This window comes from Rheinheimera oceanensis, assembly GCF_018831085.1.
Taxonomy (GTDB): Bacteria; Pseudomonadota; Gammaproteobacteria; order Enterobacterales; family Alteromonadaceae; genus Alishewanella; species Alishewanella oceanensis.
The window spans coordinates 403,701-519,043 of the sequence record NZ_JAGPNM010000001.1; the positions used below are offsets into that span (position 1 = coordinate 403,701).

The following is a 115,343-nucleotide window of genomic DNA, read 5'->3' on the forward strand; positions in this document are numbered from 1 at the left end:
TGTAGCTTCGCCTACAACGGCAAAAGGTGCCCGCTCACGCTGACAAATCTGCTCAAACACCGGCATTTTGTCGGCAGGTATCGCCATCACATAACGCTCTTGTGATTCGTTACACCAGATTTGCAGCGGTGACATACCGGGCTCGTCGTTTGGTACATTACGCAGCTCAAACTTACCGCCTACGCCACCGTCGTTGACCAGCTCTGGAAAAGCATTCGATAAACCACCGGCGCCAACATCATGAATAAATACGATCGGGTTTTCGCTGCCCAACTGCCAGCAACGATCGATAACTTCCTGACAACGACGTTCAATTTCCGGGTTTTCGCGTTGCACTGAGGCAAAGTCTAAATCTTCGGCCGACTGACCCGACGCCATCGAAGATGCCGCACCGCCGCCAAGCCCGATATTCATCGCCGGGCCACCCAGTACCACCAGTTTTGCACCAACCGGTAAATTACCTTTTTGCACATGATCAGCACGGATATTCCCCAAACCACCGGCAATCATAATCGGCTTATGGTAACCGCGTACTTCGTCGCCGTTATGGCTGGGTACCTTTTCTTCATAGGTACGGAAATAACCGTTAATAGCCGGGCGGCCAAATTCATTATTAAAAGCCGCACCACCCAGAGGGCCTTCCAGCATAATATCCAGCGCCGATACAATACGCTCCGGTTTGCCAAAATCAGTTTCCCACGGCTGCTCAAAACCCGGAATACGTAAATTAGACACAGAAAAGCCGACTAAACCGGCTTTAGGTTTAGACCCCACACCGGTAGCGCCTTCGTCACGAATTTCACCGCCAGAACCGGTAGCTGCACCCGGATATGGCGAAATAGCCGTTGGGTGGTTATGGGTTTCAACTTTCATCAGTATATGAATAGGTTCATGGTGATACTGATAAGTTAAATTACCGGGCTGGGCAAAAAACCGGCCAGCGGTAGAACCTTCCATTACCGCAGCGTTGTCTTTATAAGCCGACAATACATAATCCGGTGTTTGCTCATAGGTGTTTTTAATCATTTTAAACAGCGATTTAGGCTGTTGTACGCCGTCTATAGTCCAGTCGGCGTTAAAAATTTTGTGCCGGCAATGTTCTGAGTTCGCCTGAGCAAACATATAGAGTTCAATGTCGTTCGGGTTACGGCCAAGTGCGGTGAAGTTATCAAACAGATAATCAATTTCATCATCGGCCAGGGCCAGGCCCATATCGATATTAGCTTTAGCCAGCGCCGCACGGCCACCGCTTTTAATATCTACCGAGCTAAGCGCTGCTGGCTCAGCTTTGCTAAACAGCGCCTGTGCCTGCGCCAGTTCAGTAAATACCGCTTCCATCATACGGTCATGTAGCAATGCCGCGACTTGCTGTAACTGCGGTGCATTCAGTGCCGTTGGCGCTTCAATATAGTAAGCAATACCACGTTCTAAGCGCGAAACCTGCATTAAACCACAGTTGCGGGCAATATCTGTCGCTTTAGACGACCAGGGCGAAATAGTGCCCGGCCGCGGCGTTACCAGCACTAACTGGCCGCGAGGTTCATGGCTGGCAATGGCCGGGCCATAGGTTAACAATTTATCCAGTGTTTGCTGCTGGGCGTCAGTCAATGCGCTGCTAACATCAGCAAAGTGCATAAACTCAGCATAAATACCGCTGATGGTTAAGCCACTCTGGGCGCATTGGTCTAGTAACTTCTGAACTCTGAAATCGGACAGTGCTGGCGCACCACGCAGGATCAACATAGGCTTTTTTTTCCCGTGGGTTTGTCAAATTGAAACCTGGGGCTGGAACCCCTTATAGGCGCGCCATTATAAAGAAATTTCTGCTCAAGTGGTATGAGTAAACACTGACGCGGCGACAGAAGTTTGTTATAACAGCGCAGAACGTGACATTGCAGGTTAGCAAAGATGTGGAAAAATCAGGCCTGGTTGCTGTTGTTGCTGTGTTTAGCAGGGTGTAGCCCCGAGCCATCACAAAGCCAGCTTTACCAGATATATCAGCGTGATAGCTTAAAAGTTGGCATTTTGCATGGCCCTACCAGCTATTACGTTGGCATTGACGGCCCCACCGGTTTCGAGCTGGAGCTCAGCCAGGCACTGGCCGATAAGCTTGGTGTAAAACTGGAGTTATTTCCCAGCTATCAACTGGACGAGCTGCTGCAAAAGTTGCAAAGCGGCCAGGTTGACTATATTGCCGGCGGCCTGACCCTAACAGAACTGCGCAAAGGCAAGTACCGTTCATCACCGGCTTATCGCTGGATCAATGAGGTATTAGTATTTAAACAAGGCAATACCTGGCCACGTTCGCTGGATGACCTGACCGACACTGTCGTTGTTGTAAAAGACAGCAGCCATGCCGAAACCCTGCAACAGCTAAGCCTGGACAAACCCGATTTACAATGGCAACAACACCCTACACTGGACGCCGACGAAATTTTACAGCAGGTGGTTGACGGTAGTATTGCTTACACCCTGACCGACTCAAACCAACTGGCACTAAACCGGCGTTTTTACCCCAACCTTAGTATTGCTTTTACCGTACGTGACAACTTACCGGTTAGCTGGTTACTGGCAGATAGCAGCGACGACTCGCTCTACGCCGTATTGATTGAGTTTTTTGGTGCTATGTACCAGGGCGGCGAGCTTATTGCGCTGGAAGATCGCTATTTTGGTCATGTGCAATTGTTCGACTACGTAGACACGCTGGTGTATATCGATGCTATAGAACAACAACTGCCAAAGTTTAAAGCCTGGTTCACGCAATATGCCGGAGAGCTTGACTGGCGCTTACTTGCCGCGCTCAGTTATCAGGAATCACACTGGGATCCGAAAGCCAAAAGTCCGACCGGTGTACGCGGTTTAATGATGCTAACCTTGCCCACAGCACAGCAAATGGGTGTTACCAGCCGGCTTGATCCTGAGCAAAGCATACAAGGTGGCAGCCGTTACCTGCATCGCATGGTTACCCGCATACCTGAGCGTATTACCATGCCAGATCGCCTCTGGTTTGCGCTGGCATCTTATAATGTTGGTTGGGGCCACGTTGAAGATGCGCGTATTATCACGCAGCGCCAGGGCGCTGATCCGGATAAGTGGCTTGATGTAAAACAACGCCTGCCTTTGCTGCGGCAAAAAAATGTCTATCAAACCACTAAATATGGCTATGCCCGCGGTGATGAAGCGGTAACCTATGTTGAAAATATCCGCCGTTACTACGACACCTTATTATGGGTAGATGAACGCCAACAGGCAGAACAGCGGCTTGAACAGCAAAAACAACGTTTAACCGAGCAGCTGAGTACAGAAATATTGCCAGAGCCCGCACAGGATAACAATTAACGCGACTATTGAAACAAAGCAGTCACGCATCCATAGTAAGCATAATTCTCCTTATGCAGGCTTTTTATGTTAAAACGAAAGAAACCCCAAATCAGAGCAAAACGCCGCCTGGCAAATATTGCATCAAGCAGGCGCCGTATTAAACGTAATATTGCGGTAGCGAAACTGCACCAACGCCGACGCCATTATCTGAGCTTTTTTAATCAGGCAGCCGAAGCTGTTTAGCGGCTTTGTGTTCCTGCCTGCGGCGCTGAAAAAACGCCGATAACTGTGCAGCACATTCTGCCGCCAGTACACCGGATACCACCTCAAGTTGATGATTAAACTGGCTATGCTGCACCAGATTAAGCACCGAGCCCGCCGCACCTGTTTTTAAATCTGTGGCACCAAATACCAGCCGCTTAATACGGCTATGTACCATTACCCCGGCACACATGCTGCAAGGCTCCAGTGTTACGTACAACGTACAGTCCGGCAAGCGGTAATTAGCCATACTGGCCGATGCGGCACGTATGGCCTGCATCTCAGCATGAGCTGACGGATCATTCAGGCTGATCATCTGATTCCAGCCTTCTGCAATCATCTTACCGTCTTTAACCAACACGGCGCCAACCGGCACTTCGCCCTGCTGCTCGGCGTTAGCTGCCAGCGCGATAGCACGGCGCATCCAGTTTTCATCAGTCATAATGCTTTACAATTAATTGCTAGATTGATGGCGGAGTTTACCACTATATTATGGTGAAATTGGCTAAACTTTTGTGTGCTTACCATTGTTATCAATTAGATTACCAGCACATCCAACTGATATATATATACATATTATTAGTTGGCATCTGATTTGCACACAACGCCATTAAACTATTACAGAGAATAACAGGAGCATACAATGGGACCCTTCGAAATAGCGGCACTGGCCATTATTGGCGGTATAGGATTATCAGCCTTTAAGGTATATCACGATAATAAGGGCAAAGCGGGTAGTGCAGAATTGGAGCAACTCAGAGCCGAGCAAGAAAAACTGAAACAACGTATAGCTACACTGGAAAGCATTGTTACAGACAAAAGTTACCAGCTAAAAGAACAAATTAACCGGTTATAAACAACCATATTTTCATCCTGTTGCACTGTATGGCGTGCGTGGCAGTTAAGCTTTGTTATGGTACACTGCCAGCAACTGCTGACAGGAGCTGAAAATGTCGACGGAAACTCTGGTTAACCGGGCGCGCACAATTTGCGAACAAAATGGTGCCCGCTTTACATCTATCCGCGAAAAGGTATTTCGCCTGCTGGCCGGCCTTAATGGCGGCATTGGCGCCTATGAACTGCTTGAGCAGTTAAAACAAACTGAGCCCGGTGCAAAACCCGCTACGGTTTACCGGGCGATAGAGTTTCTTACCGAACAGGGCTTTATTCATAAAATTGAATCCAGCAATGCGTTTATGCTGTGTCATCATTTTGGCCAGCATCACCCGGCTCAGCTGTTAATTTGCGATCAATGTGGTAATGTCACTGAGCTACATTCCAGTTTATTGCAAGATGAGTTTAACCGTCAGGCAGTATCGCAAGGGTTTGTTATCAAACACCAGACCATTGAAGCGCATGGATTGTGCAAAATATGTAAAGCCAAATAATAATACTTATCTATATCAAGGATCTGGCTTGTACATTTATAAAAAGGTTTCTAATCTTAAACAAGTTTTCGCTTTAGTTCTGTTTTCTGATAGGCATTGACATGAATGTTGAATTTATAAATCCGTTTTTATCGTCTTTAGTCAATGTGCTAAGCACTATGGCAAATACCACCATTATTCCCGGACAACCACGTATTAAAAAAGACGAAGTTGCCCGTGGCGATGTATCTGGTTTAATTGGTATGGTTAGCCCGCAAACCAAAGGCTCATTTTCTATTACCTTTGAAGAATCGTTAGCAGTGGAAATTATGTTTCGTATGCTGGGCGAACGGCCAAAAGGCATTACAGCAGATGTTACCGACATGGTAGGTGAAATTACCAATATGGTTACCGGCGGTGCCAAACGTATTTTAGGCGAAAAAGGCTATGACTTTACTATGGCAACCCCTGTGGTGGTGTCTGGTAAAAACCATACTATTTCGCATAAATCTGAAGGTGCAAAAATTCTGATGCCGTTTGATTCAGATTTTGGCAAGGTACATATTGAAGTGAGCTTTGATAAATAAGCTGCGATCTACACAGCACAACGCCGGCCTAGTGTTAACTCACGCTTAGCGCCGGCGTTTTTGTTTACAATATTAATTTTCACATATTCAAAGTAATTGAAGCGGCAGTGAGGCGACAAGCGAACGAGATCCCCATGAGCATAGATAAACTATGTGATTGGGCCGGGCTGGCGTTCCAGCGAGAGAACGCCGTCAACAAAGCTGTAGCTTCAAGTACGATGGATATAGCTGAATTGTACACGGCTGGTGATATTACACAGCAATTCATAAGGAATAGTATCAACACAGCGCGCCAGTTGCTCTACCGGTAAATCGCGGCCCCACAGGATCACTTTATCACCCACGGCTACAGCCTCGTTGCCAATATCGACAGTAATCATATCCATCGACACCCGGCCAACTATCGGCAAATGCTTACCGTTAATCAGCACATCGGCATTATTACCGGCTGCGCGCGGGTAGCCATCGCCATAGCCCATCGCCACCACGGCTAAACGGGTCTTATGCGCCGCTATCCAGCTACCGCCATAGCCTACAGCGTCGCCAGCATTTACCTCGCGTACCGCGATAACGCTGCTGCTAAGTGTCATGACTGGCTTTAAACCGTGAGCAGTGCCCACTGCTTCAGCCATGGGCGATACACCGTACAGCATTAAGCCCGGCCGTACCCAGTCGCCATGGCTTTGCGGCCAGTTTAATACGGCAGCAGAGTTAGCCAGTGAATGCTCACCGGCACAGCCTTGCGTAGTATGCTGAAATAATGCCAGTTGGTTAGCCGTTGCAGGTTTATCCAGCTCGTCTGAGCTGGCAAAGTGGCTCATTAATCTAAGCGGCCCCTGCACATTGCGGCTTTGGCTTAAGCGCTGATATAACCCGTTAAACTCATGCGGATAAATACCAAGGCGGTGCATACCGGAATCTACTTTTAGCCATACACGTACCGGCGCATCCAGCTCTGCCGCCAGCAAGGCTTCGGCCTGGTCGCGGTGGTGTATTACCAGTTGCAGGTTAGAGGCAACCACTTGTGCCAGTTCATCCGGGTGAAAAAAGCCTTCCAGCAACACTATCGGCCTGGCGATACCACCGGCACGCAGTGCTAAGGCTTCATCAAGGCGCGCTACGCCCAAAGCATCGGCTTGCGTTAACGCCTGAGCTACCGGCAACATGCCATGGCCATAGGCATTGGCTTTTAACACCGCCAGTAACTTGCTGTTCGGCGCCAGCTGCTTTACCCGCGCGAAGTTATGTTCAAGCGCGGCTAGGTCTATAGTGGCCTGGGGCCGGCGGCTTAGCATTAATCGTCCTCGAACCTGGCACTGCCGGCGTAGTTATCAAAGCGCGAATAGCGGCCGTGGAAGGTTAAGCGCACGCGGCCAATCGGGCCATTCCGCTGCTTACCGATAATCACCTCTGCCGTGCCTTTATCCGGGCTGTCGTCGTTGTACACTTCGTCGCGATAGATAAACATAATTAAGTCAGCATCCTGCTCAATAGAGCCGGATTCACGTAAGTCGGAGTTTACCGGCCGTTTATCGGCACGTTGTTCCAGTGAGCGGTTTAGCTGCGACAGCGCCACTACCGGCACTTTCAGCTCTTTGGCCAGAGCTTTTAACGAGCGCGAAATTTCTGCAATTTCCAGCGTACGGTTTTCACTTAAGCCCGGCACTGTCATCAGCTGTAAGTAATCTACCATGATCATACTTAAGCCACCGTGCTCACGCGCAACACGGCGCGCCCGCGAGCGTACCTCTGTCGGCGTTAGGCCAGAGCCATCGTCGATATACATTTTGCCTTTGGTGTTCAATAACTCAATCGCGGAGGATAACCGCGCCCAGTCTTCATCTTCCAGCTGGCCGGTACGCACCTTGGTTTGATCAATCCGGCCCAAAGAGGCCAACATACGCATCATAATTTGTTCGGACGGCATCTCTAAGCTGAAAATCAGCACCGGCTTATCCGAGGTAATAGCCGCATGTTCACACAGGTTCATCGCAAAGGTGGTTTTACCCATTGATGGCCGGGCAGCAACAATGATCAAGTCTGATGGCTGCATGCCGTTAGTCATTTTATCCAAATCGACATAGCCGGTAGATACCCCGGTAACACCATCGTGTGGCGAGCGAAACAACTCGTCAATTTTCTCAATGGTTTTGGCCAGTATACTATTAATTGGCTCGGGGCCTTCATTAGCGTTGGTGCGCTGCTCAGCAATTTTAAATACTTTGGTTTCGGCAAAGTCCAGCAGCTCAGCCGAGGTACGGCCCTGGGTGTCGTAACCGGCGTCGGCAATATCATGCGCTACTGCAATCATATCGCGCACCACGGCGCGCTCACGCACGATTTCAGCATAAGCCAGAATATTAGCCGCGCTGGGGGTATTTTTGGCAATTTCACCCAGATAGGCAAAACCACCCACATCATCCAGCTGCAGGTTGGCTTCTAAATCTTCCGATACGGTAATAATATCTATCGGCTGGGTAGCCTCAGCCAAACGTGACATAGCAGCGAAAATAAAGCGGTGCGCGCGTAGGTAAAAATCCTGCTCGACCACTTTTTCAGCTACCCGATCCCAGGCCTCATTATCCAGCATTAAGCCGCCAAGTACCGATTGCTCAGCTTCTATCGAATGCGGCGGCATTTTAACCGCAGCAACCTGTTTGTCTTTGATACTACTCATAACACCTGTGTCAGTTGGCGAAAACAACATAATGCTAACCCGCCTAAGGCAGATCACAAAGCGAAGTGTCAGATATTTTTTAGTGGCTTAACTAAACAGTTAAGGTAAACAACAACGGGGGAAAACAGAGGAAAAAGCGCACTGCAGATACAGTGCGCTTTAAAGCTTATTAAGCTTCTGCGATTACGACAACTTTTACAGTTGCAGTAACTTCAGCGTGTAACTGTACGTCGATTTCGTACTCGCCAGTTTCACGTAAAGTACCTGTAGGCAGTTTAACTTCTGCTTTAGTTACTTTAACGCCGGCTTCAGTGATCGCATCAGCGATATCACGTGTGCCTACTGAACCGAACAGTTTGCCTTCGTCACCGGCTTTAGAAGCGATAGTCACTTCACCCAGCGCAGCAATTTTAGCAGCACGGTCGTTTGCAGCAGTTAAATCATCAGCTAATTTAGCTTCTAATTCAGCACGACGGGCTTCGAACTTCTCGATGTTAGCCTTGGTGGCCGGAACTGCTTTACCCTGTGGGAACAAGAAGTTACGAGCATAACCTGACTTAACAGCTACATTGTCACCTAAACCACCCAGGTTAGCGACTTTGTCTAACAGAATAATTTGCATTGCTTATACCCCTTCTGTATTAACTGTGTGAGTCGCTGTAAGGCAGCAGAGCCAGGTAGCGTGCGCGCTTGATAGCACGAGCCAGTTGACGCTGATACTTAGCGCTGGTACCAGTAATACGGCTAGGTACGATCTTACCGCTTTCTGTAACATAGTTTTTCAGAACAACGGTATCTTTATAATCAATCTCTACAGTGCCTTCTGCAGAAAAACGGCAGAATTTACGGCGACGGAAAAAACGTGACATTTGCCTGTCTCCTAACTTATATATTCAATTTGTTGCGCATGCAGCACCAGCTTAGCTTGTCCGCTGCGGCTTTGGTGGCGGTTTAAAAAACCTGTCACCTTTACCATGTTGCCCAACGTTAACTGTCGGGTATGTTGTGTTAGTGCGGCTCCGGTCAGTACAACCTGTATCCGGACATAAGCCTGGCGGTTTAAACCGGCTTCTGTCTGCAAACTTCGGTGTTCTAACACCAAAACCGTATGCGGTATGCCCGCAGGACTTTCGCTGTGCTCCGGTTGACGGCAGATACTGCCAACCAGTACGGTGCTATTGTCCATTAACAACAACTTACTCTTCGTTTGCTACTTGCTCTTCATGTTCGCGAGGAGCACGCTCACGACGTTCATCACGTACCTTTGCCATTGGTGATGGCTCAACTACGGCACTGTCAGTGCGCATAATCAGGTTACGTAATACCGCGTCGTTGTAGCGGAAGTTAGTTTCCAGCTCATCAATCACAGTTTGTGGTGCTTCTACGTTCATCAGAACATAGTGAGCTTTATGCAACTTCTGGATTGGGTAAGCCAGTTGACGACGGCCCCAGTCTTCCAGACGGTGAATAGAACCACCCGCTTCTTTGATTGCGCCAGTGTAACGCTCAATCATGCCAGGTACTTGTTCACTCTGATCAGGGTGAACCATAAAAACGATTTCGTAATGACGCATTGTAGCTCCTTACGGTTAGTAAGCCTCGGGGGAACTCGGCCGGGGTTCTCATGGAGGCAAGGAACGTTAGTGTATGGCCGAAGGTCGCGTATTTTACGGACTCAGCGGGCAAATAACAAGCAGAAAGCTGCAAAGTGGTTCGATTAAATAGACATAGCAGGTAAAAGTGAGTGATAGCGGCCCGGTTGCAATTCCGCTTATGCTCGCCACAATGGAATTTCGGGCAATCCTGCCCTCAATCTGGCGGGCCAGCTACACTGACCAAATTCGTTCCTGACGAATTTGTTACCCGCCTTCGCTTACGCGAAAATGGTTTGTGGCTGCGCTAACCGGTTTGCAACCTAACATGGGTAGTTCACCGGCGAAGCCAGGAAGGTGTGTTCCGATTGCGCAGCCACAGAGTGTCTGAGCCCTGCCGCAGGCATTAGGGCGAGTTGCTGTGGCGAGCACAGCGGAATTCACCTTCCTTGCTGTAATTAACTAACTACGTTGACGCACCGCTTCAAACAAGCAGATTCCGGCGGCAACCGATACGTTAAGGCTGGACACAGTACCAAACATCGGAATTTTTACCAGGCTGTCGCAGGTTTCACGGGTTAAACGGCGCAGGCCTTCTCCTTCTGCACCCAACACCAGCGCCAGCGGGCCTTTTAAATCGGCGTTGTACACCAGGGTTTCAGTTTCACCGGCGGTACCGACTATCCAAACACCGGCGTCCTGCAATTCACGCAGGGTACGGGCCAAGTTGGTTACGGTAATAAAAGGCACACTCTCTGCTGCACCACAGGCAACTTTACGCACCACTGAAGTGAGCTTAACAGAGCGATCTTTTGGCGCGACGACAGCATGCACACCCGCGGCATCCGCACTGCGTAAAATAGCACCTAAGTTATGCGGGTCGGTTACACCATCGAGGATCAGAATAAACGGCTTGTCCTGCTGTGCAACAATGGCGGCTAAATCCGTTTCACTGCCGCTGCTTTGCAGCCGGGCTTTGGCAATAATACCCTGATGCTGGCCACCAACCATATCGTCCAGAGTTTTGCGGTTACAAAACTGCACCGACACACCGTTTTGCCGTGCTTGCTGAATTAACGGCTGCATACGCTTGTCGTCGCGATCTTTCATCACGAACATTTCCAGCACATCCTGCGGTGCGCGCTGTAGTAAAGCCCCAACCGCATGAATACCAAACACCAGATCTGCGTTCATTGTTAACCCTTAATGCCGACACTTAAAAAAGGCCGGCAGTTTACCTTATTACTTCGCTTTACGCCGTGGCTTTTTGCGTGCGGTAATATTGCGTGCGCCTTTTGGCTTCGCTTCCGTTTTAGCCGGAGCTTTTGCGGCTTTAGCTGAACCGCGTTTTGCGCCCTTGTCTGCAGCTGCCTGCTTAGAGGCTTTAATATCAGCCTTGTTCACCACACGCTTAGGCTCACCTACCAGCACTAAATCAATTTTACGCGCTTCAAGGTTAACGGCGGCCACTTTTACTTTTAGTAAATCGCCCATGCGGTAAGTTACTTTGCCATGCTCCCCACTTAACGTATGGCGCTCAGCGTCAAAGTGGTAATAGTCGTTTTGCAAAGACGTAACATGCACCAGGCCTTCGATATACAGCTCGGTTAAGCGCACAAACAGGCCAAAGCTGGTCACGGTAGATACAACACCGTCAAACTCTGCACCTAAATGATCCTGCATATATTCGCATTTTAGCCAGTCGGCTACTTCGCGGGTGGCATCATCCGCGCGGCGCTCGGTCATCGAGCACTGCTCGCCCAGTGGGGTAATTTCCGCTTCGGTGTATCCACGGGCACCGGTAACTTTCTGGCCTTGCTTTGCCAGTAAGGCTTTAATACCACGGTGCAGCACTAAATCCGGATAACGACGGATGGGTGAAGTAAAATGGGCATAAGCTTCCAGCGCTAAACCAAAGTGGCCCTGATTATCGCCCTGATACACCGCCTGCTTCATTGAGCGCAGCATAGTGGTTTCTATCAGCTCACGATCCGGCCTGTCGCCGATTTTCTCCAGTGTTTGCGTTAACTCCAGCGGCGTTGGCTCAGCCGATAAGTTAGCCTCTATACCCAGCTCGGCTAAAAAGCGGCGGAAATTATCGAAGCGATCGCCATCCGGACGCTCGTGTACGCGAAACAGCGTATGGGCCTCGTGCTTTTCAATAAAGCGTGCGGCGGCCACATTGGCCATAATCATGCACTCTTCAATAATCTTATGCGACTCAACTCGGTGCACCGGCACAATTTGTTCAATTTTACGGTGGCTGTTAAACACAAAGCGGGTTTCTACTGTTTCAAATTCAATAGCGCCACGTTGGCCGCGTACTTTGGCCAACTTTTTATACAGGCTGTTCAGGGTTTCAATGTTAGTCAGGTTAGCAGCATATTGCTGGCGTAACTCCGGGTCGCCCTGCAGTATTTTATGAACTTTGTTATAAGTTAAGCGGGCGCTGGAATGCATTACCGCTTCATAAAACTGGTAACTGTCAAGTTTACCGTTGGCACTAATATGCATATCGGCCACTAAACATAAGCGATCGGTATGCGGGTTAAGCGAGCACAGGCCGTTAGATAACGCCTCTGGCAGCATTGGCACTACGTGATCAGGGAAATACACCGAGTTGCCGCGTTCCAGCGCACTTTTGTCCAGTGCGGTATCCGGCAGCACATAGCTACTAACATCGGCAATAGCTACCCATAAACGCCATCCGCCGTTGTCTTTAACTTCGGCGTAAACAGCATCGTCAAAATCGCGCGCATCCTCACCATCAATGGTGATCAAGCCTAATTTAGTTAAATCAACCCGGCCTTGTTTGGCCGCTGCCGGTACGTCTTCGCCGTATTGTGCTACTTGCTTTAATACCGCATCAGAAAACACATGCGGAATACCATGATTACGAATGGCAATTTCAATTTCCATACCCGGCGCCATATGTTCGCCCAGCACTTCGGTTACTTTGCCCACAGCATTAACCCGTTTTGATGGCCGCTGTGTTATCTCTACCAACACCACCTGACCATGCCGGGCAGCGCCCTGTTCACCATCGGGAATGACAATATCCTGCGTTATACGCGGATCATCCGGCACTACCACACCTAAAGCGAAATCTTTGTAGTAGCGCCCAACTATCGGCTCACTGCGCGGCTCCAACACCCGTACCACACGGGCTTCTATTTTGTCTTTACTGTTTATACTTTGTGCAGTAGCCAGCACAATATCGCCGTGCAGCAAGCGCTGCATTTCAAAATTGGGAATAAACCAGTCCGGCCCGCCCTGCTCCAGCTTTAAAAAGCCGAAACCTTCGCGGTGGCCCAACACCGTGCCTTTAACCAGGTCCATATTATCGACCAGGCCATAGCGGCGGTTTTTGGTATAAATTAACTGGCCGTCGCGCTCCATGGCACGCAGGCGTTTTTTCAGTGCGAAAACAGCGTCGTCATCGGTTAAGCCCAGCTCGGCAACTAACTCTTCAAAATAAGCAGGGCTCTGGCGTTTTTCGATATGCTCGAGAATAAATTCACGGCTGGGGATAGGGTTGTCATATTTTTCCTGCTCACGCGCAAGATGCGGATCATTTACCGTCATTAAGTTATCTTTTGTTTCCTAAATTATGCTAAGTGTAACAGCTAAACCGTATTATGAGTATGAACTTCATTTTACCGGCCGTTTGGCATTCGCCACTACCCTTGCGGGCATTTTTTGGCTTAACTTGCCAAGCAACTGTTGTACTTGTTTATGTGTAGCGGCATCTGCCGTTACTGCATTATGCAGCCAGCGGTAGCTTTGCTCAAAATCTACCGGGCTGCCATGGCCATCAACTAATATCTGCGCTAAACGTAACTGTGCTTTTAAATTACCCAGTGCCGAGGCTTCACGCAGATAAATAATAGCTTTATCTATATCGGGCTGCACAAAGCGGCCAATATGATAATAACGGCCTACCTGTTCCAGCCCTTCTGGTAACCCCTGGCCTGCAGCCTGCAGCATCAGGTCCCAGCCACGTTCTACATTACGAGGCACACAAACCGCATAGGCCAGCATATCACCATATAAAAACTGGTAAGCCGGCAGTTGCATAATATCGGCCCTGGCTTCGATATCACGCACCAGCTGACAGTCGTCAGCCCGCACGCGCTTAAGATGGCTGTTGGTACGTATCAATGCCAACAGTTCATCCTGCGAATATAACTGTACGGCTTCAAGTTCCTGCGCCTGTGTTAACGGCGTTTGCAGTAGCAGAACAGCCAGCACCAGCCTTAGTGTTTTAATCATAATATGCGCCTGAAAATTGTTATCTTAGGCTTTATCGGCCTCAACCTGCTTTTTTTAAGCAAACTTCACGCCTTTTATTGCTCATTATTTAATACCCAGGGGGCTGCCAGCTTAGGTTTTGCCTGCTCAGCACGTACAGTTGCACTGCTTACTGCGGTATCACTACAACTGCCACTGGCAATATAATTAACTGCCTCTGCATACAAAGGGTCAGTAACAACGCCCCAATCGCCGGTAATACTGTCAGCAACTGGGCAGTTAGGCTGTAAACCGTCAAAGTAACCGCCTTGATCCAGCGCGTTTACCGTTTGAAAGTTAATAGCAAACAACACATAGTTGCCAATAATATCCGGTTGCTGCCCTACTGGCTTACCACAAGTTGCACTGCCTATCTGTACCACATCAACAAAAGGCGTCAGAGAATTAATCACCAGTTCGCTGGATGAGCAGCTGCTTTGGGTTGTCAGTATAAATACTCTGGGCAGATTCAGAGCCGTTCTGCCAGCCCCCAGCGCAAACAGGGTGGTATTATTTTTTGCCGTATTTTTGTCATTAAACTGATATTTTACGAATACTTCGCCCTGAACAAAGTTTCGTGCAATCTGTGTACTTAGCTGGTTTGCCACCCGGATCAGACCGCCACCGTTGTAACGTACATCCAGCACTAACTCATTAACCCCTTGCGTCACAAAATAGGCAAAGGCTTCTTCCAGTTCTGTCTCTGATAATTCGATAAAAGTATTAAACACCAGATAACCAATACGCTTACTGCCTTGTACCACTACCGAGCGGTGCAACACTGTATTGGTTGTCACTTCCTTTTTAATAAAATCTGCGGCCTGCTCAGAAGTATCAGGTTTACGCCAGACAAAGTTACGTATTACACCCGTTTCGTTCGGGCCATAAATATCCTCATTGGTCGCCGTGCCTGCATCAAGCCAGCTTAACCACTGTGCAACGCTGACGCCCTCAATTGCAATTATTTTATCACCGCGGCGCAGACCATTTTGCGCCGCTGAACCATCATCATATACATAGGCAATTTGCAGTGCTGTATTATTATCCGCTCTGACACTGGAGAAACCGTAGCCGAAAAAGGTCGCGTTGATATAGCGATCCTCATATTCCTGCCGGGTAAGAATAAAACTGTAGCGGTCCTGTGGCGCAGCTACTGCCTGCAATAATTGATTAGGAGAGCTGTAACTGTCGGGGTTAATTGACGCAGGCAAATCACGGTACCACAGATAATCCCGCTGCAAAGCACAAAACACCTGAGAGTTAATATCAGTGCGCTGGCAAATGCTGGTTTGCCCTGTGCTGCCTGTATCCGTGCTGCCACCGCCGCCACAAGCTGTAAGTAATAATAACGCTGCTAATAATGTAAAAATACGCATAACCGTAACTCCCTGTTTTGCTTAATATCAGCATAAACAAAAACACTGCCAGGTGGCAGCGTTTTTTTATACGGCACAGCTTAACAAACAGATGCCTCAGGCAAAAGGATGGCGCAGCACAATAGTCTGAACACGATCAGGGCCGGTAGACACTATATCAACAGGCACGCCGGTCAGTTGCTCTAAACGGCTGATATAGTTACGCGCTGCCTGCGGTAAGTCTTCAAGTTGCTGCACACCAAAGGTGCTTTCACTCCAGCCTGGCATTTCTTCATATACCGGTGTTACCAGTTCAAAGCCTTCTGCAGCCATAGGTGGAACGTCAGTCACATTACCTGCCGCATCTTTGTATCCGGTACAGATGTGTATTGTCTCCAGGCCATCTAATACATCCAGCTTGGTTAAGCAAAAACCAGAGATACTGTTTAATTGCACTGCACGCTTAACGGCTACGGCATCAAACCAGCCACAGCGACGTTTACGGCCGGTAGTCGCACCAAACTCATGGCCTTTTACACCTAAATGCTCGCCTACTGCACAGCCTAGCTCTGTCGGGAACGGGCCTGAGCCAACACGGGTGGTATAAGCTTTAACAATACCCAGTACATAATCCAAATAACGCGGCCCAAAACCAGCACCGGTTGCTACACCACCGGCGGTGGTATTAGACGAGGTAACATAAGGGTAGGTACCGTGATCAATATCCAGTAGTGTGCCCTGAGCCCCTTCAAACATAATTTCCTGGCCGGCTTTACGCGCTTTGTCCAGCAAATCAGTAACATCTACTACCAATGGTTTTAAAATGTCTGCAATAGCCAGCGCATTGTCCAGCGTAGTCTGATAATCCACCGCGGGCACTTTATAGTACTGCGTAAGGGTGAAATTATGCAGATCCATCAGCGTTTTCAGCTTTTCAGCAAACTGCGTCGGGTTAAACAAATCCCCTACACGTAAGCCACGGCGGGCAACTTTGTCTTCGTATGCCGGGCCAATACCCCGGCCGGTAGTGCCGATAGGCTTGTCGCCGCGAGCCAGTTCACGCGCTTTATCCAGTTCAACATGGAACGGCAGGATCAGCGGACAGGCTTCACTTAACAGTAAGCGCTCTTTTACCGGTACACCACGCTGCTCCAGCATGGTCATTTCCTTTAAGAACGCTTCAGGGGACAGCACTACACCATTACCAATAACGCATTTCACGTTGGCACGTAAAATACCTGACGGAATTAAATGTAATACGGTTTTCTCACCGTCGATAACCAAAGTGTGGCCTGCATTATGGCCGCCCTGATAGCGCACCACGAAGCTTGCTTTATCTGTTAATAAATCGACGATTTTACCTTTACCTTCGTCACCCCATTGGGTGCCGAGCACTACGACGTTTTTGGCCATGGTTCCTACATCATGGGAAAAATTAGGCGGGGATTCTACCAAATTGGCAACCAAGTTTCAGCCGTCTGGGTGAAAAAAAGCCGCTTTTTTCTCGGCGGCTTAATTATTGGTTTTTATTCAGTCAGTTAAGTATGTTCGCGGGTTAGGCAAGTTAAATCATATTGCGCACTGTTATGGTATAAGGCAAAACCAAACCGTAAACGATCTGCGCGATAGTCGGTTTCTATACCCGCGCGTTTTAACTGTGCGGCCAGTTCAGCCACTTCAGCTGCACTGCCCAGGCGGAAAGTTAAAAAGTGGCCGTGGTGTGCCAAATCATGTTGCAGCAGTGTTTGTACATTTAACTTAGCATGCTTTAACTCTGCTAGTTTGGCTAAAAACGCCTGCTGTAACTGCTGTACATACTGATGAATACGCCCAACACTTATACCCTGCTGTTTAAACAAACGCAGCACGGCATTAAGCCGGTACAACGCAGAGAAGTCCATTGTTGAGCCGGCAAAACGATAACCATCTTCACTGTACAGTACCGTGGCAGACTTCTCGCCTGCCAAAGTGCCAAACTCAGCAAACCAGCCGGTATATAACGGCCGCGCAGAGCTTCCCAGCGGCACTGTCATAAAACAGCAGCCCTCACCGCCCTGTGCATACTTATAACTGCCTGCCAAGTAGAAAATACGTTCAGCGATGGCCGATAAGTCTGTCGGTAATGCCATAAAACCATGATAACCATCGATCACGATCATCGCATCGCTGTCGGCAGCCAGTTGCTGCACGAAGCCGGTCAGGTCGGCAATAGCAAAACCAGAATTGAAAAACACCTGGCTGCAGAAAATCAGCTGATAGTTATTTGCTGCCGCAGCGTCACTAAAGCGTTGTGCAAAGCTGGCAAAAGGCTCTGTTGAAATAATATCAAGTTGCACATTGTCATATTCAGCCAAACGCTTTACCTGACGCGAAAAACTATGAAACTCGCTGTCGGTGGTTAAAATTCTCAGTGGTTGGCGTAAATCAAAACAACTCAGCAAACGCATCACCAGTTCATGAGTATTAGGCGCAAATACAATTTGTTCAGCCTGGGGTAATTGCAATATATCGGCAATGAGTTGCTGAGTTTGCGGCACTTTCTCAGCGAAAATATAGCGCCATTTATCATCTACCAGCCTGGCGGTGTCATCCCAATACGCTAGCATGGCCTCGCGGGTCACATCTGGCCAGTAGTGATGCGAATGACAGGCAAAATGCTGCTTGCCCTGATTCGCCTGCAAAAACCGCTGATAAAACTGTTGGTACATAACTCCCCCTATGACCCTGTCAGAGACAAAAAAGGCCCTGAACGGGCCTTTTTTTATACAACATAATCAGTTTTGTACTTTATCTGATTGCATATATTTAAAGAATTCATTATCCGGTTGTACCACCAACACATCATCTTTACTGCTAAAGCTTTTGCGGTAGGCTTCCATACTGCGAACAAATGAAAAGAACTCGGCATTTTTGTTATAGGCTTCTGCATAAACATTGGCGGCCAGTGCATCACCTTCACCGCGCACGGTACGCGAGTTACGCTCTGCATCGGCAACCATAACAGTAACCCGTGCATCAACATCAGCCCGTATGATCTCGGCTTCTTCCATACCACGTGAACGATGCTCACGCGCCACAGCATGACGCTCGGCTTCCATCCGGGCGAAAATAGAGCTGCTGACTTCCTGCGGCAGGTTAATTTGCTTTACCCGCACGTCAACAACTTCAATTCCGAGCTCTCTTGACGCAGCGCCAGCTTGTTGCAAAGCGCCCTGCATCAACTCTGCACGCTCACCTGATACAATTTCCTGAATGGTACGGGTACCAAACTCGGTGCGTAAGCCGTTGTTGATATATTGTTTTAACAACACCTCTGCTTGCGCGATATTGCCGCCTGTTGCCAGAAAATAGGCACCAAAGTCATTAATACGCCATTTGACATAGCTGTCTACCAGCAAGTCTTTTTTCTCAGCCGTTACAAAACGATCCTGTGCATCATCTAACGTTTGCACCCGTGCATCTAACTTACGCACAGTTTCAATAAACGGCAGCTTAAAATGTAAGCCTGGTTCATACACTACGACGTTTTGCTCAGCATCACGCTGAATTTTACCAAACTGAATCACAATGGCGCGTTGGCCTTCAGGCACTACAAACAGGGCAGATACAAAGATAAACCCAATAATGACGATAATGGCTATAGTAAAGTTTTTCATATCTTACCCCCGGCCGCCGCTGCGTGTTGTTGTGCTGCGCGAACTGTCAGTCCGGTTAGAACTGCTACTGCTGTCAGTGCTGCTACGCGATGGGATCAACGGCAAGCTGCCTGACGGTGTTGAACTCCCGGCGCCTTGATTAATCATCTTATCAAGAGGTAAATACATAATATTATTACCATTCTTAACATCCAGAAGCACTTTAGATGTACTGCTGTATACCTGCTCCATTGTTTCAATATACATACGATCGCGGGTTACCTTAGGCGCAGCCAGATATTCTGGTAACAGCTTTTCAAAGCGTGCAACTTCACCTTGCGCTTTTAATACAATTTGCTGCTTGTAAGCATCGGCTTCCTGCATTACACGGTTAACCTGGCCACGGGCACGCGGCTCAATTTCACGCGCATATGCCTGAGCTTCCTGAACAAAGCGCTCCTGATCTTCCTGTGCTTTAATCGCATCATCAAAAGCATCACGTACTTCTTCCGGTGGCCGGGCATCGCGGAAGTTTACATCAACCAGCGCTATACCCATGTTGTAAGGCTGAATGATACTTTCCAGCTCCTGACGGGTATTCTGCCTTACCACTTCACGGCCGCGGGTTAACACATCGTCCATGATCGAGTGGCCGATAACATAACGCAGTGCTGCATCAGTTGCCTGATGTAAACTGCTGTCAGCATCTACCACTGAAAACTTATATAAACGGGCGTTAAATACACGATACTGAATTTCAAATGTAACCCGTACTAAGTTCTGATCCTGCGTCAGCATAAAACCATCGCTGCGCAAAGTACGTACGCTGGTCACATCAACCGGCAGCACGTTGTCAATAAAGGTAGGCTTCCAGTGAATACCGGGGCCAACTTCATCATGATACTGGCCGAAACGCAGCACAACACCGCGCTCAGATTCTTTAATGGTATAAAAACCACTGAAGGCCCATACCAACGCAGCGACAATCAGTATCAGTACCAACGCAGCAGAAGCTCCACCGCCGCTGCTACCGCCAGTTGACTTGCCACCGCCGAAGATGCCTCCTAACTTTTTGCCAAAGTTGCGAAATACTTCATCTAAATCGGGCGGGCCCTGATCACGACCACCCTGTTTCCAGGGATCGTTATTCTTGCCGTTATTGCCCGGCTCATTCCAAGCCATGGTTTACTCCATTCTAAGTTGCAAAATAAGGGTTAATGTATCAAATAACCGGCTTACTGACGACATAGTTTTCTAATTGTCCATGCGACTGCTTAAGACAACGGTTCCAGACCGACTCACTTAACCGCAGTTGCAGCTGACAATTGCCATCAGCATCAAACTGTTCTTGCTCAATACTATGTTGCTGGTGAAATCTGGCCCGCCAGTGCATTTGATCCGGAGGCAACTGCAGTGCTATCTCCAGATAGCGCTCTGACAACAACTGACTTATTGCCTGCGCCAGCAAATCTACCCCGGCACCACTCACAGCTGACAAATAGACAGCTACCGGTTGCTTATATTCGTTGTATTCAATACGTGGTAATTGTTGTAACAGGTCAATTTTGTTATACACCACTAACTGTGGTAACTGATCTGCTTCAATTTCCTGCAGCACCAGTTCTACCTGTTGCATATTGTCATCTTTGCGCGGATCAGACAGATCTACCACATGTAACTGCAAATCAGCGTCACGTGTTTCCTGCAATGTCGATTTAAAAGCAGCCACCAGATCATGTGGCAAATGTCGGATAAAACCGACAGTGTCAGCCAGAATAATCTCGCCAACGCCTTTTAATTTCAGTTTACGTAAAGTGGGGTCAAGGGTGGCAAACAGCTGGTCAGCCGCATACACATCGGCTTTGGTAATACGATTAAATAACGTCGACTTACCGGCATTAGTATAACCAACGACAGACACTACCGGCACTTCTGAACGTTGCCGTGCCCGGCGCCCCTGTTCACGTTGCTTTGTCAGCTTTGCTAATCGGGCTTGCAACGCTTTTACACGCTCCCGCAGTAAACGCCGGTCAGTTTCCAGTTGAGTTTCACCAGGGCCGCGCAGGCCTATACCGCCTTTTTGCCGATCAAGGCTGTCCCAGCCCCGCACCAGCCTTGAGGCTAAATGCTGCAACTGTGCCAACTCGACCTGCAACTTACCTTCGAAGGTGCGGGCGCGCTGAGCAAAAATATCCAGGATCAAAGTGGTACGATCAATAACTCTGGTCAGACACAAACGCTCCAAGTTTCGTGTTTGTGCCGGGCTCAGCGCATGATTAAAAATAACCACATCAGCGCCGGTTTCTTCCACCAGTGCAGCTATTTCGCCGGCCTTACCTGAACCAACAAAAAACTTAGCATCAGGCACACTTCTGCTTGCAGTTACAACCTGCAATGTTTGCACACCGGCGGAAGCCACCAACAATTTCAGTTCGGTTAAATCCTCACTGACATGCTGCTGCGAAAAGTTTACATGGACAAGGATCGCTTGTTCCGGTATCACGCTAATATCAGACAAGCGACTAACCCCTGAAATTATTCCACGTCCTCTTCGTCATCACCCTGGCCATTACTGTGAGTTACCATGGTATTAACCGCGCGGGCCGGTACCACAGTTGAAATGGCATGCTTATATACCATCTGACTTACAGTGTTTTTCAGCAGAATAACGAACTGATCGAAAGATTCGATCTGACCCTGAAGTTTAATGCCATTCACCAGATAAATTGATACCGGAATACGCTCCCGTCTCAAGGTGTTTAAAAATGGGTCTTGTAAAGATTGGCCCTTTGCCATGTGCCGCTTTCCTTTTTTAATTAGTCCGACTTATATTGGTATTATTTTTTTTATTTCAAGTTGTTAAAACGTCTTTTTCTATATCTTATTTAGCTTAGCGAAGATAAAACGGCTTGCAAGTTTTCTGACACCGGCGCATCACTTTCCAGCCATGTCAGCTCAGGCCAGCCACGCAACCAGGTTAACTGTCGTTTTGCCAGCTGCCGGGTTGCGGCTATACCGCGTTCACGCATTTGCTGATAGCTACTATTACCAGACAGATAATCCCACATTTGCCGGTAACCTACGCAGCGCATAGAGGGCAAATCCAGGTGTAAATCCGGCCGGGTTTTAAGTGCCGCAACTTCCTGTTCAAAACCAGCAGCCAGCATCTGCTCAAACCTTAGCGCAATACGCTGGTGCAATACCGCCCGATCCTCCGGCGCTATCGCAAATTGGTGTGCCGGATAAGCAAAAGGTTCCCCTTTTTCTGCAGTTAAATCGGTTAAACTGCGGCCGGTCAGCCGGTATACCTCCAATGCCCTGTTAATACGCTGCGGATCATTTGGGTGTATACGTTGTGCAGATACAGGATCTATCTGTGCTAACTCGTCGTGTAAACCGGCCCAGCCTTTTACTGCGGCTTCCTGCTCCAACTGTTGCCGTACTGCCTCGTTGGCCTCTGGTAGCGGCGAAATCCCCTCGAGCAAGGCTTTGAAGTACAACATAGTACCACCAACGAGAATAGGGATGTTACCACGATGTTGAATTTCGGCAATTAAACGCAACGCATCTGTACGGAAGTCTGCCGCAGAATAACTTTGTGCCGGGTCCCGAATATCGATCAGGTGATGCGGCGTTACGGCCAGTTCCTGTGCTGTAGGTTTGGCAGTGCCTATATCCATGCCACGGTACACCAGGGCACTGTCAACACTGATAAGCTCTGCTGGTAACTGTTGGTAGAGTTCTGTTGCCAACGCTGTTTTACCTGATGCGGTTGGCCCCATCAGAAAAATTACATCGCGCTTTATCTGGCTCATGGTTGTTGCCTTGTTAACAAACTCAGCGTGGTATCAAGTTGCAAAGGCGCACTGACCCAATACTCAGACAGCAACAGCACTTGCGGCACTGACCTTAACACCGTAGCAGCAGCTACCCCTTCAGCATTGAGCAACATTAACAACAGGGTTTCCGGCACATCATCGCTGTTCTGCTGTACCAGTTGCTCAAACCATAACGGCAACCAATGCCCCAATACAGTTTGGCGTAACCAGTCCGGTACTGCCCGCACTATCACCGTATTGTCAGTAAGCAGCATATCAAAACCTGCCCGGCTAAAACTGTCAGCCAGTTGGGTTAGTTTACGTAGCTGTACCGCATTGACACTGATACGCAGTGGCAACAATAACGGCACAGCTGGTGAACCATTGGCATTAAAGTATGCCGACAACGTAGGTACAAGATCAATCAATAGTACATCGCCTGCATATTGTTTCAGCATATACCGGTTACGTACAATCAACAGCGCATCGGTTTGTTGGCTGGGCTCAGGCGGGCTTAAGGCAGCCCCCCCGGATGGCGGTTGTGCCGGTGTTTCTGCCTGTACATCTGCTGCTGTGTGACTATGCTGCCAGTACGATAGCTCGCGTTTCACGGCTGCAGCACCGGGCTGGCGGGCTGAATAACCTCCGTAACTGCCTGATGGCCTGCCGGAAACCTGCCGGTTGCCACCATCTGGCTGGCAGTTATAAGCTGCGGCTTCCTGCACCCGGTTAACTCTGTCTTCGGTTAACGGTGCTGCAGTTAGCTGGCTTAACGCATCACCCAGTGCCGATACCACAAAATCGTGTATCAGCCTGGCCTGATGAAACCTTACTTCATGCTTGGCCGGGTGTACATTCACATCAACCTGACGCGGGTCAAGCTCCAGGTATATGACAAAGGCAGGCTGTTGCTCAGCGGTAAGCAGATCGCCATAGGCCTGACGGATAGCATGGTTTAACAGCTTATCGCGCATCATCCGGCCATTAACATAGCTGTACTGGCATTGCGACTGGCTGCTACAAGCTTGCGGCTGCACTATCCAGCCCCATACTCGTACGTCACCATACTGATTCTGAATAAAAGCCGCGTTTTCGGCAAACACCCGGCCACAAAGTGCCGCTACCCGCTTTTGACGTTGCTCTTCAGTTTTCGCCGCCTTTAACCTGCGCACTATCTGGCCATTGTGGCTCAGCTGCCAACTGACATCATAACGGCTTAATGCCAGCCGTTTTATCAGCTCATCAATATGACTGAATTCTGTTTTATCCGTGCGCAAAAACTTACGCCGTGCCGGGGTATTAAAAAAAAGGTCAAGCACTTCAATGCTGGTCCCCACCGGGTGCGCCGCAGGCTGCACTTCTACCTGCATATCACGCCCGGCGGCACTGGCCTGCCAGGCTGCACTTTGTTCAGCGGTTTTTGAGGTTAATGTCAGCCTGGACACTGAACTGATACTGGCCAAGGCTTCACCACGAAATCCCAGGCTGGTAATAGCTTCCAAATCATTCAAATCAGTAATTTTGCTGGTAGCATGCCGGCTTAACGCCAGTACCAGTTCTTGCTCTGCAATGCCGCTGCCGTTGTCACGCACCCGGATAAGCTTGCTGCCACCTTTTTCAATATCTATTTCTATCTGGTCGGCACCGGCATCCAGGCTGTTTTCTACCAGTTCTTTCACTACAGATGCAGGGCGTTCAACAACTTCACCCGCCGCAATCTGGTTAGCTAGCTGCGGCGGTAAAATACGAATAGGCATAGTTATGGGATCCGCAGTGTCTGGCCAACGCGGATACTGTCAGTGGTAAGCTGATTAAGATTGCGTAATTCATCAACAGACACATTGTAGCGCTGAGCCAGCAACGATAAAGATTCACCGGCACTAACGCGGTGCTCACGGGCGCGTTGCTGGGCAAATAAAGAGTCAGCTGGCGGTGATTTTTCAAAATGACGTTTGAGCGCAGTAAACAGCGATTGCGCCAATTTAGCCTGATGTGCAGACGAGCGCATAAGCTTTTCATCTTGCGGATTAGAAATAAACCCGATCTCTACCAAAATAGACGGAATATCCGGCGCTTTAAGTACACCAAAACTGGCCGCCTGCGGCTCTTTCTTATGTAAATGCGCTACTTTCCCCAGCTCTTGCAGCACTTCACCGGCCACCTGATAAGCGGTTACCATCGAGTGGTTCATTGATAAATCCAGCACGGTTTGAGCCAGATAGCGCTCATTAGCTGAGTCTTTAATAATTTCTGCTACCCCCCCCAACAACTCAGAGTGCCGTTCAGTCTGCTCCAGCATACGCCCGACTTCTGTTGTAGCGCGACGTAAAGATAACACCCACACAGAAGCACCACGCGGTTGTGGTGTGGTGAAAGCATCAGCATGAATAGACACCAGCAAATCAGCCTGCTGGCCACGGGCGATTTCAGTACGGCGGTTAACATGAATATAGTAATCGTTGGTACGCACCATCATGGCTTTCATGCCGGGCTGGCGGTCAATTAACTGCGCCAGTTGTCTGGCTACAGGTAAAGTAATATTTTTCTCATAAAAACCACTCGGGCCTATTGAACCCGGATCTTCACCACCATGACCTGCATCTATAGCAATAACAATATCACGTGCCGCGCGGATTGCCGGTGGAGGGGTATTTTGTACAGGTTGTTCGTCCGGTAAATCCACCACCAGGCGGTGGCCATAAGGCGCTGTAGGTGACAAAGCAAACACATTGGCTTTGGTTGATTTGGCTAAATCCAGCACGATACGCATACGGTTAGCATCGCCACTGCTGCGGATAGCTTTAATTAACGGCGACTCCCCCGACACTGCCGGTAAACTGCTGCCACCTTTAATGTTACTCAGGTCAATCACCAACCGGTGTGGATTGTCCAGTGTGAAATATTTATGATCCGGTGCAGCAGATAAATCAAATACCACGCGGGTATTATCCGGCGATGGCCAAATCCTTACCCCCTGCACCTGATTCGCCGCCATGCTACCCATACTGAACAACGCCAGCAGCAACAGCAATAAACCGCATAACTTATTGTAATTATTCGTTTTCATTATTTAGTGCATTCAGCATTTTGGCTCCGGCTGAGGTATTAGCGCTTATCCTTACCCGCCGCTGCTCTTGTTCGAATAATAAGTGTATGTCCAGATCCGCCACAGGTAAATAACCCATGCCTTGTTGTGGCCATTCAATCAGGCATAAACTGTCGTTGCGAAAGTAATCCCGAATGCCCATAAACTCAAGCTCTTCAGCATCACGCAAACGGTATAGGTCAAAATGATACACCGTTAAGCTTTCCAGTTGGTATGGTTCAACCAGAGTATAAGTTGGGCTTTTTACCGTGCCCTTATGGCCAAGAGCATTAAGCAGGCCGCGGCTGAAAGTGGTTTTACCCGCCCCCAGTTCCCCCCGCAGAAATATTGTTTGCCCGCCCGACACGAGTAAAGCCACCCGTGACGCTAACGCTAATGTCGCTTGTTCATCCTTTAACACACTTTCAAATTGCTGCACCGGCATTTTCTCTGTTGTCGTACAAAAACCGCACCATGTTAACAAATTAATTGCTTGCTGAGCCAGCAAAACCGCTTGTCGCGACTCTGACATGCTTTGCTGGCAGCAAGTTCCCGTCCAACTAGGCGCCACAGGGCAGTTTATGCTAAATTACACTGTGTTTTTTAACCGGTTTTTTGCATGACAACAGATTATGCCGCACTGGCATTACAGATTAAACGCTGGGCACAGGAACTGGGCTTTGCACAGCTGGGAATAACAGGCGTTTCTTTACCGGATGCAGAACGGCAGCTACAAAAGTGGCTGGATGCCGGCTATCACGGCGAAATGGATTATATGGCCAGCCACGGCATGTTACGGGCAAGGCCGGCAGAACTGGTACCCGGTACATTGCGGGTATTAAGTGTACGGATGAACTATTTACCCAAAGGCGCCGGCTTTGCCACCAACCTGGCTGACCCTACTCAGGCTTACATCAGCCGCTATGCTCTGGGGCGGGACTACCATAAGCTGATCCGCAACCGGCTAAAGCAACTGGGCGAGCGTATTAATCAGCAGGTAGCAGAACTGGGCTACCGGCCATTTACCGATTCAGCCCCCATTTTAGAGCGGCCGCTGGCACAACAGGCCGGGCTGGGCTGGGTAGGAAAACACAGCTTATTGCTAAACCAGGAAGCAGGATCCTGGTTTTTTTTAGGTGAACTGCTGGTCAATTTGCCATTACCGGTAGATACACCGCATGATGGCAATTGTGGTAGTTGTGTAGCCTGTATTACCAGTTGCCCCACCGGCGCCATCGTTGAACCCTATGTGGTAGATGCCCGCCGCTGCATTTCGTATCTGACCATCGAACTTAAAGGCGCAATTCCGGAAGAATTCAGGCCGTTACTGGGCAACCGGATTTATGGTTGTGATGATTGCCAGCTAGTTTGTCCGGAAAACCGCACAGCACCGCTTAGTATTGAAGGTGACTTTCAGCGCAGGCCTCAGTGGCAAAGTCAAAGCCTGCTCAGTTTATTTGCCTGGCAGGAATATGAGTTTTTAAGCAACACAGAAGGCAGTGCGATCCGCCGCATTGGCTATGAGCGCTGGCAACGTAATATTGCCGTAGCACTGGGTAATGCACCTTATCAGGCAGACATTGTACGGGCGTTAAATGCCAAACTTGATAACGCCAGTGAATTGGTCGCAGAGCATATCCACTGGGCGTTAGCACAGCAAAAACGTAAAGGCTGGCAGGCAGAGTCTATCTTACCGCGCAGCACCGAGCGTTTAGTCAGGATTATTCAGAAGGGTCTGCCGCGGGATGCCTGAGTACATATAACTGTTGGCGCTGAGTCAGACGCTTAGCAGCCAGATCCAGAATCGCGCCGCGCCGCATACCATCTGCATTGTGCCACTCTATAATTTCGCTTAATAACCGGCCACACCCCAGACAACAATCATGCTGATCCAGGCAACAGTTACGCACACAGGGTGATTCAGGCATAGCAGACAGGTGTTAAGCTAAACAAGCACTAACTATATCTCAGAAAACAAAAAACCGCACTGTGCTTGCGCAAGGTGCGGTTTTTCATCGAATTTGGAGCGAGTAACGAGGTTCGAACTCGTGACCTCGACCTTGGCAAGGTCGCGCTCTACCAGCTGAGCTATACTCGCATCAACTAACGTTATTACGTCGTGATGGCGCGCATTTTACAAAATCAGTTAGCTTATGCAAGCACTTTATTGCGGTAATTTGAAAAAATGCTCGCGATAGGTTACTAATTCAGCAATTGACTCACGAATATCGTCCAGTGCCAGATGGCTGCCGGCTTTTTGTACTTTTTTCAGCACGTCCGGATGCCAGCGCCGGGCCAGCTCTTTTACTGTACTGACATCAAGATTACGGTAGTGGAAAAACGCTTCCAGAGTTGGCGCATACTCAGCCAGAAAACGCCGGTCCTGCCCTATACTGTTGCCACACATTGGCGATTTACCTACCGCCACATACTGGCGTAAAAACGCGATGGTTTGTTGTTCAGCATCTGCCAGCGTAGTAGTACTGGCCCGGCAACGCGCCGTTAAACCGCTTTTACCGTGTTGCTCAACACACCAGGCGCTCATATTATCCAGCACAGTATCCGGTTGTTTAATGGCAAATACCGGCCCCTCGGCCAGAATATTCAATTGGCTGTCGGTCACAATAGTGGCCATTTCCAGAATTACATCGGTTTTTGGCTCCAGGCCGGTCATTTCCAAATCAAGCCAAATCAGATTATTGTCATTTACACTCATCAAAAACCCTTACACTCGTTGCTGCTTTGTTCATTAACAGATTGCAGGTATCATACACGCCCTAAGCTTAGCAGTAATAGCATCCTTTACATCAGAGCGATAAAAGCAGCAGTGACAAAGAAAAAACATCTTACCCAGCGCCAGCAGCAACGTATTGCCGATAATGCCAGCAAACGGCTGCGTGCACCCAAAAATAAAGGTGTCGAAGCTGTTGATGACAGCAGCTTTGCCGTATCAGAAACCGGCCTGATACTCAGCCGGTTTGGCCAGCATGCTGATGTTGAAGATAGCAGCGGTACCGTGGTGCGTTGCAATATGCGCCGCTCTGTTGCCTCTTTGGTTACCGGTGATCGCGTAGTATGGCGCCGCGCTTTGCAGCCAACCGGTGGTATTGATGGCGTAATAGATGCGGTAGAAGAGCGCAGTTCTGTGCTGCTGCGGCCAGATTTTTACGATGGCTTAAAACCGGTAGCCGCCAATATTGATTTAATGATTATCGTCTCTGCTATTTTGCCTGCGTTGTCGCTGAATATTATTGACCGCTACCTTGTAGCTGCAGAGATCACCGGTATTAAACCACTGCTGGTGATTAACAAAGCCGATTTGCTCAGCACTGATGAGTTTATTGCCACGGAGCAGCAACTGGCATTGTACCAAAAGCTGGGGTATAACTTTTTGCTGGTCAGCGCTAAAAGCGGTGTGGGTATGACGCAATTGCTCAGTTACCTGCACAGCGGTACCAGTATTTTTGTCGGCCAGTCTGGTGTGGGTAAGTCGTCGTTAATGAACCACTTAATGCCAGGTCTTGAAGCGTTAACACAAGAAGTATCGGCAAACTCAGGCCTGGGCCAGCACACCACTACCGTGTCCCGCCTGTATCATTTGCCTGATGGCGGCGATTTAATTGACTCACCCGGTATTCGTGAATTTGCACTATGGCACTTAACAGCAGAAGAAGTTACCCGTGGCTTTACTGAATTTACGCCCTGGCTTGGGCGCTGTAAATTCCGTGACTGTAAGCATATTTCCGATCCTGGTTGTGCTATTCAGCATGCTGTAGAAACCGGAGACATCAGTCAGGAACGCTACGACAGCTATTTAAAAATCCTCGCCAGCATGGCGCAGGACAAACCGAATCACTTTTAACTTTATACAGAGAACATAATGGATAATTTAAAAATTACCCTGCAATACTTATTGCCTAAACATCTTATCTCCCGTTTGGCAGGCAAATTAGCTGCAGCAAAACTGGGCTGGTTCAGCCACTTTTTAATTAACCGTTTTATTAAAGCCTACGGCATTAATATGGCAGAAGCTCAGTTTGAACAAGCTAAAGACTACGCCAGTTTTAATGAGTTTTTTACCCGGCCATTAAAAGATGGTATTCGCCCACTGGCTACAGAGGCTAATATTGTTGCGCATCCGGTAGACGGCACTATCAGCCAGCTTGGGCCTATCGTTGATGGCAAACTTATTCAGGCAAAAAACCACAATTATTCGCTACAGGCCCTGTTAGGCGGGGATAGCAGCACGGCATTGCCGTTTCAAAACGGCCACTTTGCTACTATTTATCTGGCACCAAAAGATTATCATCGTATTCATATGCCTGTGCGGGGCACTTTGCGCCAGATGATTTACGTGCCAGGAGAACTCTTCTCGGTTAACCCTTTAACCGCAGAGTGCGTAAAAGATTTATTTGCGTTGAACGAGCGCGTAGTAACTATTTTCGATACTGAGCTTGGCCCTATGGCATTAGTGCTGGTAGGTGCCACGATAGTTGCCAGTATTGAAACCGTGTGGGCTGGCACGGTAACGCCACCGGCGGGTAAAAATGTGTTTCGCTGGAGCTATCCGGCACATGGCAAAAACGCCATTACGCTGGAAAAAGGTGCCGAGATGGGTCGCTTTAAACTGGGCTCAACAGTAGTGCTGGCTTTTCCGGCGAACAAACTGCAGTTTTTAGCCGATCAGCAACCTGGTACCGTTACCCGTATGGGTGCGCCTTTTGCTAATACAGCAATTTAAAGCTAATCTTCAGCTACGGCGCTTCGAAAACGTGAATGCGCCGTATATTTTTTCTGCAACACGCCGTGAACCCATCCATGGGGGCTCGATTCGGCCATCCTGGCCTGCAACGGTCGCCGAAAAAAATACTCTGCATTCACTTCTGCCAGTTTTATCCCTAACTCTTCTGAACAGGACCGAACATGCAAATCATCGCTCATCGTGGTGCCAGTGGTGAATACCCGGAAAACACCCTATTGGCTATTGGCCAAGCCATAGCTCAGGGTGCTGACGCTATAGAAATAGACGTATTCGCCGTACAGGGCGAGCTGATTGTTATTCATGATCATCACTTAGCGCGCACCACCAATGGCACAGGCAGTATCTACCAATACTCTGTAGAGCAACTGCTGCAACTGGATGCCGGCCGTGGCGAGCGCATTCCTACGCTATGGCAGGTATTGCAGTTACTGCAAAACACCAGGCTGTGGCTAAATATTGAATTAAAAGGCGAAAACACCGTAGCACCACTGCTGGCCTTGCTGGATAAAGCACAGCAAGAGCTGCAGTTTGACAGTCAGCGGCTGCTGATCTCATCTTTTAACCACCATTTACTTGCCAATCTTAAACTGGCAGAGCCAGAGCTAAAACTTGGCGCACTTACTGCCTGCCTGCCACTTGATTACGCAGCCTTTGCGCAGCAGTTGCAAGCATACTCGGTAAATTGCGATGTCAGCTTTATTAACCAGGCTTTTGTTGATGATGCTAAAGCACGTGGTTTAAAGGTGTATGTGTATACTGTGGATCAACCTGACGATCTCAGCCGCCTGCAGCAATACGGCGTAGACGGTATTTTCAGCAATTTCCCGGCCAGAAGCCGGCAACGATTGGCAGAAAAACGCTAACTACATAACGCAAAAATCCCGCCGCAGCGGGATTTTTATAAATTTTTTACCTTAGTGGTCATGACAGCTTTTACAGCTATTACACAACCGCATATTCATCACATGCGCCAACACCACCAGGGATGCACCAACGATCAAAACTGCATGTTCATATTCGTGGCCCCATACATCCCGCTGCCAATATATAAATACACCTAAAAACAAAGAGTAAAATGGGTATAGCTTGCGGTGATAACGATGAAAACCAATAAACAAAGCAATAAAGCCCAGCACAATAGTAACCAGCAACATCACGCGCTCAAAAGCATGATTATGGCCAACGCTAAGGCCCAGCAACGGCAAAACCGGCAGAATGATCGGCAGCATTATGCAATGAATAGCGCAAAGCGAAGTCACTGTAATACCTACTTTATCAAATACGTTTCTTACTGTTGCTAACACGTCGCTTACTCTGACAGCTGAAAATGAAGAAACGAGATAATATAACAAAACGTTTGCTAAAGGAACGGGCTCTGAAAAAAATACCCGTAAAAACGGGCTTTCACTGCAAGTCTGCTGAAGCGGGGCCGGGCTTATGGCATAATAACAGCACTTTTTTCAGCTAAGCCGTATTATGGATACTTTACTTAACCAACTCGATGACAACCTAAAAGAGCTGTATCGCAAAGCGCTGGACGCTGATGCACTGCTGGATAACCTGCAACAGCAAGGCCATGCCAAACACCAGCGTATTTTTGCCGACAATAAGCTATTTAAAGCATCCAGCAACCGCTTTATGCCTTATCTGGCAGAAACCGCTGAACAGGTTGCCGCCATGCGGCAAAGCCAGCAGTTTAATACTGCAACATTACAACGCGTGGTGCAGCAACTAAAACAGTTACACACTACGCTGGCTGAGTTTCGTACTCTGGTAGCAAAATAAAATCAGCACGTATGCAAGGGCAACACCAGCTGAAGTTACAGCAGTATTTATCATCACCTAGCTGGTTTGCCCTGCACTCAGTTTGTGCTTACTTTGGGCAGTGCTAACGCATACTGCTCAACTTTTGGCTGCAATTCTTTGCTAAACCAATTGTTCAGCATCTGTTTTTCATAGCGAAACTCTTCGTTGTCATTAACTGAACGTAACGACTGCATAAAGCCCATATCACGCAAGCGCTCTTCACCACTGACAACCTCTTCACCATGTTTATCCCGCAGCACATGGGTAAAGCGGATCGCTGGTGAGTAAATATCTTTCACCACCCGTAAAGCATTACCGTTCCTACTGATAAAATAATCCACATCACCGGCCAGATCGACGTCAGTTACTGTAACTTCCCATTTATAACCTTCAGGTAACTGGGTTGCCATATCATTGAAAAAGCCGTCAAACTTTTTAATCACTCTTTCGCGGAACGCTTTACGGCTGTCATTTGCCGGACGAATATCAGTGAATTTTTCCGGGTCTTGCCATTTGATCTGTACCTCACCTGCCTGTACAGCCCCTGTGCTAAGCACTATAGCTAAACCGCATAACAATATAGTTGTACGCATCGTTTGTCTCCTGTACCAATGGCCAGTTGTAACCACTTTAGTTAGAGCCGCCAGCCGGTAATAAGTTTACTCAACACTAGTAACTATAGCCTTGATCAGTATCTGAATGCTGTAGCCTTTTGTATAAAAATGTAGCCAGTTACAATAAAAGCAACACCGGTAAAAAACAAAACCCCGGCATAAAGCCGGGGTTTTCTGGTAAGTAGGCACTTACACTTTTATCACATCATGCCGCCCATACCACCCATGCCGCCCATATCAGGCATTGCCGGGGCATCTTTCTTTGGCAGCTCTGTTACCATCGCTTCAGTGGTAATCATCAGTGAGCCAACAGAGGCAGCAAACTGCAGTGCTGAACGGGTTACTTTGGTTGGATCCAGAATACCCATTTCCAGCATATCGCCGTACTCGCCGCTGGCAGCGTTGTAACCGTAGTTGCCTGTGCCTGATTTAACCTGATTAACCACTACTGATGGCTCATCACCGGCGTTATCCACGATTTGACGCAGTGGCGATTCCATTGCGCGCAGCGCAATTTTAATACCGTGGTTCTGATCTTCATTAGCGCCACGCAGGTTAGCCAGTTTAGCAGCAACACGCACCAATGCTACACCGCCGCCAGGCACAACGCCTTCTTCAACTGCGGCACGGGTTGCATGCAGCGCATCTTCAACGCGGTGTTTTTTCTCTTTCATTTCAATTTCAGTAGCGGCGCCAACTTTGATTACCGCAACGCCGCCAGCCAGTTTGGCTAAACGCTCTTGCAGTTTCTCTTTGTCGTAGTCTGATGTTGCTTCTTCAATTTGCTGGCGAATTTGCTTCACGCGGCCATCAATGCCTGCTTGCTCACCGGCGCCATCAATAATAGTGGTGTTGTCTTTGGTAATCACTACGCGCTTGGCAGTACCCAACTCTTCCAGGCCTGCTTTTTCCAGCTCCATACCAATTTCTTCAGAAATTACAGTACCGCCGGTTAAGGTAGCAATATCCTGCAGCATGGCTTTACGGCGATCGCCAAAACCTGGTGCTTTCACCGCAGAGATTTTTACGATACCGCGCATATTGTTTACTACCAGTGTCGCTAACGCTTCACCTTCAACATCCTCAGCAATAATCAGCAATGGCTTGCCTGATTTAGCTACGCCTTCAAGTACTGGCAGCAGTTCGCGGATGTTAGAGATTTTCTTATCAACAGTCAGAATGTAAGGGTTGTCCAGTTCTACCTGGCCGGCTTCCTGGTTGTTGATGAAGTACGGTGACAGGTAGCCACGGTCAAACTGCATACCTTCAACTACATCCAGCTCGTTGGCTAAACCCTGGCCTTCTTCAACAGTGATCACGCCTTCTTTGCCTACTTTGTCCATCGCTTTGGCAATAATCTGGCCAATTTCGTCGTCAGAGTTAGCAGAGATAGTACCTACCTGAGCAATAGCCTTGCTGTCGGCACATGGCTGCGACAACGTTTTTAATTCTTCCACCGCAGCCACAACAGCTTTGTCGATACCGCGTTTTAAATCCATCGGGTTCATACCGGCAGCAACGGCTTTAACACCTTCGTTGATGATGTTTTGTGCCAGTACTGTTGCCGTGGTTGTACCGTCACCGGCTTCGTCATTGGCTTTAGAAGCAACTTCTTTTACCATCTGCGCGCCCATATTTTCGAACTTATCTTCCAGCTCGATTTCTTTAGCAACAGATACACCATCTTTTGTGATAACAGGTGAGCCGAATGATTTGTCCAGAATCACATTACGGCCTTTAGGGCCCAATGTAACGCGCACGGCGTTTGCTAAAATATTGACGCCTTTAAGCATCTTGTTACGGGCTTCATCGCCAAAACGTACGTCTTTTGCTGCCATTTTCTTAATCCTTAAATTCAGTTAATCGTTGTAAGGTTTACGGAAAAATTAATCCAGAATTACACCTAAGATATTGTCTTCTTTGGTGATCACATATTCCTGACCATCAATTTTTTCTGTGCGCTCTACATAAGCACCAAACAGCACCTTGTCACCAACTTTAACGTCTAACGGCTTAACATCGCCGTTATCTAAAATACGGCCCAAGCCAACCGCAACCACTTCACCGCGGGTAGATTTTTCCGCTGAAGCGCCCGTTAAGACTATGCCACCAGCTGATTTGCTTTCAGCCTCTAAACGTTTGATGATGACACGATCATGTAATGGACGAATATTCATGCTCTATCTCCTAAAGCTATTTTGTGTTTTAACATGGGTGTTAAATTGTCTGCCGGGTATATGGGGCACTGCAGAAAAAAATCCAAGGGGTAAAGCGAAAATTTCTTAATTGCTGCTTAAAGCAAACCGATTAAATTTACCGCTATTGAAATAAACTGTTCCCGGCGCAGGTCTGTACCGGGGTGACAATAGTCGCGTTGATAAAGCCGTATAGCGGCTATCAGCGTATAGTAAGCTCATGTTAGTGTAATACCATAACAACGCGGTGGGCGTTTAAGAGGAAATATAAGCTGATGTATAAAGTCTTTGTTCTGCCATTTTTACTCTGGTTTGCGTTGCTGGCGCCAGCCTCTGCCCAGCAAAACTCGGTACTCAATAGCCTGCTCAACGCCAATGATAACTTTTTGCCGGTAGAGCAGGCATTTGAGTTTGATTTTGTGCAAAAGCAAAATGAGCTGATCGTCAGTTGGACAATCGCCGACGGTTATTATCTGTATAAAGATAAAATAAAACTGGGAGGCATCGCGGTCAGTTTCTCTCACCCCAGCTATCCGGCCAGCATGCAGATAGAAGATGAGTTTTTCGGCGTATCTCAGGTGTATTTTCATCAGTTAACCCTGCGCATTCCGTTAACGGATGTCAGCGAAGATGCGGTATTTAAAATTCAGTATATGGGCTGTGCCGAAGCCGGTTTATGCTATCCTCCGGTAACCAAAGAGCTGCCGCTAATTCCCCTTAACGCGGAGCAACCCACTGCAGCCACCCCTGGCAGCTTAGCTAACCAGAGCACCGCGCCGGTATCCAGCCAGAATACTCTTGCCGCAAAATTGAGCGATGGTGCAGGCCTGGTAACACTGGCCGGTTTCTTTTTACTTGGTTTGGGCCTGGCGTTTACGCCATGCGTATTTCCAATGTACCCCATTTTAACCAGTATTATCGTTGGCCAGGGCAAGCAGTTATCCAGCAAGCGTGCTTTTACGCTGTCGTTTTCTTATGTACAGGGCATGGCTATTACTTATTCGGCTCTGGGTTTAGTGGTGGCCAGTTTAGGCGTGCGGTTTCAGGGTTATATGCAGCACCCGGCAGTACTCATTGTTGCCAGTGTTATTTTTGTGCTGCTGGCACTGGCGATGTTTGGCGTATTTAATCTGACACTGCCCTCCAGCTGGCAGGAAAAAATCAGCAGCGTGAGCAACAAGCAGCAAGGCGGCTCGCACAAAGGTGCCTTTACCATGGGTGCACTGTCTGGCCTTATCGCCTCGCCCTGCACCACAGCGCCATTGTCGGCAGCGCTGTTGTACGTAGCACAAAGCGGTGACTTATTGCTGGGCGCGGTTACGCTGTATATTTTAAGCTTGGGTATGGGCCTGCCGCTGCTTATTCTGGGTAGCTCTGGCGGTAAACTGCTGCCCAAAGCCGGTAACTGGATGAATGCGGTAAAAGCCACATTCGGCTTCCTGCTGTTGGCGGTACCGCTTATTTTGCTGGAGCGGATGCTGCCGTTCAGTTATATCCTGGTTATTGGTAGTTTGCTGTTACTCAGCTTTATTATTTATTTGTATCGTATGATGTTCAGCTTGCAAAATAACAGTGCCAAAGCGGTTATTTTAATACTGGCTCAATTGCTGCTTAGCGCAGCGTTATACCTGAACCTGAAACATTGGTGGCCAGCTACAGAACAAACAGCCGCCGTTACGCAACAACAGCAGGCAGGTTTTGAACTGGTGAGCTCACTGGAAGAACTGCAGCAGAAAATTGCCACCAGTGAAGGCCGCTACACTCTGGTAGACTTGTATGCCGACTGGTGTATTGCCTGTAAAGAGTTTGAGCATTTAACCTTTCCCAAAGCTGAAGTGCAGGCCCAAATGCAGCAGATGCAGCTGATTAAGGTAGACGTAACCAGGATGACACGTAAAGATCAGGCACTGTTGGACAATTATCAGGTGTTGGGCCTGCCCACCCTGCTGTTTTTCAGCCCGCAAGGTGAAGAAATAAGTACAGCCCGGGTGACCGGCTTTATGAACGCCACCGACTTTGCTGCCCATTTGAAACAACTGCAACAGTAAACTTCGTGCGGTGCTTTTAACCGGCACCGCCTACTGCCAACTGTGTTCTGGCTGATAAGACCAGTATTTTGCTGCCATTTGTCACGATTTCACTATAATAAGGCGCTATTGTTAAGCCAACGGCACTGCTTGCTGGCAAATTTTGGCAAACAGATGCAATTATCCGTTAGCTTTGGCAAGATAGGGCCGGATCAAAACAATTAGCGGGAATAACGCACAAATGGCGGCAACTTATCGAATTTTAGTGTTGAATGGCCCTAACCTGAATATGCTGGGTGTGCGCGAGCCAACAGTATATGGCAGTGCCACCTTGCAGGATATTATTACCGGCCTGACGGAACAGGCAGCGGCAAAAGGTGTCGAACTGACACATTTACAATCTAATGCCGAGCACGAACTGGTGACTGCTATTCAACAAAGCCTGGGCAAACAGGATTATATTCTAATTAATCCCGGTGCTTTTACCCATACCAGTGTCGCTATTCGCGATGCGCTGCTGGCGGTGGCCGTTCCTTTTATTGAAGTGCATTTATCTAATGTGCACGCGCGCGAAAGTTTTCGCCGGCACTCATATTTATCTGATATCGCCAAAGGGGTGATCTGTGGCCTTGGTGCCAGAGGTTACCACTACGCACTTGATGCGGCGGTAGCAGCGTTACAAACAACCAAACAGTAATAACTAATCAGGCTAAAAAGACATGGATATTAGAAAGATTAAAAAATTGATCGAGCTGTTAGAAGAATCTGGCATTAACGAGCTTGAAATCACCGAAGGTGAAGAATCGGTTCGTATTAGCCGTAACGGCCCTACTCCGCAATATGCCCCCATGCAGCACTATGCTCCGGCACCACAACAATATGCACCGGCAGCTGCGCCGGCCCCAGCGGCTGCACCCGTTGCAACTGCTGCAGCCGAAGCGCCAAAAGCCATCAGTGGCCATATTATGAAATCGCCAATGGTAGGCTCTTTCTACCGTGCAGCATCACCAACAGCTAAAGCCTTTGTTGAAGTAGGCCAGAGCGTTAAAGTTGGCGATACATTATGTATTGTTGAAGCAATGAAAATGATGAACCAGATCCAGTCTGACAAGGCCGGTGTGATCAAAGAAATTCTGGTAGAAAACGGCGAGCCGGTTGAATTTGACCAGCCACTCTTTGTGATTGAATAACGCAAAAGGCAGACTGATGCTAGAAAAAGTACTGATTGCCAACCGCGGCGAAATTGCACTGCGTATTTTACGCGCGTGTAAAGAGCTGGGCATAAAAACGGTAGCCGTGCACTCTACGGTAGACCGTAATTTAAAACACGTGCTGCTGGCCGATGAAACCATTTGTATCGGCCCCGCTGCATCACCGCAAAGCTATTTAAATATACCGGCGCTGATTGCTGCAGCTGAAGTAACCAACGCGCAGGCAATTCATCCTGGCTATGGCTTTTTAGCCGAGCGCGCTGATTTTGCCCAGCAGGTAGAAGAAAGCGGCCTGGTGTTTATTGGCCCGCACCCGGATTCTATCCGCTTAATGGGCGATAAAGTGTCAGCCATTGAGGCGATGAAAAAAGCCGGTGTACCTTGTGTGCCTGGCTCTGACGGCGCTGTAGGCGACGATCCGGCCACTAATATGGTTATTGCCAAACGCATTGGCTACCCAATCATCGTTAAAGCCGCTGGCGGCGGTGGTGGCCGTGGTATGCGTGTGGTGCGCAGCGAAGAAGAACTGGTTAGCTCTATCGAGATGACCAAAGCCGAAGCCAAAGCTGCCTTTGGTAACGATATGGTGTACATGGAGAAATTCCTGGAAAACCCGCGCCATATTGAAATTCAGGTATTAGCCGATGGCCAGGGCAATGCTATTCACTTAGGTGAGCGTGACTGTTCTATGCAGCGCCGCCATCAGAAAGTGGTAGAAGAAGCACCGGCACCTGGCATTACGCCGGAACTGCGTGCTTTTATCGGTGGCCGCTGTGTTGATGCCTGTAAAGTCATGAATTACCGCGGTGCCGGTACTTTTGAGTTCCTGTTTGAAAACGGCGAGTTCTTCTTTATTGAAATGAACACCCGTATTCAGGTAGAGCACCCTGTTACCGAGATGATCACTGGTGTTGACCTGATTAAAGAGCAGCTGCGTATTGCCTCTGGCATGCCAATGACGATTAAACAGGAAGATATCATTATTCGCGGTCATGCCGTCGAGTGTCGTATCAATGCTGAAGATCCGGTTACCTTTATCCCGTCGCCGGGTAAAATTACCCGTTTCCATCCGGCCGGTGGTAACGGTATCCGCTGGGATTCACATATTTACGCCGATTACACTGTACCGCCCAACTATGACTCTATGGTAGGCAAGCTGATCACCTACGGTGAAACCCGCGATATCGCTATTGCCCGGATGCGTAATGCGCTGGACGAACTGCTGGTAGACGGCATTAAAACCAATATCCCGTTGCATAAAGACATTATGCGTGATGCAGGTTTCTGTAAAGGTGGTACTAATATCCACTATTTAGAGAAAAAGCTGGGTATTAAGTAAGCCTGAGCTTACACAGATTAAAGGCCGCTTTTGCGGCCTTTTTGCTATAATGCGGCAAATTTTTATAAGCGAGACTGACTATGCCCTGGATCCAACTGCGCGTTAACACCAACGAAGAAAAAGCCGAACAAGTCAGCGATATGCTGATGGGCTGGGGCGCTCAGGCCGTTAGTTTTGTTGATGCACAAGACACCCCGATTTACGAGCCAATGCCCGGCGAAGTGATTTACTGGACCAATACCGTAGTAGTGGGCCTGTTTGATGCTGAGCATCCGATGGATAAGGTGGTAACACAGCTGCAGCAGGTGTCCTTTTTTAAAGACGGTGTCGATTACAAGCTGGAACAGTTAGAAGATAAAGACTGGGAGCGCGAATGGATGGATAACTTCCATCCGATTAAATTCGGCAGCCGCTTATGGGTATGCCCCAGCTGGCGTGATATCCCGGATCCGACAGCAGTAAACGTCATGTTAGACCCTGGCCTGGCTTTTGGTACCGGCACCCACCCCACTACTGCGTTATGTATGCAGTGGCTGGATGCTACTATTCAACCGCAGCAGACCGTGGTCGATTTTGGCTGTGGCTCCGGCATTCTGGGCATTGCCGCATTAAAGCTTGGTGCCAAACGGGTAATCGGTGTCGACATTGACCCGCAGGCAATAGAAGCCAGTACGGCCAACGCCAAACGCAATAATGTCGAAGGCCAGATAGAACTGTATTTACCCAAAGACCAGCCAAGTGATTTTCAGGCCGATGTCGTCGTAGCCAATATTCTCGCCGGGCCGCTGGCCGAATTAAAAGCCGTGATCAGCAGCTATGTTAAACCCGGTGGTAAACTGGCGCTGTCAGGCATTTTAGAAAGCCAGGCACAAAGTGTAATAGACGCTTACAGCGATGAGTTCAGCTTTGACCCAATAGCCGTGCAGGAAGAATGGGTGCGCCTGAGTGCACAAAAACATGGCGGCTAGTGTAAATTAGCCGCCATGCTGAGAATTTATGGGCAGGCAACAACATAACCGGGGGGCTATGTTAAACGCTATAAACCGGCAAACTGAAATGCCGCGGCTTTTTTAAACTGCTTAATGGTATTGCCGGCATAGGTTTGGTTTTTATCCAATGCCAGTTTACGTACCGGTTGTCCGGCACGAAAATCAGCTTGTGTTAATTCAACCCAGAACGTATTGGGTGTGAATACCGTTTCAAAGTAATAACGCAACGATTTATGATCGGCCACTGAGCGCCAGCGGGTGGAGGAAATATTCGGCTCAGTAGGCGACGAAATGCCATAGGGCACAGACGTATTGCGGATCAGGCTAAACACGCTGGCAGCAGCCAGTGTAGGATCATTAGTTTGCGGTATTGCATTTAAGTAAAACGACGCCCTGACAAACCGGTCTGCAGCACGGTTGGTACCAGGCAACATGGTAGTGCCGCCCAGCTCTTGCCAGTATTCGTTTATCGCCAGTTGTTTCTCGAACACCGGAGAATTTGTCATCACGGTATAGGATGGGTCATGATGAATAACCAGCTTGCCGTCAATATATTCAAATACAGCATTGTCTCCGCTGGCATCAGACAACGACAAATGCACAGTAGTAAAACGGTCAGTGCCGGGAATAGTAGAGGATACCATTACAAAAGGTTCGGCCTGCATGGCGGTAACCGCCTCGGCTACACTGGCAAAGTTATCCAGCATATACTGCACCCAGGCTGCTACTGTTAACCCTGGCTGGCTGCCATCATATTGCGGGTAACGTGACTCTACCAGCCAGAGTAAATTGGCAACCAAGCCTTTTTCATTCATACCGTCAGCACTGGCAATATCAAAGGCACTGGCTATTACACTGCCATATTTCGATGTCCAGCGTACCGAGTTAGCCCCGACCTCGCCCTGACGCTGCATGCCACGGGGAAACAACCACAGGTTAACCGGGATCTCATCCCGCCAGTCCATTGAGCGGGCAGTTAGGATAAGGCTATCCTGGCCTTTATATACCGCGCGGGTACAGGCTTCAGTAGCAGTTGAAATCGTAACGCTAAGTAAAGCGCTTAACAATAATACGGACATTTTCATCAAGAATTCCTTACAGGCTGGCAGCTTTAATCACCATCAAGTAAAGCAACTATTTTACAAAATGAAAACCAAAGTGCCGATATTCCGCGCTGGCGCCTTATAACGCTGCCAGAAAACGCTCGCTGCGGGGCAGGTAATAATTATCGTAGTCCAGCGAAAACAATACACTGCTGGCCCGGCCAACTATTTCATCACGAGGTACAAAGCCTATTACACGTGAGTCGGCGCTGTTATCACGGTTATCGCCCAACACCAGATAGTGGCCTTGTGGCACCCGCACCGGTGCAAAACTGTCGCGGCCAGTGGCAAAAGGTGCCAGCTTTACTGCATGGGTAATAGTGCCCAGTTGTTCACTTAACAGCTGACTACTGCCGTCAGTAGCTGAACCAACCTTTATTGCATCAGCCAGTTGGTTGTATGCCAGTTGCTCACCGTTAATACTCAGCACATTGTGTTGCATTGCCACCACATCGCCCGGCACACCCACAACACGTTTTACCAGTCGGTTACCGGCAGCTTCAGAGGCAAAAATAACTATATCGCCGCGTTGTGGATCAGCACGTTTTATCAGCGATACGGTAGTAAAAGGCAGGCGTACATCATAGGCCATTTTATTAACCAGGATACGATCACCGATTTCTATTGTGGGTTGCATCGAACCGGATGGCACATCATTCCAATCGGCCACCGCACTTCTGAACACAAACATTAAACTTAAAAACACCACTATGCCGCGATTATCACGCCACAACTGTAATAACTTAGCCATTCCCTTTCTCTGCCCCATTTCCTTACTCCACCATGTTACTAAATCCGCTATGTTGCTAAATAAGTACAAACATCCTGTCAGACCGAAGGCCGGAAGCAAAGTTCAGCTCTGCTGATAAGGCTAAAGCCAACCTGCAGACAGCCGGGCTGCGATACCCGGCTGTGAGCTGATTTTAAATAGTGCGGTAAGCTTAAAAGGTGTACTGAATACCGATGCTGGCATAGTCTACTTTAGTGTCAAAGTTATCAATATCGGCTAATATCCCGATTTCGTCACGATCAAACTTAACGTCAAAGCGCGTGTAATCCAGCCGCAGTGCCAGGCTTTGTGTCAGAGCAAAAGATACGCCTACGCCATAAAATATATCTGAGCCATCTACATCGGCACTGTCATCGGTGGCATTAATGTCTGCTTTCCACCAAATATTGCCGCCCTGAGCATAAACAGTAAAGCGCTCTGTCAGCGGTAAACCGGCTTTTAACGCCAGAGTGTAACCATCTAAATCTGTGTTAAACACGCTATTGCCATAGTTACCGAAATCGATATAACCACCTTCTAAAGACAGTACCTGATTAAACTGGGCGCCCAGAAAATAGCGGCTGGCATTATCTTCATCATCAAAATCCTGATCATCACCGTCTACCTTCAGCAAACCATAAGCGGCGCCAACGTAAATTCCCCTGTGATCAACATTATCTTGTGGTGTAGCGGCATAAGCAGAGGTGGCGATAAAAGAAGATGCTGTAAATGCGGCTAAAATTGACTTTTTCATAGTAAACTCCGTTAAATCAGCTAGTGACAACAGGCACTTTGGCCTTAGTTCGCTTTAACGGTTACAAGCTTTATACCACTTTGGAAAATAAAAATAATCCATTTAAAATCATAATCTTAAAAAACATTCCACCTATTCAACCGGTTTTAAACCGTTATAAAATTGTAATACTAACATCGTGGAATGCAGAATTTACAATGGTTAAACGAAAGCGTCAGCATCAAACCAGGCTACAGTTGCTTGATTTGTATACTAATACCGGATATCGATAGCTGAAAATACCCTAGCGGCATGTTAACACTACGCTATGCAGTGCCTGTTTAGTGATAGGTTTTAACAGACTCTGCTGGACGATAGCACTGCCAGACGCCGCAACATCGTGCTCATGCCCGCTCACCACAATAACAATATTGTCAGGATAGTTGTGCTCAATCCGTTCGATAAGCTGCACGCCGTCGCTGTCCGGTAAGCCCAGATCAAGCAAAATTCTGTCAAACCGGTGCAGTAAGGCCAGTTCCCGCATACACTCTTCTGCGCTGTGTGCCAGGGTGCTTTTCACTCCCAGACTTTGCAGCAGTATCTGCATTAATTCTGCAGCTTCGGTATCATCCTCTACCACCAGAAAATGCAGCGGTGCAATATCTGTTGTGCTGTTGTCTGTTAAGGCGGTATGGCCTGCTAAATAGCAGCGTAATACACGGTACAGCTGGCTCTTAGTGATCGGTTTGGACAACACATCATTAAAACCCAACGCCGTTAGCTGCTGGCGGATCCCCTTCGCCATTGCGGCAGTAAGTGCAACCACCGGATAGCCATAGCCCGTTTCACGGATAGCAACTGTCGCTTCTCTGCCACCTATGCCTGGCATGTGTAAATCCATCAGGATCAGATCGTAATACTTGCCAGATGCTACTTTGTGTTTCACCTTTGCAATAGCCTCGGCGCCGTTTTCTGCAAAGTCTACTAACGCGCCTGTGGCCTGAATCCAGTGTGCAGAAAGCTTACGTAAGTCAGCCAAATCATCGACAATAAGCACCTCACCGGTTAACGTCAGCGTATTATGTGCACCGCTAACATTGCCAAGTGAAGGTTCCAGACTTAATTGCTTGCGCTGTGCCTGTGCAATATCGCCAGGGTCAACAGAAAAGGTAAATACACTGCCCTTGCCTTCTTCAGAGGCTACATCAATATAGCCTCCCATACGCTGAATCAGTTCAGCTGAAATGGCCAGCCCCAGGCCTGCGCCGCCTTTTTTCCGGGTAAGGTAATCTTCTATTTGGGTAAAGGGCGCAAAAATTTCTTTAAGTTGCCGCTGCGGAATACCTACGCCGGTGTCGGTTATACGGAAATACAACATCTCTTTCGCTGCATCCTGCTGTACCCACAGCTCAACGCTGATACTGCCGGTGTCGGTAAATTTAATAGCGTTGTATATCAGATTTATTAACACCTGGCGTAAGCGCGTGCCGTCAACAGTAATAAGCACGGGTAACGGCGTTACCGAACTAACAGTGAGTTCCAGCCCGTTATCAATAGCGGTAACTCTGAGCAGGGTATAAATATCCAGCATCAGATGGCGTAAGCTGGTAGGCTCGGGTCGTAATTCCAGTTTGTTTGCTGTAATTCTGGACAGATCAAGAATGTCGTTTAACAAGCTCAGTAAATGTTTGCCATTGTTGAGAATGATATTCAGCTCTGGCCGCGCGTTTTCTGTATGGTTTGACTCAAGCAGTAACTCGGTGTAGCCCAAAATAGACGACAACGGCGTTCTGAGCTCGTGGCTGAGATGGGCTAAAAACCGGTCTTTTGATCGGTTATCTGCCTCAAGGCGAAGCCGGTTTAAACGTTCCAGTTCAAACTCGCGGCGGCTTAAGGCATAGCGTATTGCTCTGGCAAACCTTGCTTCACTCAGTTCGCTTTTTACTAAAAAGTCGGCAGCACCGTATTCCAGTGCCTGTAAGTCAAGCTGCTTATCCGGTTGGCCGGTAAGCATAATAATGGGTGTAGATATTCCGTTATCTACTGCCTGTTTTAACAAAGATAAACCGGTTTCGGCGCCTAGCTGATAATCCAGCAGACAAATATCAAAATTGCCTTCTGTTAGCTTTTGCAACCCTTCAACTGAATTTGTTACCCATGTCAGTTGGCTGTCAAGCGAGGTTAAATCCTCCAGGTGGCTGCGTGTAATGATGTAATCATCTTCATCGTCTTCCACCAGAAGAATTTTTGCCTGTGTAACCGGCTTAGGCTGGTTAGTCATTGTCTTGTACTGGTAGCTCAACAAACTCTACCCAATACTTACCCAGGGTGCGCATTAGCTCTACCAAACCTTCAAAGTTTACCGGTTTGGTGATATACGACGCCGCGCCGAGGTTATAACCACGCACCATGTCTTCTTCTTGTTTTGACGTGGTAAGAATAACAATAGGAATACCACGCAAATTATCGTCATTTTTAATATTGTGCAGTGCTTCACGGCCATCCATACGAGGCATATTTAAGTCCAGCAATATCAGGCTGGGGCGCGGACAAGGCACGCCATTGGCGTATTTGCCTTCTTTGCGCAAATATTCCAGCAGCTCTACGCCATCTTCGACACAATACAGCGAATTAAGCACCCGGCTTTCCCGTAGCGCATCTTGTGTCAGTAATCTGTCATCTTCGTCATCATCAGCCATTAAAATAGTAATTGGCCGTGTTTTGGTAAGCGGCATTATTCAGTCTCTCCCCTGCTGCCAAACGGTGTACCATCGGCAGGCAAAATTAATGTGAAAGTGGCGCCAACTCCTGGCTCACCCGATGCGTAAATTAACCCTCTGTGCCTTTCTACAATGCGCCGGCATACCGCCAGACCTATGCCGGTGCCTTTATATTCCGAGCGGCCGTGCAGGCGTTGAAACGGTGTGAAAATTTTTTCAGCGTACTCTATAGCAAAGCCAATGCCGTTATCTGTAAGTGTTATTACATACCAGTCCGGGCAAATTGCCTGCTGCATAATATTAGGCTGGTGCACTGCTGCAGTAATAGTAATAACCGGCGTTCTGTCCGGTATGCGAAACTTCAGCGAATTTGACAGCAAATTAAGGAACAGCTGGCTAAGCTGGCTGCTATCAGCCTGTATTACCGGTAAATTCCCGATGTCGATTTGAGCGTTACTTTCCGCAACTGCAATTTCAAGATCGTCCAGTGCGCCATTAACAATGTCATTTAAATTGGTGGCTGCAAAATCACGGCCCCGGGTATTTATGCGGGAGAAATCCAGCAAATCGTTAATTAACAGCGACATCCTTTGTGCTGCGTTACGCATTCGTTTCATATAGTCCAGGCCCTGCTCACCCAGATCCTGACTAAATGACGCTTCCAGACGATCGCCAAAGGCCTGAATTTTTCGCAAAGGTTCCTGTAAGTCGTGGGATGCCACAAAAGCAAAATCTTCCAGCTCACGGTTGCTACGGCTTAATTCCTCAGAATACAAGCGTAATTCCTGCGTGCGCTCTTCCACTTTCAGTGCCAGTTCTTCGTTCTTACTTTCCAGTGCAGCCAGATATTTCCGCTCTTTCTTTACATTAATAAATGACAGTATCAGCATCAATATCACCAGCACACTGCTCAGTACGCCAGATAAAATAAAGTTAAGCCTGGCATCGTCCCGCCCTTTAGTAAGGCGCAGCAATAGGCTTTCGCGGTAAGATTTCTCTACCTGGCGGGTGATGTCAAATAACGTCCGAAACTCCAGATATATATTCTTGCCACGGTCAGTTTTTAGCAATCTGAGCGCCAGCTCATCTTTATTTTGCTGCGCCAAGCCAACTATCTCAGTCAGCTCTGCTATTTTGGCATCAGCTAACCGGATAATCTCATTGATACGTAACTGTTGCTCCGGAATCTCAGATTTAATGGCCTGAACTTCAGTAATTTGCTCTCGTACCCGGCTTAATGCCGCCTGATAGGGTTCCAGATAGATGATATTGTCTGTCAGCAAATAACCCCGCTGACCAGACTCAGCCGACAATACCGACAAATGCAAATCATCAAGTTTGACAATATTATCGCCGGTGTTGGTCAGGCTGGTTTGCGTATGAGTTAACTCTTTAATCGAACTGATTGCCAGATAGGCATTGAAGCCAATCAGGCACATCATCACCAATCCCAGTATAAACCAACTGGTACGGGCGCTGTTTAGCAGACTGCCTGGCATCTATACTTCCTTTTTAATGGCTTCACGCTGGTGGCTCTGACAAATTTTCCAGCAACTGACTGCAGTCCTGACAGGACTGCAGTATTTTATCCACAGCTTCAATCGCTTTTTGCGGTGGTAAATTGTTTTCCAGTACCAGCTTAATTAACTCGGCCTGCATTGAGATCCGGTTCAGTGGCTTGCGAATATCATGTACTTGCTTAGCTAACTCAGCCACTTTTACATCAGACATAATATTCTCTCCCTGTTAATACCTAGCTAAATTCCCCTAAGCCGCCATAAGCACTTAAGCGGTTGTACAGCGTTTTTACACTTACCCCCAACATATCAGCAGCCATCGCTTTGTTGCCACCAACTTTTTTTAATGTCAGGTAAATTAACTCTTTCTCGACTTCATCAATGGTTTTGCCTGCTGTCAGGCCGGTTGTTTCTTTCTGTGCAACAGAAAACGGAGACGCAAAAGACGCAGGCAGCTCAATCTCATTCTTAGCAGGATCACTCATAATATAAGCGCGGTGTACAGTATGGCGCAGCTCTCTGACATTACCCGGCCAATCAAAACTGGCCAGGCGCTGCAGCTGAGCGTTGCTAAATTGATAGTTGGTGCCATTTTCATCATTTAAACTGGCTAAAAATGCTTTTGCTAACAGTGGGATGTCGGTGGCACGCTCTCTGAGCGGCGGAATTTCTATCGGGAATACGGCGAGGCGAAAATAAATATCCTCCCGCAGAATATTTTTTCCGGCAATATTTTCCAGGCTTCGGTTAGTAGCCGATACTACCCGGCAATCTACAGCAATTTCTTTACTACCGCCTACCCGCACGATTTTTTTTGTCTCTAATACCCGCAATAAATGCGGTTGCATATCAAGCGGCATTTCTGTTACTTCATCTAAAAATAATGTGCCACCCTGAGCGCGCTCAAAAACACCGGTTTTTTGCGCAACGGCGCCGGTAAAAGCGCCTTTTTCATGGCCAAACAGCTCGCTGCTGATCAGCTCTTTTGATAAACCACCACAATTTGTGGCAACTAAAGCGCCGGTTGTAGCACTGGCATAATGAATGGCTGAGGCAACCAGTTCCTTACCTACACCACTTTCCCCCAACAACATCACGTTAGCATTCGACGCTGCAACACGCTCAATCATGGTGTACAGCGCTTGCATCGGTGCGGACTCGCCAATCAGGCAGCCAAAATGCAGCTCAGACTGAGTAGCAGAAGATTTTTTTGCTTTTTGTTTGTCCGGATTAAGTACCCGTTCTAAGCACTCACGCTGTATTGGCTTTAGCAAATAATCTACTTTGGGCCCACACAGATCAGCAATAATGGATTTTACCGACGGGTGTCCGGTAATAAAAGTGACTTTGGGAACAGGAAACAGGTGCTGGACTCTATCCATCAGATGGATGCCACTGCCGTCTGGCAGCATAAAGTCGAGCAGAATATGGTCAAAGCTATTGTGCTCAAGCCACTCATTGGCTTCGGCTAAACTGCCGGCGACAGACACGGTATGCCCTAAAAAATCTATAATATGGGAGGCAACCGCGGTGAATTCGTGGTCATCATCTACAAGTAATATCGATAGCAAAGCTCAAATCTCATATCAGTCTATTAACAATTATCAGTTTTATGCACTATCAGGTGGCAATATACTGCAATAACAGGCCAATACTAAGTGTTTAGTACCCAGCTGAATAGTGGTTTATTAATTATTTGTGTAAATCTGTTTGTTATTGCTGATATCAAAAAGCGCAGGGCTGTTTGTAACGCTAAAGCACTATTTTACATTTAGCTCTGCTCACATAGCGCCTTGAGTTTTTGCAGCGCCTTGGGCCAGGTATCCTGCATATATTGCTCATACTCTGGCGCGATATCCTGCTCAATACTGACTTCAGTGCCACCGGCTACGCTGGCAAAGCGGTAATTTTCAAACGCCGGCGCCCAGCTGGTTACCTGTTCGCTCTCAAAATCATCTTGGCCATTAACGATAAACCCCAGGTGCTTAATCGAGATAAACTCCAGTGGTTTATGTTCAGCAATCGTTGCCACCATGCCATCACCGGACGGCGATAAAAACCGTATCGTCTCACCTTGCTGCCAGCTGCCTTTAAAATACGAGCCTTCGCAAAATGCCGAGGTCCAGTTACGGTAACCAACGTCAGACAACATCCGCTGCCACACCGTTTGCACCGGTGCATTAATCATAATACTGAAGTGAAGTTGTTTTACATTACGCATTATCCGCTCTCCGCTGTTAGCGTTTTTCTTCCATCAGGCCCACCAGATTTGCATCCGGGTCACGCACAAACGCCAGCCACAGCTCATGGTCCGGCATTTTCGCCGCCAATTGCGGCTCGCGCTCTGGCTTAGCACCTTTGACGACTATCGCCTCGTAGGTTGCACTGATATCGGTAACACTGAAATACAAAACCGAGTTAGCGCCCACTGCACCAGCGCCCTGTGGTGTACTGAGCATCAGCCTGGTGCTGCCTGCCTGTAAAAACGCCAGCTGTGGTGAGGGTTGAAATAAAAACGGCAAACCTAAGATATCGCGATAAAAGCCAAGCGCGGTTTCCACATCGCTGACCGTCAGTGCAATCTGGCCAATCCGGCCGCTTAATTCAGACATGATGCTCTCTCTGCCAAAAGCAAAATAACCTCAGCTGTTATAGCAAAAAGGCCAGCATTGCGCTGGCCTTTTGTTTCATTTCAGGAAATTATTCCCACTCAATCGTCGCTGGCGGCTTGCCGCTGATATCGTACACCACACGGGATATACCGTTTATCTCATTGATAATGCGGTTAGATACTTTACCCAGCAAATCATACGGCAGGTGTGCCCAGTGCGCTGTCATAAAGTCGATAGTTTCTACTGCACGCAGTGATACTACCCAATCGTACTTACGCGCATCGCCCATTACGCCTACCGATTTTACCGGCAGGAACACGGCAAAGGCCTGGCTTACTTTATGGTACAGCTCAGCCTTGTGCAGCTCTTCGATAAAGATCGCATCGGCGCGGCGCAGAATATCGCAATACTCTTTTTTGATCTCGCCCAGTACGCGCACACCTAAACCCGGGCCCGGGAACGGGTGACGGTACAGCATATCGTAGGGCAGGCCCAGCTCTAAACCCACTTTGCGCACTTCGTCTTTAAACAGCTCGCGCAGTGGCTCTACCAGGCCCATCTTCATATGTGCCGGTAAGCCACCCACGTTATGGTGCGATTTAATTACGTGCGCTTTACCGGTGGCCGAGCCGGCTGACTCGATCACGTCCGGGTAAATAGTGCCCTGGGCTAACCACTTGGCGTTTTCCAGCTTTTGCGCCTGCTCGTCGAACACTTCAACAAAGACGCGGCCGATAATTTTACGTTTGGCTTCCGGCTCATTTTCACCGGCTAAAGCATCTAAAAAGCGCTGTTCAGCGTCTACCTTGATAATGTTCAGGCCGAAATGGTCGCCAAACATATCCATGACCTGCTTGCCTTCGTTTAAGCGCAGCAGGCCGTTATCCACAAAGACACAGGTCAGGTTTTTGCCAATAGCACGGTGCAGCAACATGGCCACGACCGAGCTGTCGACACCGCCGGACAAGCCTAAAATAACCTGATCATCACCAATTTGTTGCTTTAAGCGGATAATAGCATCTTCAATAATCGACGCCGGAGTCCACAGTTTGTCACAACCGCAGATATCCACCACAAAATGCTCCAGCATGCGCAGGCCCTGACGGGTGTGGGTAACTTCCGGGTGGAACTGCACACCGTAGAACTGGCGCGCTTCGTCTACCATACCGGCATGCGGGCAGGTACTGGTGCTGGCACAGGTAATAAAGCCTTCCGGAATTTGTACTACTTTATCACCGTGGCTCATCCATACATCTAACAGCGCGTTGCCGTTACTGCCGACGTGATCTTCAATTTTTGCAAACAGGTCGTTTTCAGCTACCACTTCTACCTGCGCATAACCAAACTCGCGCAAATCTGAACCCTGTACCTTGCCACCCAGCTGCTCAGCCATAGTTTGCATACCGTAGCAAATGCCCAGCACCGGTACACCGGCTTCAAACACATATTGTGGCGCGCGTGGTGAGTTTTGCTCGTGCACGCTTTCCGGGCCACCGGATAAAATAATGCCGGTCGGGTTAAAGTCACGGATTTGTGCTTCGGTCACATCCCAGGCCCACAGCTCACAGTACACGCCAATTTCGCGTACGCGGCGGGCGATAAGCTGGGTATATTGCGAACCAAAATCGAGAATTAAGATGCGGTGGTGATGAATGTTTTTGTTCATAGCAACCTTTAAAAAGTACAGCGGCCGGTATCCCCCGGCCGCATTAACAGTAAACAGTTTAGCCTAAGCGGTAGTTGGGCGCTTCTTTGGTAATTTGCACATCGTGCACATGCGACTCGCCCATACCGGCTGAAGTTACCCGGACAAACTCCGGCTTGGTGCGCAGCTCGTCGATGGTTGGGCAACCGGTTAAGCCCATGGCACTGCGCAGGCCGCCCATTTGCTGGTGAATAATGTTTTCCATCGGGCCTTTATAAGCCACACGGCCTTCAATGCCTTCCGGCACCAGTTTCTCGGCGTTGTTGCTGCCCTGGAAATAACGGTCTGACGAGCCGTTACGCTGCGCCATGGCGCCAAGCGAGCCCATACCACGGTAAGATTTATAGTAGCGGCCCTGGTACAGTTCTACTTCGCCCGGCGCTTCTTCGGTACCGGCAAACATAGAGCCCACCATCACCAGGTTGGCACCGGCCACTAAGGCTTTGGCGATGTCACCGGAGAAACGGATACCGCCGTCGGCAATAATAGTGACATCAGTACCCGCCACACCCATCACCGCTTCAGAAATAGCAGTAATTTGCGGCACACCACAACCGGTAACAATACGGGTAGTACAGATAGAGCCCGGGCCTATACCCACTTTTACTGCATTGGCACCGGCTTCTGCCAGCGCTTTGGCTCCTTCTGCCGTGGCCACGTTACCGGCGACAATTTGTAAATCCGGGTACTGGGCACGGGTTTGTTTTACGCGGTCAATTACGCCCTGCGAGTGGCCGTGCGAGGTATCTATCAGCAGAATATCGACACCGGCTTCAACCAGCGCAGCAATGCGCTCGTCGGTGCCCGGGCCCACGCCCACTGCCGCGCCTACGCGCAAGCGGCCTAACTCGTCTTTACAGGCGTTAGGCTTACTGGCAGCTTTGTAGTAATCACGTACGGTAATTAAACCTTTTAGTTTAAAGTCACTATCTACTACCAGCACTTTTTCAATGCGGTGCTGGTGCATCTTCTTAAAGGCTTCTTCACGTGGCGCACTTTCCAGCACTGTTACTAAACGCTCGCGTGGCGTCATCAGGCTGGAGACTTTTTCATTGTTGTTAGCTTCAAAACTCATATCGCGGCTGGTTAGCATACCCACCAGGTTATTGCTGGCATCCACCACCGGAAAACCGGAGAAGCCACACTGCTGCGCTAACGCCTGCACTTCACGGATACTCATATCCGGCGTTACTGTTACCGGGTCTGACACCACACCGCTTTCGAATTTTTTAACTTTACGAACGTTAGCGGCCTGTTCTTCTATGGTCATATTTTTATGAATAAAGCCTAAGCCACCTTCCTGCGCCAGCGCTATGGCTAAGCGGGCTTCGGTTACCGTGTCCATAGAAGCAGAAACCATAGGAATATTCAGCGTGATGCTTTTAGTCAGTCGGGTGCGTAAATCGGCTGTATGAGGTAGAACAGTAGAGTGCGCCGGTACCAGTAACACGTCGTCAAAGGTAAGGGCTTCTTGTTTGATCCTGAGCATTGCAACAATCTCGCTGTGGCTGAAAAGATAGGGAATGTTGCGGCGCAATTTTAACGGTTTTGCGCACGTATAACAAACGCTTTTTTGTTTTATGTTACTCTTATGCTCTGCCTGATACTGGCTGCTGTTGTGAGCTTTAGATGCAAAACCCCGATATTTATAGTGTTTCCCGTTTAAACAGTGAAGTACGCCTGACACTGGAGTTACAGTTTCAAACGCTGTGGCTGCAGGGTGAAGTGTCTAACTTTGTCGCTGCCGCCAGCGGCCACTGGTATTTTTCGTTAAAAGACAGTGCCGCCCAGGTAAAATGCGCCATGTTTAAAATGGCCAACCGCAACAGCAGCTTTAGGCCACAAAACGGTCAGCAGGTACTGATCCGCGCCCGCATCAGCGTGTACGAGCCACGCGGTGAATATCAGCTACTGGCCGAGTTTATTGAAAGCGCCGGCGCAGGTTTGCTAAAACAACAGTTCGAACAGTTAAAAGCTAAATTACAGGCCGAAGGTTTATTCGATCCTACCCGTAAGAAACCACTGCCAGCGCAAGTACAACGCGTAGGTGTTATTACCTCACCCACCGGTGCTGCCGTGCGTGATATTGTTACGGTGCTAAATCGCCGTGCGCCGGGTATTGAAGTTGTTATTTACCCTTCGCAGGTGCAGGGCGAAACCGCTGCGGCACAGCTTCGCAATATGCTTAGCAGTGCAATACGCCGTAACGAAGTCGATGTATTAATTATTGGCCGTGGTGGTGGCTCGCTGGAAGATTTATGGTGCTTTAACGATGAAGCTTTATGTCGTGCAGTAGCCGCCTGCCCTATTCCGATTGTCAGCGCCGTAGGCCATGAAATTGATTTTGCCTTAACCGACTTTGTTGCCGACGTACGCGCACCAACCCCTTCTGCCGCTGCAGAATTAGTTTCACCGGATCAGTCGCACTTACTGGATCGCATACTGCAGCTAAAAAACCGTCTGTTACAGGCACAGCGCAGCCGCTTGCAGCACGCCGCGCCTAAGCTGCTGAATTTAAGCCAGCGCTTGTTAGCCCTGCACCCGAAACGCCGTTTGCAACAACAGCAGCAACGGCTGGATGAGCTGCAACTGCGCCTTGCAGCCAGCGCCAAACGCACGCTGCAAGGCTCGCAGCAACAACAGCTTTATTTAGATAAAAGCCTGCGCCAGTTATCACCGGCTAAAGCCTTATTAGCGCATACCCAGCACATTAATCAGTTGGAGCGCCGTCTCGTTAATGCCCAGCAATTGCAGTTAAAGCAAAACAAACAACAACTGGCGCAGCTAAGCAGCCAGCTAAACACCGTAAGCCCGCTGGCCACCTTAGCGCGCGGTTACAGCATTACCTTTGATGATAAACAGCAGGTGCTAACCTCTGCCGCTCAGCTAAAAGCCGGAGATACAATTACCACCCGACTGGCAGAAGGCAGCATCAGTGCCATAGTCGATAAGGTAAGCCACACCTAAGTGCTGACATTTCTTATACAGTAATTAGCCGACAGAAAGGTTAAGGTTGTGTTTTTTATATTCTTTGCATCAGAGCCCCTTAGATGAAGAAACTGCTGTCAGTGTTACTTTCTGGTTTTTTGCTGACAATAAGCAGCATTAGCCTGGCAGAAGAAGAGTCTGGTTTTAACTGGCAGTTCGGTGTCGGGCTGGGAGTCAGCCATAACCGCAACCTGCTACCAACAATGGACAGCCCGCGCAACGGCATACCGCAGCTGCAGCTATTGTTCGATTTTGAGTATAAAAACTGGTTTGCTGAAACACCAAGCTTACGCAGTGGCCAGCTTTTTGGCGTACGCAGTGGCCGACTGCTTGATGACTTCACGCTGGGTTACCGCCTGAGCAATAGCGAACGACAGAATCTGGCAGTGATTATAGCCAGTTACCATGATGGATTCGGCCCCTCGGTTGCTCGTGGCGATGGTATTAGTAACAGTAAACTTGAAGGTTTGCATAACCGCGAAAGTGATCTGATGCCCGGCTTGCGATATCAGCTTTATACAACAGATAACCAGTTGCTTTCATTGCAGTTAAATAAGGACATCAGCACCCATCATGGCGAAATGCTCCGGCTATTTTATGGTTTTCGGTTTGAACAGCATAATTGGGACCTGTATTTTAACAACGAACTCAGCTGGTACAGCGCCAAGCTGATAAATTACTACTATGGCGTAACAGCGGCAGAAGTTCGTTCCCAGCGCCCACTGTATCAAAGTGGCGGCGGCTGGCGCTGGCATAGTGGACTGGTTGGTGTGTACCCGTTGAACAAGCATTGGGTGACCGAGTTGGGCGCAGGTATTAACTGGTATACGCACGCTTTTACTGGCAGCCCTTTGACACGGAACAACCCGGAAATCGTTTCTTTTGCGCTTATACGTTATGTTTTTTAGATGCTGCCTATTACTATTAGCTGGCAGCTTCTTTTGGCAACCGGCTAAGGCTGAAGTAGTACTTAGCGCCGCCCCCAACAATTGCGTGACCTTGCAGCAAGGACGGGAATGCCATGCCCAAATTCAGGCAAGCTGGAAGATCCCACAGCCCGCAGCAGTCTGCCTGTATCTGGAAGAACAACAGCTACAATGCTGGCACAATCTAACCTCGGCTCAGTGGCAATGGCATTTCACCGATGTGCAAAGCCGTCAGTTAATTTTATGGCAAATGACACCTTCAGAACAAAAGCACCATGTACTGGCAACAACCAGAATTGAAGTCAGCTGGGTACAAAGCGCACATAAAAAACGATTATGGCGGCGCTTCTGACACTTCCTGACATTTTACCGACAACCCCGCTACAGCACTTTATGCTTTCCAGTCAGACAATAGCAGCACCTATATTTTAACGGATGACATATAAGTATGATGCGTGCTAAACCTCGATTAAAACTGTTATTGATGCCACTGCTGCTCAGTAATCTGACAATGCTTTGTGCTACAGCCAGCGCCCAGTCAACTGACACTTCACCGCAACATCTGCAACAGGTTGAACGGCTGACCGTTAGCGGACGTCGTAATATGCCACAAACAGAGGTAAGCGAAGATACCCAAAAGCTGCTGAATATTGGCGGGTTAATGGGAGATCCCATTCAGGCACTTTATACCTTGCCAGGTGTTGTTTATGACACCACAGACAGCGCCCCGGCAGTAAGAGGTTCATCACCAAGAGACAATCACTTTATGCTGGATGGGCAGCGTACCGGCCCCTTGCTTAATCAATTATACGGCAGTGCCCTTAATGGCGATCTGCTACGTGATTTTACCCTCTATCCGGCAGCATTTCCGGCTCCGTTCGGCCATGCCACCGGCGCCGTATTTGATGTTACGCTGCGCGATCCGAAAGATCAGCCTATAGGGGGCATTATTGATCTAAATATGCTACGCACTTCGGCGCTGGTTGAAGGCGCCCTGACAGACACACAGGGCTTTTATGCTGCTTACCGCCATAGCACCATGCAATATTTTATAAAGAAAGATGAAGAACTGGACGATGGTGAAACCATTACCAAAGTACCCGTACTAAATGATTACCAGCTACGCTACCAATGGCGGCCCGGCGAGCAACATAAACTGACACTAACTGCGCTGGGGGTCGGTGAAAAAGCAGGCATTAACCTGTCAGAAGCCTCAGAAGCAGGCCGTATTGACCCTGACTACATCGGAGAAGCCTACCTTAACAGCCGCTGGCATAGTCAGCAGTTGCGTTATGACTATTTTGGCCAGACACAGCAACATTTGAGCATGTCGGTATTGCAACTGAATCAGCAAGAGCGTGGCGGTTTTGGCAATGGCCAGTTCTATCAGTTGGATCAGGATAACACCGAGCTACAGCTTAGCTGGCAGCAGCCACTGACAAACTCTGTTTTACTGCAAACCGGCATTGAAACCGGCCAGTTAACTGCGGATTATAACTACGATATGATCTTGTATTACTGCACTGATCATCAGCAGGACTGCGAGGCTAACCGTGGCGAACGCGAACAGGACAGTGACCGGCTGAAAATCCGCTATCAGACAGCCTATATCAGCACAGACTGGCAACTGACACCCGATCTGCTATGGCAACTGGGTGGCCGCTACGACCATCAGAATTATACCAGCGAAACCCTGTTTGCCCCGCGCACCCGCATCAGCTGGTTTGCAACCAACAAGTTGGAGCTGGTCGCCAGCGCTGGCCGTCATCAGCGACAGGCCGATATTGAAAAAGCATTGCCGAAAATTGGTAACCGTAATCTGCAATCTCCACACTCAGATCATTATGCTGCAGGTTTTCGTTATCAGTTTGATGGCTGGCGGTTGCTGCTCGATCTGTATTACAAAAAAATGTGGCAGTTACCCAGAGCACTTAATCCGGCAGAAGATCCACAGCAGTTACATTATGTTAGCGACGTAACCGGCAACAGCCGCGGACTGGAACTAATGCTGGAAAAAGAAATGCTTGATAACTGGTCAGGCTGGCTGGCCATCAGCTATTCACAATCTGAGCGTACCGATCCTCTGACAGGTGCAAACACGCCCTACCGCTTAGATACTCCGGTAGTGATTCACGGTGTGCTGAATTATAAACTTGGCAATGGCTGGACTCTGGGTAGCGTATTTACCGGCCGCTCAGGCAACTTGTATTCACCGATTACCGGAGCCAGGCCAAACCCTTATCATCCTGATTACCTGCTACCGGTCTATGGCGAACTAAACAGCAAACGGCTGCCATTTTATCACCGGCTGGATCTGGAACTGCGTAAACAAAGTACTCTGTTTAAGCGTCCGGCGGAATACACCATTGCGGTCAGAAACCTGTATAACTGCGAAAATGTTACTGGCTATTATTTGCTGAATCAGCCAGAGCAGCAAAGCTACAGTATCAAGAAAGACGAGGATTTAGGTTTGTTTCCGTATGTTGGTATGAAACTCTGGTTCTGAGAACCTGCGTACTCTTACACTTTACATACATCATTCTCCCGCGGGCTGCGCTATATTAAGCGCCAGCCTGCTTTACCGCGACAGCCTGAGGTTCTGAGTGTCCGCTGAAACAAGTATTGAATATAGCGCAACAGTGTTACTGGTTGAGGACGATCTGGCTCTTGCGGCCTGGATCAGTGACTTTCTGCATGCAAGAGGCTTCCGTGTTATCCATTTTAGCCGGGGTGATCAGGCTGCAGCCCAATGGCAGCACTCCTGCGCAGATATTATTCTGCTGGATTTGATGCTGCCGGGCATGAATGGCCTTGATATTTGCAAACTGATACGGCAGCAATCTGATGTGCCGGTACTAATGCTGACAGCACAGGGCGAAGAGCTGGACGAAGTACTGGCACTGGAAAATGGCGCTAACGACTATCTGGTCAAGCCGGTTCGGCCGAGAGCCTTACTGGCACGGCTAAATAGCATACTCCGCCAACAACAGAAATTACAGCACCAGCAACCGGCACAGCTGCAATTCGGGCAGCTGTCACTGGATTTATCTTCACACCGGGTCTGTCTGGGCAATCACGAAATTCCACTATCTGCCACGGAATTTAAGCTGCTATGGTTTCTGGCCAGCCATGCCGGCACCGTTCTGAGCCGTCAGCAGGTTTTTCTGGAAATGACAGGCCGCGATTATGATGGGCTGGATCGCCGTATCGACATGCTGATATCCGTGCTGCGACGTAAACTGGGTGACAACAGCAGTCAGCCACAACGGATTAAAACCGTCTGGGGTCAGGGATACCTGTTTGTCGCCGATGCCTGGCAGCCATTATGACACGCCTGTTCAGTGGCCTGCTGCTCACCTGCCTGTTATCGTTATTTCTGCTCGGTTATCTGATTGACAAAGTAACAGACAGTGAGCAGTCGCCATCCCGTCAGGAAAACCTGTCTGCTCACTTACTGAACTATCTGGTCAGCCAGAGCAACCCACTGGCAGAACACCAGTTACACTATCATTATCAGCAACAGGCCGCGGCACTTGGGCTAACCCTGCAACTGGCTCCTTATCAGGCTATGGCATTGCCACCGGAACTGACAGTGCAACTGACATCCCCCGGCGGCCTGGCCTTAGCCACCAGTGAACAGGACTATCTGGTACAGCAATTACCTGCCCATCCGGCGTGGCTTCTTAAACTCGCCCTGCCGCCTGAACAGGAGCATCACCCTCTCAGCCTGTGGCTGACCCTCGGGCTTTATATTGGTCTGGCATTACTGTTGCTGTTATGGCTGTGGCCACTGGTTAACCGGTTGAATCTGCTCACGCGGTTAGCCGTGCGTTTTGGTCATGGTGAACATGACATCAGGTTACCACCTTCCCGATTAAGTTATATTCCCCGGCTGGAACGTAGTTTTAACCAGATGGCAGAGCAAATAAGCCAGTTATTGCAAGAAAACCGCTTGCTGGCAAAAAGCCTGTCGCATGATTTGCGCACACCCATTGCCTGTTTACGGTTTGGCCTGGAGGCAGTACAAGAAGCAACAAGCCCGGAAAAAAACAACAACTATTGCTGCGGATGGAACAGGATGTAGACAGAATGGAAACCATGGTAAATTCCTTTCTGGAGTTTGCCAGCCTGTCCCGTACGGCAAATAATCTGGAGTTTAGCCGGCACACTATGCAGCACTGGCTGGCAGAATATGTTCACAGTATTGAGCCGTTAATGCTACAGCATCAACTGCGTTTATCATTACTGATGACAAAGCCCGCGTTATACAGCCAGATTAACCCGCACTGGCTGGAACGGGCACTCAATAACATTGTTGGCAATGCCTGTCGTTTTGCCAGCAGCCAGCTGCAGCTCACTCTGTCAGCCAAAGCATCAAAACTGCTGATTAGCATCAGTGATGACGGCCCAGGCATAGCGGCAGAAGATACCCAAAACGTATTGTTACCTTTCGTAAAACTGGACAGCACAGCCCAGGATAGCCAGCCGCACTTTGGCCTGGGGCTGGCTATCAGCGCAGAAATAATCAAATGGCACAAAGGCAAGATAGTTGTTGACCGCGATCCAATTTTAGCAGGTGCCAGATTCAGCCTGTATCTAAACTCTTGCAGCTGACACAATTTGTACAAAAGCCACACAAGCCTCATACAGCTCTGGCTGCCGCTTACTTATAAAGTGACAAGCAGTTATTACCAGCCCAGAGAAAACTGTTATGAAAACAAGAATGACACTAGCACTGCTTAGCACGGTATTATTACTAACGGCATGCGGCAGCGATGACAAACCCAAACCCGCCAAACTTGCCGGCATTTATGAGCAAGCAGGTTATGGCAACATTATAGTGTTTAGCAACAACACTTATGAAACTTACTATGCACTGGACAAATTCTGCTGGCGTGCAGAGCATGGCCCCCTGGCGGATCTGAACATATCAGCACCAAACTTCTCTGACAAAGGCAACCGTCTTAGTTTTACCATGCCGGGCGCGCAGGCCTTTGAGGTACAGCTTAAACGTATAAACCGCTTACCGGATAAATGTCGCAATCCTGTGGCGCCAACACAAAGCCCGATGCAAAATTTTGAGCTGTTCTGGCATACAATCAACGATCTTTATGCGTTCCTGCCCGAACGCCAAATCGACTGGCAACAGCGATATCAGCAGTATGCCCCCATGATCAGCGAGCAGTTAACTGATGACGTACTGTTTACTATTTTTGCGCAGATGCTCACGGGTTTTAATGATAGCCATACTACGCTGTCGGCTAAAATCAATGGCGAACAAGTTGATTATAGTGCTGCCCCCGCCAATGCTATTGCTGATTATGCTGTTGCAACAGAGCTCTCAACAGAGGAGCTGTTATCTGAAATGCGCAATAAAGCGCTGGAACTGATGCAGCTTTATGCTGGCAAAGCATTAACACAAGCTGATACCGAACAACCTTTATGGTGGGCCAAAAGTGACAATAACGTTGGTTATATTTTGCTGGGTGCTCTGGGAGGTTTTGCTGCCGGCGAGAGTGATGTTGCCGGAGATTATAATCTGGCAACAGCCGCGTTTCAGGCCATGATGGCAGATCTTGCCGGCACAGACGCTATTATTATAGACAATCGCTTTAATGAAGGTGGTTATGACGATATTGGCAGCGAATTAGTACGCTACTTTTTAACTCAGCCACAAACTGTATTACAAAAACAGGCAAACAACCGTTTGGCTACCACCGATTTGGTCAGCCTGAAGCTTACCCCTGCTGCGATGACGTACAGCAAACCGGTATTGCTGATTAACAGCAAACTGAGTGTTTCGGCAGCAGAAACCTTCAGCATTATGATGAAAAGCTTACCGCAGGTAACCCTCCTCGGTGAAGCCAGCAATGGGGCCCTGTCAGATATGCTACAAATCACCCTGCCAAACGGCTGGCTGTTAACCTTATCTAATGAGCGCTATCTGGATATGCAGGGCAATAGCTACGAAGTGACCGGCATACCGGCTGATATTGAAACCGCCGTATTTTCTCAGCAAGATAAAGCCTTATCCAGAGTTCAGGCTTACGACACAGCGCTGTCGTTAGTGAATAAATCTTTTGCCATGCCGTTTAGCTTTAACGATGTAGAAGCGCTTATAACAGAAGCCTTACAACAAAAAACGCTACCCGGTATTGCGCTGGCCGCGCTAAAAAATGGCGAACTACTTTATAGCCAGGGCTTCGGCAAGGCCAGCGAAAATCAGCTGGCCACTGCAGACACAGCATTTTTTCTGGCATCTGTCAGCAAAGTATTTAATGGCACGCTCGCAGCAATAATGACAGCTGAGGGGCACATTAGCCCGGATTTACCTGTCTCAGGCAATATTGGTTTTGAGCTGACGCCGCCAACACATTTTTCTCAGCCCATTTTGTTTAAACACTTGCTGTCGCACACCAGCGGTATTATAGACAGCGCATACTTTAACTGTGCCTATTTTCAAAGTAATGACGGCAGTAGTTTATACAATGAGCTTTTTACTGCTACAGAATGCCCGGAACCAGCCTATCAGGCACTGGAGGTATTTCTGCCAAACTACCTGCAACAATCCGGTAATCGTTACACTCAGGGCAATTACCAGCAAGACAACAACATACAACCCGGCGATAATATTACCTACTCTAACGTCGGTGCTGCAACGGCAGCCTTACTGATGTCGGCAAGCGCAGGTAAAGCCTACACAGAACTTTTTGCAGAAAAACTAACCATCCCCTTACAACTTACGCAAACCCGCTGGGATCTGACAGGCAACAGCATTGCCCACACAGCAACACGCTATGCCAAAACTGACGGTGAGTTTATTGCTTATCCTGACTATGCTGCCAATACCTGGCCGGACGGTTTTTTAACAGCATCAGCAAATGATCTGGCCAAATTTGTCATGGTGTTGTTAGCTGCTCATCACCCGGTTATTACGGCTGAGGTAAAAGACATCATGTTCAAAGCGTTGCACCAGGAGTATCTGGGGCAAGGTATTGGCTATTTTTGGGGCCTGGATCATTCTTATGCCTCGCATGACGGCGCAGATCCTGGCGTAACAACCTTATTGCTACTGGACAGAGCAAGCCGTAATGCGCTGATAGTGCTGATCAATACTGACGAAAACGACAATGAAGAACTCAATAACTTTGTCGAACGCCTGCAAGTAACCGCCTGGCATGCTATCTGGGGCACAGATTAAACTAACAGGCTCAGTCTCAGAAGAGGCTGAGCCTGCCACTGTTATACTCTTTTGCTACCTCAATAAAGTATTTCACTTCGCTTTCGATCAGTTTGCCCACCAAGTCTGGCAAGGTTCGGCTAAAAATAGATGTTAATTTTTATCTGCCCCTAATAATTTGAAAAATCTGTGCAAATCGAAAATTCAAATAAAAAACGCCAATCTGAGATCTCTCAACAAAATTACACGTATATCTGAAAATCAATCCGACACCTGCGTGCCATTCTGCCAACTTATACAGGAGGTTTTACATGAAAAACTTTACCGGTTTACTGTTAATCATTTTATTACAGGGTTTTTTCTTGCAGACCGCATTAGCGCAAGAAGGCAAAACAGCGCTGGTACCTTTGCCCTCAGTAGACGACTTCACCAGAGGCAAAGATGGCTGGGCTTTCGGGCTGGGCCTTGGTATTGAATATGAAACCGCCTACGAAGGCTCGGACGAATTTGGTGTTGAAGTTGAACCGGCTGGTGCAGTGCAATGGCGCCGTGGTGATGATATTTTCTACTTTGCCGGCGAAGCATTGGGCTGGCGAGGTCTGCGGGCTGACACCTGGTTACTGGAAGCCTTAATAGGCTTTGATGAGGGCCGCGAAGAAAGTGACTCTGATGATGGTCGTCTGGACGGGATGGGTGATAACGATGAGGGGTTTGAATTAGTATTGCAGGCCCGGCGGGCATTTAGCAACGACTGGCGTTATTGGTTGGTAAGCCGGCTGGTAACCGGAGAAAACGGCAATCTTGGCTTGTTTGGCGTGGGCCGGCGCTTCGGCGATAAAACCGACGGTTCGGGTTCGGAAATTAATGTCGTGGCAGTATTTCACGACAGCAAATATGCCAATAACGGCTTTGGCATTACCGCGCAGCAGTCGCTGGCATCCGGTTTGGCTGAAACCAGGCTGAGTGGCGGCTTACGCTCAATCGGTGTTGATTACAACTACCGGCATAATATCAACCACAACTGGCAGATTTTCGCCGAGGCACTGTATGAGCATTTCAGTAGCGACGTGCGCAATAGCCCCATCGCCCGCAGCAACTATGAAGCCGAAGTAGGCATTGGCTTTATTTATATCTTCTAGCCCGACCTGGGTTTACTCAAGGGACCGGTTTTAGCCGGTCCTGCAATCAGCAAAGCGAACAACTTATGGCACATAGCCTGTCTCCGTTCCCGGTATCATACTCACCGGGCAAATTTCCTTCTGGTTGGATCAGGCGGCGATCTAACCCACAAGATTGTCTGAACTGAGTAATGCTTTGACTCAGCATCGCTGTCAGCATTCCTGATAAAGCCGATAGATTGAAAAATTCGGGTAGCTACCAGCAACAACGCACTTCCACATTGCGAAATTAACAAATTTTATTTTGCAATACAGCCAAAACCATTAGGGTAAGTACATTTGGCCGTATTGCAAAATAATCTGTCCGAATTTCGCAATGCCTCCCCTTTGTTTTCATTGTTAAATGCGGCATCTAAATGAAAATGAGTATTATTTATGGAAAAGCTCACTACAACTTGGAAGTTCCGGTGGTCAATTAACAGATACGTAGAGCCAGCCGTCTATCCTCATCTGGATGGAGCGAACAAACGCACCGCAAGGAGTACACCCCGCACCGTGCTGGGCTCGGCACTTGCGGCAGCAGTTCTCATTAGCGCGCAGAGCGCATTCGCCGCTGAGTCAGAGCAGAATCAAACCAAAGCGGGAGAAACGTCTCAAGAAGATACAGCTTTGCCAACTACCACCGTAACGAACAACATGGAAACCATCACCGTAACGGGTCACAGGGAGACGGCTACCACCGAAGGTACTGGCTCTTACACCACGGGCGAAACGGCTGCTGCAATCCGTCTGCCTCTGTCGTTGCGTGAAACGCCGCAGTCGGTAACGGTCATCACCCGCCAGCGCATGGACGACCAGCAACTGAACTCGGTCAAGGACGTACTGGAAAATAGTACAGGGATCTCCTCAAACACCAACGATAGCGAACGGGTGAGTTTTTATTCGCGGGGCTTCCAGATCGACAGCTTCCAGTACGACAGTATCCCCACGGCCTATTTTGAGGGAACCAGCTTCCTGAATACCGCATTCTACGACCGCATAGAAATTGTACGCGGTGCAACCGGCCTGCTGTCCGGTGCAGGCAATCCATCCGCGTCGGTGAACTTGGTGCGCAAGCGACCAACGCGCAGATTGTCAGCCTCCGCATCGGTCAGCGCCGGCTCCTGGGACAACTATCGAGGTACGGCCGATATATCGACGCCGCTGACCGAAGACGGCAGTATCCGTGCACGACTGGTGGGTGTTCATCAGGAGCGAGACTCCTTTATCGACCGCTATGAGCAAAATAAAGATGCTTTCTATGGCATCATCGAGGCGGCTCTCACTCCGGATACGACCTTGAGCCTGGGCTACGACTATCAGGACATCCGGGCCGATGGCACGACCTGGGGCGGCATACCAATCTGGTTCAGCGACGGCTCCGAAGCCAACTGGTCGCGCTCAAAGTCGTTGGCCGCCGACTGGAGCGGCTGGGACAACTCACTCAAGACGACCTTTTCCAGTCTCGAACACCATTTCGACAATGACTGGACCGCACGCGCTGTGTTCACGCATCAGGAGACCGACTCCAATGCCAAGCTGTTCAGCGGCTCCGGCACCCCAGATCGCGTAACCGGCGGGGGCCTGTTTCCGGTGGGTCTGGCAAGCGACACAGCTACACGTCAGAACAGCTTTGATGCAATGACGTCTGGCCCCTTCCAGCTTTTCGGTCGCCAACACGAACTGGTCGTGGGTGTCATGGGATCGAAGCGAACCTCCAACCAGAACAGCACCGGCTTTATCTTTGGGCTCACCCCGATGGGCAGCATCTACGACTGGAATGGCAACTACCCTGAGCTAGATTTCGCCGCAGCGGGCTACACGCCCACCGACATCACCACCAAGCAAAGTGGTGCCTACAGCGCGGCGCGTTTCTCGCTGACCGAGCCGTTGAAGCTCATCATCGGCGGACGGTTCAGCAATTACGAGATTGACCAGGACACAAACGGCGTCCGCTTCCACTACGAAAAGACAGGTGAGTTCACCCCCTATGCCGGTCTGGTCTACGACATCAACGAGACCTACTCAGCGTACATTAGCTACACGGAGATCTTTAATCCGCAGACCTACCGGGATCGCGATGGCAATGTGCTCAAGCCCACAACAGGCAAGAACAAAGAGGTAGGTCTAAAGGGCGAATATCTTAACGGGCGCCTGAATGCGTCGGTTTCGCTATTCGAGGCAAGGTTGGACAACCTGGGGCAGACCGATCCGGGACAGATCCTCCCCGATGGCACTCAGGCTTACTACGGTGCCAGTGGAACCAAGTCTCGCGGGATCGACGTGGACCTGCAGGGCGAGCTGACGCAGGACTGGAATCTCTACGCCGGAGTTTCGCACTTCTCCGGAGCCGATTCGTCGGATGCGAGGCTAAGCAGCCAACTGCCACGCACCACAGCGCGGCTGTTCACCACCTACCGGCTTCCGGATACATGGAACAAACTGACAGTGGGCGGCGGAGTATCTTGGCAAAGCCGTTTTTACCAGTCCGCTACCAGTCCCCTCGGTGCGGTTACTGCAGAGCAAAAGCCCTATGGGCTGGTGTCGCTGATGACGCACTATGCTGCCACGGATAAGGTCGAATTGGCCGTCAACGTCAACAACCTGTTCGATAAGAAATACACTGTTATGAACGGCTTCTTCAACCAGATGCTTTATGGAGAGCCACGCAATGTGATGGCAACGGTCAGCGTGAAGTACTAGCGCAGCCATCGCACTCGCTCTGCCAATATTAGTAATAAATAAGGATCTTCCATGACTTCTTCCCCATCAAATCTGAGACGTTCCGCTCAAGGCCCGAGCATGAGCTACCATCAGAACAAGCCCGCATTATTCTGGTTGACGACCGCCGTCGGTGCTGTGCTGTTTTTGACGCTCCAGTCTTTCTCCTACATGAACGACTACTTGAAGGCGAACGGCACGATACCCGCGATCACCTTCGACGCTGGCGCACTGTGGATGTTTTCTATCTTCTACGGTGCCTGGATCGTCACGGTCTTGCTTGCGTTGATCGGAACTGTCCGATCCCTGTGGACTGCACTGATCCTTGGTGGCCTTCTGATTTTCGTGAACAGTTTTACTGGCGTGTTCGACGGGCTGCGCGATGGTGGGCACATCGCTTTCTCGGCACTTTTCTTCATTACCCTTCCCGGTTTATGCGCAATCGTGGTCACTTGGCGCCAACTCAAGCTAAAAGGAACGCCTCATGTCGGTAAATAGTCCGCAATTTCCTTCGTCTGGATAAGTCTTGGGCAAGCCCACAGGCTTCTGACACTTAAATAACAATTCATAATTCTAATAGTGCATAGCCTGGGCAAGCTACAAATTGGTGGTTGCATTCGTCAAATATGGTACAGGAGACTCTACCACTACGTTATCTATTTCATTAAGACAATGCCGCAGCCAATACACGTGGCCCACGCCGTACAACACAAGAATACGATCTCCTGGTTCTGCTATTTGCAAAATACGTTCGCAGATCATTGCATTACGTAAGTACCAGTCAGCAACAAGTTTGGCCCCGGGTTGCCTGGTACCGTCTGATACTTGTAGTAAAAGCGCATAAAATGCGTGATTAGCATTAATCATGTCTTCGCTATTCAGCCACGCCAGATAAGCGGGGATACTCATCTGCTTCATGTTTTCGTTCATTTGCTGCCCCAAATCAGTGCCAGCTTCGTTCATCAGCTGCATATAGTGCCGGGCCCGTGCATTGGAAAGTGCCTGTAATGGTTGCATATCAAAACTCCCTTCGGCATCAACGGCATGTAAGTGTTTAATGCCCGCCAGCAAGGCCACTCTTTCCCCTATTTGAGTAATTTCGTTTCGATCTTGTTTTAATGCCGCCTGATTGACTGGCTCACGCATTAACAAACTATCGTCTTTTGGTTTGGCTTCTACCGCTACTTTAGTTGGTTTAAAAGCCATTAGCGCATTTGCCAGAGCTTCTAGCTCACGCTGTCGGGTGGGTGCTAATACATCATCAGCATCAATATTTACAGCATCAAGCCCAGGATTATGCATATGATAACTGCCAAGCAGCAGAATGCGTGTCTCTGATGGTTTTGCTGCCACTGCGGCGGTCCATGTAGCAGTAAGTATTAGTGCTAAGCAGTATATACGTGGGCTAATTATTGGCATTAGCCATGCTGAAACTAATGTATAAAAAGCATTTAGCTTGTGGTTCATCTGATAGGCTCCCTGGGCAATTTATACTTGCCTGACAATTTCAACTCTTAAGTGCACTTTTAAGAAGCATCACTGTTCAAGACAGATTCTAGCTCTGTTTTACCTTAAGTTACCAAGCTGCTCTGGCTTTAGACTTCCATCTTCGCTGCATATTTAGCCATTTCTTTGCGCAAAATCTTCCAGGAAAGATCAGAATATGTGGCAAAGGCCTGTTTATTATGCGGCTCTTTTTCTTCAACAAAGTCGAATTGATCGCGCGTATCGGGCTTTGGCTTATCCTTTAATAAAGGCAGTTCATCTTTGTTCAGGTATACATGAAAAGTGGCCGCGAAATTGCCTTTAGGCATCGGGCAAAAAACTTTGTGCACCGGGAACTGCTCTTCACTTAGCCAGGCACACTGCCCCGGTGTTAGCGTTAGCAACGCCAGTTTCTTTGCATCCCATCCCAGGCTTTCATAAACCATCACCTCAATCTGCCCGGTAAGGCAATAGATAATACCTGTAGTTTTGCCGTGTGAGTGGATTGGAGAATAATGCCCGGCTGGCCATATTTCTAACACCACGGGAGAACCGAATTCGCCTTTATGTGCGTCATCTGATGAAGCCAGTGTTGCGTCATGTTTGAGCGCCATACTGTCGTAATCGCCTTTACCGGTGCAAGCTACACGGATATAAGCCGGGTGAGAATCATCTTTTTTATACTTGTCTGCTAATATCTTTTTAAGAATACCGCCATTTAAACTGGCTCTTATCGCTTCAATTTCCCAGGTAGAGAAATGAATGCTGGCGGCTTTACGTGCAAGCTCCATCACAGTTGCAGGGATCATCAATTGCTGGACGAAATCATCAAATGACGTCGCAGGAGCGATAACAGGCGATGGCACAAGTTGATCAGCCCGAATACGCAGTTTCAGCTCTTCTTCCGGGGTAATATAAAAAGGGGGTTTAAGATTATCAACTGATGGGCTCACATCTCTCTCCTTTAAATTATGCAGGTTCAACAGATGCGGCCTTTCACTTCCACAGACTGCTGACAGTACAACTAACAATTAAATGACTGGTTATAATCGCAACGCCCTCTGAGCTTACAATAATCAGAGTTTATTACTGCCAGTAAATTAAATGGCATCTATTGTATAATTTATGTTTAATAAAAATACAACTGTAAAGATCGCAGCACGTGTCGCCAGGTTAATGATAACTATTATCATTTTAATTACTATGGCATAATTACGCTCAGGGCCATTAAGTAAGGACTGTTATGCGTAATATTATCAATGCCACTGTCACTGATGTTCATCACTGGAATGACACTCTGTTTAGCTTTAAAACAACGCGGGAATCATCTTTCCGATTTGAAAGCGGCCAGTTTGTCATGCTTGGGTTGGAGGTTGGCGGCCGCCCGTTAATGCGCGCGTACAGTATTGCCAGCCCTCATTATGAGGAAGAGCTTGAGTTTTTCAGTATTAAGGTGCCGGACGGCGCACTGACATCGAGGCTGCAAAATATCAGAGCTGGCGATCAAATTATGCTAACGGTAAAACCAGCAGGCACTTTGGTACCCGGCTATCTTATCCCTGGTAAACATTTGTATTTATTAAGCACTGGCACAGGGCTGGCGCCTTTTATGAGCATCATACGCGACCCTTTTATTTATGAAGGCTATGATAAAATTATTCTGGTACATGGCACACGATGGCGCTCAGAACTGGCATACCAGCATGAAATTGAACAAGTGTTACCAGACAACCCTTATTTTGGCGATGAAGTTCGCGCAAAACTGATTTATTACCCCACAGTGACAAGGGAAAACTATGTCAGAAATGGCGTGCCACACCAAGGCCGTATTACCGATCTGCTGGACAGCGGTAAGTTACTGGCAGATATTGGCATGCCAGCCCTTAACCCTGAGCACGACAGATTTATGTTATGCGGCAACGATGCCATGTTGCAGCAGTTGATGAGTATGCTGGATCAGCGCGGCTTTATAAAAGCCAATTCCCGCACTATGGGCCACTACGTGATTGAACAAGCCTTTATTGAAAAGTAACGCGCTATAAAAAACCGGGAAGGCATAACACCAACCCGGTTTTTCTAAGCACTAAAAACTCAACATTACAAACTTAGCACTCAACACTTATTCTTTTACCACATCAATAAAGTACTTCAGCTCACCGTCTACCATTTCGCGCACCAAGCCGTGCACGTCGGTTTCAAAGCCCGGGAAGGCACCATTAAAGGCGCGGGTAAATTGCAGGTAGTTAATAATGGTTTTATTAAAACGCTCGCCCGGCACCATCAGCGGTATGCCCGGCGGGTATGGCGTAACCAGCATGGCGGTTACTCTGCCTGCAATATCATCAATAGATACCCGCTCTATTTCGCGGTGCGCCATTTTCGCCCAGGCATCGGCTGGTGTCATGGCGGTTTCAATATTCGACAAATACATTTCAGTGGTGACTTTAGCCACGTCAAACTTACGGTACATATTGTGAATTTGCTGGCACAGATCGCGCAAACCAACTCTTTCATAGCGCGGATGCTTTTTGGCAAACTCCGGCATTATGCGCCACATCGGCTGGTTTTGATCGTAGTCATCTTTAAACTGCTGTAGTTCAGTTACCATTGAATTCCAGCGGCCTTTGGTAATACCGATGGTAAACATAATAAAGAACGAGTACAGGCCGGTTTTCTCAATAATAATACCGTGCTCAGCCAGATATTTACTGACGATAGCCGCCGGTATACCTTGTTCGTCAAACTGACCGTGCAGGTTTAAGCCTGGGGTAATAATAGTGGCTTTAATCGGATCGAGAATATTAAAACCTGATTCTATAGCGCCAAAACCATGCCAGCTGTCTTTAGCATGTAGCGTCCAGTTATCGCGTGTACCCAGACCCTCTTCCGGTAACTCGTCCGGGCCCCAGACACGGAACCACCAGTCGTCATCGCCAAATTCAGCATCGACTTTACGCATAGCACGGCGAAAATCAATCGCTTCCATTAAGCTTTCTTCTACCAGCGCAGTGCCACCCGGCGCTTCCATCATGGCTGCCGCAACATCGCAGCTGGCAATAATGGCATATTGCGGGCTGGTAGAGCTGTGCATCAGATAAGACTCGTTAAAGCGGTGCGTATCCAGGCTGCGCTTTTGCGCGTTTTGCACCAGAATTTGTGAAGCCTGTGATAAGCCAGCCAATAGCTTGTGCGTAGACTGGGTAGCAAACACTAAGGTGTCTTCTGAGCGTGGCCGGTCTTTACCTATCGCATGCATATTTTTGTAGAAATCATGGAAGCTGGCGTGCGGCAGCCAGGCTTCATCAAAATGCAGTGTATCAATGGTTGAACCCAGCTCCTGCTTAATTTCCTCCACGTTATACAAGATGCCGTCGTAGGTGCTTTGCGTAATGGTTAAAATACGTGGCTTTTTGTTTTTGGCATTGCGGGCAAAGGGGTTAGCTTCAATCTTTTTCGCAATAGCTGCTGGCGAAAATTCGCTTTTCGGAATAGGGCCAATAATGCCGTAGTGGTTGCGCGTTGGCATTAAAAACACCGGAATAGCGCCGGTCATAATAATCGAGTGCAGTATCGATTTATGGCAGTTACGGTCTACCACCACGATATCGCCCGGCGCTACCACTGAGTGCCAGACCATTTTATTGGAAGTGGAAGTACCGTTGGTAACAAAGAATAAGTGGTCGCAGCTGAAAATACGCGCGGCGTTCGCTTCGCTCTCAGCCACCGGGCCGGTGTGGTCCAGCAGTTGGCCTAATTCATCTACCGCGTTACACACGTCGGCACGCAGCATGTTTTCACCAAAGAACTGGTGAAACATCTGGCCAACCGGGCTTTTTAAAAACGCTACACCACCGGAGTGGCCAGGGCAGTGCCAGGAATATGAGCCGTCGGAGGCGTAATCCATCAGTGCATTAAAAAACGGCGGTGCTAACGCATCCAGGTACTTTTTTGCTTCGCGGATAATATGCTTGGCGACAAACTCCGGTGTGTCTTCAAACATATGAATAAAACCGTGCAATTCGCGCAGTACGTCGTTGGGTACGTGGCGCGTGGTGCGGGTTTCGCCATAGAGGAAAATAGGAATATCAGCGTTGCGCTTGCGTACTTCCTTAATAAAAGTACGCAGCTCTTTTAACGCCAGCGCCACTTCGTCGGCACTGCCGCTGCCGAATTCTTCATCGTCTATCGACAAAATAAAGCACGAAGCACGGCTGGCCTGCTGGGCAAAAGCACTTAAATCAACATAGCTGGTGTAGCCTACCACCTCAAAACCATGGCTGCTGATAGCCTGGGCTAAATCACGAATGCCAGAGCCTGAAATATTCTCTGAACGGAAGTCTTCATCGATAACAATAACCGGGAAACGAAAATTCATGCCATTGGTCCTTATTGGTCCAGTTTTTTGCGCGCTTTCATTAACCGCTCGCGTTTGTATTTCTGCAGCGGCGTTTCAGTGTTCTTTTTCGTTGGGGCAAACGGGTTTTCACCCTCGCGGAACTCTATGCGAATGGGTGTACCCATCATTTGCAGTGCTTTACGATAGTAATTCATCAGATAACGTTTATAGGAATCTGGCAAGTCGTCTACCTGATTACCATGAATTACAATTAACGGCGGGTTATAACCACCGGCATGAGCGTACTTCAGTTTTACCCGCCGGCCATGTACCAACGGCGGCTGGTGATCTTCCTGCGCCATTTTCATAATACGGGTTAACAAGGCAGTGCTGTGGCGTTTGGTGGCGGAGTCAAAAGCCTCTTCAACCGATTCAAACAGGTTGCCTACACCCGAGCCATGCAAAGCAGAAATAAAATGCAACCTGGCGAAATCGATAAAACCTAAACGACGGTCCAGCTCGCGCTTTATTTCCTCTTTGATGCTGTCATTTAAGCCGTCCCATTTATTCACCGCAATAACCAGTGAGCGGCCAGCATTAAGCACAAAGCCTAAAATACTTAAATCCTGATCCGAAATGCCTAAACGGGCGTCCAGCACTAAAATAACCACGTTGGCGTCTTCAATGGCCTGCAGCGTTTTCACTACTGAAAATTTCTCTACCACATCGTCAATTCTGCCACGACGGCGCACACCGGCGGTGTCGATCAGCGTATATTCGCGCTCGTTGCGCTGCATAGGAATATAAATAGCATCACGCGTGGTGCCGGGCATATCGAATACCACCACCCGCTCTTCACCCAGAATACGGTTAGTTAAGGTTGATTTACCCACATTCGGCCGGCCAACAATAGCCAGCTTAATATGCTCGCTGCGCAGGCGTGCCGCTTCGGCATCGGCTTCTTCTTCGGTTAGCGTTTCCAGTACCGGGCCTTCGGCCTCGTCAATTTCACCAGTCAGGCGTTTTTGCTGCTCTTCGCTTAACAATGGAATCAATGCCTGGTTTAACAGCGACGACACACCACGGCCATGGGCGGCAGCAATAGCATATACCTCACCCAAACCTAAACTATAGAAGTCGGCCACGGCGGTATCAGCATCCAGGCCATCGGTTTTATTGGCAACTACAAATACTTTCTTTTCAACTTTGCGGATATGTGCAGCAATGGCTTCATCACCTGCGGTGGCGCCAACACGGGCGTCAACCATAAACAGCACCACGTCGGCTTCGTCAATGGCTTTAAGCGACTGCTCCGCCATTTCCACTTCAATGCCCTGCTCGTTGCCATCAATACCACCGGTATCGACTACAATAAATTCCAGCCCTTCATACTTTACCGAGCCGTATTTACGGTCACGGGTCAGGCCGGGGAAATCTGCTACCAGCGCATCACGGGTGCGGGTTAAGCGGTTAAAAAGTGTCGATTTACCGACATTGGCTCGCCCTACCAGGGCAACGACAGGCAACATTATGTGAACCTCAAAAATAACAAAACAGGCCCGGTACAGGCCTGTTTAAAACTTCAACCGCTGTTCACGGTTTAAGGCGTTTGTAATAAGACTAGCTTACCATTGCGGCTTTGCACCAACACATAGCTGCCATTACTGACCGCTTCGGTGTAAAAACCGGAACTATTCATACTCTGGCGCGCAACAAAGTCACCGGTTTGACGATTAACCCAATGCAAATTGCCTTTGTTATCGCCAATTACCAGATAGTCTTTATATACGGTAGGGCCGGTCAGATAATGCTTGTTCAGACCAAACTGTGACCATTTCTCTGAGCCGCTGCGTACATCCAACGCATAAATACGGCCGACAGAATCTACCAGATATAAGGTATCACCTGCCACAGTCATATTACGGAAACTGGCATAATCGCGCTTCCACAACTGACGGCCGGTACGCAATTCCAGCGCAACCAGTTCACCATTAAAGGCAATGCTGTACACTGTGCCACCAATCACTAAAGGCCGTGCATCCACATCAACCAGACGGGACAAATCAGTGCTGCCCTTCGGTACTGCTATCGGTTCTTCCCATGCCTGGTAGCCGCGTTCAGCGATCAGTACGCCAATGTGGCCATTACCAGAGCCGTATATTACGCCACCGGCCTCAATTACCGGATCGCTGACGCCACGCAGAGTAAGCGCAGGTTGTTCGTTCTCAAACTGCCAGCGCTCTTCGCCAGTGTCAGGGTGCAATGCCACCAGAGTGCCGGCACCGGTCGCCACCACCACCAGCCCTTCACCTACGGCAGGCCTGGCCAACACTTCGCCTTTTACTTCTGAGCGCCACACCAGTTCGCCATCAACAGACAAGGCCACCACATCGCCGTTTTCAGTACCAAAATAGATTTTGTCGTAACCGTAGCTTAAACCACCGGCGATACGGGCATTGTCGCCAGACCAAACATCACTGATGCCACGCCAGAATGAGCTGCCAGCTGGTTTACGTAAATCAAACTGCCATTTACGCTTACCATTGTCCAGATTGTATGCAGCGACCAGGCCCTCCCGGCTGGCGGCATATACGGTATCGCCGACAATCATCGGAGTTAATGATGATTCATAATGTGCAACACCTGAGCCTATGCTGGTGCTCCATACTACATCAGGATCGATGCTGTTCTGTACCGGCGGTAGTACCAGCTTTTCTTTGCTGGAACATCCGGCGAGTATAATTGCACTAAGCAGCAAGAGCTGTTTTAACTGTAATTTCACGCTTACCTCTTTACACTGCAGTGACGTGCGCCAGCTCGTCCAGCTTGATCTGAAGCAACTGCTGATTTTGTCCTGCAGTTGCCAGCGCTTGTTGATAGGCAGCTTTCGCCTCAGGCAGTTTTTCTGCCAGTACCAGAATGTCACCTTTAAGTTCAGCCTGCAAAGAAGCAAAACTCTCTGGCATGGCTTTCTCCAGGGTTTTCAGCGCAGCATCATAGCTGCCCTGCTCCTGTTGCAATTTTGCCAGTCGCAGCTGGGTTAGCGCCAATATTGCCGGTTCTTTGGCATTAGCCAGTACCCAGTTCAGTTGCTGTGCTGCCACATCATAGTTTTTAGCTGTTACCGCTTCTTTTGCTGCTATTAATGCAGCCAGCACTGCGTAATTATCGCCTTTAGAGGCCGTCACAAAGCTCTGCGCCTCTGTCAGCCAGTCTTCACTGCTGCCAGCTTCACGTTGTTGCAGTAACTGGTTAAATGCCGTTGAAGCCTGTTCAGCTGTGCTGCGCTGCTCGGCCTGGTAGTAACGAAAACCATATAACGCTGCCAGGCCCAGTACCACACCAGCAAGAATTGCTTTGCCGTACTCATGCCAAAAACGTTTAATTGCTTCTACCTGTTGTTCTTCACTGCTGTAAATTTCCACTGCGTTACTCCGTTTTACGTCAAAAGCCCGTTATGCTGAAAGGGCCAGCGTATTCGCCAGTTCTGTTAATAAAATTGTTTGTTGCGGTTTGTCTTCACGTAACCACTTTACCGTGATTTCACCGCGTGCCAGTTCATCTTCGCCGATGATCAGTCCAATCGCCGCACCGGATTTATCAGCCCGCTTAATTTGTTTTTTCAGGTTGCCGCCGCCACAATGCACCATAATGCGTTTATCCGGCAAGCTGGCACGCAGCCTTTCGGCAACAGAAAGTACAGCAAGTTCAGCTTGTTCGCCAAGTGCCATCAGGTAAATATCCGCAACTGCCGGCAATACGGGTAATAACTGCAGTGTTTGCAGTAATAACACCAACCGCTCCAGCCCCAGGGCAAAACCGACCGCTGGCGTGGCTTTGCCACCTAATTGCTCAACTAAACCATCGTAACGGCCACCGGCACATACAGTACCTTGTGAGCCCAGTTCTGTGGTTACCCACTCAAATACGGTTTTGTTATAGTAATCCAGCCCACGCACTAAACGTGGATTTACACTAAACTCAATACCTGCTTGCGTCAGCAACTGCTTTAAACGGGCAAAATGCTCTGCTGAATCCTGATCCAGATAATCTGCCAGTTTAGGCGCAGCAGCCAATATATCTGCCAGAGCCGGATTTTTACTGTCCAGCACCCTAAGCGGGTTGCTATACATACGGCGCAAACTGTCTTCATCCAGCGCCGCTTTATGCTGCTCTAAATAAGCTACCAGCGCATCACGATATGCCGCACGGGCTTCACTTGAACCCAGAGAGTTCAGCTCCAGCTTTACATAAGGTGTTAACCCCAGTTGCTGCCATAGCCGCGCACTTAGCATAATCACTTCAGCATCAATGTCGGCACTGGCAATGCCAAAAGCTTCCAGGCCAAACTGATGAAATTGCCGGTAGCGGCCTTTTTGCGGCCTTTCATGGCGAAACATTGGCCCGGTATACCACAGCCGTTGTTCCTGGTTGTACAGCAAACCATGCTCATTACCGGCCCGCACACAGCAGGCAGTACCTTCAGGGCGCAGGGTTAAACTGTCACCATTGCGGTCAGCAAAGGTGTACATTTCTTTCTCTACTATGTCAGTCACTTCGCCAATTGAGCGCTTAAACAGCTCAGTCATCTCAACAATAGGAAAGCGAATTTCGCTGTAACCATAGCTGGCCACTGTCTGGCGCAGTGTTTGTTCAACATATTGCCAGGCTACAGTATCCTGCGGCAGGCAATCGTTCATTCCGCGAATGGCCTGAATTTGCTTCGACAAAATTAAACTTCCATCGGTTTGAGTTAAAAAACAGCCGCGATTATAGGCGTAACAGGACTAAACACCAAGCCTGTTGCCCGGCTTAATCCAGCTGACGCACCGCAATTTTTTGCTGCAGGTATTCACGTACCTGCTGTTCGAGCTGCTCAGCCACCTGCTCATTGTCCAGCCGCAGTTTTTGCCGCTGGCCGTTAATGTAAAAACCGCTTTTTTTACTGGCTCCGGCCACACCTAAATCAGATACCAGTGCTTCACCAGGGCCGTTTACCACACAGCCTATCACCGATACCGTTAAAGGTTCGGTAATATCTTCCAGCCGCTCTTCGAGCTGGTTCATGGTTTTGATCACATCAAATTCCTGGCGCGAGCAGCTGGGGCAGGCAATAAAATTGATACCGCGGGAACGAATGCGCAGCGATTTTAAAATATCAAAGGCAACTTTTACCTCTTCTACCGGATCTGCCGCCAGCGATATGCGCAATGTGTCGCCAATACCTTCGGCCAGTAACATACCCAGACCAATAGCTGACTTTACGGCCCCGGCACGGGCACCGCCAGCTTCGGTAATACCTAAATGCAGTGGCTGCTTAATTTGCTGTGCCAGTAAACGATAAGCACCAACCGCCAGAAATACATCTGACGCTTTAACACTAACTTTAAACTGATCAAAATTCAGCCGGTCTAGAATATCGACATGCCGCATAGCTGACTCAACCAGTGCCTGTGGCGTGGGCTCGCCGTATTTTTCCTGAATGTCGGCTTCAAGCGAGCCACCATTTACACCGATACGAATCGGGATATTGTAATCCCGTGCGCAATCTACTACGGCGCGGATACGATCCTCGCGGCCGATATTACCCGGGTTAATCCGCAGACAATCTACACCGTATTCGGCGACTTTTAACGCAATGCGGTAATCAAAATGAATATCTGCCACCAGCGGAATGGGCGACTGCTGTTTAATCAGCTTAAAGGCTTCCGCAGCTTCCATCGTTGGTACCGATACCCGCACCAGATCAGCTCCGGCTTTGGCAATAGCCTGAATTTGGGCAACGGTAGCAGCAACATCGGTAGTGCGGGTGTTAGTCATAGACTGTACGGCTATTGGCGCATCACCACCAATCAATACGTTACCCACCCGGATCTGCGTACTTTGACGACGTTTAATAGGATTTTCTGCAAACATGCTTATTCTGACTCGGGAATAGTAAATTTGGCCACTCTGCCACCTGGAAAGGCAGACATATCAAAGGCTTGCTGATTAAAATTAATTTTTACCACACTGGGATTACCCAAAGTAATAACAAAAGGCGCCGTGCCGGTAAGCTGCATAATATAACCTGCCTGCTTAGTACCATAGGCTACGCGGTTGCCGTCAGCGTCAACCACATCTATCCAGCAGTTTTCGCTAAAGCGCATTTCCAGTGTATCCAGCTGTGGTACTTCTGCCGCAGGGACCAGCTCTGCTGATGGTGGTACCAGTTGCTGCAACATTTCATTCAGTTGCTGCTCGCTGATGGCATTATCAGCAGCATTACCTATGCCAGCAGCTTGTTCATCTGAGGCTGGCGTGTCTGTTGTTAACTGCGGCGATACGGGCTGTGCTCTGGCCTCAGTTGGCTGGCTGGCATAGGTAATGCTGCTGATATCTGCGGTATTTTCACGCGCGCTTTGCCACCACCAGACAAATAACAGTGCCAATAGCAATACGATAATGGCATAAGTCAGCCACATAAAACGGTTTTCGGTTGCCTGATGAGCGGTACGGTTAGAAAAAGTACGCATCGGCTTGGTTGTCGATGCGACAGAGCCTGTCTGGCGGCTAAGTGCAGCCATCAGCTCTGTTTCAGGTAGTTTCAGCAAGCGGCCATAAGCACGTACATAACCACGGGCAAAGGTTTCCAGTGTCTTGCCATCGGGTTGATCCTGCTCCAGCCGTTCGACCTGCTCAGCTTTCAGATTCAGCTGTAACGCTACCTGCTGTATGGTCAGCTTACGCTGCTCACGCGCCTGTCGCAGCAATTGGCCTACGCTGATTTCAGCAACTGTTTCAGTTTCGGGTTCTTTATTCATTGTTCAATACTGGCCGGATCAACAATATACACTTGCTGGCCAACCTTAAGCCTGCTTTGCTCGGTTAAATTATTCCAGCTGAGAAACCTGTCCAGCCGGATATTATAGCGATAAGAAATAGCAAACATGGTTTCACCGCTTGCTACCTGATGATAAGGCGAGCTGATCTCCTGCCGGACAACCGCAGGTGGGCGGCTAATTTGCGCTGCCTGCAATTGCTCATCACTAACCTCAGCCAGCCATATTTTTTGTCCGGCTTTAATCACTGAAGCAGGCGTTAGCTGGTTCCACTGCATCAGGCTTGGCAGCCGGATATTATGCTGCACTGAGATGGCATACAAGGATTCTGCCTCTTTAACAATATGAAATGGCGCACTGCTGCTTTCTGATATTTCTTGCGAAGCCGGTGCAGCGCTGGTAGCTGTTGCAGTTTCCGTCTCAGCCTGACTTACTTCAACAACAGCTGTGGTTGCCGTAGCAGCCGGCTCTGGCGCTGTTTCAGCAGCAACGGCTTGCGCCGGCGCCGGTGTTGTTTCCTGTGGTAAGCTTGCAGGCTGTGATGCCGCTGTTGTCAGCGCAGTGTTATTTTGCGTCAAACTACCGGCAATAGCAGTGATGCTGTTATTCAGTGGCTGAGCCGGAGCTACAGCCGGCGCTGCGACAGTGGGCGCTGGCATGGCCTTTTTAACTGGCTTTTGCGCAATCACAGCAGCAACCGGTGTATCTGCTTCTGCGGTTTTACGCTTAACTATTTTCATCTTCGGGTTATCTGTCGGCTGCGCTGGCAATTGCTGCCTTGCGTTGTCGTCCGGCAACACAATATTAGCCATCAGACTGTCTTTATAGCGCTCACGCAGTTGTTCAAACTCGCTGTCTGCTAAACGGCCCTGCAATAATAGCCGGGTTTCCGGCGAGTCTGTGTATAGTGTCAGCAATAACTGCTCGGCGCTTTGCATTGTGTCACGATCACCACTTTTTTCAGCAATCAGGTAACCTAGCAATACTGTGCGGGCAGAAACCCGGCCAAGGCGTGAAATGCGGTCTAACTGGTTTTTCGCAGCGCGATTATCACCCATGGCGTAGGATAACCCAGCGGCCATTGTCAGCGAGGTAATGCGGGTAGTGTTATGGCTGACGGAGTTGTCCAGATAGCTTTTAGCTTTACTGAAGTTATTTTGCTGCAACTTACATAAAGCCAGGTTTTCATAGCTTTCTGCTACGCGGATATATCCAGGCCGGCTAATCGCTTTTAGCAACAACTGCTCAGCTTCGTCATAACGCTGCAACTGACATAAAAAAGCGCCGTAGTTATTGTAAGCATCAGCGTAATTAGCATCTTTCTGGATAGCCTGGCGAAAATATTCTTCCGCTTGTTTTTCTTCACCAACGCTCTGATAGTAATAGGCCAGTGCACTGTATACTTCAGCGGAATTAGGCGCAAAGCTACGGGCACGTTCCAGATTATATTTGGCCTGCGAGGTGTCACCGCGGCGCAGGTAGTTAAGACCAAGCGAAATACGGGTACGGGCGGCTTCTATATTGTCAAAGGAACGATCTGACACCGGCTTATCACTACCGACATAGGTCTGCTCTGACACACATCCGGCCAGTATCAATACACTACTCAGCGTTACACCGATGAAAAATTTCTGCTTTAACACACGCCCTTCCTTGCTTTATGGCAGCATTTTTACTGCTATAGGTTGGCCTTTTTGTTGCTTTTTGATCAATCGTTTTGTTCTGTCAATCACATCGCCAACCAGTTGGCCGCAAGCAGCATCAATATCGTCGCCGCGGGTTTTACGTACAATAACAGTAAAGCCGTATTCTTGTAAGACTTTGTTAAACCTGTCAATCCGTGAGTTGCTTGACCGTTTGTATGGTGAGCCCGGATAAGGGTTAAATGGGATCAGGTTAATTTTCGACGGGGTATCTTTCAGTGCATGCGCTAATTCATGCGCCTGTTCCATACTGTCGTTCACGCCATCCAGCATCACATACTCTACTGTGACCTTATCATTTGCCTTAGAGTTCGCTACATAACGTCTTGAAGCAGCTAAAAATTCTTCCATCGGGTATTTACGGTTTACCGGTACCAGCTCATTACGCAACTCATTGTTTGGTGCATGCAGAGAAATAGCCAGCGCTACGTCAATTTTATCGCGCAGTAAGTCCAGCGCCGGAACTACGCCTGATGTACTTAAGGTTACACGGCGCTTGGATAAACCAAAGCCAAAGTCTTCCAGCATTAATTCCATTGCTGGCACCACGTTGTTCAGGTTCAGCAAAGGTTCGCCCATGCCCATCATCACCACGTTCGTTACTGGTTTGTCACCGGTATCACCATAACTGCCGATAATTTGCGCCACGCGCCATACCTGGCCAATGATTTCTGCCACGCTGAGGTTACGGTTAAAGCCTTGCTGCGCCGTTGAGCAGAACGAACAATCCAGTGCACAACCCACCTGCGACGACACACACAAAGTGCGGCGATCTTTTTCCGGGATCCATACTGTTTCTACTTCCTGGCCACCACTTAAGCCCATCACAAATTTAATGGTGCCGTCACTGCTGTCTTGCCGTGTTACTACTACCGGTGCTTCAATAACACAGCGTGCTTTGAGCTTTTCACGCAATACTTTATTGATATTGCTCATCTTATCGAAATCATCGATACAGAAGTGGTAAATCCATTTCATTACCTGATCGGCACGAAACGGTTTTTCGCCCATTTCGACGAAAAATTGCTGCATTTGTGCACGGGTTAAATCAAGTAAATTAATTTTGTTTTGCTGCTCAGTCATTTGCAGAGCGCTCCTTACCACAATAAACAATAGCCATAAAACACTGTACCAACATGCACTAAGGGGGCTGTTGCCCCCTTAGTCCGTTACCGCAGGCGATTAACGCTTAACGGGTACGGGCACACAGCTCAGCTTCAGTGAAGAAGTAAGCAATTTCACGCGCAGCAGAAGCAGCAGCGTCTGAACCGTGAACAGCATTTTCGTCGATGCTGGCGGCATAATCAGCACGTAAAGTACCGGCTAAAGCATCTTTCGGGTTAGTCGCACCCATGATCTCACGGTTTTTACGCACGGCGTCTTCACCTTCCAAAACTTGCACCATTACCGGGCCTGAAGTCATAAAAGACACTAAAGCACCAAAGAATGGACGCGCACTGTGTTCAGCGTAGAAACCTTCAGCTTGCTCTTTGCTTAAGTGTAGCATTTTAGCAGCAACGATACGTAAACCGGCAGATTCAAAACGGTTGTAAATAGCACCGATTACGTTCTTGGCAACAGCATCCGGCTTGATAATTGAAAAAGTACGCTCTAACGCCATAACAGGCTCCTGATTTAAGTTGGTAATTAAACTGAATGATTCAAATTTAAGGCGGCAAATTATACGCTAGTTGCAAAAAAAAACCTATTTTTGCTGACAAAAAAGCCGCGAACTCAGGTATTGAACCATCAGTATCGCGGCTTATTATGACAATGAGGTGGCTAAAAGCTGGCGACTACTTTCACACTGCTATCAACACTACTGCTACTGATATAGCCAATAGCACTGCTGTCAGCAGCAACCGCGGCTTTAACCGCAGCATCATCGGCCAGTTCTTTTGGTGGCGTGCCCTTACCGGTAAACACCAGCTTTGACCAATACGCTTTTAGCTGGGCGGCAGAGCGGTTCAGCACTTTACTGTCAAACTCGTCCCGTGCCGCTTTGCCTTCTGCCATATTCAGTGGTGTGGCTTTACTGCCATCAGCAAAGCTGCTGGCCCGGCCTAAAAACAAGCGGTTTAAATCATCTGCCGACACCGCATTAGTATTAGCCGGGTTTACCACTACAGCAATATCTGCAACAGCACTACCGGATAACAGGGTTGCCAGCAACAAAACTGTTTTAATTGTACGCATGGCGCCTCCTTAAAATACTAAATCTACGCCAAACGCCAGCACGTCCTGACGCAGATCAGCGATTTTATTATCTTCAGAGCTGTACTGTAGTTTAAACGCCGCTGAAGGATGGAAGTCGTAACGTAACCCCAGATTATACGTGGTGGCTTTACGGGCCTGGCTTTGTACAATACCCGCTACCGGGATTAACAATTGTGGTGGCAATGTTGCCAGGTAAGGAGTGTAAATTTCCGTTTTGGCCTCATTATCTTCTTTCTCATAAGACACATATGGCGTTATGACATCAAAACGATGACCAACCGATACATAGAAATTTTTCTGATCGGCAATAAAACTGTTGTCCACCTTCACAGTGGTATATTCCGCCACCAGCAGCCAGTCGTTTTTGTCGGCGGTAAAACCCAGGCCAAAAAACGCACCGTCTTCTTCATTAATATCTATCTCGTTTACCAGTGCACCAAAGCCTGCGCCGGACAAACCTGTGAAAAAATCACCAAAAGTAACACCGGGTTGTAACTGAGCGCTTTGAGCATCAATCGTTACTTTGCCTCTTAAATAGGCCGCACGCAGGCTATACCAGTCGCGCCCCAATTCCCAGGCTACACCCAGTACGTTTTTTATCTCGGCATCAACACTATTACCGCTGACTGTGGCATCGCCGTCGTAGGCACCGGCAATCAGCTGCAGGTTTGAATCAAAGCTGCCTAACTGCGTAGTGTGATAAAAAGATATGCCCTCAATATTATCAAAGCCCAAGCCATAAACACTTTGCGGCACCCGCAGCCAGTCGTAGGCATACCCTACATCACGAAAGTCAGAGTATTTATAAAACGGTGTGCGTAAACGCCCGGCATTAATGCGTATTTCGTCAGTAAGCTGATAACTGATAAAAGCCCATTCAAATTCAACATCAAAGTCTTCTGCGCCACGGCCCATTAGCTGAGCCGTAACAGACAGCTTTTCGCCTAAATCTGACATTAGCTGTACGGCAAATAAACTCTCGTTTTTAAAGTCCAGGCTGTCATCATAACCATAGAGAGTGTCGTCGCTGTCCAGTGTTATACCGGCTTTAATTGATGCAAAGCCATTTATAGTCAAATCGGCGTACGCCGGTGCAGCCAACAAAGTTGATAACGCCGCCGCTATCAGAGATTTTTTTAACATAGTTACTCCGTCTTTTATCGTTGTCTTTCAGATCCTAGCCCAAGCTTCACTATTCACCAGTAAAGTGCTGGTTTTATTGAGTAACCGCAGATTATTGGCATAAAAAAACGGCCCTGCAGGCCGTTTCGTTACCAGAGCAGGTAAATTAGTGGCCTTCGCTGACCATATTGACGGTGTACTTTGGAATTTCTACCACCAAATCTTCATCGGCTATACGCGCCTGGCAGCCTAAACGTGATTCCGGTTCCAGGCCCCAGGCTTTATCCAGCATATCGTCTTCGAGTTCTTCGCTTTCATTCAGTGAATAAAAACCTTCGCGCACAATGACATGACAGGTAGTGCAGGCGCAGGATTTCTCACAGGCGTGCTCTATCGAAATACCACTGCGCAGCGCCACATCCAGTACCGTTTCACCAGCTTTGGCTTCAACTGCAGCGCCATCGGGACACAGCTCGGCATGGGGTAAAAATACGATTTGTGGCATCTGTTATACCTCGTCCACGTTATGGCCTGTTAACGCACTACGGATTGATTTATCCATGCGTCTGGCGGCAAAGTCATCAGTTAATGTGTTGGTGTGCTCAATCGCCGCTTTGATAGCAGCGGTATCGTCGCCTTGTTTGACGCTGGCAAGGGTTGTCAGCGCCTGCTTAATTGTTGTCAGCTCCTGCGCACTTAGCAAAGCCGCATCGGCTTTAAGTGCCTGTGACACGGCTTCAAGCACTCGTTCAGCTTCTACCTGTTGCTCACGCAATAGCCGCAATTGCATATCCTGCCGCGCATATTGCATGGAGCCTTTTAGCATAGTAGCAACCTGATCATCGCTTAAACCATAAGACGGTTTAACCTGAATATTAGCCTGCACACCGGTGGATTTTTCCTGTGCAGTTACACTTAATAAACCATCGGCATCTACCTGAAAGGTTACGCGGATATGGGCACCACCGGCTGGCAGCGGCGGTATACCGCGCAGTTCAAAGCGCGCCAGAGAACGGCAGTCTTCTACCAGCTCACGCTCGCCCTGTACCACATGCAGTGCCATTGCAGTCTGGCCATCTTTAAAGGTGGTAAATTCCTGCGCCCGCGCCACCGGTATAACGGTATTACGCGGAATAATTTTTTCGGTTAACCCGCCCATGGTTTCCAGGCCCAGTGATAACGGGATCACATCCAGCAGCAGGGTATCGCCTTCAGCTTTATTACCTACCAGCACATTGGCCTGAATAGCCGCACCTATTGCAACCACTTTATCCGGATCAATTGACGTAAGCGGTTCAGTGGCAAAAAACGCAGCCACTTCACTGCGCACTAAAGGCACACGGGTAGAACCGCCAACCATCACCACTTTAACAATGTCGTCGCTGGTTAAGCCGGCGTCACGCAACACCTGGCGGCAAGCGCGAATAGTTTTTTTAACCAGCGGTGCTATCAGCTGCTCAAATTCTGCTTTGCTTAGCGTGCCGCTAAATTGGCTGCCCGCCACAGGCAGAGAAAAACTGACCGTATCACTGCCGGTTAATTGCTCTTTAATATTGCGCGCTGTGGTTAAATACTGCCGCATGGCCTGGTGCGATAACTCAGCTTCACCGGTCTGTTGCTGCAAATAACTGACAATAGCATGGTCGAAATCATCACCGCCAAGGGCAGAATCACCGCCTGTGGCCAGTACTTCAAACACACCGCGGCGTAAACGCAGAATAGAGATATCAAAGGTGCCGCCGCCTAAATCATATACGGCAATCACACCTTCCTGGCCGGAATCAAGACCGTAGGCCAGTGCTGCTGCGGTAGGCTCATTTAGCAGGCGCATTACAGTTAGCCCAGCCAGTTTAGCGGCATCTTTAGTGGCCTGGCGCTGGGCATCATCAAAATAGGCCGGTACCGTAATGACTACGCCGTTTAATTCGCCACCTAAAGTCTCACTGGCGGTATTGGCCAGCGTTGCCAGAATTTCAGCCGATACTTCCACCGGATTTTTTACGCCCTGCACGGTGTTAATGGCAACTAAACCTTGCTGATCGATAAGCTGATACGGCACTTTGTCTTTTAGCGCCAGAGTTTCGTTATAACCTTTACCCATCAGCCGTTTTACCGACACTATGGTATTTTCAGCGTCATTTACTGCTGCGGCCATAGCAGCGTCACCCACCACCACGCTATCAGCGCTATAACGCACTACTGATGGCAACATATCGCGCCCCTGGCTGTTAACCAATGTTTTGGCTTCGCCACTGCGTACTGTTGCCACCAGTGAGTTGGTGGTACCAAGGTCAATACCGGCCGCCAGCTTGTGCTGATGCGGCGCAGCGCTTTGTCCGGGCTCTGCGATTTGTAATAACATAGTGTTGTTTAGTCTTGTAGTTGCTGCTCAATCAGCTCCAGCTCTTGCTGCAGCTTGAAGAAGAATTTTAGTTTACGAATAAGGTCTGCCGCCAGTTGGTCCTGCTCAGCAGTTTCAGTATCTAAGGCACTGGCTAACTGCTGCAATAACTGTTTTTTCTGTTGCTGCAACTGGCGTTCTATATCGGCAATAACTGCATCGGGATCTGCACTTTGCTCTATTTCAGCCAGTTGCTCACGCAGTTCCATTTGCTGCATTAAAAACAGCGGATCAGTAAAGCTGCGCTGCTCATGGCTTATTTTTAAACCGCGCAGTGCCAGCAAATGTTCTGCCCGCAATAATGGCTGCTTTAAACTGTGATAAGCGTCGTTAATATTGGCAGTTTGTTGCACGGCCAACAGCTTGTCACGCTCAGAACCACTACTGTGCTGATCCGGATGAAACTGCTTTTGCAGCTTAAGGTAGCGCGACCCCAGCTCAGTTAAATCGAGGTCGAACTTCGCCGGCAGGTTAAACAGCTTAAAGTAATTCATCCGGCCCTTAGATGTTTAAATTAATTACCTGGAACACGCACTTAAACAGTAAAGCTTTCGCCACAACCACATTCGCCGTTAACGTTGGGGTTGTTAAACTGAAAACCTTCATTCAGGCCTTCTTTAACAAAGTCCAGCTGGGTGCCATCTATGTACACCAGGCTTTTGCCGTCGACTATCAGCTTCAGGTCGTCTTGTTCAAACACCTGATCATCATCGTTAAGCGTATCGACAAACTCCAGTACATAAGCCAGACCCGAGCAACCGGTAGTTTTTACACCCACCCGTAAACCCACGCCTTTACCACGGTTTTGCAAAAAACTGCGTACCCGATCGGCGGCTGCCGTTGTCATCGAAATAGCCATAATGTTTAGCCTCCGTGTTTCTGCTTATAATCAGCAATCGCTGCTTTAATGGCATCTTCTGCCAGAATAGAGCAGTGAATTTTTACCGGCGGCAACGCCAACTCCTGGGCAATGTCAGTATTTTTAATTTGCTGCGCTTCGTCCAGGCTTTTACCTTTAACCCACTCTGTTACCAGAGAGCTGGAAGCAATAGCACTGCCACAGCCATAGGTTTTGAATTTCGCATCTTCGATAATGCCCTCAGCATTTACTTTAATTTGCAGCTTCATTACGTCGCCACATGCTGGTGCGCCTACCATACCGGTGGCAACACTGGCATCATCTTTATCAAATGAGCCAACATTGCGCGGGTTTTCGTAGTGATCGATTACTTTATTACTGTATGCCATGATAGTTACCTCTGTATGCAGCCAGCGCGCTTAATGCGCAACCCAGGCTACAGTGTTTAAATCGACGCCATCTTTGTACATGTCCCACAGTGGCGACATTGCGCGCAGTTTTTCAATCGCCTGATGCACAATTTTAATCGTATGATCAATCTGCGCTTCGGTGGTGTAACGGCCGATACTGAAACGGATAGAACTGTGTGCTAACTCGTCACTCATGCCCAGGGCACGCAGCACATAAGATGGCTCCAGGCTGGCAGATGTACAGGCAGAGCCCGACGATACGGCGATATCTTTCAGTGCCATAATCAGCGACTCACCTTCAACATAGTTAAAGCTGATATTGGTAATATGCGGCACGCGGTGTTCGCGGTTACCGTTTAAAAACACCTGCTCAATGTCTTTCACACCGTTTATCAACCTGTCGCGCAGCGCAGTAATACGCTTAATTTCATCGTGCATTTCCAGCTTAGCTAACCGGAAAGCTTCACCCATAGCGACAATCTGGTGCGTTGGTAACGTACCTGAACGCATACCACGTTCATGGCCGCCGCCGTGCATCTGTGCTTCTAAACGGATACGTGGTTTACGCCGCACAAACAAGGCACCTATGCCTTTAGGGCCATAAGCTTTGTGGCCGGAGAAGGACATTAAATCCACTTTCAACGCCTGTAAATCAATATCCAGCTTGCCTGCTGCCTGTGCTGCATCTACATGAAAAATAATACCTTTACTGCGGCACAGCTCGCCAATGGCGGCAATATCCTGTACCACACCAATTTCGTTGTTAACAAACATTACGCTGACAACACTGGTGTCTGGCCGGATAGCCGCCTCAAGCATGGCAACCGTAATCAAGCCATCGGTTTGCGGTTCAAGGTAGGTAACTTCATAACCTTCGCGCTCCAGCTGGCGCATAGTATCCAGCGTGGCTTTGTGCTCGGTTTTAACCGTGATCAGGTGCTTGCCTTTTTTACGGTAAAAATCGGCTGCGCCTTTAATGGCCAGATTATTCGATTCGGTAGCACCTGAGGTAAATACAATTTCTCGTGGATCTGCATTTACCAGCTCTGCAATCTGGCTGCGGGCAATTTCTACCGCCTCTTCTGCTTGCCAGCCAAAACGATGCGAACGCGACGCCGGGTTACCAAACTCGCCGTCCATTGTTAAAAACTGCATCATTTTTTCTGCTACCCGGGCATCGACCGGGGTAGTTGCAGCGTAATCCAGATAAATAGGTAGCTTCATTCTTTGCTCCGTGTTGCCTACAGCTGGCAGCTGACTTCGATATCAGTTGCCGGATTTTTTACAATACGGCTGTTCTGCCGTTTTGCCAGATATTGTACATCTTGCTTATTTACCAGCTCGCCCAGCGTAATTCCGGTAAGAAAGTCTTCAATGCGGTGGCTTAAGTCACTCCACAAGGTATGGGTTAAACAGCGCGTACCGCTATGGCAGTCAGATTTGCCCTGACAGCGGGTAGCGTCTACCGACTCATCGACTGCGCTTATTACATCTGATACTGAGATACTGCCCGCTTCACGCCCCAGCTGATAACCACCGCCAGGCCCGCGTACACTGCTAACCAAACCCTGTTTACGTAAACGGGCAAACAATTGTTCAAGATATGACAACGAAATGCCCTGACGTTCTGAAATATCAGCCAGTGGCACCGGCCCGGTTGCTGTGTGTAAGGCTACATCCAGCATAGCCGTTACCGCGTAGCGGCCTTTCGATGTTAATCTCATGGTTTGCTCCCTGAAAACAATGGCGCCATTGTACATTCCCGACTGTTTTAGTCAAGTATTAATAACCTACTGTATTAGTCAGGTATTCAGAATTAAGGTTCCATTAAATGGTCGGGTCAAAAGCTTCTACGTCACGTTTGCGCTCTTGTGCCGCGCGCTGCTCAGCTAACTTAAAGTCTTCTTCTTCAATATTCACTGTCGGCACTTCTTCGCAAACATTACCACCGAGCTGATTTATGCTGTGGCATAACTCGCCTACTTTGTTATCCAACAGCTGAATATGGTCCAGCATACGGCCAATGGCATTGGCCACCGGGTCGGGGTTATCGGCGGCCACTGCATAAGCGTCAAAACCAAATTTTTGCGCCAGCTGTTTGCGCCCGGCACTAACCTCAACATCAGCTTTAGCCACAATACGGCCGGGAATGCCTATTACGGTGGCGCCGGCCGGTACATCTTTTACCACTACCGCATTAGAACCAATACGGGCATTTTCACCGACATACAGCGGGCCGAGCACCTTGGCGCCGGCACCAATAACCACTCCGTTACCCAAAGTAGGGTGACGTTTGCCCGGATTCCAGCTGGTGCCGCCCAGCGTAACGCCATGATACAGGGTAACATCATCGCCGATTTCAGCGGTTTCGCCTATCACCACACCCATACCATGATCGATAAAAAAGCGCCGGCCGATTTTAGCCCCCGGGTGAATTTCTACCCCGGTAAGCCAGCGCGCAACAGTGCTTAGAAAACGCGCCAGCCATTTCCAGTTACCCCGCCACAGCTTATGACAAACACGATGCCACCAGATGGCATGCAAACCAGGGTAAGTGGTTAGTATCTCAAAGCTGCTACGTGCAGCCGGGTCGCGTTCAAACACACTTTTGATATCTTCTTTGATACCGGCAAACATGCGCTACTCCTTCTCGCCCTGAGCCTTGCGGCCATAACGCTGCACCGAAGTTAAAATGCCGCGCAATATGTTGTATTCAGCCTCTTCCGGCCGGGCCCGGGTAAATAAACGTTTCAGTTTGGTCATAACCACACCGGGGTGCTGCCTGATAATAAAGCCGGTATCGTTCAACGTTTGTTCCAGATGTTGATAAAAGCTGTTCATCTGCTCGCTGCTAGGGTAAGCCACATCGTTAGCTGTTGACGCAGCAGCTTGCTGCTGTAACTCTTTTTGCAGCCAGGCCATACGCACTTCGTAAGTTACAATTTGCACTGCCATGGCTAAATTCAGCGAGCTGTATTCCGGGTTAGCCGGAATACAAACGTGGTAGTTACACAATTGCAGCTCTTCATTGGTTAAACCACTGCTTTCACGGCCAAACACCAGCGCTACCGGCTGGGTAGCCGCCTCGTGTACCGCTTTAACACCGCATTCACGCGGCTCCAGCATTGGCCAGCTTAAAGTACGCGAACGCGCGCTGCTGCCCACCACTAAACTGCAATCTCTTATTGCCTGTTCAAGCGTATCGAACACTTTAGCATTGGCCAAAATATCGCTGGCCCCGGCAGATAGCGCATAGGCCTGGCCGTCGGGCAACTCTTTGGGCGCCACTAAATACAACTCTGACAAGCCCATGGTTTTCATGGCGCGGGCCACCGAACCAATATTGCCGGTATGAGTGGTGCCCACAAGAATGATACGGATCTGTTTTAACATAAGGCTTCCCGCGTAAAAGGGCAGGCATTCTAGCATAGCCTTACGCATTTGTTGACGATAAAATAGCAGTCTGGCCATCCGTATAATACAGATTAATGCACCGGTGCAACCTGCTTTTTGGCTATTGTTTTGCTACACTAGCGCCACTTTTACAACAGGGAACCACGAAGATGAAAACAATAAAACTTGCTCTTGCGCTGTCCGCTGTTCTGCTAAGCCCACTAACCCATGCTGATGCCGGTAAAACTGATCACACTGAAGCCTTACAATTGGCGGTAGATCATCAAACACGCAGCCCGGCAAATGTCGCCCGCGACAAATACCGTAATCCGGTTGCTACCTTAGCGTTTTTTGAAGTTAAACCCGACAGCACAGTGGTAGAAATATCCCCGGGCGGCGGCTGGTACACTGAGATTCTGGCGCCATTACTGGCCGCGCACGGCACTTATTATGCTGCGCATTTCCCTGCCGATAGCACCTCTGATTATTACAAGCGCAACCGCGCTGCCTTTGTCGAAAAACTCTCTGCTAACCCTATATATAACCGCGTGCAGTTAACCGACTTTGCCCCGGGCAACAGCGCTGCCATTGCCCCTGCCGGTAGCGCAGATGTGGTTTTGACCTTCCGTAATCTGCACAACTGGTACAGTAATGGCGGAGATGACGGTATGGTCGCTATTTTTAAAGACTTCTATAACGCATTAAAACCCGGTGGTGTGCTGGGCGTGGTAGAACACCGTTTACCGGCCGGTAAAATGACCGGCGAGTGGATGAAGTCAGGCTATTTTCCACAGCAGTTAGCCATTACGCTGGCAGAAAAAGCCGGTTTTGTTTTTGACAGCAGCAGCGAAATAAATGCCAACCCGAAAGATACTGCAGATCATCCGGGCGGCGTTTGGACATTACCGCCGGTACTGCAGTTAAAAGAGCAGGATAAAGAGAAATATCTGGCCATCGGCGAAAGTGACCGCATGACACTGAAGTTTCGCAAACCTGTCACTAAATAAACTGATATTGAATAACCTTTATTGCACACTTTTTTGAATAACTAACGGAAAGCTAAATGAAAGTATTGGTAATAGGCGGCGGTGGCCGCGAGCATGCACTGGCCTGGAAAGCAGCACAGTCACCTTTAGCCAGCAAGGTATTTGTTGCACCGGGTAACGCAGGCACGGCCCGCGAAAGTAATCTAACCAACGTTGCGATAGCGGCAGATGACGTGCCGGCCCTGCTGGCATTTGCCCAACAAGAAAACATTGAGCTGACCATCGTGGGCCCGGAAGCGCCGCTGGCCAAAGGTGTGGTTGACGCCTTTCGCGCTGCCGGGTTAGCTATTTTTGGCCCAACCAAGGCCGCAGCACAGCTGGAAAGCTCTAAAGCCTTTGCCAAAGACTTCTTAGCCCGGCATAACATTCCTACTGCGGCTTACCAAAACTTTACCGAAACAGCCCCGGCCAAAGCCTTCGCGCAAAAGTTGGGCACGCCGGTAGTGATTAAAGCCGATGGTTTAGCCGCCGGTAAAGGTGTGATCATTGCACAAACGCAGGAAGAAGCCGCTGCGGCAATTGACGATATGTTATCCGGCAATAAATTTGGCGATGCCGGCAGCCGTGTTGTGGTAGAAGAGTTTTTAACCGGGGAAGAAGCTTCATTTATTGTGATGGTTGATGGCACTACGGCACTGCCGTTTGCGTCTTCACAGGACCATAAAGCACGTGATAATGCCGACAAAGGCCCCAACACCGGAGGTATGGGCGCCTATTCGCCGGCACCGGTGGTAACAGCAGCGGTGCACGATTGGGTAATGCAAAATGTTATTTACCCCACCGTAAACGGTATGGCTGCAGAAGGTACAGTATTTACCGGCTTTTTATATGCCGGTTTAATGATAGCGCCGGATGGCAGCGCCAAAGTGCTGGAGTTTAACTGCCGCTTTGGCGACCCGGAAACCCAGCCGATTATGCTGCGGCTGGAATCTGACTTAGTAGAGCTGTGTTTAGCTGCTACCCAAACAGCTCTGGCCGGTAAGCACATTAAGTTCAGCCAGCAGGCTGCAGTAGGCGTAGTGCTGGCAGCCGGAGGCTACCCTGATACTTATGCCAAAGGCAAAATCATTAGTGGCTTAGACGGTGCTGACAGTGCCACAGCTAAAGTATTCCATGCCGGTACTGAGCTAAAAGATACTCACGTTGTAACCAACGGCGGGCGGGTGCTATGCGCCACAGCCCTGGGTACTAATGTGACAGCAGCACAACAGGCGGCCTACAAGCTGGCAGATAAAATTAGCTGGGATGGCATGTTCTGCCGTACCGACATAGGTTACCGCGCTATTGCCAGAGAGCAAAAGTAGTAATGAAGGTAAACGCGTTTTTACTATTAAGCTCCGTCCTGCTAAGCGCAGCGGCGGTAGCCGAATGCACTGCTGACTATACCGTTATACAAGATATTCAGGGCACCGGTGACAGCAGTCCGCTGGCAGGTCAGCAGCTCACTACACGGGGAGTTGTCACCGCCGTAGTATATCCTGACAGCAAAGCGGCCGGTATAGTGCTGCGGGCTACAGAACCGGGTAACAGTGCAGCTTCGTCAAGCCTGTTTATTGCACATACCGAGGCAGCTACTACTTATCAACCGGGCCAGTTACTACAAATAAGCGGCACTGTTGCCGAAATTAACCAGCTTACCAGCCTGACCAACGTCAGCAGGATCAGTGATTGCGGCCGTTCTTCAAACATACAGCCGTTTACACTGAGGCTGCCATTACCGGCCGGGCAAAGCTGGGAGCAACTGGAAGGTGCCTGGTTACGTTTTGAACAGCCGCTTACCGTTAATGATACCTACAGCCTGGGCCGCTACGGCGAAATAACGCTGGCCGATAAACGCCTGATGGCTGCCACTGAGGTCATGTTACCCGGCAAAGAGGCTGCAGCCCTAACCAGAACGCAGCAAGAACGGCATATGCTGGTGCTGGACGATGGCCTGTATCAGCAAAACCCGGATCCGCTGTTATTCCCCAATGGCGGTTTAACAGCAGACAATACTTTACGTATCGGCGATACGCTAACTGGTGTTGAGGGTGTATTGCTGCAAGACGAGCGTGGCTACCGGTTGCTGCCAACAAAAATGCCGCAGTTTAATGCGCAAAATCCACGCCCGGCAAAACCGCAACCAAAGCCAGCCAAAGCTCTGCGCATAGCCAGCTTTAATGTGCTTAATTACTTTAATGGCGAAGGCCAGCCACAACCCTTCCCTACCCGCCGCGGTGCCGACACAGCCGCAGAGCTGGAGCGGCAACAGGCTAAATTGATAGTAGCGCTTGCTGCGCTGGACGCAGATATCATTGGCCTGCTGGAAGTAGAAAACAATGGCTACAGCCCAAAAGGCGCTTTAGCCAGTTTGACAACAGCACTAAACAAAGTGGCCGGCAAACCTTACCGCTTTATTATTACTAAAGAACAGCCCGGCTCTGATGCTATTAAAGTTGCTTTGCTGTACCGGCCGTCAAGCGTTAGCGTGGAAGGTAACGCAGCTATGTTGCTGGGTAAGCCTTTTGACTGGGGCAGCCGGCCGCCACTGGCGCAGAGCTTCCGCCATCTGCAGTCAAATGAGCTGGTTACTGTCAGCATTAACCACTTTAAATCCAAAGGCAGTTGCCCGAAAGATACTGCATCGAACGATGCCGATCAGCACGATGGCCAGGCGTGCTGGAACGCACTGCGTACTTTGTCAGCTAAAGCACTGAGCGACTGGCTTGCCAGCCAGCCCACCGGTGTAAAAACCGGTAAGCAGATTATTCTCGGCGATTTAAATGCTTACCGGATGGAAGATCCGGTGAAAATGCTGGAGCAGCAAGGCTGGACATACCTCAAAGCAGAAACTGGTTCACAGTATTCTTATGTTTATCGTGGCCGCACCGGTTCGCTTGACCATGCACTGGCAAGCCCCGCGCTGGCAAAAAACCTGGCGTCTATGCAGCACTGGGCTATTAACGCCGATGAACCGGTATTACTGGATTACAACGTCGAATTTAAAAGCGACAACCTGCAACAGCTATTGTACGCCCCCTCGCCGTACCGCTCGTCCGATCATGATCCGTTAATTGCCACCTTTCAGTTTTAACGCTAACTGCGGGCTGCCGCTAAGGTAATTCAATTACTTAGCGGCTATAGTGTCATTAACATAACAATAAACAGTTGCGCCAGCTTAACCGGATGCTTTAAGGTGAGGTTCAGTTAGCTTAGCGGGCCGCGCCTATGTCACATAAAAACCCCATTATTGCTATTACCGGTTCCTCCGGCGCCGGTACCAGCACAACCTCTACTGCCTTTCAGCATATTTTCCGCACGCTGGATATAGATGCCGCCTTTGTTGAAGGTGATAGTTTTCACCGTTTCAGCCGCCCGGAAATGGAAGTAGAGATCCGCAAAGCCAAAGAAGCCGGTAAGTACATTAGCTACTTTGGCCCTGAAGCGAATGATTTTGGCGCGCTGGAAAACTTTTTTGCCAGCTATGGCGAAACCGGCTGCGGTAAAATACGCCATTATCTGCACACTTTTGACGAGGCCGTGCCTTATAACCAGTTACCGGGTACTTTTACCCCATGGCAGGATTTACGCGCCAACACCGACTTATTATTTTACGAAGGCCTGCATGGCGGTGCCGTTACCGGGCAACATAATGTTGCCCAGCATGTTGATTTGCTGATCGGCATGGTGCCGATAGTTAACCTGGAGTGGATCCAGAAAATTATCCGCGATACCTCTGAGCGCGGCCACAGCCGGGAGGCCGTGCAAGCCAGCATAGTGCGCAGTATGGATGACTACATTAACCATATCACACCGCAATTTTCGCGCACCCATATTAACTTTCAGCGTGTGCCTACGGTAGACACCTCTAACCCGTTCAGCGCCAAAGATATACCGTCACTGGATGAAAGCTTTGTGGTGATCCGCTTTCGCGGCATTAAGCACGTAGATTTCCCCTACTACCTGCAAATGATCAACGGCGCCTTTATGTCGCGGGTTAATACCCTGGTGGTACCGGGCGGTAAAATGGGCCTGGCAATGGAGCTGATTTTAACGCCGCTGATTGAAGAGCTGATGATAAAACGGCGCCAGGCACGCGGCCAGGTAGATTGGCTGGGAACTTAGGCATCGGGCTCAATACTCTGGCAGCAAAAGTGGTATGCCCTAAACCAACCGTTGAAGGCATGGATGCCTTAGTCGAGCCTACAGGGACGTATTTACGGCGTGTTGGTGTGGGCATACCGCTTTTGCGTTTACAACGGAACTACCGGATTGCTATCAAAACTCCATCATTTCCCTGGTCACAAAACCAACAGCGTTACAATTTTCATTTTCGCCACCCCGCATCCTACTGTTGTCTCAGCTTTACAAAACACCAATTTTCAGCCGTTTAGCGAATGTCAAGACAGCAAAGGCCAGTAAATTTATACTTTTGTTTAAATAATAGCCTTTGCTTTGGCGGAAAAAATCCGTAAACTTAGCGCCCCTTACGGGTAGAGCCTTGGATTCAGTGGTGCGCATAGGTCCATATCAGTTAACGAACAAGGTAATTTGTGCTCCGATGGCCGGAGTAACCGATCACACTTTTCGTGAGCTTTGCCGGCGTTTTGGTGCAGCATTAGCTGTGTCTGAAATGCTGTCGAGCAACCCGTTGGTATGGCAAAGCGAAAAATCACAAAATCGCATGGGCCACCGGCAAGAATCAGGTATTCGTTCAGTACAAATTGCTGGTGCAGATCCACAGCAAATGGCTGAAGCCGCCCAATATAATGTTGACATCGGTGCCGATATTATCGACATCAACATGGGTTGCCCGGCGAAAAAAGTGAACAAGAAACTGGCTGGCTCTGCGTTATTGCAGTACCCGGATTTAGTGGAACAAATTGTACGCGCTGTGGTCGATGCGGTTAAGGTACCGGTTACGTTAAAAATACGCACCGGCTGGGATCCAGAGCACAAAAACGGTATTCAGATTGCCCGTATTGCACAGGATAATGGCATACAGGCGCTGGCGGTACACGGCAGGACACGCGCCTGCATGTACAAAGGTGAAGCGGAATATGACACCATCCGCGCCATTAAACAAAGTGTGTCAATCCCGGTAATTGCCAATGGCGACATCACCGGGCCGGAAAAAGCGCGCTATGTGCTGGATTACACCGGTGCTGACGCCATTATGATTGGCCGCGCAGCGCAGGGACGGCCATGGATTTTCCGCGAAGTGGTGCATTATCTGGCCACTGGCGACAAACTGGCGCCCCCCGGCATAGCCGAAGTACGTCAGATCATGCAGGAACATGTGCAGGGTTTACACCAGCTTTATGGTGAGCATGCCGGTTCCCGCATTGCCCGCAAGCATGTGGGCTGGTATTTAGCTGAGCACGACAAGCTCGGAGATTTTCGTAGTGAATTCAATGGCATTGAATGTGCTAAGCAACAGCTTGACGCCTTAAATGACTATTTTCATCAACTAGCAGCAACCTAACGTAAAAGAGAAAAGCAATGTTTAATTCGAACGTTACTTCGCCATTTATTACTAACGCCCACGTACAAACGCAGGAAAAGCCACAAGCTTTAAGCACTGCCGCGCAAAAAGCAGTAGCTAACTACCTGCAGCAATTAAACGGTCAGGACGTTAACGATTTATATGAACTGGTATTATCTGAATTAGAGCGTCCGTTACTGGAAGAAGTGATGAAATATACCCGCGGTAACCAAACCCGCGCGGCTAACCTGATGGGCATCAACCGCGGCACGCTGCGCAAGAAGCTTAAACAGTACGGCATGAGTTAATGCCACCGCGGGGCCAGCGCCCCGCCACTAAGCACCTTCGGGTGCTTTTTTATTGGTTAGGTTAAAATCTGATTTCTGCAAGCTACAAGAGAGTCTAAGCATGACGACATTAAGACCCATCCGCCGCGCACTGCTGAGTGTGTCAGACAAAACCGGTATTGTAGAGTTCGCCCGTGCGCTGGCCGCGCAACAGGTAGATATACTGTCAACCGGCGGCACTGCCAAACTGTTGACCGAACAAGGCATTAAGGTTACAGAAGTGTCTGACTACACCGGCCATCCGGAAATTATGGACGGCCGGGTAAAAACCCTGCACCCGAAAATTCACGGTGGTATTTTAGCCCGGCGCGGCGTAGATGAAAGCGTAATGGCAGACAACAATATCGGCCCTATAGACTTAGTGGTAGTAAACCTGTATCCGTTTGCCAGCACCGTAGCCAAGCCAGGCTGTACGCTGGAAGATGCGGTGGAAAATATCGACATCGGCGGCCCGACTATGGTGCGTGCGGCGGCAAAAAACCACAAAGATGTGACCATTGTTGTTAATGCCAAAGACTACGACACCGTACTGGCAGAAATGCAGGCCAACAGCGGCGCAACCACTCACGCCACCCGCTTTAGTCTGGCGATCAGCGCTTTTGAACACACCGCACAGTACGACGGCATGATAGCCAACTATTTTGGCGCCATGTTACCGGCCTATGATACACCGGCAGAGCCGGCAACTAAGTTCCCGCGTACTTTTAACAGCCAGTTCGTGAAGAAACAAGACTTACGCTACGGCGAAAACAGCCACCAGAGCGCGGCCTTTTATGTGCAGGACGGTATTACTGAAGCCTCAGTGTCTACTGCCACACAGCTACAGGGTAAGGCATTGTCATACAACAATATCGCCGATACCGATGCCGCACTGGAATGCGTAAAAGAATTTGCTGAACCGGCCTGCGTTATTGTTAAACACGCTAACCCGTGCGGCGTCGCCATTGGTGATTCGATTCTGGCAGCCTATAACCGTGCCTACCAGACCGATCCAACCTCAGCGTTTGGCGGCATTATCGCCTTTAATCGCGAGTTGGATGAAACCACAGCAAAAGAAATTGTCAGCCGCCAGTTTGTCGAAGTGATTATTGCGCCTTCAGCTACGGCTGCGGCCGTTGCCGTGGTTGGCACTAAGCCGAACGTACGCCTGCTGGTATGTGGTGAATTCAGCGCCGCCGTACCTGCACTGGATATTAAACAGGTAAACGGCGGCATGTTGTTGCAGGATCGCGATCAGGCAAAAATTACTGCGGATGACTTAAAAGTAGTGACCAAGCGCCAGCCTACCGAACAAGAGTTAAAAGACTTACTGTTCTGCTGGAAGGTAGCTAAGTTTGTCAAATCCAATGCGATTGTATACGTAAAAGACAGTATGACCATAGGTGTTGGTGCTGGGCAAATGAGCCGCGTATACAGTGCGAAAATTGCTGGTATTAAGGCTGCAGACGAGAAGCTGGAAGTAAAAGGCTCAGTAATGGCCTCAGACGCCTTCTTCCCGTTCCGCGACGGTATCGACGCTGCAGCCGCAGCTGGCATTACCGCCGTAATTCAGCCAGGTGGCTCAATGCGCGACGCTGAAGTAATCGCCGCCGCAGACGAGCACGGCATGGCAATGGTATTTACCGGCGTAAGACACTTCCGTCATTAAGCCATGTTTTACTTACCCAAAGGCCGCGTTGCGGCCTTTTTTAATTACAATCTCACCCAGCCAATACTCAGCAAATAACGGCTGCCCTGCTCTACTTTGCTTACTGCATGCTCGCACAAGTCCGGGCGGAAAAACTTAATGCGGGAGTTCTGATAAATCGGTGTGGCGCAGATAGATAAAGTCGCCGCCCTTCTCCACCTGTTTTAATACGATATTCAGGCGGCGCTGTTTAATATCAGCTTTTCAACTTTTGGCTGCTCGCCGTGTTCTGCCTGCCAGGCATCATAATTAGCCTGCAGATTAATCCACAACCCGACATTACTGTCTGTCGCCAGCGCGATACGCTGCGCCAAATCAACTGAGCACGGTATATGACCATGGCAAAAATTGCTCATGGTAGTACGGGAAACACCCAATGCTTTGGCAGCTTTGGTTACCGATATAGCATTTTCTTCCAGGATCTGGATACGAAAAATCACCCCCGGATGCGTGGGACAACGCGTCATTTTTTCCATAGTATCCTCCAGATTGTTACCGGCATTAGATGCGCTATTTCTGAGCGCGGATTTGCTTACCGTGATAATCGCGATAATCCAATAACACCGCACCATCGTCTTCCAGTTCAAACGTCACGCGCCAGTTGCCATTAACCTCAATCGAATAAACACCTGCTCCGGAACCTACTTTTTCCGCAAACTTCGCCTGAAACAGTGCGCGCAAATCTCTTGGTTGATGTGATGCAGCGATGGCATCAAGAATTATCGTAAGCTTTACAGCGTGCTTTGGTTGCACACCGCTATGGTCGCCATGCAGAAAAAGTTTCTTCAGGCCTTTGTGCTTAAAGTTCTTTATCGCCATGTTGCTCCCTCACCAATGACAAAAGTGTAAAGCATTACTTTACACTTATCAAATTAAACATGGAATTTACTGCACGATTTTATCAGCCAGAAAATCGCCGTTCTGAATTAACGTCAGCCCGTCAGTGTTGCGGTTATACACATACACCCAGGCCAGAACCCGACCACCATTCTCCGGCATGATACTTTGCAGTTCACGCCGATACTCGTGTGGCGGTGTAAACTGAGGGCTGCATTCTTCGTAATTATCCAAGGCTGCTAGCAGAGGTTCTGGTTGTTGCAGTTGATACAGCTCTCCCACCACCTGATCGGCTGCATTATTCGATGGTACTGCGCCGGGATAATAATCTACCTGATACAACCTGGCCTGATAGCGTGCTTTGCCAATAAAGCGGCTGTGCTGTGCCAGTAGCTGATACATAGGATGATTGGCATTTTGCCGCAGGGTGCCGTAAACAAATAAATAATGCTGCATAACCGTAAGTAGAAGAAATTTTACTTACTTTGCCGCACTGCGTGGCCAATGGCAATACAGCTTTGCCATCACACCTTTGTTATTACATAAAGCGTGCCGGTACTGACCACTGTAATTCAAAGCGGCCACTTTCACTGCAAAAACCAATACAGGTTAATGACGATTTACGGATATTAAGCAATAGCTTGTCGCTACCCAGCAAGCGGCTTATCAGGGCAGAGAAATCTGGCTCATGCCCCACCAGTAAGCTGTGCGCCGGTAGCGTAGTGAGTTGCTCTGTTACATGGCTATAAGCAACGTCGGTTGGCGTTTCCAGCGCCAGCCAGGCTTGCTCACTGGCGGCGGTAAAACCGGCTTCTTTGCAGACAATAGCTGCTGTTTGCATCGCCCTTGGATACGGGCTGCTAAGCACTGTTTCAACCATAATGCTGTGACGCTGCATAAACGCAGCAACGCGGCGTGCCTGTAAACGGCCTTTTTCTATCAGACAGCGGTCTATATCCAGCTGATTAGGCCGGATCACCTCTGCGGTAGCGTGACGTAAAAAATATAAGTATTTATTCATAGCGGGCGCAGTTATAACACGGCTGTAAGGCAAATTTATGACAAAAAGTGTTCTGCAAGCAGGTTTCAGATCAGATAAGATGTTTTTTTGCCGGTTTCCCAAAGTGGGAAACATTCAACGGCTACATTAATAATTGAAGGTTTGGTATGGCTGTAGAGTGGTTATTGGCATTTTTATTATTGGGTAGCTTTGCCGGCTTTATGGCAGGGCTGTTGGGCATAGGTGGTGGTGGTATTATGGTGCCATTGCTTACCAGTCTTTTTCTGGCACAGGGTATAGCAGCAGAACATGTGGTGCATCTGGCGCTGGGTACGTCAATGGCCGCTATTGTTATGACATCTGTCTCCAGCATGCGCGCGCACCATACCAGAGGTGGTGTGCTATGGCCGCTGGTTAAAACCATGGCTCCGGGCGTTATTATTGGTACCTTTCTGGCCACCTTTGTGGCAGCCAAAGTAAACTCGTTGTATCTGGCTATTTTTTTCGCCCTGTTTATGGGTTATGTCGCCATAAATATGTTGCGCAATAAAAAGCCTGCCGGCGGCGAAAAGCATGCTTCCAAAACTGAGCTGATAGCTGCCGGCGCCGGTATTGGTGCGGTATCTGCCATAGTGTCTATTGGCGGGGGATCGTTAACGGTGCCCTACCTTACCTCACGCAGCATTGATATTAAAAAAGCCATTGGCACCTCGGCTGCTGTAGGCTTACCTATTTCAATTGCCGGCACCGCAGGCTACATGCTTAACAGCCAGCCGGGGCTGGAGTTGCCCTATGCTGTCGGCCTGGTGTATTTACCCGGTGTGTTGTTAATGTCGGCTGCCAGTTTTGTCAGTGCACCGCTTGGTGCCAGGCTGGCGCATAAATTACCGGTAGCCACATTAAAACGGGTATTTGGTGTACTACTAATGCTGCTTAGCCTTAAAATGCTCTGGTCGGTAATTGCCAGCTCTTAAGCAAAGCAGTGGCTACTTTTTAGTCACTGCTGTTAATACAATCACGGCCATCGGCCTTGGCACGGTACAACGCCGTATCGGCGGCACACAGCAATGCCATGCTGGTACGGTATTGGCCGTTAATTTCAGTGGCAATACCCTGGCTTACTGACACCGTTAGCGCGGCAGGTAAGCCCGCGTCAGTAAATTGCAGCTGACGCACCGCCTGCTGTACATCGCGGGCAACCTGCAGTGCCATGATTTCGTTGTGATGCGGCAATATCAGTGCAAACTCTTCGCCGCCGTAACGGGCAGCCAGCTTGGCATCCACCGGCATCGCCTGCACTATGGCACCGGCCACTTTACGCAGGCAGGCATCGCCCTGAATATGGCCGTAGCGATCGTTAAAATGTTTAAAAAAGTCGATATCAATAATCACTACACTCAGCGGCCGTCTGGCAGCAGTGCACTGTTGCCACTGCTGTTGTAACTGCTCATCAAAGGCACGGCGGTTAGCCAGGCCGGTTAATGCATCGGTAGAAGCCTGCAGGCGCAGTTTTTCGTATTCAGCTTTGTAGCGCGTAAGGTCGCGCATTACCAGTACTAAGTGCGCCTCTGGTTCAGGCAAAAACGATACCGACAGCTCAATATCTTTTACCTCGCCATCGGCACAGCGCAGCGCCATTTCAGTAGGGCCAGCCTGTAGCGACAATACCCGTTTAGCTACCATTTTTACCAGGCCCTGATACTGCTGCTGGCAGCGGCCCATTAAAAATTCCGGCCATTGCTGGCCAATCAGCGGTTTATCTACACAGTTAAGCAATAACGCCGCCTTGGCATTGGCACACTCAATAACGCCATCCGGGCTAACCACTAACACAGCTTCCGCCAGGTACTGAATAAAACTGCCCACTTCCATTCCCGGCGACAAATCTTTGCAGCCATCATCAGACCATAAGCTGTCATCATTCAGAGCCAAAGGCCGAAGTTCGTTTTTGCGGTTGGAATTAGTCATCAGGTTATCCCGCTACAGTTGGCTTATCTGCAGCAAACTTTAACCTTTAGCTATATAAACAACCTTCTGACAACCTTCTGATTTAATCTATTGATTTTAAAAGACTAAAAAACCCCTTTCGGGGCTTTGACTGATACTAAATTATCTAGATAGCGAAGCTATAAGAATTAATTTGGATCATTCTTAACTTGTGGATCCGGGCTTAACACCAGTAACGTATTTGTGCTGTTGGTTAGCACAAACTGAAATTTAGTCGTACCGGCTGTTTGATCCATATCCAGCATCTGCACATACTGGCCGTCACTGCTAACAGTCACCGCATCAATAATGCCATCAAAAGGTGTTATAAAACCGACACCAGAAAATTTTAAACCTTTACCGGTGTTATCTTTTAGTTGATAGGTAATAGTACTGGCTTCGGTAACGGTGACATCGCCAGTACATGGCTCACCGCCAGGTGTTTGGTAGCTAAATACTGGCTCACCGTTTTCCAGATTTACCACTACTTGAATAATCTCTGAGGCTCTTGTAGACATAACGTAACTCCTTATAGTTGATGTTAAAAATGATAATTGACTATGCCATTTTGTTTGAGCATAGCAATAAGATCAGAGTGTTTTTTTAACTCCCCCTGGCAATCCAGCGCCTTTGCATAGGTAATAAGATACCGTGGTTCTTTATTTTTTCCGGTGATAACAGCTAAACGGTCTTGAGTTTGCTTGCAAAAATTTATAGCCACATCAAATTTATCCGCAGCTATTAAAACCTTAGCTTGCAGCAATTGGCTGTCAGATAAAGCCGCACTATAAATTGGGTTTTGTTTATACTGCTCAGCAAGCTCAGCGAAAGAAACATAAGCTAAATCGGCGTATTTCTTACTTGGCGCAAATTGACTTATCGCCTGTAATTGTTCTGCAGCAGTAAGCCAAAGCCTGGCCATTATATCTTTATGGTTAGTGGCTGAAAGTAGCATTTTTTGTGCATTTAATCTGTCAGTCAATAAGATAAGATTCTGCTCAATCTGCTCTACATCTGAGACTGCGTTTATTCTAAACTGCTGATAATCTACAAAATGTTTATTTCGTTGCCATCTGCTGTTTTGGGGATCTTGTTCTATTGTCTGAGATAGAGCCCTGTGTCCTAGTGTGGACGCTGCTTGAGCCTCTGCTATTTTGCCTTGATAACTCAGTAAGTCTGCGAGTATTTGATAGCTACTTGACAGAATATCGAGCAAGTAAGGTTCTGGCTTTGTTTTAGTATTGGTCAACTCAGCTTGCAATTGCTGATGAATTTCAATAGCCAAATGCATATTACCACCAGCCAACGCTGCACTTGCCAACCAGGAACGGGTGTCAGCAATATCAGCGAGCATCATGCCACTATCAGGTTGTTGTTTCTGCGCTAATACTTTAAGTCGTAATGACTCTTCAAAGTTCTTACGTGCTACATCAAACTGCTGCTGCTTCATCGCCAGTGAGCCTAATGAGTTGGTGGCATAAGACAGCTCCATAATGGCGTCTAAATCGTCTGGTGCTAATTCATACATCCGCTCGCTGTATTGGTAGTACAGCTCAAACTCCGGCTTCGCCGCCTGCCAGTTACTGGCATCATATTGAATTTGCGCCAGCCAGAAAGCATTGGCGCCTAAGGTTTTTAATAACTCTAAATTATCGGGCTGTTCAGCCAACACCGAAAGCAGTTTAACTCTGGCGGCTTGCAGTGCTGCCACGGCTTCATCAATTTTGCCGCGGGAATAGGCTACTTCCCCCATTGCTTCCAGTGTTTGGCCATGTTTAAAGCGGGCTTCGGCAGTTAAATGATCATTGGCGGAAGAAAAATCACTAAAATACTCCAGCGCTTTATTGCTGATACCGTCGAGTAAGTCCATACGGCCTATGCTGCGCAGTTTATCGGCGAACTCCCCCACCATAAAACCCAGCAGGTTTTCCGCTGCCAGCCGTTTTTGCTGGGCCTGCTGCTCGGCTTCAAAACTCTTAATACTCATAATCACAGCGGTAAAGGTTAATACACATAGCAGCGCCACTGTCATTCGCCGGCCCCAGCGCAGCATACGGGCTTTTTTAGCTGATGCCTGAATAAAGCCGCTTTCTTCTGCATCGAGCTGAAATAAACGGTTGTTTGCCAGCAGCAGAGCTTCTTGCAGCGGTTTACCTTCTGCCAGCAAATAAGCACTGTTTTTACCCTCAGCCTGCCAGCGGTTGGTTAAGTGATGCAAACGGCTTTTAACGCTTAAACTGTCGTGGTGCTCAGTGATCCAGGCCGTTGCCCTTGGCCAGCGCCGCAGCAGCGCTTCGTGCGCTATGCTAAAACAAGGTTCGCCATTTTGCAGGTGTGACACAAACAAACGGTGTTCTACCATGGTTTTTACCAGCATACGCTCGTCGTCGGTTTGCAGTTGCTGCACACGCCCACTGCGGCTGGTAATGGTTTGCTCGTCTTCCCGCAGGGTAACCAGCAACGACAACACCCGCGGTAAGCTGGCTTTTTGCGCGGTTGTCAGTTGCTTAATCGCCTGCTCGGCATTTTTACCAATGGCGCCTTCAATACCGCCAAGCGCTTTATACACCGACACCAGCAAGCGGTTATCTTTGCTGCGCTGCAAATACAGTTCCTGCAGGGTGTACTGCAGCATTGGCAGTGCATCCGGGTTACTGGCTGCTTCGCTGCACAACATTTCGTCCAGTGGTGTAGCGGTGTCAGGATCGGTGTCCCAGCTTAAATTTGCCGCCAGCGCCGGTAAACGGATCATCTGCAGCAGCTCAGCGCGGCCCGGCGGGGCTAAGTCGAAATGTGCGCCCCGGCCTTTACCTGCCATCAGGCTGGGGTAAGCCACCAGTGAGGGGTAAAACTCATTACGGCAGGCGCTTAATACCAGCACTGCACCGGAGTTAGCAAAGAGTTCGAGCAAATCGACAAAGGTTTTACGCTCATCGGCACTAAACAGCGGGGATGACAGCAGCACTTCCAGCCGGTCAACAAACAACGCGAAACGCTGGCGGTTCTGGCTTTGCTGTGTAAGCGCAGTATGGCATTGCTGCAATACCTGCTGCGGGCTATGTAACAACCGCTGTGCCAGGCTGTCTGCACTTTCACCGTCAAATACCGGTACACCGGCCAACTCCCAGTCAAGTAATGCACTGGCCAGGCTGCTGAATAGCTGCTGGCTCGCAACGTCGGCCAAATCCAGGCTGCTGCTATCCATAACCTGTATACCGTTGTAGCCGCCACTTTGCATCAGGTTAGGCATAACACCGGCATTAATTAACGACGACTTACCACTGCCACTTGGGCCAAGCAGTAAACAGAAAGCGCGGCCATACTGTACCTGCTGTGCTATACGCTGTAATAAGGTGTCAATTTGTACACCGCGGCCAAAAAACACTTTGGCATAGCGGGCATCGTAGGCCTGTAACCCCGGAAACGGTGAGCCACCCTGCCAGCTTTGCGGTTGGGCGCTTTGTTCCTGCCCCAGTGGAAAACGCACCTCAGCCAGCGTACGGTAACCGCGCTTGCGAATGGTTTCGATATAGCTGGAGCTGGTTGCCGTATCGCCCAGTGCCCGGCGCAGCTGGTTAATGGTTTTATGCAGCGGGTTATCGCCGGTGTCGGTATCGGGCCAGCACTGGCTGACAATATCATCACTGCTCAGTACTTCACCGCTGTGCTGACATAACAATACCAGCACATCCATGGCTTTGGGTTCAAGCTGCTGCAGCAACTTACCGCGCCGTAGTGTATTGGCGGCTGGCTCAACCTGCCAGTCGCCGAAGAAAAAGGTGCCGCCCATAGTCACTGCTGTGCTGTTAAACATAGGCCATAACATAGCATGCAGTGCAGCATTAGTTTAGCGGTTTTGCATACACTGCAGCACACTGACAAACAAAAAAGTTATTTGAGTAACCCTCTGTTGTTAGCTAGGCTAAAGCAGGACGCAGTTAAAGGAAACTAAAGATGGCACAATGGCTTAACGGCACGGTAACGGCGAATCATCACTGGCACGCCAACCTGTTCAGCATTAAAGTGCAAACGCCGCCGTTTGACTTCATTGCCGGCCAGTTTGTCCGGCTGGCTATTGATACCCCCGATGGCCGGGTGCAGCGTGCTTACTCGCTGGTTAATAGCCCTGGCAACAGCGAGGCCGAGTTTTTAGTCAGCACCGTGGCAGACGGCTTGCTGTCGCCATTGCTACAGCAACTGAAAATGGGTGACAAGCTGGATGTCAGCCAGCCTGCCTCAGGCTTTTTTATTCTGGATGAAGTGCCGGATGGCGATAATTTATGGTTAATATCAAGCGGCACCGGCATAGGTCCGTATTTATCGATGCTGGGTACTCATACATTGTGGCAGCGTTTTAAGCATATTGTGCTGGTGCATACTGTGCGCACCATCGCTGATTTAGCCTATCGTGGCTATATTCAGCACTGGCAACATCAGTACCCAAACCAATTGCATTATCAACCTGTGGTAACGCGCGAGACAATGCCGGGCGCGTTAGATAAACGCCTGCCACAGCTAATACAAACAGGTGAACTACAGCGCTCATGCAAGCAAGTTCTGGATCAGCGCTCACAGGTTATGCTATGTGGCAACCCGCAAATGATTACTGACACTAAAGACCTGCTACAAAGCATGGGCCTGAAGAAAAACCTGCGCCGCGATCCGGGTAATATTACCGTTGAGCAATACTGGAAGTAGCCGCTGCCGGGTTTGCATAGTTAGTCTGGGTATTTATCAATTAACCATTCGCGCCATATGGCTACCAACAACGCCATCAGCACCGGGCCAACAAACAACCCCACCAGCCCCATCGTTTTTACCCCGCCAATCAGGCCAAAAAACGTGGGTAAAAACGGCAGCTTAATTGGCCCGCCCACTAAAGTGGGCCGGATGGTTTTATCCACAATAAACAGCTCTATACTACCCCATAAAAATAAGCCCACACCGGCTGTCATTTCACCGGTGCCTACCAGATACAACGATAACAGTGTGAAGGCCAGCGGCGCGCCGCCGGGGATCAGCGCCATGAATGCCGTTAACAGGCCAAAAGCCACCGGTGAGGGCACGCCCGCTATCCAGTATGCCACGCCAAGTATCACCCCTTCGCCAATGGCTATCACTGTCATGCCAATAACGGTAGAGCTGATGGTAGCGGGTACCACCCGGGAGAAACGCTGCCAGCGGCTGGGTAAAATGCGCTCGCCAACCAAATCCAGTTGCGATGATAAGCTGTCGCCGTCTTTGTATAAAAAGAACAAGGTGATCAGCATAAACAGCAAAGTAAGCAGAAAACCAACAGTATTCCAGCCAAACATCAGTACCCACCGCGAAATACCACTGAGGTGCTGGCCGCTTACCACGCTGATAATATGCCCCAGCTCACCGGGTTGTGATAAATATAGCTGCCACTGTTCGGCCAGCCAGTTGCCTGCCAGTGGCAGCTCGGCAATCCACAGCGGCACCGGTGCACCAAACTGGTTAGCGTGTAATAACCAGCTGATCCAGGTGCGTATCTCTTCCATTGCATAAGAAAACACCAACGCCAGCGGGATCACCAGGCCAAGAATAATGGCGCAAATGGCGATAGTGGCAGCCAGGGCCGGCCTGTTGCCACACCAATGCAGCAAACGGCTATATAAAGGCCAGCTGGCAAAGCAGATAATCAGTGCTGCCAATACCGGTACCAGAAACCCAATAAAGAAAAACACCCCGGCGCAGAGGATCAGAATTAACAGGGTACGGCTAATTGCCACATTGCTGAATATTTGTGCCATTCAGGCAAACTCCGTCATTAAACCGACCAAAAAATACCAGCCATGCTACCATCCGTCAGGTTGACCCGCCAGATAGCTGTTAATATAATCGCTGCGGCATGACTAATAAAAACAATAACTTTATGCAATTTATCCTGACAACACCCGGTTAAATAACAACACCTTCGCCTGCTATCTTCCGAACCTATGGCTGTTGTGCCGGACACATTACTCAGCCTCATACGCCACTCAACCCGGCGTATTATTGATTTCGGAGAATTATGACACTACTTCTGCTGCTTCTGTTGCCTTTTTTGGGTTGTGTTATTGCGGCTTGCATGCCGGCCTATGCGCGAAATCGTGAAGCCTGGTTTGCCGCGTTTATTGCATTGTGCGGCCTGCTGTTAACATTTAGCCTGTACCCGGCAGTCAGTAGCGGTATCGTTATAAAACATGAACTGGCCTGGTTGCCCATGTTCAATCTTAACCTGGTGCTGCGCATGGATGGCCTTGCCTGGCTGTTCTCAGTGCTTGTTCAGGGTATTTGCCTTTTGGTGGTGCTCTACGCCCGCTACTATATGTCTCCCAAAGATCCGGTGCCACGCTTTTTCGCCTTTTTACTGGCCTTTATGGGCGCGATGCAAGGTGTGGTTATTTCCGGCAATCTGATCCAGTTAGTGATGTTTTGGGAGCTAACCAGCCTGACATCTTTTTTACTGATTGGTTACTGGCACCACCGTGCCGATGCCCGCCGCGGCGCACGGATGGCCTTTACTGTAACCTCAATTGGCGGCCTGTGTTTACTGGCCGGTGTATTATTACTGGGCTATATAGCAGGCAGTTATGATTTAGATACCGTGCTGGCATCTGCCGATGTTGTTCGCGCTCATCAGGCTTATTCACCGGCACTGGTGCTGATTGCCCTGGGTGCCCTGAGCAAAAGTGCGCAATTCCCGTTTCATTTCTGGTTGCCGCATGCCATGGCTGCGCCGACTCCGGTATCAGCTTATCTGCACTCGGCGACAATGGTAAAAGCCGGTATTTTTCTGCTGATGCGCTTATGGCCGGTACTGGCCGGTACACCGGAATGGACCTGGATCATCGGCACTGCCGGTGTCTGTACTATGCTGATTGGCGCCTATCTGGCTATTTTCCAGCATGATTTAAAAGGCCTGCTGGCATACTCTACTATCAGCCATCTGGGCCTGATCACCTGTCTGCTGGGCATTGGTACGCCGCTGGCAATGGTAGCCGCTATTTTTCATACGCTTAACCATGCCATTTTTAAAGCCTCGCTGTTTATGGCGGTAGGTATTATTGACCACGAATCCGGCACGCGCGACATGCGTAAGTTATCGGGGTTATCGCGCTTAATGCCCTACACGGCTACCCTGGCTATTGTTGCCAGTGCAGCAATGGCAGGCGTACCTTTATTAAACGGCTTTTTATCGAAAGAAATGTTTTTTGCCGAAGCGCTGCTGGTGGGGCCAAGCACTAACTGGTGGATGTCTGCGGCTGCAGTGCTAATGGGCGTTTTTGGTGTCGCGTATTCTATGCGGTTTATCAGCGTTTTTTTCGGTGCCAAAGCAACTGAGTTACCAAAACAGCCACACGAGCCACCACGCTGGATGCGCTTTCCGGTTGAGCTTCTGGTGTTGTGCTGTCTGATCGTTGGCGTGGCGCCGCAGCTTAGCATTGGCGTGCCGCTGCAAACAGCTGCAGCCTCAGTGCTGGGTGAACGTCTGCCGGATTACAACCTGGCAATATGGCATGGCATTAATGCACCGCTGATTATGAGTGTGCTGGCATTTGCTTTGGGCATACTGCTGTTTAAAGTGCTGAAGTACCGCTTTAACTTGCTGCAAAGTATTCATATTCCGGTACTGTACCGGTTTAACGGCAAACAAGCTTATGAAAGCAGTATGCTGATACTGGCGTCATCAGCTGCCAGGCTGGAGCGGTTGTTTAGCAGCCGGCGGCTGCAGCCGCAGCTGTTTTTGCTGGTACTGGCCGGATTATTTGCCTCGGCACTGATGCTGCAGGCCATGCCGGATTTTAACCATGCCTGGTCCGTTGATAATGTAAATTTGCCGTTTGCAATGCTGTGGCTGGTTGGCTGCACTTGCGCAGTGTGCGCAGCCTGGCAGGCTAAGTACCACCGGCTGGCAGCATTAATGCTGGTAGGCGGCACCGGCATTGTCACCAGCCTGACCTTTTTATGGTTATCAGCACCTGATTTGGCCCTGACACAATTAATGGTAGAAACAGTGACCACGGTGTTGCTATTGCTGGGTCTGCGCTGGCTGCCATCGCGGATTTCAGCACGCCAAATGAATCTGGTAGCCAGCAACCGCGATAAGTTACGCCGTAGCCGCGATCTGGTTATAGCCATTATTGCCGGTAGTGTCATGTTTGTTATCAGCTACTTTGTGCTACTGCACCCGGCCAACTTTACTATCAGTAACTTTTTCCTCGACAACGCCGTGCCCGGTGGCGGTGGCACCAACGTGGTAAATGTATTGCTGGTTGATTTTCGTAACTTCGACACTCTGGGTGAAATCACCGTACTTAGCATAGTCGCACTAACAGTGTATGCCTTGTTGCGGCGTTTTCGCCCGGCGCAGGAGAGCATCGGCATCCCGGCGCAACAGGCAAACCAGGTTGACCCGGCCAGCCGGCAAACACCGGCAGAGCAAGCCAACAGCGGTTATTTGTTAATTCCCGGTATATACCTGCGGCTGCTACTGCCGGTAATTGGTATCAGCGCGGCTTACTTCTTTATGCGCGGCCATAATTTACCCGGCGGTGGCTTTATAGCCGGTTTGGTTTTCGCCGTGGGTATGATTATTCAGTATATGCTGGCCGGTACAGTGTGGATTGAATCGCGCCTTAAGCTTAACCCACACCGCTGGATAGCTGTGGGTATCGGCCTGGCCTGTTTTACCGGTTTGGGTTCACTGCTGCTTGGTTATCCGTTTCTTACCACCCATACCGCGCATGTAACGGTGCCTCTGCTGGGCGAAATACATCTGCCCAGTGCCTTTATTTTTGATCTGGGTGTTTTTGCCGTTGTTGTCGGCACCACCATGCTGATCCTGATAGCACTGGCGCACCAGTCTGTGCGCAGCCACCGGGTACCGGGCACACAACAGGACAACAGCACAGCAGCCAACAGGGAGATCCGTTAATGGAATTAACTATTGCTTTATCCATCGGCGTACTGTTTGGCTCTGGTATCTGGCTTATTCTGCGCCCGCGTAGTTTTCAGGTTATTACCGGCTTATTGCTGCTGTCTTATGCGGTTAACCTGTTTATTTTTATCACCGGCCGTTTGTCGGTAAATAAACCGCCGCTCATTATACAAGGCGAAGTGGTAGACCCTGCACTATATGCCGACCCGCTACCGCAGGCTTTGGTGCTTACTGCCATTGTTATTGGTTTTGCTACCACTGCACTTTATCTGGTGGTGTTGCTGGGCTCACGCGGGCTTACCGGCACCGACCACGTTGACGGCAAAGAAAGAGATTCAGAAGAATGATGTATCTGAACCCGCATTTAATGATGTTACCGATACTGCTGCCACTGTTGGCCGGTGCAACGATGGTATTTATTAATGAACGCCATCACCGGCTAAAGTTTTTAATTAATCTGTCCAGCACCGCCGTTATGCTGTTAACCGCAATTCAGCTGCTGATGCAGGCACAAAGCGGCTTGTGGCCTGCCGATATGGCAGTGTATCTGGCCGCTAACTGGTCAGCTCCTTTTGGCATAGCTCTGGTGGCTGACCGGCTGGCGGCAGTAATGCTTATACTCACTGCTACCCTTGGCGCAGCTACGCTGGTGTTTTCCTACAGCCGCTGGTCTAAAACCGGTGTGCACTTTCATACCTTGTTCCAGCTACTGTTGATGGGCATTAACGGCGCAATTTTAACCGCTGACTTATTTAACCTGTTTGTATTTTTTGAAGTGATGCTGGCGGCATCTTATGGCTTGCTGCTGCATGGTTATAACATCAGCCGTATTCGTGCCGGCATGCAATATATCGTGGTAAACCTGGTAGCCTCGTTGTTTTTTCTGATTGGTATTGCGCTGATATATGCAGCCACCGGCACGCTGAACTTTGCCGATCTGGCGTTAAAAATAGCCACGCTGGATAGCACAGACCGTTTTATTCTGCAAACCGGCGCAGCGATACTGGCGGTGGCATTTTTAACTAAAAGTGCCATGTGGCCGCTGGGTTTCTGGTTACCTGTTACTTATTCTGCCGCCTGTGCCCCGGTTGGCGCCATGCTGGTGCTGCTAACAAAAATAGGGGTGTACGTTATTTTACGGCTATGGTGGCTGCTGTTTTCAGAGTACGGCGGCGCTTCAGCCGGTTTTGGCGGCAGTGTTTTACTCTGTGGCGGTTTGTTAACATTGGCATTTGGTGCAATTGGTTTACTGGCCAGCCAGGAACCACGCCGTATCGCCAGCTTCAGTGCCGTCATTTCATCAGGTACCTTACTGGCCCTTATCGGCTATGGTGACGCATCACTGCTTAGCTCAGCACTGTTTTATTTAATCAGTTCCACACTAGCGGTAGCCGCTTTTATTATGCTGACTGAACTGACCGACCGCATTTACACCCCGGCAGCCAGTGTACTGGCACTCAGTATGGAAGCCTTTGCCGTAGAAGAAGACACGCAGGAAAGCGCCGGTGTGGTTATCCCGGCAGCCATGGCATTTCTTGGCCTGGCGTTTGCAGCCTGCGCCTTAATTATGGCGGGCTTACCGCCGTTATCCGGCTTTGTTGCCAAATTCAGTATTTTGCATAGCTTATTAGATAGCAGTGCTGCACATGCCCCCCTGTGGGCACGCTGGCTAATACTGACGTTGCTGCTGGTGGCGGGCCTTAGCGCCATCATTGCACTGATGCGCTTTGGTGTGCGCACTTTCTGGACCTTATACAACAGTGTGCCTCTGCGGTTGCATCCGACAGAAGCCCTGCCAATACTGGCAATACTACTGCTGGGTGTCTGCATGGTATTTACTGCCAGCCCACTGTTTAACCTGCTGGACCGTGTCAGTGCCGATTTACAACAGACGCCGGCCTATATAGAGCGGGTATTACAGCAGCCAATTATCGGCGCGGAGGAGGTATTATGACACGCTGGCTACCATCCCCACTGTTATCGCTGGCGTTGCTGCTGTTATGGTTAATGCTGAACCAGACACTGGAACCGGCCCACCTGTTGCTGGGCGCCGCATTTGCCATAGCGGCACCATTGTTAACCGCACCGCTGAGGCCGTTTAAAGCCCGGATCCGCAGGCCGGCAGCCATACTGCGGTTATTCTGCTGGGCTTTTCTGGAAATTATCCGCTCCTGCTTTAACGTAAGCCGGATTATTTTATTCAGCAAAGCCGATAACCTTAAC

The 115,343-nt window shown here is 49.1% G+C and carries 110 protein-coding genes and 1 tRNA gene (2 of these 111 cut by a window edge); 39 read left to right on the top strand and 72 right to left on the bottom strand.

Going from position 1 to position 115,343, the window contains the following annotated elements; genetic code table 11:
- Positions 1–1,743, bottom strand: the 5' portion of a protein-coding gene (purL, locus tag J3B89_RS01880) for a phosphoribosylformylglycinamidine synthase (protein WP_215395815.1). 2,151 nt of this gene lie to the left of the window's left edge; 1,743 of the gene's 3,894 nt are visible here — the first part of the coding sequence; it begins with the start codon at positions 1,741–1,743; its stop codon lies beyond the left edge, outside the window.
- Between the two features lie 165 nt (positions 1,744–1,908).
- Here purL and mltF point away from each other — a divergent pair, with 165 nt between their 5' ends.
- Entirely contained in the window at positions 1,909–3,339 is a 1,431-nt protein-coding gene (mltF, locus tag J3B89_RS01885) for a membrane-bound lytic murein transglycosylase MltF (RefSeq protein WP_215395816.1), read from the top strand.
- 199 nt (positions 3,340–3,538) lie between these two features.
- Here mltF and tadA read toward each other — a convergent pair whose 3' ends face one another.
- Positions 3,539–4,024, bottom strand: coding sequence for a tRNA adenosine(34) deaminase TadA (gene tadA / locus J3B89_RS01890; protein WP_215395817.1), 486 nt, complete (start codon positions 4,022–4,024; stop codon positions 3,539–3,541).
- A gap of 201 nt (positions 4,025–4,225) precedes the next feature.
- On the opposite strand from tadA, the gene J3B89_RS01895 reads away from it, so the two are divergent.
- The 3 genes from J3B89_RS01895 (at position 4,226) to J3B89_RS01905 (ending at position 5,536) form a co-directional block, all read left to right on the top strand.
- Positions 4,226–4,438, top strand: a complete 213-nt coding sequence (locus J3B89_RS01895) for a hypothetical protein (RefSeq protein WP_215395818.1) — start codon at positions 4,226–4,228, stop codon at positions 4,436–4,438.
- A gap of 94 nt (positions 4,439–4,532) precedes the next feature.
- Positions 4,533–4,970 carry a transcriptional repressor gene (locus J3B89_RS01900; protein WP_215395819.1) on the top strand — a complete coding sequence of 146 codons (438 nt, stop codon included), beginning with the start codon at positions 4,533–4,535 and terminating at the stop codon, positions 4,968–4,970.
- Between the two features lie 101 nt (positions 4,971–5,071).
- Positions 5,072–5,536, top strand: coding sequence for a chemotaxis protein CheX (locus J3B89_RS01905; protein ID WP_215395820.1), 465 nt, complete (start codon positions 5,072–5,074; stop codon positions 5,534–5,536).
- Positions 5,537–5,745: 209 nt separating this feature from the next.
- On the opposite strand, the gene alr is transcribed toward J3B89_RS01905, so the two are convergent.
- From alr to tsaE, 20 genes are all read right to left on the bottom strand, one after another.
- Positions 5,746–6,831, bottom strand: a complete 1,086-nt coding sequence (gene alr, locus J3B89_RS01910; RefSeq protein ID WP_215395821.1) for an alanine racemase — start codon at positions 6,829–6,831, stop codon at positions 5,746–5,748.
- Complete coding sequence (gene dnaB / locus J3B89_RS01915) at positions 6,831–8,213, bottom strand: replicative DNA helicase (RefSeq protein ID WP_215395822.1); 1,383 nt, start codon at positions 8,211–8,213, stop codon at positions 6,831–6,833. The genes alr and dnaB overlap by 1 nt, the downstream gene beginning before the upstream one ends.
- Before the next feature lie 169 nt (positions 8,214–8,382).
- Positions 8,383–8,835 (bottom strand): 50S ribosomal protein L9, encoded by a 453-nt coding sequence (gene rplI / locus J3B89_RS01920; RefSeq protein WP_215395823.1) that lies wholly within the window; start codon positions 8,833–8,835, stop codon positions 8,383–8,385.
- 19 nt (positions 8,836–8,854) lie between these two features.
- Positions 8,855–9,082 (bottom strand): 30S ribosomal protein S18, encoded by a 228-nt coding sequence (gene rpsR / locus J3B89_RS01925; protein WP_068228526.1) that lies wholly within the window; start codon positions 9,080–9,082, stop codon positions 8,855–8,857.
- 11 nt (positions 9,083–9,093) lie between these two features.
- Positions 9,094–9,399, bottom strand: a complete 306-nt coding sequence (gene priB, locus J3B89_RS01930) for a primosomal replication protein N (protein WP_215395824.1) — start codon at positions 9,397–9,399, stop codon at positions 9,094–9,096.
- A 10-nt stretch (positions 9,400–9,409) separates the two neighbouring features.
- Positions 9,410–9,787: a 30S ribosomal protein S6 gene (gene rpsF, locus J3B89_RS01935; protein ID WP_027672333.1), complete on the bottom strand. Its 378-nt coding sequence runs from the start codon at positions 9,785–9,787 to the stop codon at positions 9,410–9,412.
- Between the two features lie 480 nt (positions 9,788–10,267).
- A complete protein-coding gene (gene rlmB / locus J3B89_RS01940; RefSeq protein WP_215395825.1) occupies positions 10,268–10,999 on the bottom strand; it encodes a 23S rRNA (guanosine(2251)-2'-O)-methyltransferase RlmB in 732 nt (243 codons plus the stop codon).
- Between the two features lie 48 nt (positions 11,000–11,047).
- Positions 11,048–13,390, bottom strand: a complete 2,343-nt coding sequence (rnr, locus tag J3B89_RS01945; RefSeq protein WP_215395826.1) for a ribonuclease R — start codon at positions 13,388–13,390, stop codon at positions 11,048–11,050.
- 66 nt (positions 13,391–13,456) lie between these two features.
- Positions 13,457–14,077, bottom strand: a complete 621-nt coding sequence (locus J3B89_RS01950; RefSeq protein WP_215395827.1) for a tetratricopeptide repeat protein — start codon at positions 14,075–14,077, stop codon at positions 13,457–13,459.
- Between the two features lie 74 nt (positions 14,078–14,151).
- Positions 14,152–15,471 carry a S41 family peptidase gene (locus J3B89_RS01955; RefSeq protein ID WP_215395828.1) on the bottom strand — a complete coding sequence of 440 codons (1,320 nt, stop codon included), beginning with the start codon at positions 15,469–15,471 and terminating at the stop codon, positions 14,152–14,154.
- Between the two features lie 96 nt (positions 15,472–15,567).
- Positions 15,568–16,863 (bottom strand): adenylosuccinate synthase, encoded by a 1,296-nt coding sequence (locus J3B89_RS01960; RefSeq protein WP_215395829.1) that lies wholly within the window; start codon positions 16,861–16,863, stop codon positions 15,568–15,570.
- Between the two features lie 125 nt (positions 16,864–16,988).
- Complete coding sequence (locus J3B89_RS01965; RefSeq protein ID WP_215395830.1) at positions 16,989–18,158, bottom strand: aminotransferase class V-fold PLP-dependent enzyme; 1,170 nt, start codon at positions 18,156–18,158, stop codon at positions 16,989–16,991.
- Positions 18,159–18,224: 66 nt separating this feature from the next.
- Positions 18,225–19,106 (bottom strand): protease modulator HflC, encoded by an 882-nt coding sequence (gene hflC / locus J3B89_RS01970; protein WP_215395831.1) that lies wholly within the window; start codon positions 19,104–19,106, stop codon positions 18,225–18,227.
- Between the two features lie 3 nt (positions 19,107–19,109).
- Positions 19,110–20,267, bottom strand: a complete 1,158-nt coding sequence (gene hflK, locus J3B89_RS01975; protein WP_215395832.1) for an FtsH protease activity modulator HflK — start codon at positions 20,265–20,267, stop codon at positions 19,110–19,112.
- Between the two features lie 40 nt (positions 20,268–20,307).
- A complete protein-coding gene (hflX, locus tag J3B89_RS01980; RefSeq protein WP_215395833.1) occupies positions 20,308–21,603 on the bottom strand; it encodes a ribosome rescue GTPase HflX in 1,296 nt (431 codons plus the stop codon).
- A gap of 17 nt (positions 21,604–21,620) precedes the next feature.
- Positions 21,621–21,881, bottom strand: a complete 261-nt coding sequence (gene hfq / locus J3B89_RS01985; protein WP_068228488.1) for an RNA chaperone Hfq — start codon at positions 21,879–21,881, stop codon at positions 21,621–21,623.
- A gap of 89 nt (positions 21,882–21,970) precedes the next feature.
- A complete protein-coding gene (miaA, locus tag J3B89_RS01990; protein ID WP_251372162.1) occupies positions 21,971–22,900 on the bottom strand; it encodes a tRNA (adenosine(37)-N6)-dimethylallyltransferase MiaA in 930 nt (309 codons plus the stop codon).
- Positions 22,897–24,660: a DNA mismatch repair endonuclease MutL gene (gene mutL, locus J3B89_RS01995; RefSeq protein ID WP_215395834.1), complete on the bottom strand. Its 1,764-nt coding sequence runs from the start codon at positions 24,658–24,660 to the stop codon at positions 22,897–22,899. The genes miaA and mutL overlap by 4 nt, the downstream gene beginning before the upstream one ends.
- 2 nt (positions 24,661–24,662) lie before the next feature.
- Positions 24,663–25,970, bottom strand: coding sequence for an N-acetylmuramoyl-L-alanine amidase (locus J3B89_RS02000; protein WP_215395835.1), 1,308 nt, complete (start codon positions 25,968–25,970; stop codon positions 24,663–24,665).
- Entirely contained in the window at positions 25,957–26,520 is a 564-nt protein-coding gene (tsaE, locus tag J3B89_RS02005; RefSeq protein WP_352165856.1) for a tRNA (adenosine(37)-N6)-threonylcarbamoyltransferase complex ATPase subunit type 1 TsaE, read from the bottom strand. Before tsaE ends, J3B89_RS02000 begins: the two co-directional genes overlap by 14 nt.
- Before the next feature lie 87 nt (positions 26,521–26,607).
- On the opposite strand from tsaE, the gene queG reads away from it, so the two are divergent.
- Positions 26,608–27,741: a tRNA epoxyqueuosine(34) reductase QueG gene (gene queG, locus J3B89_RS02010; protein ID WP_215395836.1), complete on the top strand. Its 1,134-nt coding sequence runs from the start codon at positions 26,608–26,610 to the stop codon at positions 27,739–27,741.
- Here queG and J3B89_RS02015 read toward each other — a convergent pair.
- From J3B89_RS02015 to orn, 3 genes are all read right to left on the bottom strand, one after another.
- A complete protein-coding gene (locus J3B89_RS02015) occupies positions 27,710–27,916 on the bottom strand; it encodes a DUF1289 domain-containing protein (RefSeq protein ID WP_215395837.1) in 207 nt (68 codons plus the stop codon). The genes queG and J3B89_RS02015 overlap by 32 nt on opposite strands.
- 94 nt (positions 27,917–28,010) lie before the next feature.
- Positions 28,011–28,086: transfer RNA gene (locus tag J3B89_RS02020), tRNA-Gly, on the bottom strand.
- A 66-nt stretch (positions 28,087–28,152) separates the two neighbouring features.
- Positions 28,153–28,704, bottom strand: coding sequence for an oligoribonuclease (gene orn / locus J3B89_RS02025; RefSeq protein WP_215395838.1), 552 nt, complete (start codon positions 28,702–28,704; stop codon positions 28,153–28,155).
- Between the two features lie 111 nt (positions 28,705–28,815).
- On the opposite strand from orn, the gene rsgA reads away from it, so the two are divergent.
- The 3 genes from rsgA (at position 28,816) to J3B89_RS02040 (ending at position 31,613) form a co-directional block, all read left to right on the top strand.
- Positions 28,816–29,850, top strand: a complete 1,035-nt coding sequence (gene rsgA, locus J3B89_RS02030) for a small ribosomal subunit biogenesis GTPase RsgA (RefSeq protein ID WP_215395839.1) — start codon at positions 28,816–28,818, stop codon at positions 29,848–29,850.
- A gap of 18 nt (positions 29,851–29,868) precedes the next feature.
- The gene (gene asd, locus J3B89_RS02035; RefSeq protein WP_215395840.1) at positions 29,869–30,729 is read left to right on the top strand and encodes an archaetidylserine decarboxylase; all 861 of its coding nucleotides are present in this window, start codon (positions 29,869–29,871) and stop codon (positions 30,727–30,729) included.
- A 182-nt stretch (positions 30,730–30,911) separates the two neighbouring features.
- The gene (locus J3B89_RS02040) at positions 30,912–31,613 is read left to right on the top strand and encodes a glycerophosphodiester phosphodiesterase (RefSeq protein ID WP_215395841.1); all 702 of its coding nucleotides are present in this window, start codon (positions 30,912–30,914) and stop codon (positions 31,611–31,613) included.
- 51 nt (positions 31,614–31,664) lie between these two features.
- On the opposite strand, the gene J3B89_RS02045 is transcribed toward J3B89_RS02040, so the two are convergent.
- Positions 31,665–32,054 (bottom strand): MerC domain-containing protein, encoded by a 390-nt coding sequence (locus tag J3B89_RS02045; protein WP_068228461.1) that lies wholly within the window; start codon positions 32,052–32,054, stop codon positions 31,665–31,667.
- 172 nt (positions 32,055–32,226) lie between these two features.
- Between J3B89_RS02045 and priC the strand changes: the two genes are divergently transcribed.
- Positions 32,227–32,535 (top strand): primosomal replication protein PriC, encoded by a 309-nt coding sequence (gene priC, locus J3B89_RS02050; protein ID WP_068228458.1) that lies wholly within the window; start codon positions 32,227–32,229, stop codon positions 32,533–32,535.
- A 77-nt stretch (positions 32,536–32,612) separates the two neighbouring features.
- Here priC and J3B89_RS02055 read toward each other — a convergent pair whose 3' ends face one another.
- From J3B89_RS02055 to J3B89_RS02065, 3 genes are all read right to left on the bottom strand, one after another.
- On the bottom strand, positions 32,613–33,149 hold the full coding sequence (locus tag J3B89_RS02055; protein WP_215395842.1) for a DUF3016 domain-containing protein: 537 nt from the start codon (positions 33,147–33,149) through the stop codon (positions 32,613–32,615).
- 221 nt (positions 33,150–33,370) lie between these two features.
- Positions 33,371–35,008: a chaperonin GroEL gene (gene groL, locus J3B89_RS02060; protein ID WP_215395843.1), complete on the bottom strand. Its 1,638-nt coding sequence runs from the start codon at positions 35,006–35,008 to the stop codon at positions 33,371–33,373.
- Between the two features lie 48 nt (positions 35,009–35,056).
- Positions 35,057–35,347, bottom strand: a complete 291-nt coding sequence (locus J3B89_RS02065) for a co-chaperone GroES (RefSeq protein WP_215395844.1) — start codon at positions 35,345–35,347, stop codon at positions 35,057–35,059.
- 293 nt (positions 35,348–35,640) lie between these two features.
- Between J3B89_RS02065 and J3B89_RS02070 the strand changes: the two genes are divergently transcribed.
- From J3B89_RS02070 to prmA, 5 genes are all read left to right on the top strand, one after another.
- A complete protein-coding gene (locus J3B89_RS02070) occupies positions 35,641–37,413 on the top strand; it encodes a protein-disulfide reductase DsbD (RefSeq protein ID WP_215395845.1) in 1,773 nt (590 codons plus the stop codon).
- Between the two features lie 220 nt (positions 37,414–37,633).
- Complete coding sequence (gene aroQ / locus J3B89_RS02075; RefSeq protein ID WP_215395846.1) at positions 37,634–38,089, top strand: type II 3-dehydroquinate dehydratase; 456 nt, start codon at positions 37,634–37,636, stop codon at positions 38,087–38,089.
- A 22-nt stretch (positions 38,090–38,111) separates the two neighbouring features.
- The gene (accB, locus tag J3B89_RS02080) at positions 38,112–38,582 is read left to right on the top strand and encodes an acetyl-CoA carboxylase biotin carboxyl carrier protein (RefSeq protein ID WP_215395847.1); all 471 of its coding nucleotides are present in this window, start codon (positions 38,112–38,114) and stop codon (positions 38,580–38,582) included.
- Positions 38,583–38,598: 16 nt separating this feature from the next.
- Entirely contained in the window at positions 38,599–39,942 is a 1,344-nt protein-coding gene (gene accC, locus J3B89_RS02085) for an acetyl-CoA carboxylase biotin carboxylase subunit (protein WP_215395848.1), read from the top strand.
- A gap of 80 nt (positions 39,943–40,022) precedes the next feature.
- On the top strand, positions 40,023–40,910 hold the full coding sequence (gene prmA / locus J3B89_RS02090; protein ID WP_215395849.1) for a 50S ribosomal protein L11 methyltransferase: 888 nt from the start codon (positions 40,023–40,025) through the stop codon (positions 40,908–40,910).
- A 68-nt stretch (positions 40,911–40,978) separates the two neighbouring features.
- Here prmA and J3B89_RS02095 read toward each other — a convergent pair whose 3' ends face one another.
- The 12 genes from J3B89_RS02095 to guaB all read right to left on the bottom strand — a co-directional run bounded on the left by J3B89_RS02095 (position 40,979) and on the right by guaB (position 53,579).
- Complete coding sequence (locus J3B89_RS02095; protein ID WP_215395850.1) at positions 40,979–42,016, bottom strand: linear amide C-N hydrolase; 1,038 nt, start codon at positions 42,014–42,016, stop codon at positions 40,979–40,981.
- Positions 42,017–42,113: 97 nt separating this feature from the next.
- Complete coding sequence (gene lepB, locus J3B89_RS02100) at positions 42,114–42,785, bottom strand: signal peptidase I (protein WP_215395851.1); 672 nt, start codon at positions 42,783–42,785, stop codon at positions 42,114–42,116.
- Between the two features lie 190 nt (positions 42,786–42,975).
- Positions 42,976–43,557 (bottom strand): outer membrane beta-barrel protein, encoded by a 582-nt coding sequence (locus J3B89_RS02105; RefSeq protein ID WP_215395852.1) that lies wholly within the window; start codon positions 43,555–43,557, stop codon positions 42,976–42,978.
- 283 nt (positions 43,558–43,840) lie between these two features.
- Complete coding sequence (locus J3B89_RS02110) at positions 43,841–45,817, bottom strand: response regulator (protein ID WP_215395853.1); 1,977 nt, start codon at positions 45,815–45,817, stop codon at positions 43,841–43,843.
- A complete protein-coding gene (locus tag J3B89_RS02115; protein ID WP_215395854.1) occupies positions 45,810–46,271 on the bottom strand; it encodes a response regulator in 462 nt (153 codons plus the stop codon). Before J3B89_RS02115 ends, J3B89_RS02110 begins: the two co-directional genes overlap by 8 nt.
- Positions 46,271–47,755 (bottom strand): sensor histidine kinase, encoded by a 1,485-nt coding sequence (locus tag J3B89_RS02120; protein ID WP_215395855.1) that lies wholly within the window; start codon positions 47,753–47,755, stop codon positions 46,271–46,273. The genes J3B89_RS02115 and J3B89_RS02120 overlap by 1 nt, the downstream gene beginning before the upstream one ends.
- 22 nt (positions 47,756–47,777) lie before the next feature.
- Positions 47,778–47,987, bottom strand: a complete 210-nt coding sequence (locus tag J3B89_RS02125) for a histidine kinase dimerization/phospho-acceptor domain-containing protein (RefSeq protein ID WP_215395856.1) — start codon at positions 47,985–47,987, stop codon at positions 47,778–47,780.
- Between the two features lie 22 nt (positions 47,988–48,009).
- Positions 48,010–49,344: a sigma-54-dependent transcriptional regulator gene (locus tag J3B89_RS02130; RefSeq protein WP_215395857.1), complete on the bottom strand. Its 1,335-nt coding sequence runs from the start codon at positions 49,342–49,344 to the stop codon at positions 48,010–48,012.
- Positions 49,345–49,544: 200 nt separating this feature from the next.
- Positions 49,545–49,994, bottom strand: coding sequence for an SRPBCC family protein (locus tag J3B89_RS02135; protein ID WP_215395858.1), 450 nt, complete (start codon positions 49,992–49,994; stop codon positions 49,545–49,547).
- Between the two features lie 16 nt (positions 49,995–50,010).
- Positions 50,011–50,385, bottom strand: a complete 375-nt coding sequence (locus J3B89_RS02140) for a VOC family protein (RefSeq protein WP_215395859.1) — start codon at positions 50,383–50,385, stop codon at positions 50,011–50,013.
- A gap of 88 nt (positions 50,386–50,473) precedes the next feature.
- The gene (gene guaA / locus J3B89_RS02145; RefSeq protein WP_215395860.1) at positions 50,474–52,051 is read right to left on the bottom strand and encodes a glutamine-hydrolyzing GMP synthase; all 1,578 of its coding nucleotides are present in this window, start codon (positions 52,049–52,051) and stop codon (positions 50,474–50,476) included.
- Positions 52,052–52,109: 58 nt separating this feature from the next.
- Positions 52,110–53,579, bottom strand: coding sequence for an IMP dehydrogenase (gene guaB / locus J3B89_RS02150; protein ID WP_215395861.1), 1,470 nt, complete (start codon positions 53,577–53,579; stop codon positions 52,110–52,112).
- A 140-nt stretch (positions 53,580–53,719) separates the two neighbouring features.
- Here guaB and xseA point away from each other — a divergent pair, with 140 nt between their 5' ends.
- The 11 genes from xseA to J3B89_RS02205 all read left to right on the top strand — a co-directional run bounded on the left by xseA (position 53,720) and on the right by J3B89_RS02205 (position 67,560).
- Positions 53,720–55,057: an exodeoxyribonuclease VII large subunit gene (gene xseA, locus J3B89_RS02155; RefSeq protein WP_215395862.1), complete on the top strand. Its 1,338-nt coding sequence runs from the start codon at positions 53,720–53,722 to the stop codon at positions 55,055–55,057.
- A gap of 83 nt (positions 55,058–55,140) precedes the next feature.
- A complete protein-coding gene (locus J3B89_RS02160; RefSeq protein ID WP_215395863.1) occupies positions 55,141–55,986 on the top strand; it encodes a MipA/OmpV family protein in 846 nt (281 codons plus the stop codon).
- On the top strand, positions 55,976–56,356 hold the full coding sequence (locus tag J3B89_RS02165; protein ID WP_215768293.1) for a DUF3019 domain-containing protein: 381 nt from the start codon (positions 55,976–55,978) through the stop codon (positions 56,354–56,356). Before J3B89_RS02160 ends, J3B89_RS02165 begins: the two co-directional genes overlap by 11 nt.
- Positions 56,357–56,452: 96 nt before the next feature.
- Positions 56,453–58,510, top strand: a complete 2,058-nt coding sequence (locus tag J3B89_RS02170) for a TonB-dependent receptor plug domain-containing protein (protein ID WP_215395865.1) — start codon at positions 56,453–56,455, stop codon at positions 58,508–58,510.
- 97 nt (positions 58,511–58,607) lie between these two features.
- Positions 58,608–59,333, top strand: a complete 726-nt coding sequence (locus tag J3B89_RS02175) for a response regulator (RefSeq protein ID WP_349814179.1) — start codon at positions 58,608–58,610, stop codon at positions 59,331–59,333.
- Entirely contained in the window at positions 59,330–60,088 is a 759-nt protein-coding gene (locus tag J3B89_RS02180) for a hypothetical protein (RefSeq protein WP_215395866.1), read from the top strand. Before J3B89_RS02175 ends, J3B89_RS02180 begins: the two co-directional genes overlap by 4 nt.
- Before the next feature lie 5 nt (positions 60,089–60,093).
- Positions 60,094–60,618, top strand: coding sequence for an ATP-binding protein (locus J3B89_RS02185; RefSeq protein ID WP_215395867.1), 525 nt, complete (start codon positions 60,094–60,096; stop codon positions 60,616–60,618).
- Between the two features lie 97 nt (positions 60,619–60,715).
- A complete protein-coding gene (locus J3B89_RS02190; RefSeq protein WP_215395868.1) occupies positions 60,716–63,205 on the top strand; it encodes a serine hydrolase in 2,490 nt (829 codons plus the stop codon).
- A gap of 290 nt (positions 63,206–63,495) precedes the next feature.
- Positions 63,496–64,323 carry a MipA/OmpV family protein gene (locus J3B89_RS02195; RefSeq protein WP_215395869.1) on the top strand — a complete coding sequence of 276 codons (828 nt, stop codon included), beginning with the start codon at positions 63,496–63,498 and terminating at the stop codon, positions 64,321–64,323.
- Between the two features lie 414 nt (positions 64,324–64,737).
- Positions 64,738–67,044: a TonB-dependent siderophore receptor gene (locus J3B89_RS02200; protein WP_215395870.1), complete on the top strand. Its 2,307-nt coding sequence runs from the start codon at positions 64,738–64,740 to the stop codon at positions 67,042–67,044.
- 99 nt (positions 67,045–67,143) lie between these two features.
- The gene (locus tag J3B89_RS02205) at positions 67,144–67,560 is read left to right on the top strand and encodes a hypothetical protein (RefSeq protein WP_215395871.1); all 417 of its coding nucleotides are present in this window, start codon (positions 67,144–67,146) and stop codon (positions 67,558–67,560) included.
- A 99-nt stretch (positions 67,561–67,659) separates the two neighbouring features.
- Here J3B89_RS02205 and J3B89_RS02210 read toward each other — a convergent pair whose 3' ends face one another.
- Together J3B89_RS02210 and J3B89_RS02215 are read right to left on the bottom strand one after the other, a co-directional pair.
- Positions 67,660–68,415, bottom strand: coding sequence for a DUF5694 domain-containing protein (locus J3B89_RS02210; protein ID WP_215395872.1), 756 nt, complete (start codon positions 68,413–68,415; stop codon positions 67,660–67,662).
- A 242-nt stretch (positions 68,416–68,657) separates the two neighbouring features.
- The gene (locus J3B89_RS02215; protein ID WP_215395873.1) at positions 68,658–69,500 is read right to left on the bottom strand and encodes a cupin domain-containing protein; all 843 of its coding nucleotides are present in this window, start codon (positions 69,498–69,500) and stop codon (positions 68,658–68,660) included.
- 290 nt (positions 69,501–69,790) lie between these two features.
- On the opposite strand from J3B89_RS02215, the gene J3B89_RS02220 reads away from it, so the two are divergent.
- Positions 69,791–70,579 (top strand): ferredoxin--NADP reductase, encoded by a 789-nt coding sequence (locus tag J3B89_RS02220; protein ID WP_215395874.1) that lies wholly within the window; start codon positions 69,791–69,793, stop codon positions 70,577–70,579.
- Between the two features lie 87 nt (positions 70,580–70,666).
- On the opposite strand, the gene J3B89_RS02225 is transcribed toward J3B89_RS02220, so the two are convergent.
- From J3B89_RS02225 to trmJ, 21 genes are all read right to left on the bottom strand, one after another.
- The gene (locus J3B89_RS02225; protein WP_215395875.1) at positions 70,667–72,922 is read right to left on the bottom strand and encodes an arginine/lysine/ornithine decarboxylase; all 2,256 of its coding nucleotides are present in this window, start codon (positions 72,920–72,922) and stop codon (positions 70,667–70,669) included.
- A gap of 11 nt (positions 72,923–72,933) precedes the next feature.
- Positions 72,934–74,412 (bottom strand): ribosome biogenesis GTPase Der, encoded by a 1,479-nt coding sequence (gene der, locus J3B89_RS02230; RefSeq protein WP_215395876.1) that lies wholly within the window; start codon positions 74,410–74,412, stop codon positions 72,934–72,936.
- A gap of 71 nt (positions 74,413–74,483) precedes the next feature.
- Positions 74,484–75,665, bottom strand: a complete 1,182-nt coding sequence (bamB, locus tag J3B89_RS02235; RefSeq protein ID WP_215395877.1) for an outer membrane protein assembly factor BamB — start codon at positions 75,663–75,665, stop codon at positions 74,484–74,486.
- A gap of 10 nt (positions 75,666–75,675) precedes the next feature.
- Positions 75,676–76,308, bottom strand: a complete 633-nt coding sequence (locus J3B89_RS02240) for a YfgM family protein (protein ID WP_215395878.1) — start codon at positions 76,306–76,308, stop codon at positions 75,676–75,678.
- A gap of 30 nt (positions 76,309–76,338) precedes the next feature.
- Positions 76,339–77,613 (bottom strand): histidine--tRNA ligase, encoded by a 1,275-nt coding sequence (gene hisS, locus J3B89_RS02245; RefSeq protein WP_215395879.1) that lies wholly within the window; start codon positions 77,611–77,613, stop codon positions 76,339–76,341.
- An 82-nt stretch (positions 77,614–77,695) separates the two neighbouring features.
- Positions 77,696–78,799: a flavodoxin-dependent (E)-4-hydroxy-3-methylbut-2-enyl-diphosphate synthase gene (ispG, locus tag J3B89_RS02250; RefSeq protein WP_215395880.1), complete on the bottom strand. Its 1,104-nt coding sequence runs from the start codon at positions 78,797–78,799 to the stop codon at positions 77,696–77,698.
- Positions 78,800–78,801: 2 nt separating this feature from the next.
- On the bottom strand, positions 78,802–79,686 hold the full coding sequence (locus J3B89_RS02255; protein ID WP_215395881.1) for a RodZ domain-containing protein: 885 nt from the start codon (positions 79,684–79,686) through the stop codon (positions 78,802–78,804).
- Positions 79,683–81,347: a type IV pilus biogenesis/stability protein PilW gene (pilW, locus tag J3B89_RS02260; protein ID WP_215395882.1), complete on the bottom strand. Its 1,665-nt coding sequence runs from the start codon at positions 81,345–81,347 to the stop codon at positions 79,683–79,685. Before pilW ends, J3B89_RS02255 begins: the two co-directional genes overlap by 4 nt.
- 15 nt (positions 81,348–81,362) lie before the next feature.
- Complete coding sequence (gene rlmN, locus J3B89_RS02265; protein WP_215395883.1) at positions 81,363–82,490, bottom strand: dual-specificity RNA methyltransferase RlmN; 1,128 nt, start codon at positions 82,488–82,490, stop codon at positions 81,363–81,365.
- A gap of 106 nt (positions 82,491–82,596) precedes the next feature.
- Positions 82,597–83,028, bottom strand: coding sequence for a nucleoside-diphosphate kinase (gene ndk / locus J3B89_RS02270; RefSeq protein WP_068228346.1), 432 nt, complete (start codon positions 83,026–83,028; stop codon positions 82,597–82,599).
- Positions 83,029–83,189: 161 nt separating this feature from the next.
- Positions 83,190–83,603: a phosphate ABC transporter substrate-binding protein gene (locus J3B89_RS02275; RefSeq protein WP_215395884.1), complete on the bottom strand. Its 414-nt coding sequence runs from the start codon at positions 83,601–83,603 to the stop codon at positions 83,190–83,192.
- A gap of 9 nt (positions 83,604–83,612) precedes the next feature.
- The gene (locus J3B89_RS02280; protein ID WP_215395885.1) at positions 83,613–84,767 is read right to left on the bottom strand and encodes a porin; all 1,155 of its coding nucleotides are present in this window, start codon (positions 84,765–84,767) and stop codon (positions 83,613–83,615) included.
- A gap of 145 nt (positions 84,768–84,912) precedes the next feature.
- On the bottom strand, positions 84,913–85,251 hold the full coding sequence (fdx, locus tag J3B89_RS02285; protein WP_068228343.1) for an ISC system 2Fe-2S type ferredoxin: 339 nt from the start codon (positions 85,249–85,251) through the stop codon (positions 84,913–84,915).
- A 3-nt stretch (positions 85,252–85,254) separates the two neighbouring features.
- A complete protein-coding gene (gene hscA, locus J3B89_RS02290; RefSeq protein WP_215395886.1) occupies positions 85,255–87,108 on the bottom strand; it encodes a Fe-S protein assembly chaperone HscA in 1,854 nt (617 codons plus the stop codon).
- 8 nt (positions 87,109–87,116) lie between these two features.
- On the bottom strand, positions 87,117–87,641 hold the full coding sequence (gene hscB, locus J3B89_RS02295) for a co-chaperone HscB (protein ID WP_215395887.1): 525 nt from the start codon (positions 87,639–87,641) through the stop codon (positions 87,117–87,119).
- Between the two features lie 41 nt (positions 87,642–87,682).
- Positions 87,683–88,006, bottom strand: coding sequence for an iron-sulfur cluster assembly protein IscA (gene iscA / locus J3B89_RS02300; RefSeq protein WP_215395888.1), 324 nt, complete (start codon positions 88,004–88,006; stop codon positions 87,683–87,685).
- 5 nt (positions 88,007–88,011) lie between these two features.
- Complete coding sequence (gene iscU, locus J3B89_RS02305) at positions 88,012–88,395, bottom strand: Fe-S cluster assembly scaffold IscU (protein ID WP_215395889.1); 384 nt, start codon at positions 88,393–88,395, stop codon at positions 88,012–88,014.
- Between the two features lie 30 nt (positions 88,396–88,425).
- Positions 88,426–89,640 carry an IscS subfamily cysteine desulfurase gene (locus J3B89_RS02310; protein ID WP_215395890.1) on the bottom strand — a complete coding sequence of 405 codons (1,215 nt, stop codon included), beginning with the start codon at positions 89,638–89,640 and terminating at the stop codon, positions 88,426–88,428.
- Positions 89,641–89,657: 17 nt separating this feature from the next.
- The gene (gene iscR / locus J3B89_RS02315) at positions 89,658–90,140 is read right to left on the bottom strand and encodes a Fe-S cluster assembly transcriptional regulator IscR (protein WP_068228327.1); all 483 of its coding nucleotides are present in this window, start codon (positions 90,138–90,140) and stop codon (positions 89,658–89,660) included.
- 103 nt (positions 90,141–90,243) lie between these two features.
- Positions 90,244–91,053, bottom strand: a complete 810-nt coding sequence (gene cysE, locus J3B89_RS02320; RefSeq protein WP_215395891.1) for a serine O-acetyltransferase — start codon at positions 91,051–91,053, stop codon at positions 90,244–90,246.
- A gap of 3 nt (positions 91,054–91,056) precedes the next feature.
- Positions 91,057–91,809 carry a tRNA (cytosine(32)/uridine(32)-2'-O)-methyltransferase TrmJ gene (gene trmJ, locus J3B89_RS02325; RefSeq protein WP_215395892.1) on the bottom strand — a complete coding sequence of 251 codons (753 nt, stop codon included), beginning with the start codon at positions 91,807–91,809 and terminating at the stop codon, positions 91,057–91,059.
- A gap of 170 nt (positions 91,810–91,979) precedes the next feature.
- Between trmJ and J3B89_RS02330 the strand changes: the two genes are divergently transcribed.
- The 7 genes from J3B89_RS02330 (at position 91,980) to purH (ending at position 100,314) form a co-directional block, all read left to right on the top strand.
- Positions 91,980–92,816: a class I SAM-dependent methyltransferase gene (locus J3B89_RS02330; RefSeq protein WP_215395893.1), complete on the top strand. Its 837-nt coding sequence runs from the start codon at positions 91,980–91,982 to the stop codon at positions 92,814–92,816.
- A 56-nt stretch (positions 92,817–92,872) separates the two neighbouring features.
- Positions 92,873–94,159: a phosphoribosylamine--glycine ligase gene (gene purD / locus J3B89_RS02335; protein WP_215395894.1), complete on the top strand. Its 1,287-nt coding sequence runs from the start codon at positions 92,873–92,875 to the stop codon at positions 94,157–94,159.
- A gap of 2 nt (positions 94,160–94,161) precedes the next feature.
- Positions 94,162–95,928 (top strand): ExeM/NucH family extracellular endonuclease, encoded by a 1,767-nt coding sequence (locus J3B89_RS02340; protein WP_215395895.1) that lies wholly within the window; start codon positions 94,162–94,164, stop codon positions 95,926–95,928.
- A 134-nt stretch (positions 95,929–96,062) separates the two neighbouring features.
- Positions 96,063–96,959 (top strand): phosphoribulokinase, encoded by an 897-nt coding sequence (locus tag J3B89_RS02345; protein ID WP_215395896.1) that lies wholly within the window; start codon positions 96,063–96,065, stop codon positions 96,957–96,959.
- A 388-nt stretch (positions 96,960–97,347) separates the two neighbouring features.
- Entirely contained in the window at positions 97,348–98,319 is a 972-nt protein-coding gene (dusB, locus tag J3B89_RS02350; protein WP_215396329.1) for a tRNA dihydrouridine synthase DusB, read from the top strand.
- Positions 98,320–98,336: 17 nt separating this feature from the next.
- Positions 98,337–98,627: a DNA-binding transcriptional regulator Fis gene (fis, locus tag J3B89_RS02355; protein ID WP_092789540.1), complete on the top strand. Its 291-nt coding sequence runs from the start codon at positions 98,337–98,339 to the stop codon at positions 98,625–98,627.
- Positions 98,628–98,727: 100 nt separating this feature from the next.
- On the top strand, positions 98,728–100,314 hold the full coding sequence (gene purH / locus J3B89_RS02360) for a bifunctional phosphoribosylaminoimidazolecarboxamide formyltransferase/IMP cyclohydrolase (protein WP_215395897.1): 1,587 nt from the start codon (positions 98,728–98,730) through the stop codon (positions 100,312–100,314).
- A gap of 215 nt (positions 100,315–100,529) precedes the next feature.
- Here purH and J3B89_RS02365 read toward each other — a convergent pair whose 3' ends face one another.
- The 4 genes from J3B89_RS02365 to J3B89_RS02380 all read right to left on the bottom strand — a co-directional run bounded on the left by J3B89_RS02365 (position 100,530) and on the right by J3B89_RS02380 (position 102,211).
- Entirely contained in the window at positions 100,530–100,829 is a 300-nt protein-coding gene (locus J3B89_RS02365) for a HigA family addiction module antitoxin (RefSeq protein WP_215395898.1), read from the bottom strand.
- Between the two features lie 34 nt (positions 100,830–100,863).
- Positions 100,864–101,172, bottom strand: coding sequence for a type II toxin-antitoxin system RelE/ParE family toxin (locus J3B89_RS02370; RefSeq protein ID WP_215395899.1), 309 nt, complete (start codon positions 101,170–101,172; stop codon positions 100,864–100,866).
- 66 nt (positions 101,173–101,238) lie between these two features.
- Positions 101,239–101,646 carry a gamma-glutamylcyclotransferase family protein gene (locus tag J3B89_RS02375; RefSeq protein WP_215395900.1) on the bottom strand — a complete coding sequence of 136 codons (408 nt, stop codon included), beginning with the start codon at positions 101,644–101,646 and terminating at the stop codon, positions 101,239–101,241.
- 82 nt (positions 101,647–101,728) lie between these two features.
- Entirely contained in the window at positions 101,729–102,211 is a 483-nt protein-coding gene (locus tag J3B89_RS02380) for a SixA phosphatase family protein (RefSeq protein WP_215395901.1), read from the bottom strand.
- A gap of 146 nt (positions 102,212–102,357) precedes the next feature.
- Between J3B89_RS02380 and J3B89_RS02385 the strand changes: the two genes are divergently transcribed.
- Positions 102,358–103,164 carry a sulfite exporter TauE/SafE family protein gene (locus J3B89_RS02385; RefSeq protein ID WP_215395902.1) on the top strand — a complete coding sequence of 269 codons (807 nt, stop codon included), beginning with the start codon at positions 102,358–102,360 and terminating at the stop codon, positions 103,162–103,164.
- A 19-nt stretch (positions 103,165–103,183) separates the two neighbouring features.
- Here the strand turns inward: J3B89_RS02385 and J3B89_RS02390 are convergent, their stop codons facing one another.
- From J3B89_RS02390 to J3B89_RS02400, 3 genes are all read right to left on the bottom strand, one after another.
- On the bottom strand, positions 103,184–104,158 hold the full coding sequence (locus J3B89_RS02390; protein WP_215395903.1) for a sensor domain-containing diguanylate cyclase: 975 nt from the start codon (positions 104,156–104,158) through the stop codon (positions 103,184–103,186).
- Positions 104,159–104,325: 167 nt separating this feature from the next.
- Complete coding sequence (locus J3B89_RS02395) at positions 104,326–104,694, bottom strand: DP-EP family protein (RefSeq protein ID WP_215395904.1); 369 nt, start codon at positions 104,692–104,694, stop codon at positions 104,326–104,328.
- Positions 104,695–104,717: 23 nt separating this feature from the next.
- Positions 104,718–108,002, bottom strand: coding sequence for an nSTAND1 domain-containing NTPase (locus J3B89_RS02400; protein ID WP_251372170.1), 3,285 nt, complete (start codon positions 108,000–108,002; stop codon positions 104,718–104,720).
- Between the two features lie 128 nt (positions 108,003–108,130).
- On the opposite strand from J3B89_RS02400, the gene J3B89_RS02405 reads away from it, so the two are divergent.
- Positions 108,131–108,874 (top strand): ferredoxin--NADP reductase, encoded by a 744-nt coding sequence (locus J3B89_RS02405; protein ID WP_215395905.1) that lies wholly within the window; start codon positions 108,131–108,133, stop codon positions 108,872–108,874.
- A gap of 20 nt (positions 108,875–108,894) precedes the next feature.
- Here the strand turns inward: J3B89_RS02405 and J3B89_RS02410 are convergent, their stop codons facing one another.
- Positions 108,895–109,950 carry an AI-2E family transporter gene (locus tag J3B89_RS02410; RefSeq protein ID WP_215395906.1) on the bottom strand — a complete coding sequence of 352 codons (1,056 nt, stop codon included), beginning with the start codon at positions 109,948–109,950 and terminating at the stop codon, positions 108,895–108,897.
- Between the two features lie 260 nt (positions 109,951–110,210).
- On the opposite strand from J3B89_RS02410, the gene J3B89_RS02415 reads away from it, so the two are divergent.
- The 4 genes in view from J3B89_RS02415 to J3B89_RS02430 are tightly spaced (each overlapping or abutting the next) and all read left to right on the top strand, a layout consistent with a single transcriptional unit that may run on beyond the window.
- A complete protein-coding gene (locus J3B89_RS02415) occupies positions 110,211–113,117 on the top strand; it encodes a monovalent cation/H+ antiporter subunit A (RefSeq protein WP_215395907.1) in 2,907 nt (968 codons plus the stop codon).
- A complete protein-coding gene (locus J3B89_RS02420; protein ID WP_215395908.1) occupies positions 113,117–113,467 on the top strand; it encodes a Na+/H+ antiporter subunit C in 351 nt (116 codons plus the stop codon). The genes J3B89_RS02415 and J3B89_RS02420 overlap by 1 nt, the downstream gene beginning before the upstream one ends.
- The gene (locus J3B89_RS02425) at positions 113,464–115,074 is read left to right on the top strand and encodes a monovalent cation/H+ antiporter subunit D (protein ID WP_215395909.1); all 1,611 of its coding nucleotides are present in this window, start codon (positions 113,464–113,466) and stop codon (positions 115,072–115,074) included. Before J3B89_RS02420 ends, J3B89_RS02425 begins: the two co-directional genes overlap by 4 nt.
- Positions 115,071–115,343: the 5' portion of a Na+/H+ antiporter subunit E gene (locus tag J3B89_RS02430; RefSeq protein WP_215395910.1), read on the top strand. Its footprint extends 228 nt past the window's final position; only the first 273 of its 501 coding nucleotides appear in the window; the start codon lies at positions 115,071–115,073; its stop codon lies off the right edge, out of view. Before J3B89_RS02425 ends, J3B89_RS02430 begins: the two co-directional genes overlap by 4 nt.

Coding starts and splice junctions, on each gene's coding strand:
- J3B89_RS02380 (WP_215395901.1), bottom strand. CDS start 102,211: ATGAATAAATACTTATATTTTTTACGTCACGCTACCGCAGAGGTGATC.
- ispG (WP_215395880.1), bottom strand. CDS start 78,799: ATGTTTGCAGAAAATCCTATTAAACGTCGTCAAAGTACGCAGATCCGG.
- J3B89_RS02370 (WP_215395899.1), bottom strand. CDS start 101,172: ATGGCGATAAAGAACTTTAAGCACAAAGGCCTGAAGAAACTTTTTCTG.
- rlmB (WP_215395825.1), bottom strand. CDS start 10,999: ATGAACGCAGATCTGGTGTTTGGTATTCATGCGGTTGGGGCTTTACTA.
- hfq (WP_068228488.1), bottom strand. CDS start 21,881: ATGGCAAAGGGCCAATCTTTACAAGACCCATTTTTAAACACCTTGAGA.
- J3B89_RS02200 (WP_215395870.1), top strand. CDS start 64,738: ATGGAAAAGCTCACTACAACTTGGAAGTTCCGGTGGTCAATTAACAGA.
- J3B89_RS02205 (WP_215395871.1), top strand. CDS start 67,144: ATGAGCTACCATCAGAACAAGCCCGCATTATTCTGGTTGACGACCGCC.
- rplI (WP_215395823.1), bottom strand. CDS start 8,835: ATGCAAATTATTCTGTTAGACAAAGTCGCTAACCTGGGTGGTTTAGGT.
- J3B89_RS02420 (WP_215395908.1), top strand. CDS start 113,117: ATGGAATTAACTATTGCTTTATCCATCGGCGTACTGTTTGGCTCTGGT.
- rlmN (WP_215395883.1), bottom strand. CDS start 82,490: ATGACTGAGCAGCAAAACAAAATTAATTTACTTGATTTAACCCGTGCA.
- purH (WP_215395897.1), top strand. CDS start 98,728: ATGACGACATTAAGACCCATCCGCCGCGCACTGCTGAGTGTGTCAGAC.
- iscU (WP_215395889.1), bottom strand. CDS start 88,395: ATGGCATACAGTAATAAAGTAATCGATCACTACGAAAACCCGCGCAAT.
- priC (WP_068228458.1), top strand. CDS start 32,227: ATGGATACTTTACTTAACCAACTCGATGACAACCTAAAAGAGCTGTAT.
- priB (WP_215395824.1), bottom strand. CDS start 9,399: ATGGACAATAGCACCGTACTGGTTGGCAGTATCTGCCGTCAACCGGAG.
- J3B89_RS02405 (WP_215395905.1), top strand. CDS start 108,131: ATGGCACAATGGCTTAACGGCACGGTAACGGCGAATCATCACTGGCAC.
- trmJ (WP_215395892.1), bottom strand. CDS start 91,809: ATGTTAAAACAGATCCGTATCATTCTTGTGGGCACCACTCATACCGGC.
- J3B89_RS02395 (WP_215395904.1), bottom strand. CDS start 104,694: ATGTCTACAAGAGCCTCAGAGATTATTCAAGTAGTGGTAAATCTGGAA.
- J3B89_RS02095 (WP_215395850.1), bottom strand. CDS start 42,016: ATGAAAATGTCCGTATTATTGTTAAGCGCTTTACTTAGCGTTACGATT.
- J3B89_RS02000 (WP_215395835.1), bottom strand. CDS start 25,970: ATGAAAACGAATAATTACAATAAGTTATGCGGTTTATTGCTGTTGCTG.
- J3B89_RS02385 (WP_215395902.1), top strand. CDS start 102,358: ATGGCTGTAGAGTGGTTATTGGCATTTTTATTATTGGGTAGCTTTGCC.
- J3B89_RS02390 (WP_215395903.1), bottom strand. CDS start 104,158: ATGACTAATTCCAACCGCAAAAACGAACTTCGGCCTTTGGCTCTGAAT.
- J3B89_RS02065 (WP_215395844.1), bottom strand. CDS start 35,347: ATGAATATTCGTCCATTACATGATCGTGTCATCATCAAACGTTTAGAG.
- guaA (WP_215395860.1), bottom strand. CDS start 52,051: ATGAACAAAAACATTCATCACCACCGCATCTTAATTCTCGATTTTGGT.
- J3B89_RS02375 (WP_215395900.1), bottom strand. CDS start 101,646: ATGCAGCATTATTTATTTGTTTACGGCACCCTGCGGCAAAATGCCAAT.
- fis (WP_092789540.1), top strand. CDS start 98,337: ATGTTTAATTCGAACGTTACTTCGCCATTTATTACTAACGCCCACGTA.
- asd (WP_215395840.1), top strand. CDS start 29,869: ATGGATAATTTAAAAATTACCCTGCAATACTTATTGCCTAAACATCTT.
- J3B89_RS01965 (WP_215395830.1), bottom strand. CDS start 18,158: ATGTACCAACAGTTTTATCAGCGGTTTTTGCAGGCGAATCAGGGCAAG.
- der (WP_215395876.1), bottom strand. CDS start 74,412: ATGTTGCCTGTCGTTGCCCTGGTAGGGCGAGCCAATGTCGGTAAATCG.
- purD (WP_215395894.1), top strand. CDS start 92,873: ATGAAAGTATTGGTAATAGGCGGCGGTGGCCGCGAGCATGCACTGGCC.
- groL (WP_215395843.1), bottom strand. CDS start 35,008: ATGGCAGCAAAAGACGTACGTTTTGGCGATGAAGCCCGTAACAAGATG.
- hscA (WP_215395886.1), bottom strand. CDS start 87,108: ATGTTATTACAAATCGCAGAGCCCGGACAAAGCGCTGCGCCGCATCAG.
- J3B89_RS02415 (WP_215395907.1), top strand. CDS start 110,211: ATGACACTACTTCTGCTGCTTCTGTTGCCTTTTTTGGGTTGTGTTATT.
- rpsF (WP_027672333.1), bottom strand. CDS start 9,787: ATGCGTCATTACGAAATCGTTTTTATGGTTCACCCTGATCAGAGTGAA.
- J3B89_RS02135 (WP_215395858.1), bottom strand. CDS start 49,994: ATGCGTAATGTAAAACAACTTCACTTCAGTATTATGATTAATGCACCG.
- orn (WP_215395838.1), bottom strand. CDS start 28,704: ATGAGTGTAAATGACAATAATCTGATTTGGCTTGATTTGGAAATGACC.
- J3B89_RS01905 (WP_215395820.1), top strand. CDS start 5,072: ATGAATGTTGAATTTATAAATCCGTTTTTATCGTCTTTAGTCAATGTG.
- J3B89_RS01960 (WP_215395829.1), bottom strand. CDS start 16,863: ATGGCCAAAAACGTCGTAGTGCTCGGCACCCAATGGGGTGACGAAGGT.
- aroQ (WP_215395846.1), top strand. CDS start 37,634: ATGGCGGCAACTTATCGAATTTTAGTGTTGAATGGCCCTAACCTGAAT.
- rpsR (WP_068228526.1), bottom strand. CDS start 9,082: ATGTCACGTTTTTTCCGTCGCCGTAAATTCTGCCGTTTTTCTGCAGAA.
- J3B89_RS02190 (WP_215395868.1), top strand. CDS start 60,716: ATGAAAACAAGAATGACACTAGCACTGCTTAGCACGGTATTATTACTA.
- J3B89_RS01895 (WP_215395818.1), top strand. CDS start 4,226: ATGGGACCCTTCGAAATAGCGGCACTGGCCATTATTGGCGGTATAGGA.
- lepB (WP_215395851.1), bottom strand. CDS start 42,785: ATGGCTAAGTTATTACAGTTGTGGCGTGATAATCGCGGCATAGTGGTG.
- J3B89_RS02040 (WP_215395841.1), top strand. CDS start 30,912: ATGCAAATCATCGCTCATCGTGGTGCCAGTGGTGAATACCCGGAAAAC.
- guaB (WP_215395861.1), bottom strand. CDS start 53,579: ATGCTCAGGATCAAACAAGAAGCCCTTACCTTTGACGACGTGTTACTG.
- J3B89_RS02425 (WP_215395909.1), top strand. CDS start 113,464: ATGATGTATCTGAACCCGCATTTAATGATGTTACCGATACTGCTGCCA.
- accC (WP_215395848.1), top strand. CDS start 38,599: ATGCTAGAAAAAGTACTGATTGCCAACCGCGGCGAAATTGCACTGCGT.
- J3B89_RS02180 (WP_215395866.1), top strand. CDS start 59,330: ATGACACGCCTGTTCAGTGGCCTGCTGCTCACCTGCCTGTTATCGTTA.
- J3B89_RS02280 (WP_215395885.1), bottom strand. CDS start 84,767: ATGTTAAAAAAATCTCTGATAGCGGCGGCGTTATCAACTTTGTTGGCT.
- hflK (WP_215395832.1), bottom strand. CDS start 20,267: ATGGCTTGGAATGAGCCGGGCAATAACGGCAAGAATAACGATCCCTGG.
- J3B89_RS02365 (WP_215395898.1), bottom strand. CDS start 100,829: ATGGAAAAAATGACGCGTTGTCCCACGCATCCGGGGGTGATTTTTCGT.
- tsaE (WP_352165856.1), bottom strand. CDS start 26,520: ATGTCAGAGTCGCGACAAGCGGTTTTGCTGGCTCAGCAAGCAATTAAT.
- queG (WP_215395836.1), top strand. CDS start 26,608: ATGACAACAGATTATGCCGCACTGGCATTACAGATTAAACGCTGGGCA.
- J3B89_RS01950 (WP_215395827.1), bottom strand. CDS start 14,077: ATGATTAAAACACTAAGGCTGGTGCTGGCTGTTCTGCTACTGCAAACG.
- J3B89_RS02195 (WP_215395869.1), top strand. CDS start 63,496: ATGAAAAACTTTACCGGTTTACTGTTAATCATTTTATTACAGGGTTTT.
- J3B89_RS02165 (WP_215768293.1), top strand. CDS start 55,976: ATGTTTTTTAGATGCTGCCTATTACTATTAGCTGGCAGCTTCTTTTGG.
- J3B89_RS02185 (WP_215395867.1), top strand. CDS start 60,094: ATGGAAACCATGGTAAATTCCTTTCTGGAGTTTGCCAGCCTGTCCCGT.
- J3B89_RS02170 (WP_215395865.1), top strand. CDS start 56,453: ATGATGCGTGCTAAACCTCGATTAAAACTGTTATTGATGCCACTGCTG.
- J3B89_RS02255 (WP_215395881.1), bottom strand. CDS start 79,686: ATGAATAAAGAACCCGAAACTGAAACAGTTGCTGAAATCAGCGTAGGC.
- J3B89_RS02125 (WP_215395856.1), bottom strand. CDS start 47,987: ATGTCTGATGTAAAAGTGGCTGAGTTAGCTAAGCAAGTACATGATATT.
- iscR (WP_068228327.1), bottom strand. CDS start 90,140: ATGAGATTAACATCGAAAGGCCGCTACGCGGTAACGGCTATGCTGGAT.
- J3B89_RS02055 (WP_215395842.1), bottom strand. CDS start 33,149: ATGCGTACAACTATATTGTTATGCGGTTTAGCTATAGTGCTTAGCACA.
- fdx (WP_068228343.1), bottom strand. CDS start 85,251: ATGCCACAAATCGTATTTTTACCCCATGCCGAGCTGTGTCCCGATGGC.
- xseA (WP_215395862.1), top strand. CDS start 53,720: ATGCAAAACCCCGATATTTATAGTGTTTCCCGTTTAAACAGTGAAGTA.
- J3B89_RS02225 (WP_215395875.1), bottom strand. CDS start 72,922: ATGAATTTTCGTTTCCCGGTTATTGTTATCGATGAAGACTTCCGTTCA.
- J3B89_RS02105 (WP_215395852.1), bottom strand. CDS start 43,557: ATGAAAAAGTCAATTTTAGCCGCATTTACAGCATCTTCTTTTATCGCC.
- J3B89_RS02275 (WP_215395884.1), bottom strand. CDS start 83,603: ATGCGTACAATTAAAACAGTTTTGTTGCTGGCAACCCTGTTATCCGGT.
- J3B89_RS02330 (WP_215395893.1), top strand. CDS start 91,980: ATGAAAACAATAAAACTTGCTCTTGCGCTGTCCGCTGTTCTGCTAAGC.
- J3B89_RS02220 (WP_215395874.1), top strand. CDS start 69,791: ATGCGTAATATTATCAATGCCACTGTCACTGATGTTCATCACTGGAAT.
- hflC (WP_215395831.1), bottom strand. CDS start 19,106: ATGAAAAACTTTACTATAGCCATTATCGTCATTATTGGGTTTATCTTT.
- J3B89_RS02115 (WP_215395854.1), bottom strand. CDS start 46,271: ATGCCGCTTACCAAAACACGGCCAATTACTATTTTAATGGCTGATGAT.
- rnr (WP_215395826.1), bottom strand. CDS start 13,390: ATGACGGTAAATGATCCGCATCTTGCGCGTGAGCAGGAAAAATATGAC.
- J3B89_RS01900 (WP_215395819.1), top strand. CDS start 4,533: ATGTCGACGGAAACTCTGGTTAACCGGGCGCGCACAATTTGCGAACAA.
- J3B89_RS02310 (WP_215395890.1), bottom strand. CDS start 89,640: ATGAAGCTACCTATTTATCTGGATTACGCTGCAACTACCCCGGTCGAT.
- J3B89_RS02140 (WP_215395859.1), bottom strand. CDS start 50,385: ATGTCTGAATTAAGCGGCCGGATTGGCCAGATTGCACTGACGGTCAGC.
- J3B89_RS02070 (WP_215395845.1), top strand. CDS start 35,641: ATGTATAAAGTCTTTGTTCTGCCATTTTTACTCTGGTTTGCGTTGCTG.
- mltF (WP_215395816.1), top strand. CDS start 1,909: ATGTGGAAAAATCAGGCCTGGTTGCTGTTGTTGCTGTGTTTAGCAGGG.
- miaA (WP_251372162.1), bottom strand. CDS start 22,900: ATGAGCCAGATAAAGCGCGATGTAATTTTTCTGATGGGGCCAACCGCA.
- J3B89_RS02120 (WP_215395855.1), bottom strand. CDS start 47,755: ATGCCAGGCAGTCTGCTAAACAGCGCCCGTACCAGTTGGTTTATACTG.
- J3B89_RS02160 (WP_215395863.1), top strand. CDS start 55,141: ATGAAGAAACTGCTGTCAGTGTTACTTTCTGGTTTTTTGCTGACAATA.
- J3B89_RS02015 (WP_215395837.1), bottom strand. CDS start 27,916: ATGCCTGAATCACCCTGTGTGCGTAACTGTTGCCTGGATCAGCATGAT.
- cysE (WP_215395891.1), bottom strand. CDS start 91,053: ATGTTTGCCGGTATCAAAGAAGATATCAAAAGTGTGTTTGAACGCGAC.
- dnaB (WP_215395822.1), bottom strand. CDS start 8,213: ATGAGTAGTATCAAAGACAAACAGGTTGCTGCGGTTAAAATGCCGCCG.
- J3B89_RS02340 (WP_215395895.1), top strand. CDS start 94,162: ATGAAGGTAAACGCGTTTTTACTATTAAGCTCCGTCCTGCTAAGCGCA.
- J3B89_RS02110 (WP_215395853.1), bottom strand. CDS start 45,817: ATGACTAACCAGCCTAAGCCGGTTACACAGGCAAAAATTCTTCTGGTG.
- tadA (WP_215395817.1), bottom strand. CDS start 4,024: ATGACTGATGAAAACTGGATGCGCCGTGCTATCGCGCTGGCAGCTAAC.
- alr (WP_215395821.1), bottom strand. CDS start 6,831: ATGCTAAGCCGCCGGCCCCAGGCCACTATAGACCTAGCCGCGCTTGAA.
- J3B89_RS02400 (WP_251372170.1), bottom strand. CDS start 108,002: ATGTTATGGCCTATGTTTAACAGCACAGCAGTGACTATGGGCGGCACC.
- J3B89_RS01955 (WP_215395828.1), bottom strand. CDS start 15,471: ATGCGTATTTTTACATTATTAGCAGCGTTATTATTACTTACAGCTTGT.
- hscB (WP_215395887.1), bottom strand. CDS start 87,641: ATGAATTACTTTAAGCTGTTTAACCTGCCGGCGAAGTTCGACCTCGAT.
- ndk (WP_068228346.1), bottom strand. CDS start 83,028: ATGGCGTTAGAGCGTACTTTTTCAATTATCAAGCCGGATGCTGTTGCC.
- mutL (WP_215395834.1), bottom strand. CDS start 24,660: ATGCCTATTCGTATTTTACCGCCGCAGCTAGCTAACCAGATTGCGGCG.
- prmA (WP_215395849.1), top strand. CDS start 40,023: ATGCCCTGGATCCAACTGCGCGTTAACACCAACGAAGAAAAAGCCGAA.
- J3B89_RS02345 (WP_215395896.1), top strand. CDS start 96,063: ATGTCACATAAAAACCCCATTATTGCTATTACCGGTTCCTCCGGCGCC.
- J3B89_RS02410 (WP_215395906.1), bottom strand. CDS start 109,950: ATGGCACAAATATTCAGCAATGTGGCAATTAGCCGTACCCTGTTAATT.
- iscA (WP_215395888.1), bottom strand. CDS start 88,006: ATGGCTATTTCGATGACAACGGCAGCCGCCGATCGGGTACGCAGTTTT.
- accB (WP_215395847.1), top strand. CDS start 38,112: ATGGATATTAGAAAGATTAAAAAATTGATCGAGCTGTTAGAAGAATCT.